Origin of the sequence: Cupriavidus sp. H18C2, from assembly GCF_049393795.1 — a bacterium.
In the GTDB taxonomy this organism is placed as follows: domain Bacteria; phylum Pseudomonadota; class Gammaproteobacteria; order Burkholderiales; family Burkholderiaceae; genus Cupriavidus; species Cupriavidus pauculus_C.
This window is the reverse complement of sequence record NZ_CP186011.1, coordinates 851,760-962,278: the sequence shown is the minus strand read 5'-3', so window position 1 is coordinate 962,278 and position 110,519 is coordinate 851,760. Positions and strand designations below refer to the sequence as shown.

Sequence of the window (110,519 nt, the reverse complement as noted above, 5' to 3'; positions counted from 1 at the left end):
GGGGCAGGGTCGTCATGATGGTCGGGAGCGGATGGACGCGGGAGGAAATCGGTTACCAGGGCCAGGCCAGGCGCGTGCCGGCGCCGTCGGCCAGGGCCCGTTCGTGCAGGAAGCGCGCGACGGTCAGGTCTTGCAGCGCCAGGCCCGTCATGTCGAACACGGTGATGTCGTCGGGCTGGCGCGCGAACGTGGCGGCGCCGGTCAGCAGGTCGCCCAGTTCGATGCAGTGCAGGTCCGGCGCCCACTGGCATTCGCCGATGCGGCGCGCCTGGTCCAGGTCGTCGGCAATCACCGTGGCCCGCGCCAGCACGCCGTCCGGCAGCTCGCGCTTGCCGGTGGTGTCGGCGCCCACGCAGGTCAGGTGGGTGCCCGGCTGCACGGCGTCGGCGTCGAACAGCGCGCCGCCGCCCGGCGTGGCCGTGATGACCACATCGGCCTGGGCCACGGCGGCATTGCGGTCCGGCGCGTGGGCGATGCGGCCACGGCCGCCCAGGCTGGCCGCGAACTCGGCCTCGAAGCGGGCGTCTGGCGCGCCGCTGGCGGTCACGTAGCTGACCTCGGCGAGCGACGGCAGCAGCGCCAGCGCGTACGCCAGTTGCACGCGCGCCTGCACGCCGGTGCCGAACACGCAGACGCGGCGGCTGTCTGGCCGGGCCAGCCGTTGCAGGCCGATGCCGCCGGCCGCGCCGGTGCGGGCCGTGGTGATCGCGTTGCCGTCGAGGATGCAGAGCGGCCGGCCCGTGCCGGGGTCGACCAGCATGATGGTCGCCTGGTGCGGTTCGCCGCCGCGCTCGCGGTTGCCGGGCCAGAACCCGGCGGCCTTGAAGCCCAGCAGGTTCTGCCGGCCCACGTCGCCGGCCTTGATGCCGAACACGCCGCCGGTGTGCAGCGTTTCGCGGATCAGCGGAAAGACGCGGCCTTCGCGGTGGCTGTGCAGCACGAACGCCTCGCGCACGGCCGCCACGACGTCGTCGGGAATCAGCGCCGCTTCCACGGCATGTTTGTCGAGCAGCAGCAGCTGCGCGGCGGCGCGGTCAGCGGGCATAGGTGTAGACGGTGGCACGCGACACCCCCAGGTGGGCCGCGATGGTTTCCATGGCCCGGCGCACTTCCAGCAGCCCGCCGGCCTTCAGTTCGGCCAGCAGCGCGCGCCGGTCCTCGATCTTCAGCGCGCGCGGCGTGGTGGCCAGCCGCGCGGCAAAGGCGTCGATGCGGGCGCGCAGCGCCTCGGTGCTGGCCGGGTCCAGCGTTTCCTCGGGGCCCTCGGCGGTGGTCTGCACGAACTGGCCCATCGCCATCTGCAGGCTGCGGAACAGCGTCAGGTCCACGTTCATGCACAGCGCGGCCACGTAGCGGCCAGTGCTGTCCTTGATGCCGATCGACGTGCTCTTGGCCTGCCGGCCATCGGCAAACTGGTTCGGATAGTTGGCCAGGATCTGCGGATAGCCGGGATCGGTGATGCGGGCCTCGCCCAGCTCGGTGGTGGGGTCGCCCACGGCGCGGCCGGACAGGTTGTTGTGGATCGCCAGGATCGACTGGCCCGGCTCCAGCAGGTCGTGCAGCACGACCTCGCAGAACGGCGCCAGCGTCTGGCCCAGCCCGTCGGCTATCTGCTTCACTTGTTCGAGCAGCAGGCGCTGCTCCGGGGTCCGTTCTGGCATGGCGGGACGCATCGGCGATGAAAAACGATGCTGGACAGTTTGTATAACACTGGACGAATTGTCAAGAAATCGACGGAAAAAATGGCGCGAGAGCCGCATGGCTGCCGCGCCGTGTGCGTCCGATGCCGATGTCAGGCGGCTTCGGCGGCCTCGACGATGCGAATCTCGGCCAGCAGCTTGCGCAGCTCCGGCACGCACGATCCGCAGTTGCCGCCGGCCTTCACGCAGGCCGTGATCTCGGCCGTGGATTTCAGGTCGTGCTGGCGCACGGCGTCGCAGATCGTATTGCGGCCCACGCCAAAGCACGAGCAGACGGTAGGGCCGGCATCGGCGGTCTTTTCCAGCGGCTGGCCCAGCAGCAGGCCGATGCGGTCGCCGTCTTCCAGCCGGTCCTGGCCGAAGAGCTGCGACAGCCACGCGCGCGACGGCAGCTCGGCGCGGGTGGACACATACACGCATGCCTCCAGCCGGTCGTCGACCACGTAGCCGGCGTGATAGACACCGGCGGTGCGGTCCTCGTATTCCAGCCAGTCGGCATCCGGGTCCTGCACGCCCAGCAGCGCGCGGGCCCAGGCGGCGCGGTCGGCCACGTGCTCGCGCCCGGCGAATTCATAGCGCTGGAACTGGCGGCCCTGCACGCGCGTCCAGTACGTCAGCGCCTCGGCGGGCAGCGCGCGGCGGCTCAGCACAAAGCCGTGCCACGACACGCGGAATTCCTCCACGCGCACCGGCGTGTGCTTGAACTCGGGCTCGCCCGAGACTGGGTCGACCACCGGATTCACCACGGCGCCCACGCGCGCATCGGAACTGAACTGGTCGTTCCAGTGGATCGGCACGAACACGCTGCCGCGCGGAATGCCGCCGCCAAAGCGCACGCGGGCCACCATGGCGCCCCAGCGGCTGGTCACGCGCGCCAGCTTGCCTTCGCCCACGCCGCACAGCAGCGCGTCCTGCGGGTGCATGTCGACGAACGGCTCGGGCAGGTGGTCGGCCAGCCGCGCGGCCTTGCCGGTGCGCGTCATGGTGTGCCACTGGTCGCGCACGCGGCCGGTGTTCAGGATCAGCGGGAATTCGTCGTCGGCGGCATGCGCCGGGGCGCGCGACGCCGTCGGCACGAACCGCGCCCGGCCATCGGGGAACGCGTAGCGGCCATCCTCGAACAGCCGGCTGGTGCCGGCGACCGTGGCGCCTGGCACCGGCCACTGCACGGGCACGAAATCGTCGTAGTCGCGTCGGGCCAGGCCGGCCAGCCCGCCGATGTCGAACATGCGGGGCGCCTCGCTGGCGTCGGCGTCGCCATTGCGCCAGGCCGACAGCCGCGCGTGCTCGTCGAAGATCTCGTGCTGGCTGGCGTAGTCGAAGCCGGCAAAGCCCATGCGGCGGGCCACGTCGCACAGGATGTCCCAGTCCGCGCGCGCCTCGCCGGGCACGGGCAGGAACGCCCGCTGGCGCGAGATGCGGCGCTCGGAGTTGGTCACCGTGCCGTCTTTCTCGCCCCAGCCCAGCGCGGGCAGCAGCACGTGGGCGGCGTCGTTGGTGTCGGTATGCGTGACCACGTCGGACGTGACCACCAGTTCGCACTTTGCCAGCGCACGGCGCGCCTGGTCGGCATCAGGCAGGCTGACCACGGGATTGGTGGCGATGACCCAGACGGCCTTGACCTGGCCGGCCTCGATGGCGCGGAACAGGTCCACGGCCTTCAGGCCCGGCTGGTCGGCCATGCGCGGCGACTGCCAGAAATCCTGCACGATGTCCCGGTGGACCGGGTTGGCCAGCTCCATGTGCGCGGCCAGCATGTTGGCCAGGCCGCCCACCTCGCGGCCGCCCATCGCGTTGGGCTGGCCGGTCAGCGAGAACGGGCCCATGCCGGGGCGGCCGATGCGGCCGGTCAGCAGGTGGCAGTTGATGATCGCGTTGACCTTGTCCGTGCCCGACGACGACTGGTTCACGCCCATCGAGAACGCCGTGATGACCTTGCCGGTGCCGGCAAACAGTTCGAAGAACGTGCGCACGTCCTGCGGGTCGAGCTTGCACGCGCGGGCCAGCGCGTCGAGGTCGGTGCCGTCGGCATCGGCGGCCGCCAGCGCGGTGTCCAGCCCGCTGGTATGGGCATCGACGAACGCGGCATCGGCATGGCCCTGGCGCGCCAGATAGCCGAGCAGGCCGTTGAACAGCCGCACGTCGGTGCCGGCGCGCAGCGGCAGGTGCAGGTCGGCCAGCTCGCACGTGGCGGTGCGGCGCGGGTCGATGGCCACGATCTTCATGCCGGGCCGCGCTTCCTTGGCGCGCGTCAGGCGCTGGAACAGGATCGGGTGGCACCACGCCGTGTTGGAGCCCACCAGCACCACCAGGTCAGCCTGTTCCAGGTCGTCGTAGCTGCACGGCACCAGGTCCTCGCCAAACGCGCGCTTGTGGCCGGCCACGGCCGACGACATGCACAGGCGCGAATTGGTGTCGATATTGGCCGAGCCGATGAAGCCCTTCATCAGCTTGTTGGCGATGTAGTAGTCCTCGGTCAGGATCTGGCCGGACACGTAGAGCGCCACGGCGTCCGGGCCGTGCCGCGCCACGATGTCGGCAAAGCCGCTGGCCACCTTGCCCAGCGCGGTGTCCCAGCTCACGCGGCGCAGCGATCCGTCGGGCTGGCGCAGTTGCGGGTGCAGCAGCCGGCCGTCCAGGCCGACGGTGTCGCCCAGCGCCGACCCCTTCACGCACAGGCGGCCGAAGTTCGACGGGTGGTCGGCATCGCCCTGGACTTCAACCTGGCCGTCGGCGCGCAGCGTGGCGCGCACCCCGCACCCCACGCCGCAGTACGGGCAGGTGGTGGAGACAGTCTTGGTGGCGGTGGTGGCGACCACCGCAATATCGGACAGGTTCACGGTATCAATCTCTAAGGTCGGCGGCGGCCGGCGTCAGGCCGCCAGGGACTCGCACTGCGCCTGGCCGAACAGCAGGCGCTGCCGCAGCGCGGCCACGGGCTTGCCGCTCTGGATCAGGTCGAAATACCACGGGCCGTCCTTGACGTCGCCGTACAGCACGGCGCCGACGAGCCGGCCATCCTGCAGCACCAGCCGCTTGTACACGCCGCGGCGCGCATCGCGCAGCACCAGGTCCTCGCTGCCTTCGGCGCCGATGAAGTCGCCGGCCGAGTACAGGTCCACGCCGGTCACCTTGAGCTTGGTGGCCGTGGCCTGCTGGATGTAGCGCCGATGGCCCGCGCCGGCCAGGTGCGCCGCGCAGACGCGGGCCTGGTCCCAGATCGGCGCCACCAGGCCAAACGTGGCGTTGCGGTGCTGCACGCATTCGCCCACGGCGTAGATGCGCGGGTCGAACGTCTGCAGCGTGTCGTCGACGACGATGGCGCGCTCGCAGTGCAGCCCGGCGCCGGCCGCCAGTTCGATGTTCGGGCGCACGCCGGCGGTCATCACCACCAGGTCCGCCGGCACCTGCGAGCCGTCCTGGAAGCGCACGCCGGTGACGCGGTCGTCGCCCAGGATGGCCGCGGTCTGCGCCTTCAGCAGGAAGCGCAGGCCCTTGCGCTCCAGCGCGGCCTTCAGCAGTTCGGCGGCGGGCTTGTCGAGCTGGCGCTCCATCAGGCTGTCGGCCAGGTGCACCACGGTGACGTCCATGCCCTGGCGCATCAGCCCGTTGGCGGCTTCCAGCCCCAGCAGGCCGCCGCCGATGACCACGGCGTGGCGGTGGTTGCGCGCGGCGTGGAGCATCGTCTCCACGTCCTGGATGTCGCGGAACGCGATCACGCCGTCCAGCGCGTGGCCGGGCACCGGGATGATGAACGGCTTGGAGCCCGTGGCCAGCAGCAGCCGGTCGTAGCGCACCTCGCGGCCTGAAGCCGAGCGCACGATGCGGCGCGGCCGGTCGATGGCCACCACGGGGTCGCCGGCCAGCAGCTCGATGCCGTGCTGGGTGTACCAGTCGCGCGTGTTGAGCATGATGTCGTCGACGGTCTTCTCGCCGGCAAGCACCGGGCTCAGCAGGATGCGGTTGTAGTTGCCGTGGGGCTCGGCGCCGAACACCGTGATGTCGTACAGGTCCGGCGCGAGCTTGAGCAGTTCTTCCACCGTGCGCATGCCGGCCATGCCGTTGCCGACGACGACCAGGCGCGGCCGGGCCGACGCGGCGGGAGATGAGGCGTTTGACGTCGTGAGCATGATCGTGGGGCGCGTGGAGGGGGCAGGGGGCTCAGGCGGCGAGTTCTTCCTCGACCCCGGCTGGCGTGGCGGCGCCCGTGGTGGCCGATGCGGCCACCCAGACCTTGCCGTCGTAGACGCGGGCCGCGTAGGCCGTGACCGAGTGCTCGGGCGCCTCCAGGCATTCGCCGGTGCGCAGGTCGAAGTGGTGCTTGTAGATCGGCGAGGCCACCACGATGCGGTCGCCCAGGCTGCCAACCAGGCCGCGCGACAGCACGTTGGCCTGCGAATTCGGATCGAAATTGGCGATCGCGTAGACCTCTTCGCCCCGGCCAATGCGGAACACGGCCACCTGCTGCCGGTCCACCAGCGCGCAGACACCAGTATTGGGCACGATGTCGCGCAAGGTGCAGATTGCGGTCCAGGTTTCGGGATGGTGGGCTTGGCTCATCACGTTCTCCTTGTTTCAGGCAGCTTTGGCGGGCACGGCAACCACGGGAATGTGGCTCAGGCGGTTGCGCTGCAAGTTCCGTTCCTCCGGCGTGGCCGGGCGGATCTGGCCGCGCTCTTCCAGGAAGACGAGGTTGTCGTCGCGCAGGTCGCTGTTGACGAAGTGGCGGAAGCGCTTGCGGGTCTCAGGGTCGGTGATGGCCTTCTTCCACTCGTCCTCGTAGGTGTCCACCACGTGCTGCATCTCGGCTTCCAGGTCGGCGCCGATGCCGAGCTTGTCGTCGATGACCACGGCCTTCAGGTAGTCCAGGCCGCCTTCCAGGTTGTCGCGCCAGGTGCTGGTGCGCTGCAGGCGGTCGGCCGTGCGCACGTAGAACATCAGGAAGCGGTCGATGTAGCGCACCAGCGTCTCGCGGTCCAGGTCGCCGGCCAGCAGTTCGGCGTGGCGCGGCTTCATGCCGCCGTTGCCGCAGACGTAGAGGTTCCAGCCGCGCTCGGTGGCGATGATGCCCACGTCCTTGCCCTGCGCCTCGGCGCACTCGCGCGTGCAGCCCGACACGCCGAACTTGATCTTGTGCGGCGCGCGCAGGCCCTTGTAGCGGTTCTCGATGTCGATCGCCAGGCCCACGGAGTCGTCCACGCCGTAGCGGCACCACGTCGACCCGACGCACGACTTCACCGTGCGCAGCGACTTGCCGTAGGCGTGGCCCGATTCGAAGCCGGCGGCCACCAGTTCTTCCCAGATCAGCGGCAGTTCCTCCAGCCGGGCGCCGAACATGTCCACGCGCGCGCCGCCGGTGATCTTGGTGTAGAGGCCGTACTTCTTGGCCACCTGGCCCACGGCGATCAGGCCGTCAGGCGTGACCTCGCCGCCCGGCATGCGCGGCACCACCGAGTACGTGCCGTCCTTCTGGATGTTGGCCAGGAAATAGTCGTTCGAATCCTGCAGGCTGGCGTGCTCTTCCTTGAGCACGAACTCGTTCCAGCACGAGGCCAGGATGCTGCCCACCGTGGGCTTGCAGATGTCGCAGCCCAGGCCCTTGCCGTGCGCGGCCAGCAGGTCGTCGAACGTCTTGAACTTGCCCACGCGCACCAGGTGGTACAGCTCCTGGCGCGAGTACGGAAAGTGCTCGCAGAGGTGGTTGTTGACGGCCATGCCCTGCTTCTTCATCTCGGCCTTCATGATCTGCGTGACCAGCGGCACGCAGCCGCCGCACGCGGTGCCGGCCTTGGTGCAGGTCTTCAGCGCGCCGATGCTGGTGGCGCCGTCGGTCACGGCCGCGCAGATCTGGCCCTTGCTGACGTTGTTGCACGAGCAGATCTGGGCGGTGTCGGGCAGCGCGTCGGCGCCCAGCGCAGGCTTGGCCTGACCGTCCGACGACGGCAGGATCAGGAATTCGGGCGATTCCGGCAGCTCGATGCGGTTCAGCATCATCTGCAGCAGCGTGCCGTACTCGGCCGCATCGCCCACCAGCACGCCGCCGAGCAGGTACTTGCCGCAATCGGACACCACAAGCTTCTTGTAGACCTGCTTGCGCTCGTCGGTGAACTGGTACGACCGGCTGCCCGGCGCGTTGCCGTGCGGGTCGCCGATGCTGGCCACGTCCACGCCCATCAGCTTGAGCTTGGTGCTCATGTCGGCGCCGGCAAACTCGGCGGCCTCGCCGCGCAGGTGGCGGGCGGCCACGCGGGCCATGTCGTAGCCGGGGGCCACCAGGCCGTAGATCTTGCCGTCCCAGAGCGCGCATTCGCCGATGGCGTAGACGTGCGGGTCCGAGGTCAGGCAGTTGTTGTCGATGGTGATGCCGCCGCGCGGGCCCACGGCCAGGCCGGCCTGGCGCGCCAGTTCGTCGCGCGGGCGGATACCGGCCGAGAACACGATCATGTCGGTGTCCAGGTGCGTGCCGTCGGCAAAGTTCATGCGGTGCGTGCCGTCCACGCCATCGACGATCTCCACCGTGTTCTTGCCCGTGTGGGCCGTCACGCCAAGGTCCTGGATCTTCTGGCGCAGCATGCGGCCGCCGCCGTCGTCCACCTGCACGGCCATCAGGCGCGGGGCAAACTCCACCACGTGGGTTTCCAGCCCCATGTCGCGCAGCGCCTTGGCGCATTCCAGGCCCAGCAGCCCGCCGCCGATGACCACGCCCGTGCGGGCGCGCCGGCCGCATTCGAGCATGGCTTCCAGGTCCTCGATGGTGCGGTAGACGAAGGTGTCCTTGCGGTCCTTGCCCGGCAGCGGCGGCACGAACGGGTACGAGCCGGTGGCCAGCACCAGCTTGTCGTAGGGCAGCGTCTCGCCGGTGGACGTGGTGACGGTCTTCGCCGCCGTGTCGATGCCCGTGGCCCTGGCGTTCAGGCGCAGCAGCATGTTGTTGTGCTGGTCGAAGAAGCCCGCCGGTACCAGCGACAGGTCATCGGCCGACTTGCCGGCGAAGAATTCCGAGAGGTGGACGCGGTCGTAGGCGGGGCGCGGCTCCTCGCAGAGCACCGTCACTTCCAGGTCCTGCGCGCCGGCATCGGCCAGGCATTCCAGGAACTTGTGGCCGACCATGCCGTGCCCGACGATGATGATCTTCATGATGCTTTCCTTGTGCGGGGTATCTTGTGTGAGGCGTCGATCAGTTGGCGAGCGCGCTGTCGTACAGCGCCTGCTCGCGGGCCTTGTGCTCGGCGCTGAAGCGCACGGCGATGGCGCACAGCGCGGCCAGCGTGGCGGCCACGCCCAGGTACGTCAGCGTGAGCTGCAGGTCGCCCAGGCCCTTCATCAGGAAGCCGGCCGCCACCGCGCCGACGTTGCCGCCCGCGCCGATGATCCCGGCCACGCCGCCCAGCGCCTTGCGGTCGATGAACGGCACCAGCGCGTAGGTGGCGCCGCAGGCCATGTGCGTGAACAGGCCGAACACCAGCATCGCGGCCACGGCGGTGACCACGCCCGAGGCGTGGGCAAAGGCCAGCAGGCCCAGCCCTTCGCCCAGGATGAAGACGAACAGCACGATCGAGCGCGCATCCAGGCCGCGGCGGCGGGCCACCCTGTCGGACAGGTAGCCGCCCAGCGCCCGGGCAAACAGGGCCAGCAGGCCGAAGCTGGCGGCGGCCATGCCGGCGGCGGACAGCGACAGGCCAAAGCGGTCCACGTAGAACGTGGCGGCCACGTTGTGGATGAAGATCTCCACGCCAAAGCAGGCGCCGTAGGTGATGAACAGCATCCAGACGCGGTAGTTGGTGCTGGCGGCGCGGAAGCTGGCCCAGCCGCCGCCGCCCTTGCCGCCGCTCACGGCGATGCCCTGGGCGCGCAGGTCCGAGAAATTGCCTTCCGGGCAGTCCTGCGTGAAGCGCCAGTAGACAACGGCCATCACCAGCATCAGCACGCCCGGCACGATCAGCGCCACGCGCCAGCCCATGGCGTGGTCCACGCCCAGGAACAGCACGGCGGCCAGCAGCAGCGGCATGGCGCCCTGGGCGGCACCGCCGCCGGCGTTGCCCCAGCCGGCCGACGCGGCGTTGGCGGTGCCCACCACGTTGGGCGCGAACATCACCGACGTGTGGTACTGCGTGATGACAAAGCTCGCGCCCACCGCGCCGATCAGCAGGCGGAAGAACAGGAACGTCTCGTAGTTCTGGGCAAAGGCCACGCCGATGACCGGGATCGCGCCGATGGCCAGCAGGCCCGTATAGGTCTTGCGCGGGCCAAAGCGGTCGCACATCGGCCCGATGATCAGCCGCACGATGATCGTGACGGCCACGGCGGCGATGTTGATGTTGGCGATCTGGCCCGGCGTGAGCCCGAATTCGCCCTTGAGCACCGGCATCAGCGGCGCGCAGGCAAACCAGGCGAAGAAGCAGACGAAGAACGCCATCCAGGTCAGGTGGAAGGCGCGCATCTGCGGGGTCTTCAGACTCAGCAGGTCGATCCGGGTGGCTTTGCCGTTCATCCTTGGGCTCCAAAAACAAATGGCGTCCCGAGAGCCTGGCCAATGGGGGCCAGTTCTGGGGACGCCGTTGTCCTGCCCGGTCGCCTTGAAGAAGGCGGCCGCGCTTGTGTGGGGTGGGCGGATCGCCGTTGACCGGCCCGCACTACCTATCGCAAGCGGTGTGCCAGGGGATGAAGGTGGCGACTGGGATGCCTGGGCGGCCGAAAAACCGCCTTGAAGCGGCGCATCAGGCACATTAACGGATCGTGGTGCGGCGCCAGACTAGGGCGGCCGCACGGCTATGGTGCAGTGCAATGTGCGGCGCCGGTGCGCGCCGGTCCGGTCAGCGGGGTGACGTGGCGGGATCGAGCAGCGAGATGAGCTGCATGTCCGAGGGCGAGACGAGCTGGTTTTCCTCGTCGATCAGGGCCGCGCGCACCTTGAGCCCGTTGACCCGCGAGCGGATCTCGGCCGGCCCCTGGCCGCACGGCTTCATGTGGGCATCGCCCCATTGCATCAGGCCAACGATGACCGGCAGCAGGTCCACGGCGGACTTGGTGGGATGGTAGGCAAAGCGCTCGCGCTCGCCGGGTTCCTTGTAGCCGACCTTGCGCAGCAGGCCGGCCTCGGTCAGCGTCTTGAGCCGCGCGGACAGCACTGCCGGTGAGCACTGCAGGCGGGCCAGGAAGTCGTCGAACCGGCGGACGCCGGAGAACACGTCGCGCAGGATAAGGATCGTCCACTTTTCGCCGATCAGGCCAAGCGTGGCCGCAATCGAGCACTGGGCGAAGTCGTCGGGCGAGAGGGGTGGAACTGTGGTCGGCATGAATTCAGGATAGCACTCTAACTTCATTTGCAAAAGTCAGGGTTTCGACTATAGTCCTGCCTACAGGAAATGAAGTCAGGGGTGGGCGATGCGTGGCGATACCGGAACACAGCAAGACGAGGCGGGCGCGGAACAGTGGATCGCGCGGGGTGGCAGGCAGGTGACGGTGCGGCCGGTGCGGCCGGCCGATCGCGACGCGCTGCGGGCCTTCGTCGACAGCCTGTCGCGCGAAAGCCGCTACTACCGCTTTCTGACCGGCGGCCGGGTGGCCGACGAGACCATCCAGGGCTTTGTCGGCCATCGCCCGGGACGCGACGTGGCGATGGTGGTGACGGCGCCCGCCGCATCGGGCGAGGAAACCATCGTCGCCAATGCCGAATACGTGGTGAATGCCGATGACGTGGCCGAACTGGCCGTGGTGGTGGCCGATGACTGGCAGGGCCAGGGCCTGGGGCGGCGGCTGATCCAGCGGCTGCAGCAGGTGGCGCGGGCCGGCCGGCTACGCGGCATGCGCGGCGACGTGCTGAGCGAAAACCGCCGCATGCTGGCCATCATGCGCGACTGCGGCTTTGCCACGCGCCGCAACCCCGAGGACAGCTACCTGCACGAAGTCAGCCTGTCGCTGGCAGACACCACCCGGCCGCGCCGCGACCACTGGCTGCCGCACGACTGGTTCGCCGGCAACTAGCTCTTGCCGCGCGACGTGGCCGTGCAGCCGATCGACGCGGTGATGATGGCGGCAATCGCCACCCACTGGATCAGCGTCAACTGCTCGTGCAGGAACGCCAGCCCGGCCAGCGCGCCCATGGCGGGCTCCAGGCTCAGCAGGATGCCGAAGGTCCGCCGCGGCAGCCGCTTCAGCGCCACCATCTCCAGCGAATACGGAATCGCGCTCGACATCAGCCCCACCGCCAGCCCGGCCAGCAGCACCGCCGGGCTGAAAAGCGCCGGGCCCGCATGGGCCAGCCCGAACGGCAGCGCCACCAGCGCCGCCATGGTCATGCCCAGCGACGTGGCCTGGCCGCCGTGCGCGTTGCCGGCCATCTGCCCGAAGACGATATAGAGCGCCCAGCCCACGCCGGCCGCCAGCGCAAAGCCGATGCCGACGGGGTCGAGGTGCGTGGCGGCATCGCCCAGCGGCAGCAGCAGCACCAGCCCGGCCACGGCGCAGGCGATCCACAGGAAGTCGATGGCACGCCGCGACGACAGTACCGCCACGGTCAGCGGGCCCGTGAACTCGATGGCGATGGCCAGCCCGAGCGGGATGGTCCGCAGCGACATATAGAACAGCAGGTTGGTCGCGCCCAGCGCAGCGCCGTACAGCGCGATGGCCCGCGCATGGGTGCCCGACAGCCGGAACCGCCACGGCCGCCACACCGCGATCAGGATCAGCGCGGCAAACCCCACCCGCAACGCCACGGTGCCCTGGGCGCCCACGGCGCCGAACAGGCTCTTGGCAAACGACGTGCCGATGCACAGCGACGCCATCGAGCCGACCAGCGCGGCAACGGCCAGCAGGGTTTCGCTCTGCCTGAGGCGGGAAAGGGGCACGTCTGCATCCTGGTACGAAAAGCCCGAGGGGCGGGCGGTGCCGCATCTTGCACCAACATCGACCGCGCGGCCATGCACAGATGCCGGCGCCACGTGCTGTACAGTTGGCGCCGCCCGGCCGCTGGCGGAGTCCGGACCCACGCACTATGGTGGAAGGACCCCTGTTCCGGAGCCAGCCATGGATGCGAAGGCCCCCCGTCGTCATGTCGTGATCACCGGCGCGGCCGGCGCCCTCGGGCGCGCCGTGGCCAGCCGCTTTGCCGCCGAACACGAGCGGCTGGCATTGATCGACCACAACTTGCAGCACCTGCAGAGCGTCTTTGCCCACCCCGAGCCCGACCATGGCGGCACGCTGCTGCACGCGGCCGACGTCACGTCCGATACGGCGATGGCGGGCGTGGCGGCGGCCATCCTCGACGCCTTCGGCACGGTCGACGTGCTGGTGCACGTGGCGGGCGGCTTCGAGATGGGCGACCCGACCCATGCCATGAGCCGCGAGTCGTGGCTGCGCATGATGGACCTGAATGCGTGGTCGTTCGTGGCCGTCACCGGCCCTTTCATCCCGTCGATGATGTTCCAGCGGCACGGCAAGGTGGTGGCCGTGTCCGCCAGGAGCGCGACGGCCGGGGCGGCGACGATGGGCGCCTACGTGGCGTCCAAGAGCGCGCTGCAGCGCCTGGTGGAAAGCCTGTCGCACGAGGTGCGCGGCGCCGGCATCAACGTCAACAGCATCGCCCCGAGCATCCTCGATACCCCGGCCAACCGCCGCGCCATGCCGTCGGCGGAGCCGTCGCACTGGGTCTCCACGGGTGCCGCGGCACGGGCCGTGGTCTTCCTGGCCTCCGACGCGGCCGATGCCATCCACGGCCAGCACATGGTGCTCGACGGGCTGAGCTGAGCCGCCTGCCGTCCGCTAGCGGCGCGCCAGCCGTGCCAGCGGCAGCGTGCGCAGGCGGTCCAGCACGAGGGTCCGCATGGCCGGCGGCGTGGGCAGCGTGTCGAGCAATTCGGGCCAGCGCGCCTGCGCCATCGTCACGGCGTCCTTGACCGCCGCCACGGCAATGCGGTCGGCGATCCGCGCGTCCCGGGCGAACTGGCGGTACGTCTCCAGCGTCTGCTGGCGCTGCAGGGCGTCGATCGCCACGTTCTGGCCGAACGCGGCAAAGCCCGGCAGCGCGGCCACGCTGACGATGTCGTACGCCGGCGACAGCTCGGGCATCGTGCCATTGCGGTACAGGAACGAGAAATTCTTGAGATGGGCGTCGCTGTTGCCCAGCAGCGTATGCACGGCCTGGCGCATGAAGAACTGCCGCACGTCCTCGATGCCGCGCACGCTGAGCCGGTCCAGCAGCCGGACGATGGCCACGTAGGCGTCGCTGCCGGCGTACTTGCGCGCCGGCATGCGGGTCAGGATCTGGCAGCCGTCCTCGGCATGCACGCGCCCGCCCGGTTCGCGGTCGAAACGGTCGACGGCCAGGAAATGCAGGTCCGGCCCCAGCGCCTCGGCCAGCCCCGGCACGTCGATCGCGGCCAGCGGCTGGGGCCGGCAGACGGCCACCGCCACGCCGGCCGCCTGCGCCAGCTGCATCGACACGTATTCGTTGAAGATCTGGCTGTCGTCGTTGCGGGCCGGCAGCTTGGCGATCAGGTCCGACAGGCGGCCGTGCGTGGGCATCGTGTAGCGCCGGCCCGCGTGGGCCGTGGACAGCGCGAGCTTGTTCTGCACACCGGACACCGACGCGGCGCCCTCGGTGGCGCCTTCGACCACGGCGATTTCAAGGTTGTCGGCCCCGCCGGTGACGCCCACGGTGCGTACGTAGTCCGGCAGCGCGTCGAGGTCGGCCGGGCGGATCGTCAGCGCGCCGGGCAGGTCCTCGCCGGCGGCGGCCAGCACGCCAAAGTCGTCGCGGTCGTCGGGATGATGGCGCGTGGCTTCCAGCCGCTTGCGCAGTTCGCCCTCGGGCAGCAGGCCGGCAAAATAGGGCGGCAGCTCGCCGCCGGTGTTGTAGAGCGCGGGATGGAAAGGGTTGGACAGCACCGTGGCGGTGGCCGCCTCGTTGCCGGGCACGGACAGCGACAGGCTCAGCGTGGGCCGCCCCGGATCGCCACGGAACTGCTCGCCGGGCACGAAGCGCGTGGTGCGGCCCGCTTCGCACAGGTAGCCGCAGAGCACGCCGTGCAGGTGGACGGACAGGTAGCGCGGGCGCAGGTCGTCGCTCATGTCTGGTCCCCGAGCAGCAGGTCGACCGAGGTGGGCGCGGCGCGGTCAGGGCCGGCCGTCTTGCCGGCCAGCAGTTGCCGGACGTCGTCCAGGTGCTCGCGCGGCACCAGCACCCATTCGGCATCCATGGCGGCGGCGATGGCAACGAGTGTCGAGCCGCGCACATCCTGCTTGCCGCTGATGGCCTGGGACAGGTTAGACGCCGCCATGCCGATGGTGCGGCCGACGTCGCCCAGCGTCACGCCCCGCAGCTTGCGGAGTGCGCGCAGTTGGGTGTGGAGCGTTGGCATCTCGGAATCCGGTAGAAATGTTATGGAATAACATAACATACGCCGGAAAAATATGAGAAAGAATATTTTTCGCCGTCAGTCGCGCTCGGCGCCCAGCGGCGGGGCGATGTCCTCCAGCGCGCGGCGCTCCGCATCCACGCCGAACCGCAGCGCCAGCAGCCCGGCCACGATGACCAGCGCCGCGCCGATGGCATAGCCTACCGCCACCGCGCCCCGGCTACCGGTTTCGATCAGCATGCCGAACAGCACCGGCGCGATAAAGCCGCCCGTGCCGGTGCCTACCGCGTAGAACACCGAGATGGCCAGCGCGCGCATTTCGAGCGGAAACACCTCGCTGGCGGTCAGGTAGGCCGAACTGGCCGCGGCCGACGCCAGGAAGAACACGGCCGACCAGCACAGCGCCTGCGAGCGCGCGTCGAGCCAGCCTTCCCGGAACGCCCAGCCCGTGGCCGCCAGGCCGATGCCGGACAGCACATAGGTCACGGCAATCATCTTGCGCCGGCCGATACGGTCGAACAGCGGCCCCAGCACCAGCGGCCCCAGCGCGTTGCCGAGCGCGAACGGGAAGATATAGAGCGCCACGCGCTCCTCGGGCACGCCCTGGAACTTGGTCAGCACCAGCGAATAGGTAAAGAAGATGGCGTTGTAGAAGAACGCCTGCGCCACCATCAGCGCAAACGTGACCACGCTGCGCGTCCGGTAGCGATGCACCAGCAGCCGCACGATCTCGCGCAGCGACGGAATCGGCTTGCCGGCATAGGCCACGTGGGTCGCCGCGTCGGGGGCGGGCAGCGGCCCATGCCGCGCCGTCACCTCGGCCTCGATGGCGGCGATCACGCGCGCGGCCTCGTCGTGCCGGCCGTGCGTGGTCAGCCAGCGGGGGCTTTCGGGCACGTGCCGGCGGATCAGCACGATTGCCACGGCCAGCACCGCGCCCAGCGCAAAGCAGGCGCGCCAGCCCCAGACCGGCCCGAACACGCGCGGGTCCAGCAGCAACAGGCTCAGGCCCGCCCCAAGCGCGGCGCCCAGCCAGAAGCTGCCGTTGATCGCAAGGTTGACGCGGCCGCGCACGCGGGCCGGTATCAGTTCGTCGATGGCCGAGTTGATGGCCGCGTATTCACCGCCAATACCCAGCCCGGTCACGAAGCGGCACAGCGCGAAGAACGCAAAATTCGGCGAGAACGCGGTGGCCAGCGTGGCGGCCATGTAGACGGCCAGCGTGGCCAGGAACAGCCGCTTGCGGCCAAGCCGGTCGGCCAGCCGGCCGAACACCAGCGCGCCCAGCACGGCGCCGAGGATATACAGCGATCCGGTCCAGCCCACCTGCGCGGCGCTCAGGCCGAGCGTGTCCGGGCGCTCCAGCACGGCGCCCACCGACCCGACCAGCGTGACTTCGAGCCCGTCCAGCACCCAGGCGATGCCCAGCGCGATGGCCACGCGCCAGTGCCAGCGCGACCACGGCAGGCGGTCCAGGCGGGCGGGGATGTCCGATTGCCAAGCGGCGATGGCGGGCTCCTGTAACGGGGGGGCAGGGCGGGCCGCGCGGCGCCGCCTACGGGTGCTCAGCAGACTATAGCGATTGCATCCGCCGCTGCCTGTCGGCGCATGGCCGACGCCGGGCACGGGCGGGAACAAAAAAAGGGGCGTCGACATGGACGCCCCGTATGGCTGGGGGATGGCTGCGATGGCAGCCGCTGACCGACACCACCGTCACGCGATAGCCACCCGGCATCGGGTCACGGGGTCGATAGCGAGAGAGACTGTGGGCAAGGCCCGGGCAGCTAGCCCAGGCGGCCCACGGCGGCCAGCATCGAGCGGCCGTGCGCGGTGATCTGCGGACAGGGGCGTTGGCCCTGTTCGGACTGCAGGATCACCATTTCCTTGGAGATCAGCGCATCGAGATCGACGGGATCGATTTCGCGCGCGGGGATGGTCGACGTATCGTCGCGGGTATGCGGGCCATTGCCGATCAACATCAGCGTGGCAAGTTCATGTGGGCTCAGCACGGTGTTCTCCTTGGCGAGAGGGGAGCGGTTGCTGGGGACATGGGGAGCGCGTGAACCGTATGCAGCGGTGCGCCCCTCCGGCGGAATTGTGGACCATCGCCCCGGCGCTTGCACGCTGCATCGCATCGTGATGGCGAGTCGACAGTCATGGGCATTGGACGGGCATCCCCTGCACGGGTTCCTGTCCGATACAAAACCGCTACACGTTGCAGGGCTGTCATGCCTGCGTCATGCGCGGCGGTGCCGGTTTTCCAGCATGATGCCCCAGCGCGGCGGCGCTGGGTGCCATGCCCCTTACAGCCCCATGGCGATGCCGTCGCTGCGTGGGTCGTGCGCGCCGGCGATCGTGCCGTCGTCGTACAACGCGATGGCGCCCGGATGGCCGGCCAGCGGGCTCTGCGCGTCGATGGGGCTCACTTCGTGACCGCGGGTCGACAGCGCCGCGATCACATCGGCGCCCGCGTCGGCCTCGATCTTCAGGCTGTCGCGGCTGTCCGAGAACGTGCGGCCCAGCAGGAAGCGCGGCCGCGCCAGCGCCTGCAGCGGGTTCATCCCGTAGTCGATCAGCCGCGTCAGCACGGCCGCCAGCGTCTGCGGCTGGCCGTCGGCGCCCTGCGTGCCATACATCAGCCGGGGTTTGCCGTCGCGCAGGTACATGCCTGGATTGAGCGTATGGAACGGCCGTTTGCGCGGTTGTATCGCGTTGTGATGGGTGGGATCGGCAGAAAACGCCGCGCCGCGGTTGTGCCAGAGGATGCCGGTGTCGCCGGCCACCACGCCGCTGCCCCAGTCGAAGTACACGGTCTGCAGCACGCTCACGCAGCGGCCCTCGGCGTCCACCGCGCTCAGGTACACGGTGTCGCCGTGCTGGTAGACGTGCGGCCAGGGCTGGGCGCGTTGCGGATCGATCCGCGCGGCCAGCGTGGCCAGCCGGTCGGGGGCCAGCATGGCGTCGACCGGGACGGCCGCGAACTCGGGGTCCGCCACATGGCGGTTGCGCTCGATAAACGCCTGTTTCACGGCTTCCACGAGCAGGTGGTAGTAGTCCGCGCTGCCTTCGGGGATGGCGGCGACGTCGAACCGGTCCAGGATGCCGAGGATCTGCAGCGTGGTCACGCCCTGCGTGGGCGGCGCCAGGCTCAGCAGCTCGCCGCCGCGATAGGGCACGCGCTGCGGGGCCTCGTCGCGCGCGGCGGTGCGCGCCAGGTCGTCGCGGGTGAGCGGCGATCCGGCCGCCTGCAGGCCCGCGGCGATGCGCGCGGCCAGTTCGCCTTCGTAGAACTCGCGCGCGCCGAAGCGGGCGATGCGCTCCAGGCTGCGGGCCAGCGCCGGCTGCCGCAGGCGGTCGCCGGCTGCGGGCAGGCGGCCATCGGGCAGGAAGACGTCGGCAAAGCCGGGCCAGTCGGCCAGCTCGGCGGCGCGGAATGCCTGCCAGAAGCGCTGCGACGGCGTGACCGGAAAGCCGTCCTCGGCCAGCGCGATGGCGCGCTCGAACAGCCGGCTCCAGCCCAGCCGCCCGCCCCATTGGTCGCGGCTGATGGCGAAGGCGCGGTCCCAGGTGTCGACCGTGGCCGCCGAGGTCAGCGCCGACGCCGGCCCGCGCGTGGGTATCGCATCGCCATAGTCGGGCAGCGCGGCGGCGGCCTGCCCGATGCCGGACAGCGCACGCGTGTTGCCATGCCGGTCGCCGACAATCCAGAACGCGTCGCCGCCCAGGCCGGTGAAGTGGGGATAGGTGACGGCCAGCGTGGCGCCGACGGCAATGGCCGCCTCGATGGCGTTGCCGCCCGCGCGCAGGATGTCCAGCCCGGCCTCGCTCGCCAGCCGGTGCGGGCTCGTGACCATGCCGGTCCGGGAAGTGGCCAGCGCGCTCATCCGTGTTGCCCGCCCAGGTACGCCTGCACCAGCGCCGGGTCACGCGCCAGCGACTCGGCATCGCCGCTGGCCACCACGCGGCCCTCTTCCAGCACGTACGCGCGGTCGGCCAGCGACAGCGCCAGCGCGGCCATCTGGTCGACCAGCAGAATCGTGATCGACGCGTCGCGCAGCGTATCGAGCGACGCAAACAGTTCGTCGATGACCTTCGGCGCCAGGCCCAGCGACGGCTCGTCCAGCAGCAGCACGCTCGGGTTCGACATCAGCCCGCGCGCCACGGCCAGCATCTGCTGCTCGCCGCCCGACAGCAGGCCGGCGCGCTGGTGCTGGCGCTCGCGTAGCCGGGGCCAGCGCGCGAACATCGATTCGATGCGGCGCGTCATCTCGGCGCGCGGCAGGCGGCCGGACGGAAACGCGCCGAGCCGCAGGTTGTCGAGCACCGACAGTTCCGGAAACACCTGGCGGCCTTCGGGCACCAGCACCACGCCCAGTTCGGCAATGCGGGCCGCGTCGAGCCGGGCCAGGTCGATGCCGTCGAACGTGATGCCGCCGCGCACCGGCCGGTGCAGGCCCGACAGCGCGCGCATCAGCGTGGACTTGCCGGCGCCGTTGGCGCCCAGCAGCGCCACCATTTCGCCTTCGCGCACCTGCAGGTCGACGTCGTGCAGCACGGGTGCCGCGCCGTAGCCGGCGCGCAGCGCGCTGACGCCCAGCACTTCGGGCGGCGTGGCGTCGGTGCCGGTGCGGGCACGGCGGCGCGTGACCGTGCCCGACGCCTCGCCCAGGTAGGCACGCCGCACGGCCGGATCGGCGCGCACCGCATCGGGCGTGCCGCGTGCCAGATGCTGGCCGGCGTCGATGACGACGATGTTGTCGGACACGTCCATCACCAGCGACATGTCGTGCTCGACCAGCCCCACGGCCACGCCGCTATCGGCAATCCGGCGCAGCAGGCGGCCGAGCATCGCTTTGTCCTCGCGCGACAGGCCGGCGGCCGGTTCGTCCAGCAGCAGCACGGCCGGCCGCGTGGCCAGCGCGCGGGCAATCTCCACGAGCCGGCGATCCACGTGCGCAAGGTCGGCCGCGCTGGTATCGGGATGGCCGGTGTAGCCGCACGCGGCCAGCAGCGCGCAGGCTTCGGCGCGCACGGCGGGGGCCGTGAAGCCGGCAATGCCGAGCAGCGTGCCGAGCTTGCCGCGCGTGAGCGCGATGGCGACGTTGTCGGCCGCGCTCATGCCGGTGAAAAGCTGCGTGGTCTGGTACGTGCGCGAGATGCCGTGCCGGGCGCTGTGGCAGGCGCCGCGCGCGGGCAGCGCATCGGCGCCCAGCCGGCGGCCCCCGGCGCGCGGGCGGTAGTAGCCGGACAGCATGTTGAGCACGGTGGACTTGCCCGCGCCATTCGGGCCGATCAGGCTCGTCACCTGGCCGGGCGGCAGGTCGAACGACAGGTCGTCCACGGCGCGCACGCCGCCGAACACCATCGACAGGCCCAGCGCCGACAACCCACGCCGCTGCGCCGGTTCACGCATGGGCAGCGCGGCGCCGGCCACCGGCGCGTGGCTGGCTGGCGCGGCCGGATGCAGCCGGCGGAATGCCGCCGTGACCACGCCGACGATGCCGGTGGGGGCCACCCACAGCACCACCAGCAGCAGCACGCCAAAGCAGAGCAGCCGCAGGTTTTCCAGGCTGGACAGGATCTCGGGCAGCAGGCCGACGATCACGGCCCCGGCCAGCGGGCCCGCCACGGTGCCGGCGCCGCCGATCATCACCACGAGCACGAACAGGATCGACTGCAGGAACGAGAACATGCCCGGCGTGACCATGCCCTGCAGCGGCGCAAACAGCCCGCCGGCCAGGCCGGCCAGCGCCGCCGAGAACGCAAAGCCGACGGTCTTGACGACCAGCGGGTTCACGCCGATCGACGCCGCGGCGGTCTCGCTGTCGCGCACGGCACGCATGGCCGCGCCCCAGCTTCCGCGCGCGATCCGCGCATACGCCGCCACGGCCACGCCCAGCACGGCAATGGCGATCAGCGCCAGCGCGCGCTCGCCGCTATCGACACCGGGCAGCGACGGCTGGGCGATGCCCATCAGGCCGTTCTGCCCGCCGGTCAGCGCGCGCCATTCCACGGCACCGTGCTCGACGATAAAGCCGAACGCGATGGTCACCATCGCCAGGCCCGGCCCCTTGACCCGCAGCGCGGGCAGCGCCAGCAGCGCGCCCAGCAGGGCGGCCACCAGCGCGCCCACGGGCCAGGCGGCCCAGAAGCTCCAGCCGGCCTGGCCGGTCAGGATGGCCACCGCGTAGGCGCCAATCGCATAGAAGCCCACGTGGCCGAACGACACCTGGCCGGTCAGCCCCAGCAGCAGGTTCAGGCCCACGCCGCAGATCGCCAGCATGGCGACGCCGGCAATCACGAACACGAAGTAGCCGTTCAGCGTCAGCGTCAGCGCAGCGGCGGCCAGCAGCGCGGCCACCATGGCCACGATCTGCAGCGGCGTGCCCAGGCCCAGCCAGGGGGCCGGCGCCAGCGGGGCCGCGCCGGTCGCGGCGGCGGGCAGGGCGGTCGTCATTGTCTTGCTCATACCTTTCGTACCTCCGCACGGCCGAACAGCCCATCGGGGCGCAGAGCCAGCAGCGCGATCACCAGCGCGAACGTGATGATCTGCGTGTAGCTGGAGCCCAGCGACGCGGTCACCAGCGCCTCGGCCACGCCGAAGATCAGCCCGGCCACCATCACGCCCCAGGCGCTGGACAGCCCGCCCAGGATCGCCACGGCAAACGCCTTGAGCCCGAACACGGTGCCCATGTCGGCCTGCACGTTGAACAACGGCGCGATCAGCACCCCGGCGATGCCGGCCAGCAGCGTAGACAGTGCGAACGCGCCGGCGATGGTGCGGCGGATGGGGATGCCCATCAGGCGCGCGGCGTCGCGGTTCTGCACCACGGCCAGCATCGCCACGCCCCAGCGGGACTTGCGCAGCACCCAGTGCAGCAGCGCGGCCAGCGCCAGGCCGACCACCGGAATCACCAGTTGCAGCGGATACACGCCCACGCCGGCGCTGCCCAGCTGCACTGACTGCGTGGCCAGCGGCGACGGCAGGCTGCGCGGCTCGGTGCCGAACCAGAGCATCACCACGTTATCGAGCACGATGCCCAGCGCCACGGTAGCCATCAGCCACGCGTTCGACCCCCGGCTGGCAAACGGCCGCACGGCCAGGAATTCCACGGCCAGCCCGTACAGCGCGCACAGCGCCAGCGCCAACAGCACCGCCAGCGGCATGGGCCAGCCCAGCGTCTGCGCGAACGTGTACGTGAGCACGGCGCCCAGCATCATCGAACTGCCCTGCGCGAAGTTGACGGTGGCCGACACCGCGTAGGTGATGTGAAACCCCAGCGCCATGAGCCCGTACATGCTGCCCAGGCCCAGCCCGCTGATGAGGGCGGAAATCCATAACATGGTGAGTCCTTGTCTGTCGTTGTGCTGCCGCCCGCCGCAGGCGGGCGAGGCGGCGTTACTGCTTCACCGGCACGATGCGGTTGTCGATGAACTGGGCCCAGACGTAGTCGTTCTCGGTCAGCGCGTCGTGCTGCTGCGGCGAGAACGGCTTCACGTAGGTCTTGATCAGGCCCTCGTAGCGGTCGATCTTGTAGAAGCCCTCGCGCACGGCGTCGCCCCTGGTGCTGCCGGCCTTGGCGATGGCCAGCGCGGCGAGCTGCGTGGCGTCGTAGGCGTTGGCCACGCCCACGGCCGGCGTGATGTCGTCCGGGCCCTTCACGTCGCTGTACTTGGCCTTCAGGTCATTGACCACGCGCGTGCTGACCGGCGTGGGCGTGCCGAAGAAGCTGTACGTCTGCACGAAATGGACGTTCCGGGCGTTGGGCCCGGCCAGTTCGGTGAAGCGGCCGCCGGCCGGCCCCCAGTGCGAGACTACCGGCACCTTCCAGCCCATGCGGTCCAGCGACTTCACGACCTGCGCGGACGGCCCGACATTGCCCACCATCAGCAGCACGTCGGCGCCGGCGGCCTTGAGGCGGCCCAGTTGCGGCACCAGGTCCACGTCGTTGGCCTCGAACTTCTCCACGCCCACCGGCTTGCCGCCCTTGGCGGCCATCGCGGCGACGATGCCTTTCTCGTTCGATTCGCCCCACGGGTTGTTCACCAGGATCAGGCCCGGCCGCGTAGCCTTGAACGCCTTCTGCGCGTACTGGAGCATGGCCTTGTCGACCACCTCGTCCACGGCCGACACGCGGAACGCGAAGTTGGGATTGGCGCCGTTGTGCGTGATTGGCGTGCCGGCCGCCCACGGGCCCATGAACGGCACCTTTTCCTGGTTGGCGATGGGCACGATGGCCATCGAGACCGGCGTGTCCAGCCCGCCGAACAGCACGGCCACCTTTTCCTTGTAGATCAGCTCGCGCGCGGCCAGCACGCCCTTGGCGGGGTTGCCTTCGTCGTCGCGGCGCACCAGTTCCAGCTTGCGCCCGCCCAGCAGGCCGCCCTTGGCGTTGATCTCGTCGATGGCGATGGTCATGCCGCGCGTCAGCGATTCGCCGGCCCGGGCCGACTGGCCGGAGAGCGCCGTGATCAGGCCGATCTTGATGGTGTCGGCGGCGTGCGCGGGCAGGGCGGTCATCGCGCAGGCGGCCGCGGCGGCAGCGATCAATGCACGGCGTTGGGGACGAAACATGGCAGATCTCCGGATGGGTGGATGTCGGGCCGTGGCTCGCAAGAGCCGTGCCACCGCGTTGACGAATCCACGCCAGCTTCCGCGACACGCCAGTTTCCAACGTGCTGACGATATGGTCCGGATATTGCGAACGATTCGGGTGCATCCATGCATACGATCCGGAACGGGGCATCACGCACGAAGCCAGTGCGGGGCCCGGCGCCGGATGCACCAACCCGAAGAAAGGCAACCGTCCATGACCTTCAACCCGAGCCCGCTGGCCGCCGCGCAAGCCACGGCCGCGCCGACGTTCGGTCCGCTGCGCCACCACGGCCGCTTTCCGTACCGGCCGATCACCGACGCCGCCGACGCGCGCTGGCCCGGCGGCGCGCGCCTGGCCGTCTACCTGGGCTTCAACATCGAGCATTTCGCGTTTGGCGAGGGGCTGGGCGCCAACCTGGGGCCCGTATCGCCGCAGCCGGACGTGCTCAACTACAGCTGGCGCGAATACGGCAACCGGGTGGGCGTGTGGCGCTGCCTGGACCTGTTCGACGACCTGCAGATGCCGGCCGGCGTGCTGCTGAACACGGCGCTCTACGACCATTGCCCCGAGGTGCTGGACGCGTGCCTGGCGCGCGGCGACGAGCTGATCGGCCACGGCCATACCAACGCGCACCGCCAGAGCGAGTTCGACGAAGCCGGCGAGCGCGCGCTGATCGTCCACTGCCGCGACCGCATCCAGGCCCATTGCGGGCAGGCGCCCGGCGGCTGGCTGTCGCCGTGGATATCGGAGACGCTGGTCACGCCGGACCTGTTGGCCGAGGCCGGCTACCGCTACACGCTGAACTGGGCGCACGACGACCGTCCCGTGCGCATGCAGACGCGCGACGGCGGCACGCTGCTGTCGATCCCGTACCCGCAGGAGCTGAACGACATCCCGATGATCATCGCGCGGCAGCTCGACGGTGCCGCGTTTGCCGACATGATCGTCGACCAGTTCGACGAGATGCTGGCGCAGGCCAACCACGCGCGCCACCCGCAGCCGCTGGTGATGGGCATCGCGCTCCATCCGTACCTGGTGGGCCAGCCCTACCGCCTGCGCCACCTGCGCCGCGCGCTGGCGCATATCGCCGCACACCGTGCCACGGGCGACGTCTGGATGACCACGCCGGGCGCGATCTGCGCGGCGTGGGACGCCATGGACCGCCCGGCGGCGACCGCTGGCACACCGCGCTAACATCATGGCCATTGTTTCCCTGACCGACGTCATGTCCACCAAAGCCGCAAGGAAAGCCCCCGCCGAGGCCGCGCCGGAAACCCCCGAGCCCGCCGATGCCGACAGCCGCATCTACCAGGCGATCTTCGACGGGGTGCTCAACCACCGCCTGACACCGGGCACGAAGCTGCCGGAGCCCGAGCTCTGCAACCTGTTCGGCGTGGGCCGGGCCGTGGTGCGGCGCGTGCTGGAAAAGCTCGCGCACGACGGCATCGTCGCGCTGCGGCCGAACAAGGGCGCCGTGATCGCCGAACCCACGCCCGAGGAGACCAGCCAGATCTTCGAGGCCCGCCGCGCGATGGAGCGCGTGCTGGTGGAGCTGGCCGTGGAGCGGGCCACGCGCGACGATATCCGCGACCTGCGCCGCCAGCTGGCCGACGAGCACGACGCGATGCACCGCTTCGACCAGCCGTCGTGGGCGCGGCTGGCCAGCGGCTTCCACCTGCGCATTGCCGCGCTGGCGCGCAACCCGGTGCTGCAGCGCTACCTGACTGAACTGGTGTCGCGCTGCTCGCTGATCGTCGGCCTGTACGAGCCGCCGGGCCACGCGCCATGCGAGCACGACGAGCACGCGGCCATCGTCGCCTGCATCGAGTCCCGCGACGCGGCCGGTGCGGTGGCGCTGATGGAAGCCCATCTGCGCGAACTGGAACAGCGCATCGAGACGTCGCGCATGCAGGGCGAAAAGAGCCTGGCGCAGATGCTGGGGCTGCCGCAGCAGCCCGGCCGCAACCCCTGAGGACACCCCATGGAAATCGATTTCAGCGCGATCACCGAATATCAGCGCTACAAGCTCATGGCCAGCCTGATCGTGCCGCGCCCGATTGCGCTGGTCACCACGCTGGGCCCGGACGGCACCGCCAACGCGGCCCCGTTCTCAATGTTCAACATGCTGGGCGAGGAGCCGCCGATCGTGATGATCAGCATCAACCGGCTGGGCGACGGCGCGCTCAAGGACACGGCGGCCAATATCGTGCGTACCGGCGAGTTCGTGGTGCACCTGAGCGACGAGGCGATGGCGGAGAAGATGCACCGCTGCGGCGAGCGGCTGCCGCCGCACATGAGCGAACTGGCGCACGTGGGGCTGACCGCTGCGCCGTGTACCGAGGTGGCGCCGCCGCGCATTGCCGAGGCGCCCGTTGCGTTCGAGTGCCGGCTGTGGGAGACGCTGGAAACCGACAGCCGCCAGATCTTCATCGGCCGGGTACTGCGGCTGCACGCGCGTGACGGCCTGATCGACACCGAGCGCTGGCGCGTGCGGCTGCAGGACTACTTTCCGGTGGGCCGCTTCGGCGCCAGCTTCTACGTGACCACGCGCGACCGGTTCTCACTGGAGCGGGACGCCGGCGTGGTCACGGCCTCGACCGCGATCGACGAGATGTGATCGTCAGGCCGAGTGGACCACCACCAGCAGCGCGGTGGCGACGCTCTTGCCCGGATTGGCAATCGCATGGGCCACGTCCGCGCCGTAGCGGGCGGTTTCCCCATGCTTCAGCTTTCTTTCGTCCCCGGCCGACCGTACGGTCATCGCGCCGCCGAGCACCGACAGGTGTTCCTGGGTGCCGGCCTCGTGGGGCTCCGACGCCAGCACCCCGCCTGGCTGGATCGTCAATTCATACCATTCAAAGCGTCCCGCCAGGTCGATCGGGCCGAGGATGCGCAGCTCGCAGCGCCCGTCCGGGCTCTTCAGCGCGGGGATGGCGTGCGCCTGCACCACGGCAATGGCCGGCGCCGGCGCGGCGCCCGGGCCCTGGGCCAGGAAGTCCGCCAGGCTGACGCCGAGCGCGTTGGCCAGCCGCCAGAGCACGGCCACCGTCGGATTGGCCAGGTTCCGTTCGATCTGCGACAGCATAGACTTGGAGACACCGGCGCGGCGCGACAGGTCGTCCAGCGACAACTGCTGGCTTTGCCGCAGCGCCTGCAGCGCACTGCCAACGGCCGGCGGCCCGTCGGGGGCGGCCGGCAACTTGGCGGAAGAGGGTTGCGTAGTCGTCATGTGTTCGGTATAGTGCACGACACGTTCGTTATATAGAACACGTTCGATTTATCGAATCGAGCGATCCGAGACACTACACCGGGAGTCTGGCCATGTCGAGTGCCGAGGCGTTTTATGCATCGCTCCGCGCGGAGCTCGATGCCATCCGCGACGCGGGGCTGTACAAGCGCGAGCGCATCATCGCCACGCCGCAGGGCGCCACCGTGCGCACCGCGGACGGGCGCGAGGTGATCAACCTCTGCGCCAACAACTATCTGGGCCTGTCGTCGCATCCCAGGGTGCTGGAAGCGGCCCATGCCACGCTGCGCACGCACGGCTACGGCATGTCGTCGGTGCGCTTCATCTGCGGCACGCAGGACCTGCACAAGACGCTGGAAGGGCGCCTGGCGCGCTTTCTGGGCACCGAGGACACCATCCTCTACGGCTCGGCGTTCGATGCCAACGGCGGGCTGTTCGAGACGCTGCTGGGCGCCGAGGACGCCGTGATCAGCGACGCGCTGAACCATGCGTCGATCATCGACGGCATCCGCCTGAGCAAGGCGCGCCGCTATCGCTACCAGCACAACGACCTGGATGACCTGCGCGCCCAGTTGCGCCAGGCCGACGCCGACGGCGCGCGGTACAAGCTCGTGTTCACCGACGGCGTGTTCTCGATGGACGGCACCGTGGCGCGGCTGGACGAGATCCGCGCCATCTGCGACGAACACGGCGCGCTGCTGGGCATCGACGAATGCCATGCCACGGGCTTCATGGGCCCGCGCGGGCGCGGCACGCACGAGGCGCGCGGCGTCTTCGGCAAGATCGACATCATCACGGGCACGCTGGGCAAGGCGCTGGGCGGGGCGTCGGGCGGCTTCACGTCGGGCCGCAAGGAAGTGATCGAACTGCTGCGCCAGCGCTCGCGTCCCTACCTGTTCTCGAACACGGTTGCGCCGGTGATCGTGGGGGCCAGCATCGAGGTGCTGGACCTGCTCGAAGCCAGCACCGCATTGCGCGACAAGCTCGAACAGAACACGCGGTTCTTCCGCGAAGGCATCGTGCGGCTGGGCTTCGACATCAAGCCCGGCGACCATCCGATCGTGCCGATCATGGTGTACGACGCCGAGAAAGCGCAGCAACTGGCCGACCGGCTGCTGGCGCTGGGCGTCTACGTCGTGGGCTTCTTCTATCCCGTGGTGCCGAAGGGGCAGGCGCGGATCCGCGTGCAGATGAGCGCGATCCACGACGAGGCCACGCTGCAAACCGCGCTGGACGCCTTTGCGCAGGCCGGCCGCGAGCTGGGGCTGATCCGATGATCAACGCCGGCGAATCCCCCGTGCCGAAGATCCTGATCATCGGCGCCAACGGGCAACTGGGTTCCGAACTGGCCCTGGCGCTGGCCGAGCGCTACGGCCGCGGGCAGGTGGTGACGTCCGACGTGGTGCCCACCGGCCGCCATGTCCACATCGCCCATGAAATGCTCAACGTGACCGACCGCGGCGAGCTGGCGACGGTGATCGAGCGGCACGGCATCAACCAGATCTACCTGCTGGCCGCCGCGCTGTCCGCTACCGGCGAGAAGGCGCCGCAGTGGGCCTGGAACCTGAACATGACCGGCCTGCTCAACGTGCTGGAGGCTGCCCGGCATCACGGCATCACGCGCGTGTTCTGGCCCAGCTCGATCGCCGCGTTCGGCCCCACCACGCCGCGCGTGGACACGCCGCAGAAGACCGTCATGGAGCCGACCACGGTCTACGGCATTTCCAAGCAGGCCGGGGAGGGCTGGTGCCGCTGGTACTTCGAGAATCATGGCGTGGATGTGCGCAGCGTGCGCTACCCGGGCCTGATCTCGCACAAGACGCCGCCCGGCGGCGGCACCACGGACTATGCCGTCGACATCTTTCACTACGCGGTGCGCGGCGAGCCCTACACCTGCTTTCTGAACGCCGGCGAACGGCTGCCGATGATGTACATGCCCGACGCCATCCGCGCCACGCTGGAACTGATGGAGGCGCCGCGCGACGCCGTGCGCGAGCGCGGCAGCTACAACCTCGCCGGCATGAGCTTTACGCCGCAGGAGATTGCCGACGCGATCCGCCAGCGCGTGCCCGGCTTCGAGGTCCGCTACGCGCCGGACTACCGCCAGGCCATCGCGCAGGGCTGGCCCGATTCCATCGACGACAGCGCCGCCCGGCGGGACTGGGGCTGGCAGCCGCAATTCGGCCTGGCCGAGATGGTCGACGACATGCTGACAAACCTGCGCACCGCCGCGCCGCCTGTCGTTTCCAGCACATCTGGCTGACCTGCTGTCTCAATGTGGCGGATGGTGTACGTGAAACAATTCGCAAAGAAATCATTTGCATCCTAATTAATTCACGTCTATCATTCGGCCCATGCCTCCGATAGACGCCCTCCGTTTCGCCTTCACCGGCCAGCTCATGCTGTCCGGGCGCCAATGGCGACAGATCAGCCAAGCCGCAGTGACCGCCCACGGCATATCCGCCGCGGCGGCCGCCCCCTTGCTGTTTATCCGTCGCCTCGGCGGCGGCGTGCGCCAGGTGACCCTGGCCGACTACGTGGGCGTGGAAGGTGCCACGCTGGTGCGGCTGGTGGACCAGCTCTGCGCGGCCGGCCTGGTGCGCCGCGAGGTGGACCCTAGCGACCGGCGCGCCAACGTGCTGTCTCTGACCGAGTCCGGCGAGCGCATGGCCGAGTGCATCGAGGTGGAACTCAAGCAGTTGCGGGCCGAAGTGTTCGCCGAGATCAGCGAGGCCGACATGGCCGCCGCGCTGCGCGTGCTCGATGCACTGTCGCGCGCGGCCGCATCGGCGGGCGGCAAGCAGGAGTCCTGACCGCCATGATGAGCTGGCCGTCGGCCCGGGACTGGGTCTTTTCCTTCAAGGCGTTCGCCGCCGCCATGCTGGCGCTCTGGATCGCGATGTATCTGGGGCTGCCGCGTCCGTACTGGGCGATGGGGTCGGTCTACATCGTCGCCCATCCGCTCACCGGCGCCACGCGCTCCAAGGCGCTGTACCGCGTGCTGGGCACGCTGATCGGCGCCGCCGCCGGCGTGGCCATGGTGCCGCCGCTGGTGAACTCGCCGCCGCTGCTGATGGCCGCCGTGGCCGTCTGGGTGGCCTGCCTGCTGTATGTGGCGCTGATGCACCGCACGCCGCGCAGCTACGTCTTCATGCTGGCCGCCTACACGCTGCCGCTGATCGCGCTGCCTTCCGTGGACAACCCCGGCGCCGTGTTCGACCTTGCCGTGGCCCGTGCCGAGGAAATCTGCCTGGGCATCCTGTGCGCGGCCGTGGTGGGTGCGGTGGTGTTTCCGGCCAGCGTCGCCAACGTGCTGCGCGACAAGTCGCGCCAGTGGATGGCCGACGCGGCGCTGTGGGCCGGGGACATGCTGTCGCCGACGCCCGGCGCGGCCGTGTCGCGCCACCACAGCCGCCACCGCTTGGCGGCCGACATCCTTGCCCTAGACCAACTGATCAGCCAGCTTGGCTACGACGCCGAAAGCGCCGCACGGGTGCGTGCCGCCCGCGAACTGCGCGGCCGCATGACGATGCTGCTGCCGGTGCTGTCGTCGCTGGCCACGATCGTCGAATCGCTGCAGGCCGCCGGTGGCGTGCCGGCGCCGCTGGCCGCGCAGATGCGGGCCGTGCGCGACTGGATCCAGGCCGGCGCGGCCGATGGTGCGCGGCCGGTTCTGTCGCCCACGCCGCTCCAGCCGGGCTGGGACGCGGCGCTGGTTGCCGCCGCCGAAGACCGGCTGCAGCAGATGCTGGCGCTCTGGCACGACTGCGTGACGCTGTGCCGCCGCCTGGGCGACAAGCACATCGTGGGCCAGTGGGTGCCCGAATTCCTGCGCTGGGAAGTGGGCCGCGCGCGCCACTACGACCACGGCATGCTGCTGTTCTCGGTGGTCACCGTGGCGCTGGCGATCTACGCGATGGGCATGGTCTGGATCCACACGGGCTGGGCCGATGGCGCCGGTGCCGTGGCGCTGGGCGCCATCTCGTGCTGCTTCTTTGCCGCGCTGGACGAACCGGCGCCGATGATCCAGTCGTTCTTCAACTGGAACCTGGTCTGCCTGCTGATCTCGCTGGTGATGCTGTTCGCGGTGCTGCCGGTGGCGCACGACTTCGAGATGCTGGTGCTGATGTTTGCGGTGCCGTACCTGATCATCGGCCTACTCGTGGCGCAGCCGCGCCTGGCGATGATCGGCATGCCGCTGGCCGTGGTCACCGCCAACGACATCGGCATCCAGGGCGCCTACAGCGCCAACTTCCAGTCGTTCCTGAACAGCAATGTGGCGGGCATCGCCGGCATCGCGTTCGCGCTGGCGTGGACGCTGGTGGTGCGGCCGTTCGGCACCCGCGCCGCCACGCGCCGGCTGGTGCGGGCGGGGTGGAGCGACATCGCCGAGAACGCGCTGGGCAGCGACCCCGGCTCGCATACGCGGCTGCGCGCCCGGATGCTCGACCGCTTGGCGCAACTGGTGCCGCGGCTGGCCGCCAGCGCCAGCGAGGTGTCGTCCGACGGCTTCAGCGAGGTGCGCGTGGAACTGACCGCGCTGGCGCTGCAACGCGAGATGCCGGCCATGCCCGACGATGCCCGCCACGCGGTGCGGCGCGTGCTGCGCAGCATTGCCGGCTACTACAAGGCGCGGCTCGATGGCACGGCCGACGCGCCGCCGCCGGCGCTGCGCACCCGGCTGGACAACGCCCGGCAGAAGGTGCAGTCGCCCGTGGCGCTGGCCGCGCTGGTCGACATGCAGGTGGCCCTGTTTCCGCCGGCGGTGCCGGCAACCGTTTCCGGAAAAGCATGATGCCCGGTGAAATCAGTCTCTATGGCGTGTTCATCCCCAGCCTGCTGGTGTGGATGCTCGTCGCGTTCGTCATCACGAGCGGGGCCCGCGCGGTGCTGTCGCGCGTGGGGTTCTACCGGCTTGTCTGGCATCGGTCCCTCTTCAATCTGGCGCTGTACGCCATCGTCCTCGGTGGCGTGGTGGCGCTGGTTCCTTCGCTGCAATCATGAAACTCAGACTCTCTTCGCTCGGGCCGGTCGTGCTGACGCTGGCCGTCACCGCCGCTGGCGCGGTTGTCGTCAAGCACCTGTGGGACTACTACACGGTGGCCCCGTGGACCCGTGACGGGCATATCCGCGCCGACGTGGTGCAGGTGGCGCCCGACGTCTCGGGGCTGGTCACGCACATCGCCGTCAAGGACAACCAGTATGTGAAGGCCGGCGACGTGCTGTTCGAGATCGACCACGAACGCTACGCGCTGGCGCTGCGCCAGGCCGAGGCCACCGCGGCGGCCGTGCGCGCCAATCTGGCCCAGGCGCGGCGCGAGGCATCGCGCAGCCAGAAGCTGTCCGAGGTGGTGTCCAAGGAAATCATCGAGGAAGGGCTGGCCAAGGTGCAGCAGGGCGAGGCCCAGCTGGCGCAGGCCGATGCCGCCATCGGCGTGGCGAAGCTGAACCTGGCGCGCACCAGGGTGCTGAGCCCGGTGGAAGGCTACGTCAACGACCGGCTGCCGCGCCTGGGCGACTACGTGGTGACCGGCAAGCCGGTGCTGTCGATGGTCGACGCCCGGTCGTTCCACGTGGAAGGCTATTTCGAGGAAACCAAGCTGCACGGCATCCATATCGGCAGCCCGGTGGACATCCGCATCATGGGCGAGAAGCGCGTGCTGCATGGCCATGTGCAGAGCATCGCGGCCGGTATCGAGGATCGCGACCGCACCAATGGCTCGAACCTGCTGCCCAACGTGAACCCGACGTTCAACTGGGTGCGGCTGGCGCAACGCGTGCCGGTGCGCATCCACTTCGACCAGATGCCGGCGGACGTGCGCCTGGTGGCGGGCCGCACCGCGACGGTGTCCGTCAAGGACGGCGGCCAGACGGCCGACAAGCCTGCCGCGCCGGCCGCGGCACGCCATGCCGCTGAAGACAAGGTCGCGCTGGCCGGCAAGGGCGCGCCCGCAACCGGAGTGCTGCAGTGAATCGCCTTGCCCGTGCCACGCTGGCGGCCATGATGCCGCTGGCGCTGGCCGCCTGCATGACCGTCGGCCCCGACCACAAGGTGCCCGACGCGGCGGCCGTCAAGTCGGCCGCGGCCAACGGCCCGTTCGCCCATGCCGACAGCGACGCGGTGTCGATTGCCGACGTGCCCAACGACTGGTGGCGCCTCTACGACGACCCCCGCATCGACGAACTCGTGCAGCAGGCGCTGGTCGCCAACACGGACCTGCGTGTGGCGGCGGCCAACCTGAAGCGGTCGATCGCCGTCTACCACGAGGTGGAAGCCGAGAACCTGCCCGAAGCGAAGTTCCGCGCCAGTGTCGAGCGCGGCCAGATTGCCGGCGAGCCGCTGCTGCACGAGGAGAAGATCCCGGCGATGAACTTCGGCGACATCGGCTTCGAGGTGTCGTACCTGATCGACTTCTGGGGCAAGCTCAAGCGCGCCGACGAGGCCGCGCTGGCGGCCGCGCAGGCCAGCCATGCCGCGCTGGACCAGGCGCGCGTGGGCGTGGTGGCCGAAACCGTGCGCGCCTACGTGCAGGGCTGCACGGCCACGCACGAGTTGCACGTGGCCCAGCATCAGCTCGATCTGCAGGAACGCAGCGTGAAGCTGGCGCAGAAGCTGGTCGACGCCGGGCGCGGCCAGCCGACCGACCTGCTGCGCGCCCAGGCCCAGGCCGACACGCTGCGCGCCGTGCTGCCCCGGTATCGCGCCGAGCAGGAGGGCGCGGCCTACCGGCTGGCCGTGATGCTGGGCAAGCCGCCGATGGCGCTGGACGTCAAGAGCGTGGCCTGCGAGCACGTGCCCGCGCTGAAGCAGCCGCTGCCCGTGGGCGACGGCACGGCACTGCTCAAGCGGCGCCCGGACGTGCGGCAGGCCGAGCGCGAGCTGGCATCGGCCACCGCGAAGATCGGCGTGGCGACGGCCGACCTGTACCCGCAGATCCGCATCGGCGCGTCGGCGGGCTTCACCGGCATCCTGGATCACCTGGGCCAGGCGCCGACGGCCCACTGGGGCTGGGGCCCGGCGATTTCGTGGACGATTCCAACCAGCGGCACGCGCGCGCGCATCCACAACATGGAGTTTGGCGCGGAAGGGGCGCTTGCCCATTTCGACGGCGTGGTGCTCAAGGCGCTGCGCGAGACGCAGGGCGCGCTGTCGGCCTACACCCACGAGCTGGAGCGCAACGCATCGCTGCGCGCCGCCCGCGACAAGGCCGACGAGGCCGCGCGCCAGAACCGCATGCTGTGGCAGGCCGGCCGCTCGCCGTACCTGCAGAGCCTGGACGCCGACCGCACGCTGGCCAACACCGACGCCGCGCTGGCCGCGTCCGACGCCCAGGTGGCGATGGACCAGATCAACCTGTTCCTGGCGCTGGGTGGCGGCTGGCAGAACGCGCCGGCGATTGCGGTGGTGACGCAGTAGGCCGTAGCGGCCGGAATGGGGCGCATCGGTCGGTTTCTGGCCGGTTCTGCCCCCGATCTGCCCGACTGGCGCGAATATCTCCCCGTATCTCCGCAATCAGGCGTAGAGTGGGGCGACTACACACCCATCGGGAGATTTGCCATGGACGCCCGTCCTTCTGGAAACATCAACGGCTTCGACATCTACCCGCTGGTGTACAAGTACGACCCGCCGCGCGAATGGAACGAGCGCCGGCCGGACCGGTCCTACAGCGCTTCCGTGGTGATCTGCTGCGAAGGCGAAGTGCCCGGTGCCGAGAACGGCCGCGTCTTCGCCGTGCCCGACATCCAATGGGACGATCTTGGCCAGGCCAAGCGCGCTGCCGTGCGCCATGGCGAGGACATCGTGGCCGGCCTGGTGCCCGGGAAGTCGATCAGCGGATTGTGATCGCGCCACGCGGCAGGGCGCGGCGCCACGGGCGCCCGCCGGCCGTGCACCGCGATAGGTGGTATCATGCACGGCCTTGCAACGCGCCGATATCGCTCGGCGCCAAGGTGCGGCCGCCAGACATCGTCCTGAAAAAGCGCATGCGCGGCCTCTCGGGCTGGCACACGGCTGTTTCGCCGTGACAGTGCCCACAACCCTATCTGACCTGCGGCAACGCCCGCTCCGCGACTGACGCGCCCATTTCTGGCCGTCGGGCAGCGAAAGCCAGGTCCCTCTCACGCCAGTCTTCCGTCTCCGCCAACGCGCGCGAGCGGCACTGATTTTTTCCAATGGCTCCCGACGGCCGTCCAGCGCACACGCACGAACCGCGTGGTGCCCGATGACGCCACCCGATCGCGTGCCCCAAAGAGACAGGAACAATTTGAATCCAGGTATCACGCCGTTCACCGTTTCGGTGTACCCCATCCAGCAAGCCCCGGGCGTCTGGTTTGCCAACTACATGATCTCGGAGTACCGCAACGGCGCCGAGCATGTCGTCGCCAACGTGTCGATGCGGCACGCCACGCACCGCTCCGAAACCAAAGCCAAGCAGGCGGCCCGCCAGGCCGGCGAGCGTGTGGCCGTGCGCATGCGGCAGCAACACCATCGCGTCACCGAGCCAGGCCGCCTTGCCTGACCACCCGAACACCATAGGAGAACCAGCCATGTCGAACAACGAAGAATGGGAAGAACTGCACCTGACCCCGGGCGGATGGATCGCCGGCAGCTACCGCCGCACCCCGTGGCCCGGGGTCGACGTGGCGCCGCCGGAAACCGGCGTGCTGACGGTGCGCCGCCACGTGACGGCCACCTACTGCGGCCCGTCGCGCGCCGTGGAAGACCGCACGCCGACCACGCAGGACATGGCGCTCATCGAGTCGCTGCTGGCGCGCTTCGGCAGCCCGGAGTTCAGTATCTAGGTGCCTTGGCGCCACGCGCGCCGTCAGGCCAGCAATGACGCCAGCGCGGGAGGAAGTCCGCTGTTGGGCCTCCTCGGCGGCCTGGCAAAGCTGCCTTCCTGGCTGTGACCGGCACGCAATGCCAGCAGCGACTCGCAATGGCGCACCGCGCTGCTGACCCCGTCCACCACCGGCACGGGTATCTTGCCCTGCAGGGCGCGCGCCAGCCCCGCAAGCGGCGCACCGGCGACAATAATGACGTCGGCACCGTCTTCGCGGACGGCCCGCAGGCTCATGTCTTCGAGCGCACGTGTGTGGTCCTGCTGGACACTCCCGATATCGCGCAGCGGCGATTGCAACGATCGGATGCTCGCCAGCCGGGAGGCGAGCCCGTTGGCCGCCACGCACTCCCTGTACCACGCCTCGATGCGATGGGAGATTGCGATGATGGAAAAGCGCTGGCCAAGCAGGCAGGCGCTGGCCAACGCGGCCTCGGTCATGCCCACGACCGGTACGTCGAACAGTTCCTTGATGCCGGCAAGACCCGGATCACCAAATGCCGCGACGATGAGCCCATCGAAGGTGCCCGCACGCTCGGCGGCTGCGCACGCCGTGGCGTAGCCGCCCACCAGGGCTTCGAATCGGGTTTCGATATAGGCCACGCCAAAGCTGGCAGTGGCCATGGTCAGGTGCGTGTCGGGCGACGCCGTGCGCTTTGCCTCCGCGTAGATGAGGTCGCTGACGGATTCGCTGATGTTGGGATTGACGATCAGGATATTCATGGCTGCCACTGTCATGCGTCAAAGCTCGGGTTGTCCTGCTTCCAGGAACCGCCCGCGTCCGGCGGTGGGCTCCAGGTACTCGCCATCCCGCACGATCATCTCGCCGCGCGAGAACGTGGTCATGGGCCAGCCCGTGACTTCCGTGCCTTCATAGGGCGTGTAGTCGACGGCATGGTGCAGATTGCGGTTGGTGATGCGCACCTTGCGCTCGGGATCCCACAACACGATGTCCGCGTCGGCGCCGATGACGATGGTCCCCTTGCGCGGGTAGAGGCCATAGATTCTTGCCGGCCGGTATGACGTGAGCTCCACGAACTGGTGCAGGGACAGCTTGCCGCGCTGGACGCCATCGAACAGCAGCGGCAGCCGCGTCTCGATGCCGGGCACACCGTTGGGGATGTGGTCGAACGGTTGCGGGCCGCCGCCAAGCTTCTTGCCTTGCGGATCGTCATAGTTGAAGGGCGCGTGATCCGACGAGAACACGCTGAACACGCCGTTTGCCAGCGCGCGCCAGACGGCGGCCTGGTTCTCGGGATTGCGCGGCGGCGGGCTGCACACGCACTTGGCACCTTCGTAGCCATCGTCACCGGGCAGGCCCATGTCCTCGGCAGTGAGATAAAGGTATTGCGGGCAGGTCTCCGCCAGAATCTTCAGTCCCCGGCCTTGCGCCCAGCGAATCTGCTCGATGGCTTCCTTTCCCGACACATGGACGATCAGGATCGGCACGTCGACCAGTTCGGCGAACGAGATGGCACGATGGGTGGCTTCGCGTTCCACCACGGCCGGCCGTGCAAGCCCGTGGAAGCGCGGGGCCAGGCGGCCTTCGCCGGTCAGCTTGTCGGTCAGCCACGAGATGCAGTCGGCGTTCTCGGCATGCACCATCACCAGCGCCTGATTCTCGCGGGCCACGGCCAGGACTTCCAGCATTTCACGGTCGGACAGCTTCAGGTCGTCGTAGGTCATGTACACCTTGAACGAGCTGTAGCCCTGGCGGATGAGCGCGGGCAATTCCTCGCGCAGTACCGTGGGCGTGGCGTCGGCGACGATCAGGTGAAACGCGTAGTCGATCACGGCGCGGCCTTCCGCGCGATGGTGGTAATCGGCCACCGCGGCTTTCAGGGACTGTCCCTTTTCCTGCGCCGCGAAACGGATGACGGTGGTCGTCCCCCCGCACACGGCCGCCCGGGTGCCGGTGAAAAAGTCGTCGGCCATGCGAATGCCCTCGGGCATGGGCTGGTCCAGGTGGCAGTGGCCGTCAACGCCGCCGGGCAGGGCCAGCAGGCCGGTGGCGTCGACTTCCTGCCGCGCGGCGGGCAAGCCGTGGCCAAGTGAAACGATCTTGCCGCCGCGTACGCCGATGTCGCAGCGGAAGCGATCGGAAGCGGTGACCACGTCCGCATTGCGGATCACGAGGTCGAGTTTGTTGTCTGCAGTCATGGTCATCACCTCCGGTGCTTCGCGCTTACTGGACTTCCTGGAACAGGCGGCCCCAGCCCTTCACGTCGCGGGTGTCGACACCGGCCAGGCGCAGCGAACTCCAGACGACCGTGGAGATCGTGTCGTAGAGCGGGATGCCGGTCTCGGCCTCCAGCTCCTCGGCCAGGTGGGCCGCGTGCAGGTTCGTGCAGAACGTGGTGATGGCCTGCACGTTTTCCGTGGCAAGTTCGCGCACCATCCGGCGAATGGTGTCTGCTTCGACTTCGGCAAAGCTGTAGTTCACCTGGAGCCCCAGGTGGCGTTCGGCCGAACAATCGAAGCCGCTGCGCTGGTAGTTGGCCACGATGCGTTCCTGCACGTCGGCCAAGTACGGCGTGGCCAGCCCGAAGCGGCGCGCGCCTGTGATCTCCAGGATCTCGTTGAGCGCAAGCACCGAGGTGGTGGCCGGGATGCCCGTGGCTTCCGTGATCTGTCGGCACAGCGCCTGGTCTCGGTCGAAGCCGAGCCAGCCCGACGAGGTGCCGTTCCAGGCGATGACATCGACGCGGGCGTCGGCCAGCAGCCGGGCCGCCGCCAGGATCTTCTCCAGGTCGAACTGGCCCAGTGCCTGGTTGCTCAGCGAAATCTCGGTGACCGTGAAGCGCGAGAAATGCGCGCTGACGCCGGGCAGGCCGCTGACCATCGCACTGGTAATGGGCTCCAGCGCGGTGTTGGACGACGGCGTCAGCATGCCGAGACGGGTTTTCTTGCTCATGGTGGGTTCTCAGGAGTTGTCGGGCACTGTCTGGGCGCAGTGCCTCAAGTTGGTGTGGGTCTTGTTGTTCGGGGTGGTCGCTGAATCAGACCGGAAGCTTCTTCTCGTAGTCGATGGCCGTGGATGCCAGCAGCAGCCCGACGCCAGCGGCAGCAAAGAACATCAGGGCGAGGAAGTACGAGCCCGTGAACTGCACGATCATCCCGACGATGATCGGCACGGTGATGCCGCCGATGTTGCCGCCCAGGTTCATCACGCCGCCCAGGAAGCCGATCTTGTTGCGGGTGCCCAGGATCGACGGGATGCACCAGAACAGGCCGCACCAGCGCAGGAAGAACAGCGTGGAGGAGAGCAGGGCCACCACTACGACCGGGTTCGTCACATACGCCACGGAGAAGATCGAGACCGTGGCGACCACGGCGGCAATGCCGAACAGCGTGCGCATCACCACGTTCGGCCGGCCGCCCGCTTCCTTCCACTTGTCGGCAATCCAGCCGCCAATCAGCTCGCCGATGAAGCCGCAGAAGAAGATGATGAAGCTGGCGCCGCCCATGGCCTTGATATCGAAGCCATGCACCTTGTTCAGGTAGTTCGGCATCCAGGTCAGCAGCCCGTAGAACACGGTGTTGAAGCACATCCAGCCGATGGCCATGCACCAGACCGAGCGGTACTTGAAGAAATCGAGCGAGCGGCCCGACAGGTTTGCCGGCTCGGCACGGTTTTCATTGGCCTGGGCTTCCTCGATATAGCGCGCTTCCAGCTCGTTGACGCCCGCATGCTCGCGCGGCGAGTTGCGGATGTACCACCATGCCATGGCTCCGGCGATGACGGTACCCACGCCGGCCACCACGAAGGCCAGGCGCCACGACCCGAGGGCGGCAATCAGCCACGTAATGATGATGGCGCCCAGTGCCGCGCCCAGCGGGGCGCCGCCGTCCAGCAGCGTCGCGCCGCGGCCGCGTTCGTTCTGGGTCATCCAGATGGCATTGAGCTTGCCGCCCGCCGGGTAGATCGGCGCTTCGGCGGCGCCCAGGCCCAGGCGGGTCAGCAGCAGGGACGTGGCATTGGTGCACACCGCGGCCAGCGCCTGGAACGCGCCCCAGAACACCGTGGCGGACGCAATCACGATGCGCGGCTTGTACTTGTCGGCCAGCATCCCCCCCGGCACCTGCATGAGGGCATAGGTCCAGAAGAACGAACTCAGGATCAGCCCCTGCATCGCGGGGCTGAGGTCGAATTCCTTGGCGATCAGTGGCATGGCCACGGACAGCGACGCGCGGTCGATGTAGTTGATGGCGATGAGGAACAGCATCATCAGGAAGATCTTCCAACGGACGCCGCTGCGTGCAGGGGTCATCGTGGCGGCCTGACTGGTGGGTGGCATGACGGGGGTCTCCTTGCTCCTGGGTACTGTGTTGTCTGGATGTTTCGTGTCAGGGTGTCGCGCAACTGGAGCGAGTATAGGATACGTAATCGGTAATTACAACGGCGCTAAGTGTTTGAAAAATATAGATATAGGGTAAGCACCAATTCGGTGTGATAGTCTTCCGTCTGGTGCAGATTCCCCGTTCTGGTGATGTCCGTGACACAAGCGTTACCCAAAACCGCCCGCCTGCGCACGCTGGGCATGGCCGCCGAGATTGCGGCGCGTCTGCGCACGATGATCCAGGAGGGCGAGTTGCCTCCCGGGGCCCGCATCGACGAGAAATCGCTGTGCGACGCCTTCGACGTTTCGAAGACGCCATTGCGCGAGGCGCTGAAGGTGCTGGTGGCCGAAGGGCTGGTGCTGCACCGGCAGTACATCGGCTATCGCGTGGCGCCGCTGGACCTGGACGAACTGCGGCAGACCTTCGAAACGCTGCACGGCCTGGAGGCGCATGCGGGCGAACTGGTCGCCAATCGGCTGGGCGATGCTGCGCTGGCAAGAATCGAGCGCAAGCACCAGGCCATGATCGACGCCCATGCGGCCGGCAAGCGTACCGACTACTTCCGCATCAACCAGGAAATCCACCAGATGATCGTCGACAGCGTCGGCAACGCCGTGCTGTCGGGGATCTATGCAACGCTGATGAGCAAGGTGCACCGCGCCCGTGGTGCCGCCAACGCCGACCAGTTGCGGTGGCAGGAGTCTCACGAAGAGCACGACGCCATCATGGCGGCGCTACGCGAGCCGGGGCGGCCGCGTCTGGCATCCATCCTCCGCGCGCATTCGGAAAACACCGCAAGGGAAGTGCTGCGCGTGGTCGAACAGAGCCTGGCCGAGCCCGGCGGCCGCGCCACCCACGTGCGCCGCGGCCGGGAATCCTGACGGTCCGAGGTCCGTCGGACAAGGCGGCCGCCATTGTCCCGCCCCTTGCACAATTCATTAGTAATCAAATCATTGCATTCCATAACAATTTGGATGTACGATGACCGACCTTTTCCAGCGTGAGACGGGTCCGGGGCATCGGTAGCGGCGCCAAACAGAGATCCGCGTGGGGACAACGCCTGATAACCACGGACCTCACATGTCTACGCCCCCGTTCTCACGTCGTGCCTTCCTGAAGGCGACCGCGGTTGCCGTGCCGGTCGCCACCATTCCGCTTCACGATCTCCGCGCCAAGGGCCTGGAGGACGTGCATCTGCAGCACTACCAGCCCGTCTTCTTCAGCGCGCCCGAGTGGCAGTTCATCCTGGCCGCCTGCGACCGCCTGATCCCGGCCGAAGGGAAGGGCCCGGGCGCGCTGGAAACCAATGTCCCCGTTTTCATCGACCAGCAGCTCAAGGGCGGCCTGGGCGACGACATCTACCTGCAGGGCCCCCACAACGTGGCCGCGCCCAAAACGCTGGGCTTCCAGCTGCCGTACGCGCCGCAGGACGTCTACCGGCGCGGCATCGCGCTGGTGCAGCAGGCGGCCACGGCTCGCCACGGCCAGCCGTTCCACCGCCTGTCGAGCGCCGACCAGGACGCACTGCTGACCGCGCTGCAGAAAGACACCATCGACTTCACCGCGCTGGGCGAGACCAGCCTCAAGGCGTCGCAGTTCTTCTCGCAACTGCTTGGCGATACCAAGAACGGCTACCTGGCCGATCCGATGTACGGCGGCAACAAGGACATGAAGGCCTGGGTCGCCATCGGCTTCCCCGGCGCGCGCGCCCAGTACATCGAGTGGGTGGACCAGCACAACGTCCCCTATCCGCTGGGCCCCGTCAGCGTGAGCGGCAAGCGGGCCTGAGCGCCTGAGCGCCTGAGCGCCTGAGCCTCTGAGCGCGCCAGCCGTCCAGCCGGCCGCTCCGTCCACTGTCTTCCCAATTTCCGCGTGAGGCGCGCCCGGCCGCGCCGTGGCCCGCTTCACGCCCAGCACAAGCACGTCATATGCCCCAGATCACCAACGACGACGTCGACGTCGTCATCGTCGGCCTTGGATGGGCCGGTTCGCTGATGGCCATCGAACTGGCCCAGGCCGGCCTCAAGGTGCGCGCGCTAGAGCGCGGCCCGGACCGGCCGCCCGAGGACTTTGCCTACCCAAAGCCCGCCGACCAGTATGGCTACGCCACGCGCAACAAGGTCTTTGCCACGCCGCGCGATGCCGCGCTGACCGTGCGCTACAAGCAGGACGAGACCGCGCTGCCCACGCGCAAGTGGGGCGCCTTCGCGCCCGGCACCGGCGTGGGCGGGTCGGGCCTGCACTGGACCGGCGTGCTGATCCGCCCGACGCCCACCGACATCAAGCTCAAGACCTACGCCGACCAGGCGTACCGGCGCGGCACGCTCGACGCCGACATGCGCATCAAGGACTTTCCGTTCGCGTGGGACGAGATCGAGCCGTACTACGACTTTTTCGACAAGGTCTGCGGCCTGTCTGGCAACACCGGCAACCTGCGCGGCCAGATCCAGCCCGGCGGCGACCCGTTCGAAGGCCCGCGCTCGAACCCGTATCCGCTGCCCGCGCTGGAAGACACGCTGAACTGTTCGATGTTCGCGGAGACGGCGCGCAAGCTGGGCTACCACCCGTTCCCGAACCCGTCGGCCAACGTGTCGCGGGCCTGGACCAACCCGTACGGCGCCCAGCTCGCGCCATGCAACTACTGCGGCTACTGCAGCAAGTACCCGTGCCTGAACTACTCGAAGGCGTCGCCGCAGACCACCGTGCTGGATGTGGTCAAGCGCATGCCGAACTTCTCGTACCGCGTGAACGCCAACGTGATCCGCGTGGACCTGCACAAGGACCGCAAGACCGCGCGCGGCGTGACCTACATCGACGAGCACGGCAAGGAGGTGTTCCAGCCGGCAAAGATCGTCGTGCTGTCGAGCTTCCAGTTCGCCAACGTGCGGCTGATGCTGCTGTCGGGCATCGGCAAGCCGTACGACCCGGTGTCCGAAACCGGCACGGTGGGCCGCAACTACGCGTTCCTGAGCAACGGCGGCGCCACGCTGTTCTTCAAGGACAAGCACTTCAACCCGTTCGCCACGGCCGGCGCCACGGGCGAGATGTTCAACGACATCTCGCCCGGCAACTTCGACGGCCCGTCGCTGGGCTTCATCGGCGGCGCCAAGATCCATAGCTCGCAGGCCACCGGCGCGCCCATCGGCACCGCGCTGCCGCCCGGCACGCCAGGCTGGGGCAAGGGCTGGAAGGAGGGCATGGTGGACTGGTACGGTCGCTCGATGAAGATCAGCATCACGACCACGTGCATGTCGTACCGCGGCCACTACCTGGACCTGGACCCGCGCTACAAGGACCCGTGGGGCCAGCCGCTGCTGCGCATGACGTTCGACTGGCGCGAGAACGAGCTGAAGCTCCAGCGCTACCTGCGCGAGATCGTGCTGAAGATTGCAAAGGAGATGAAGCCCGACGTGATGTCGGAGAGCTTCCTGGCGCTCGATTCGCACTGGGACATCACCAAGTACGTGTCGACCCACAACGTGGGCGGCGCGATCATGGGCACGTCGCCGCGCGACTCGGCGCTGAACCGCTACCTGCAGTCGTGGGACGTCCACAACGTCTTCGTGCCCGGCGGCAACGCGTTTCCGCAGAACTTCCAGGCCAATCCCACCGCCACGATCGGCGCCATCACGCTGATGGCCGCGGACGCCATCAAGAAGCAGTACCTCAAGAACCCGGGACCGCTGGTGCAAGCCTGACCGAGACGACCATGACCCTTTTCCGTTCCCTCTTCAATGCCGCCGCGACCGCCGCGGCCATGGCCGCCACGTTAGGCGCGGCGTCGTCGGCGCTGGCCGCCTCGGACCCGGCCCTGATCCAGCGCGGCGCCTACCTGGCCCGCGTGGGCGACTGCATGGCCTGCCACAGCGCGCCGGGCAATCCCGCGTACAGCGGCGGCCTGCCCATCGACAGCGGCCACGGCATCATCTACGCCACCAACATCACGCCCGACCGCCAGCATGGCATCGGCCAGTACACCGAGAAGCAGTTTGCCGATGCGGTGCGCAAGGGCGTGCGCGCCGATGGCCAGCACCTGTACCCGGCCATGCCGTACCCGAACTACCGCAAGGTGACGGACGCCGACATCCACGCGCTCTACGCATTCTTCATGGAAGGCGTGGCGCCCAGCAGCGCGCAGCCGCCCCAGACCAGCATGGACTTTCCGTTCAACCTGCGCTGGGGCATGGCGGTGTGGAACTACGTGTTCACGTCGGACAAGCCGTTCCAGCCGCGCCCGGCCTGGACCGACCAGGTCAAGCTCGGCGCCTACCTGGTGGAAGGGCTGGGCCACTGCAGCAGCTGCCACACGCCGCGCGGCATCGCCATGAACGAGAAGGCCGATTCCAGCGCCGACGCGCAGTACCTGGCCGGCGGCGATCTGAACGGCTGGCCCGTGCCGTCGCTGCGCGGCATGCCGCACTGGACCGACCAGGACATCGTCGACTACCTGCTGACCGGCCGCAACCGCACGGCAGCCGTGGCGGGCGAGATGACGGCCGTGGTCGAGCACAGCACGTCGCATATGCGTCCGGCGGACCTGTCCGCGATTGCGGCCTACCTGAAGAGCCTGCCGCCGGTGCCGGCCGCGTCCGCCGCCGTGAAGCCGCAGGGCGCCGACGCCACGATCCGCAAGCTGACCGCGGCCAGGAACCTGACGCTGGGCGAGCGGCTGTATCTCGACAACTGCGCGGCCTGCCACTTCGTGACGGGCAAGGGCGCCGAGCGCGTGTTCCCGCGCGTGGACGGCGCCACCGTCGTCAACGCCGACAGTCCGACCGCGCTCGTCAACGTGATCCTGGCCGGCGCGCGCACGCCGTCCACGGCCAAGGCGCCGTCGATCCTGGTGATGCCGGGTTTTGCCCATCGGATGAACGATGCCGAAGTGGCCGAGCTGGCCACGTTCCTGCGGCAGGGATGGAGCAACCACGCGGCGCCCGTCACCGAGCGCAATGTGAAGGCCGTGCGCACGTCGCTGACGCCGGCGCACTAAGCGCCCGGCCAGCGCAGGCCGGCGGCGCGTTCAGCCGTTGCCGGCCTTGCCGCCCCGGGTCCGGGCCTTGCGCTCGGGCACCAGCGGGATGGCATGCATGCCTTCCAGCCAGGACAGCGCATCGACGTACGACAGGAACTGTTCGAGATAGCCGGGTGAGACCTCGCGCATCAGCGACAGCGCGCGGTGCACCAGATGGTTGGTGTTCAGCGGCCCGGCGTTGTCGGGCACGTGCGCCTGCGACTGGCGCAGTTGCCGCTCGACGCTGACACGCGCCCAGGTGTCGCGGAAGTAGTCGGCCAGCGCTGGCTCTGCGGCCGCGCGGCGGGGGAGGGTGTTTAACGGGGTCGACGACGTAGGCGCCGTTGGCGATGCAGTGGGCGGGCAGGCGTGGACATCCGCGCCGCGCGCCAGCCGGGCCGTCAGCGCCGCGAGGTCCGCCAGTGCGCCCGTGGGCGAAGGCGATGGCTCGCATACGGGAGCTTTGCCGGCCGCGTCCCGCTCGATCGCCTCTCCGTAAGCCGCTACCAGCGCCGCCAGCCGCGCGTCGAGCCACCGCCGTGCTTCGCCGTCGAAGCCAGCCCCGCGCCGCGCCATGGCGTCGATCAGGCAGAAGCGCACCGGGTCCGCGCGGTCGGCGCCGGCCTGCCGCCAGGCGTCCAGCCGGGCGCGCGGATCGGGCTGGGCGTCCTCATGCATGCGGCTTCTGGCCCCCGGCCGACACGCGCGGCACCGGCGCGATTTCCACGCGCCGATTCTTGGCGCGGCTTTCTTCGGTGGCATTGGGCGCCACCGGCTGCTGCGCCCCAAATGCGGCGGAGAAGATCGACGCCGGCGGCACGCCCGCATCGATCAGCGCGCGCGTCACGGTCAGCGCGCGCTGCGCCGACAGCTCCAGGTTGTCGGCAAAGCGGCGGTTGCCTTCGCGCACCTGCCGGTCGTCGGTAAAGCCGCTGACCATCAGAATTTCATCGCGCGCACCCAGGTAGGCCGACAGCGGCGCCGCCAGGCTCTTGAGCAGCGCCTGGCCCTCTGGCTGCAACTGGTCGGAGTTCACGGCGAACAGCACGTTGCCGCTGATGCCGATCCGGCCGTCCTTGAGCGTGACGCGGCCCGCCGCCAGCGGCCCGGCCAGCGCCTGCTCCAGCGTCTGGCGCCGCTGCAGTTCTTCCTGCCGCTGCTTCACTTCCTTTTCCAGCCGTGCCGACAGCTCCATCTGCACGCCGATCACGCCCAGCAGCACCAGCACGAAGGCGCCGAGCATGACCGACATCAGGTCGCCAAACACCGCCCAGGCCGGGACGGTGGTCTCCACGCCGGCGTCGTGATCGTCCGTCATGCGGCTTCGGCGCCAGCCCGCCGGGCGGCGAACTGCTGCAGGTTTTCCAGGATCTGCTTCTGCGACAGCATGCTCAGGTCCACCACCTCGCGCGCCTGGGCCACGTAGTAGGCCAGTTGCTCGTCGCTGCGCGTCATCGACTTGTCGAGCGCGGCCTCAATGCGCGCCAGGTGCTCGGCCAGCTTGTCGTTCGACGCGCTGAACATCTGCACCGCCATGCCGAAGGCTTCGCCAAGGCTTGCCACTTCCACCGCGCTGCCCGTGATGCTGGCGGCGATGCCGTCGAGCTTGCCGGTTTCCTGCGCCACCTGCTCGGTGAAGCGCGTGCCCACCCGGTCCAGCAGGTCGGCCGTGGTGGTGACCAGCCCGTCCACCGCCGCGCGCTGCTCGGTCGACGCGTGGTTCACGGCGTCCAGCAGCGTGCCGAGCGTTTCCAGCAGCCGGCCGCGTTCTTCCAGCATCGCGTTGTCGCGCGCCATGCCGTCGGTCAGTTTCTGGCGCAGCTCGGCGATGACCTCGGCGGCCGCCTTGGGCGCTTCGGTGGCGATCTGCGCCAGGCGGGCAACCTCGGCAATCGTGTCGCTGGCCTGCTGCTGCGTGTGCGTGGCGATTTCGCGCGCGGTGTCGGCCAGCGCGTCATGGAGTGCGCGCTGCTGCCCGGCCGACGCCGTGCTCGCGGCCTGCCATTCGTCGCGCATCGTGGCGGCCATGGTGGCCAGCGTGTCCTGCCAGGCCGTCAGGCGCTGGGCATCGCGCGCGGCCAGATCGGCCTGCAGCGATGCGGCAGCCTGCAGCAGGCGGTCGATCTCGGCCAGCGTGCCCGTGGCATGGGCCTGCGCGTGCGTGGCGATGTCGCGGGCGCTTTGCGACAGCGCGTCGCGCACGGCCTGCTGGTCGGCGGCCGATTGGGCGCTGGCGGCCTGCCATTGCTCGCGCATCGTGCTCGCCATGGCGGCCAGCGCCTCTTGCCACGCCGCAAGACGGGCCGCGTCGCGGCTGTCCAGCGTCGACTGGCGGGCCGTCTCCTGCGCGGCCAGTTGCGCGTGGAGGTCGGCATGGGACTGGCGAACCGTGCCCGCGAAGTCGGTGGCCTGCGCGGCAAAGGCGGCGGCGTGCTGCGAGAACGCCGCCGATGCGTCGGTCATGGCCGCGCGGTTGGCGCTGGCCAGCGAGGTGCCGGTATCGGCCAGGCGCGACAGCGCCGCATCCCAGGTGCGCGCCGCGTCGGCCGTGGCCGTGTCCAGGCGGGCGCCGATGCCATCGACCAGCGCCGCCGAGCGCTGCGCGAAGGTCTCGCCGAAGCCGTCCAGCGTCGCGCGCAGGTCGGCCGCGAGCGCGCCATTGGCCTGCCGATGGTCGGCCAGGGACGCGCGCCAGGTATCGGCCACGGCGGCCGTGGTGGATTCGAAGCGGGCGGCGGTTCCGTCCAGATGCTGCTGCACGGTCTGCGTGATCGCGTCGCGCAGCGCGGATGCCTCGCGGGCGAGGCCGGCTATGGTCGTATCGACGGCGGGCTGGATCGCGGCGCTGGCTGCCCGGGCGCTGTCGGCAATGCCGTCCTTGAGCGACGCGCCGACGGTCTCGGCCAGCCGCGCGTAGGCGGCGTCGGTGCGGGCGTGGAACGCGTCCTGGCCGTCCGCCAGCCGCTGGCCCAGCGCTGCGTGCTCGCTGGCCAGCGTGGTCGCCATCGTGTCGAGCCGGTCGACCAGGGCCGGCATCAGTTCGGCCTGCCGTTGCAGCAGCGCGAACACCGCGTCGTGCTGGTGATGGCGCGAGAACCCGCGCAGCGTGGTGACAAGCTGTTCGTCGAGCAGTTGCGCCGCCTGCACGCGCTCGCGGCGCGCCATCGTCGACAGCAGCCCGAGCATGGCCGACGTGGCCACGCCCGCCACCGACGTGCCGAACGCAAAGCCCAGCCCCTTGACCGGCGCCGCCAGCGACGCGCGGATGGCCTGCAGGTCGGCGGCGCCTTCGAGCGCCACGCCGGTGCTGCGCAGCGTACCGACCATGCCGAGGAACGTGCCGAGCATGCCCAGCAGCACCAGCAGCCCGACCAGGTAAGGCGTCATGGCCGGGCCGGGCAGCGCCACGCGCTCGCCTTCCACGCGCAGGCGCACCGCGTTGCGCAGGCTCGGGTGCAGGCGGTCCAGCCATGCCCCAAGGCTGGCCGGCGGCGTCGAGAGCGCGGCGATGGCGGCGGTCAGCGTCGGCGTGGCCTGCCGGTAGCGATGCAGTTCCAGCGCGCCGCCGACATAGAAGCCGCCGATCAGCAGCGTGACGGCCAGCGCCAGCGCATTCGTGCCCGCGTAGCCGGCGCCAACCCAGCCGACGACGGCAAGGCCGGCCAGAAAGACGACGGGGGCGGCGAGGGAGGTGAGGTGTCTGTTCATGTCGGTCGGTCAGGTATCGCGCAGGGCCGCGAGCAGCGCTTCCACCGGCTGGAAGCGAATTTCCAGCTCGGCCAGCAGCACGCTCTGCATGTCCGTACGAAATACGTTGAGCCACGCGCCCTCCGCGGCGCGCAGCCTTGTGAAATGCGGTTCCAGCAGCCCCGGCACGGCGGCAAGCACGGCCTGCTCGCGCGCGCCCAGCACCTGTTCCATGACGGTGTCGAGCATCGCCAGCCGGCCCGCCTGCGGCGTGCGCGCGGCCAGCGACGTGCGCAGCCGCGCCCGCAGGCCGCCGATCTCGCGCTCCATCTGCTGCTGCAGCGCCACGTAGCGCTGGCGATGGTCGGCAAAGTCGGATTCGGCCGCGTCAGGCGCTGACAGGCGCGCCGGCATCCTGCGGCGGCTGTCCGACGCGGCGCCTTGCCCCGTGATGGCGGCGGTCAGCGTCGCGCGTACGTGCCGGCCGGCCGCCTCGCCCGCCAGGCCGCGCGCGGCGGGCGCTCCGGACGCCACTTCGGGCGGGCTGCCGTTCAGCGCGGCGGACAGCGCGATGGCATCGGTCCAGCCCAGCCAGCGGCTGATCTCCGCGGACAGCGACGGCGCGGCGCCGGGGGCCCCGGCGTCGGTCAGGCGCGCCAGCAGGCGCACCAGTTTCGGGCCGCTGAGGCCCGTGCGCTGTGGCACTTGCGTCATGTCGCCAGAATCGGAAAAAGCGGGGAGTTTACACGGTTGCGGGCCCGCTGGCGCCCCCTCGGCACCCGGAACATTGCGGTAAGCTTGCGCCTCGGCCGCACCTACCCGGTGCGCCGCTCCTCGATTCACAGGAAAAAACAAGACCTATGAAGATGCTCTCGATCACGAAGACCCTGGCCGCCGCTACCGTGGCGCTGGGTGTGATGGCTGCCGGCAACGCGGCGGCCCAGGAACAGACGGTGCGCCTTGGCACCGTCAGCGGCCCCGACGCCGAAGTCTGGCAGGTGGTGCAGAAGGTGGCCAAGAAAAACGGCCTGAACGTCAAGATCGTCGAATTCAACGATTACGTGCAGCCGAACGCCGCGCTGGACGCCGGCGACCTGGACGCCAACAGCTTCCAGCACCAGCCGTACCTCGACAGCCAGATCAAGCAGCGCGGCTACAAGATGGTCAGCGTCGGCTACACGTACATCTCGCCGCTGGGCATCTACTCGAAGAGCCTGAAGTCGCCCAAGGACCTGCAGCCGGGCGCCAAGGTTGCCGTGCCGAACGATCCGTCGAACGAAAACCGCGCGCTGCTGCTGCTGGCCGCCCAGGGCGTCATCAAGCTCAAGCCCGGCGTCGGCACGAATGGCGTGAACGCCACGCCGCTCGACATCGCCGAGAATCCCAAGAAGATCAAGATCGTCGAACTCGACGCTGCCCAGCTGGCCCGCGCGCTGCCCGACGTGGCCGCCGCCGTGATCAACACGAACTACGCGCTGGCCGCCGGCCTGCAGCCGACGACGAACGCCATCGCGCTGGAAGACATCCGCAGCCCGTACGCCAACGTCATCGTCGTGCGCACGCAGGACAAGGACAAGCCGTGGGTCAAGAAGCTCGTGGCCGCCTACCAGTCCGAGGAAGTACGTCAGTTCATGAAGACGCAATTCAAGGGCGCGATGGTGCCGTCGTTCTGAGCGACGTTTCACGCCCGCCCCGCGACGCGGCAGCCCCGGCTTCGGCCGGCGCTGCCGTTTTTGCATCTATGGATAGTTGAATTGGTTCGTTCCCGCCGGCGTACTGCGGCGCTAAGGTATGCCGATCGCCCCTTGCGCATCGGAGAATCGCCCGTGTCCACGCCCCTGAAAGTCGTCGCCGTCAACGGTAGCGCCCATCGACCCTCGCGCACGCTGGTGCTGGTGCAGGCGCTGCTGGCCGAGCTGTCGCAGCGGCTTGCGCTCGATACCCATGTCGTGGACCTCAGCGAGATTGCCCGCCCGCTCGGTGGCGCGCTGACGCGCCAGGAGCTGCCCGCCGAGATAGAGGCCCAACTGGCGGCCATCGAATCGGCCGACCTGCTGATCGCGGCCGCGCCGGTCTATCGCGGATCGTTCCCTGGCCACTTCAAGCATCTGTTCGACCTGGTCGGCGTGGATGCGCTGGCCAGCAAGCCGGTGCTGCTGGCCGCCACCGGCGGCAGCGACCGCCACGCGCTGGTGCTGGAACATCAGTTGCGCCCGCTGTTCAGCTTCCTGCAGGCGCTGACGCTGCCGATCGGCGTCTACGCATCGACCGGCGACTTCGACGGCCACGAGATCGGCAACGGCGCGCTGGCCGAACGGATCAAGCTGGCAGCGGAACGCGCCGCGCCGTTGTTTCCGGGCGCGGCCAGGCCGTTGCGGCGGGTGGCTTGACCCTGCGCTCTCCTTACCCCGCCACCGCCACCGGCGGCCGGCTGCCCACCCAATCCCGCACCTTTTCATAAGCCGCCGCCAGCCGCAGCACGCTCAGGTCGTCGCGGGGACGGCCGATCAGTTGCATGCCCATCGGCAGGCCGTCGGCGTTGAAGCCGACTGGCACGCTGATCACGGGGCAGCCCGACAGCGTCCATGCCACGACCACTTCCATCCAGCGGTGATAGGTATCCATCGGCCGCCCGGCGATCGATCTGGGCCAGTGCTGCGTGACGTCGAACGGAAAGACCTGCGCGGTTGGCACGGCGATGTAGTCGAACTGCTGGAACGTGCGCTGCAGCGCCTGGTGCCACGCACTGCGCTGCACGCTCGCCGCATACAGCTCACTGGCCGTCTGTCCCAGCGAGCCCTCGATCTCCCAGATCGCTTCCGGCTTGAGCTGCGCGCGCGTGGCCGGGTTCGTGTAGAGCGCCATGCGCGCGTTGCCGGTCAGGAAGTGGCGATGCACCAGCCAGGTCTGCCAGATCTTCTCGGGCGGGTAGGGCGGCGCGATGGCATCCACCTGCACGCCGAAATCGGGGAAGAACCGCAGCGCCTGTTCGCAGAGCTGCAGGATGCCGTCTTCCATCGGCAGGTAGCCGGCCCAGTCGCCCAGCCACGCCACCCGCTTGCCGGTCAGGTCGACATCGAGCGCCGCGCGCACGTTGGCTGGCGACAGCGTCGCCAGTACCGGATCCGCCGGCAGGGCCTGCGGCGTGCGGTCGTCGGGGCCGGACTGGGTGCCTAGCAGCAGCGCCAGGTCCTCCACCGTGCGCGCCATCGGTCCCTCGCAGCCCAGTTGCGGCAGGAACAGTTCGGGCGTCGGGCCGTACGGCACGCGACCCATCGACGGCCGGAAGCCGAACACGTTGCAGAACCCGGCCGGATTGCGCAGCGACCCGCCAAAGTCGCTGCCATCGGCCACCGGCAGCATCCGCAACGCCAGCGCCGCCGCCGCGCCACCACTGCTGCCGCCGGCCGAGCGCGTCGGGTCGTAGGGGTTGCGCGTCGGCCCATAGACCGGGTTGAACGTGTGCGACCCCAGCCCGAACTCGGGCGTGTTGGTCTTGCCGATCAGGATCGCGCCGGCCTGCCGCACGCGCTCCACCACGACGGAATCGGTGGCCGGCACGTTGTCGCGGAAGATCGGCGACCCATAGGTCGTACGGATGCCGCGCGTCATCGCCAGATCCTTCGGCGCCTGCGGCATGCCGTGCATCCATCCCGCCGATTCCCCGCGCGCCAGCGCCGCATCGGCCGCGCGGGCCTCGGCCAGCAACCCCGCCTCGTCCTGCAACGCGACAATGGCATTCGCCCCCGGATTCACGGCCGCAATATGCGCCAGATAGGCCCGCATCACCTCCTCGCACGACACCTGCCGCGCGTGAATGGCCTGGGAAAGCTGCCGGGCGGACAGCATGACGATGGGGGAAGGGGGGCGGGGGCGGGGGCGGTCATGGTGGCAAGGGGGTGGGCGGAGCGGAAATCATACGCTCCGTGCCGACGAGCGGTGCGGCTGCAAGCCTGGTCGACTCCGTAAACGTCAACTATACTTGACACAAATCCAGCAAGCCGCCCCCGCTCATGGACACCAGACAATTGATGCTTCCGCTCCAACGCCAGCGCAAGGCACTCGGCCTGACGCAGCAGCAGCTTGCCGCGATGGCAGGGCTGTCCCGCCAATCGCTCAACGGTATCGAACGCGGCACGGTCAACGTGACACTGGATAACCTCTGCAGGTTGCTCGACATCCTCGGCCTCTCTATCTCGATCTCCGAACCCGCCCTCGTTGCCGAGTCGGCCGCACGCCCCGACCGGGCGCTATGGATGGCGGCCCGCGGCGCCAATGTCAGCTATGCCGGCAACTTCACCCCCGCGCAACTGGACCAGGCCCTGGCGACGGGCGTCGTGCCGGACGGGTATGTCGCCCACATTGCACAGGTGCTGGATGAAGCGCCGCTGCAACTGCTGGTCCGGGCGGTGGCCGAAGTCGCCCGCAAGCATGGTCGGAAACCGGCGGAGATCTGGAAGAACGTACGTAGTCTGGCGCGGGCCACCACTGCTACCCGCGACGGGCTGTGGACATGACTGTGACGCGCGTCCAGGCGCTGACCGGCGAGGTCTGGGAGGGGCTGTTCCCGCATGCCTTTGCGCTCATGAACGAGGTGAAGGTCCACGGCGGCGTCGAGCCGTTCTGGACGTTCGGCGGGGGCACGGTGCTGATGCTCCGCTACGACCATCGGCTTTCGTTCGACATTGACCTGTTCGTCCCCGATCCGCAGTACCTCGGCTTCATGACGCCTCGGCTCAGTGCCGTGGCCGAGGCCATTACCGGCGACTACGTCGAGCAGGCCAACTATGTCCGGCTGGTGCTGGATGCCGGCGAGATCGATGTCGTCGCCGCCGTCAACCTCACCGACGAGCCATTCGAGCTTTGGGAAATCATGGGGCGGCAGGTGCGGGTGGAAACCGCGGCGGAGATCGTCGCCAAGAAGCTCTATCACCGTGGCTACAGCGGGCAGGCCCGCGACCTGTTCGACCTCGCGGCCGTGATTGACGCCGAGCCCGACGCGCTGCGCGCAGCCGCACCGTTCCTGCTGCGCCATGCGGAAACGTTCCTTGCCCGCCTGAAGGCCCGTCCCGACCTGATGCGCGAACAGTTCAGCCAGATCCGCCGCCGGGAGTTCTGGCGGGACTACGATGACTGCCTGCAGATGGCCGAGGCATTCCTGGGCCAGCTTGCAAAGCCTTGAATCCCGGCGGGTGTCTCAAAGCCGCTCAACATGATGCCGCACATGGTCGGCGATGAACGTGCTGATGAAGTAGTAACCGTGGTCGTAGCCCGCGTGGCGGCGCAGGGTCAGGGGTTGGCCCACGCTGGCGCAGGCGGCCTCGAAGGCTTCGGGGTAGAGCTGCTCGGCCAGGAATTTGTCGGCCAGGCCCTGGTCGATGAGGATGCCGGACGGGAACGGGGCCGAGGGCTGGGCGGCCATCAGTGCGGTGGCGTCGTGCTGGGCCCAGCGGGTGCGGTCTTCGCCCAGGTAGCCGGTGAATGCCTTGACGCCCCACGGGCATTGCGACGGCGCCGCGATTGGCGCGAAGGCCGAGACCGAGCGGAAGCGTTGCGGGTAGCGCTGCGCCAGCGTCAGCGCCCCGTGGCCGCCCATTGAATGGCCGAAGATGCCCACGCGGGCAGGGTCGGCCGGCAGGTCGCTGGTGACCAGGTGGAACAGTTCGTCGGCCACGTAGCTTTCCATGCGCCAGTGCATGCGCCACGGTGCTTCCACCGCATCGACGTAGAAGCCGGCCCCGACGCCGAAGTCCCACGCGTCGGCCTCGCCCGGCACGTGGGCGCCGCGCGGGCTGGTATCCGGTGCCACCAGGATCAGGCCGTGCTCGGCGGCGTGGCGCTGGGCGCCGGCCTTGATCGCGAACGTTTCCTCGGTGCAGGTCAGCCCGGCCAGGAAGAACAGCGCCGGCAGGCGGCCGGCATCGGCGGCCAGCGCCTGCGGCGGCAGGTAGACCGAGAACCGCATCGGCAGCCCGATGGCCGCCGACTGGTGCTGGTAGAAGCGCTGCACGCCTCCGTGGCAGCCGTGTTCGCTCAGCAGTTCCATGGGCCCGTCCTCAGTACAGCACCACGGAGCGGATCGACTCGCCGCGCTTCATCAGGTCGAAGCCCTCGTTGATGCGGTCCAGCGGCAGCGTGTGGGTGATCAGGTCGTCGATGTTGAGCTTGCCTTCCATGTACCAGTCGACGATCTTCGGCACGTCGGTGCGGCCGCGTGCGCCGCCGAACGCGGAGCCCTTCCACTCGCGGCCCGTGACAAGCTGGAACGGGCGCGTGGAGATCTCCGCGCCGGCCTCGGCCACGCCGATGATGATCGACTTGCCCCAGCCCTTGTGGCAGCACTCCAGCGCCTGGCGCATGACCTGCGTGTTGCCGATGCATTCGAACGAGTAGTCGGCGCCGCCATCGGTAAGCTGCACGATGTGGTCCACCACGTTGCCCACGTCCTTCGGGTTCACGAAATGCGTCATGCCGAACTTGCGCGCCATGGCCTCGCGGCCCGGGTTGATGTCCACGCCGATGATCTTGTCGGCGCCCACCATCTTCGCGGCCTGGATCACGTTTAGGCCGATGCCGCCCAGCCCGAACACCACCACGTTGGCGCCGGCCTCCACCTTGGCCGTGAACAGCACCGCGCCCACGCCCGTGGTCACGCCGCAGCCGATGTAGCAGACCTTGTCGAACGGGGCGTCCGGGCGGATCTTGGCCAGCGCGATCTCCGGCACCACGATGTGGTTGGCGAACGTGGACGTGCCCATGTAGTGGAAGACCGGCTTGCCGTCGATCGAGAAGCGCGACGTGCCGTCCGGCATCAGGCCCTTGCCCTGCGTGGCGCGGATGGCCTGGCACAGGTTGGTCTTGCGCGACAGGCAGAACTTGCACTGGCGGCATTCGGGCGTGTAGAGCGGAATCACGTGGTCGCCCGGCTTCAGCGACGTCACGCCCGGGCCCACATCGGTGACGATGCCCGCGCCCTCGTGGCCCAGGATGGCCGGGAAGATGCCTTCCGGATCGGCGCCGGACAGCGTGTAGTAATCGGTATGGCAGATGCCCGTGGCCTTGATCTCGACGAGTACCTCGCCGGCGCGCGGGCCGTCGAGATCCACTTCCTCGATGGTCAGCGGGGCGCCGGCTTTCCAGGCGATGGCGGCTTTGGTCTTCATGGGGCAACTCCTGTGCAGATGGATGGGGCGGCCAGCGGCGCGCCGACAGGCCAAGACTATACGGCCATCGGCACGCTGCGGCCAGACAGGTGAGCGATTATCGGCTGCCCGTCGACGGGCGGGCGAGTCGCGCCGGGGCTGGCGCGGCAGCGGAAAGCTGGCCCGCGTACCGGCGCCCGAGCCACCAGCCCAGCGCGGCCCAGCCCAGCGCCAGCAGCGCGCCGGCCAGCGCCACGGTGGCCGGGTGGCCAGAGAGCGCGTCGATGGCCGTCTTGACCCACGCGCTGACCGCATCGCCGGCGCGGTAGACGGCGGTGTCGATCACGTTCTTGGCCTTGTACTTGGTCTCGGGGTCGACCACGGTGAACAGCATCTCGCGGCCCGGCCGCAGCATCGCGTATTCGCCCACGCGGCGCAGGATCATTACGCCGGCCAGCACGCCGAACGTCGGCCAGATCGCCAGCAGCACGAAGCCCCCGGCCACGGCCAGCGGCACCAGCGTCAGCAGCGCCGCCACGCCGTGGCGCCGCGCCACGCGGCCCGAGAAGAACACCTGCACGAGGATGGTCAGCGCCTGCACCGTGGCGTCCAGCGCGCTGAACACCTGCGTCTGCTGCTGGCGCGACGGGAACGCCTCGGCCACCAGCCGAGCCTGCTCGAAATACAGGAACGTGCTGGCCGTGGCCAGCAGGATCACGAACAGGCCGATGCCGAGCAGATAGCGCGACCGTGCCACCAGCACCAGCCCCGCCCAGAGCCCGCCGCCCACGGGCCGGGAAGGGTCGGGTCCCGGCGCGGCGTCGCTGGCGCCATGCGCACCGGGGGCGCCGGCGCCGTGCCGCCTGCGCCAGCGGAACAGGAAACCCGCGCCGGGCAGCGTGGCGGCCAGCAGCGCCGCCGACAGCAGCATCAGCCCGGTCAGCCCGATGCTGGCGACCAGCCATCCGCCCAGTACCGGCCCCGCCAGCCCGCCCGCGCTGGCGCCGGCCGCGATCAGCGCGAACAGCCGCCGCGCCTGCTCGGGCCGGAACACGTCGGCCATCAGGCTCCACGCCACCGAGACCACGAACAGGTTGAACACCGACAGCCAGACGTAGAACACGCGCGCCAGCCACACGCTGTCCGGCATGGCGCGCGTGGCAAGGGCGAACGCCAGCAGGTTGGCGATGAAGAACGCGTAGACCCACGGCACGAAGCGCCGCCGTGGCAGCCATTTGCAGCAGGCGCCGTAGAACGGGATGGCCACCAGCATGACCACGAACGTGGCCGTGAACAGCCACTGCAGGTTCTTCACGCCGCCGGCGATGCCCATCGTCTCGCGCACGGGGCGCAGCATGAAATAGCTGGCGAACAGGCAGAAGAAGAACAGGAAGGCGCCCGCCACGGCCGGCATCTCGCCCGCGCGCACGCCCAGCAGGCGGCCGGTGCGCGGGGCGTCGGGCAGCGGGTCGTGAGCGTCCATCGGCGGCCCGCTACGCCAGCGCGGCGGCAATGCGCGCGCGCTCGCGCGTGTCCGGCATGCGGCCGAACGCGGCGCCCAGGTTGTCGGCCATGTTCTTCGGCTTCGACGTGGCCGGGATGGCGGCCGTGACGGCGGGATGGCTGACGATGAACTTCAGGAAGAGCTGGCCCCACGAGTTGCAGTCGATCTCGCCGGCCCAGTCGGGCACCGGCTTGCCGCGCACGGCCGCGAACAGCCGGCCGTCCTGGAACGGGCGGTTGACCAGCACGGCCACGCCGCGTTCCTCGCACAGCGGCAGCAGTGTCTTCTCGGCGTTGCGCTCGGCCAGCGAGTAGTTGACCTGCAGGAAGTCGACCTTCTCGGTGCGCAGGATCTGCGCGAGCTGGTCGTGGGCGTCGTCGCGGTAGTGGGTGATGCCGATATAGCGCGTCTTGCCCTGTTCCTTGAGCTGCCGCAGGATGCGCAGGTTGTCGCGCCAGTCGATCAGGTTGTGCACCTGCAGCAAATCCACGCTGTCCGAGCGCAGGTCCACGCGCGATTCCGTGAACTGGGCCACGGTGCCGGACGCGCTCGACGACACCTTGGTTGCCAGGAACACCTTGCCGCGCGCGTTGGCGGCCTGGAGCAGGTCGCCGGTCACGGTCTCGGCGTTGCCGTAGCTGGGCGCGGTATCCACCACGGCGCGCGGAATGCGCTGCAGCAGCATGGTCATGACCTCCGTCAACGGCGCACGGTCGTCGCTACCCTTGCCCACGTTGAACGTGTCTGCCGTGCCCATGCCGATCACCGGCAACTGCTCGGTGGTGCCCGGGATCTTGCGGCGCATTGGCGCGTCCACGGTGGCGGCCTGGGCGCTGGCGGCCAGGGCCTGGCCGGCCGGGCACGCGGCAAGCGTGGCGGTGATCCCCAGAAAGGTGCGGCGGTCGATCGGCATGGCAATCCTTCGGCGGTCGGGTCCAGAGGACCTTAGCGCGAGCGCGGGGCGATGTAAACCGGACCGTACGGGGCCGCCGCGCGGGTCCGGCCCGATTGCAAAAAAGCGGCGCCCACTGAACAATCGGCGGCGGCCACCCACCCATGGAGAGGAACCGATCGTGATATCGAGCTTGCCCGGCGTGCTGTTCGATGGCGTGACATACGGCAGCCTGCTGTTCCTGATCAGCATCGGCCTGTCGGTGACGATGGGCCTGATGAACTTCGTCAACCTTGCCCACGGCGCGTTTGCCATGCTGGGCGGCTACGTGTCCGTGGTGGCGATGAACCGCGCGGGCGTGCCGTTCCTGGCCGCGCTGCCGGTGGCGTTCGTGGCCGCCGCGCTGGCCGGCTGGCTGCTGGAGCGCACGCTCTACCGCCGGCTCTACCGTGCCAGCCATCTCGACCAGGTGCTGTTTTCCATCGGCCTGACGTTCATGGCGATGGCCGGCGCCACGTGGCTGTTCGGCCCCGGCCAGCAGCCCGTGACGCTGCCGGCGTTTCTGATCGGCCAGGTGCGGGTGGCCGGGCTCGACCTGGGCGCCTACCGCCTGTTCTTGCTGGCCGTGGTCGTGGTCATCACGCTGGCGCTGGGCTGGCTGGTGGCCCGCACGCGCTTTGGCGCGCAGGTGCGGGCGGCCGTGGACAACCAGCAGGCCGCCAGCGGGCTGGGCATCGACGTGGACCGCGTGTTCAGCCTGACCTTCGCGCTGGGGTCCGGGCTGGCCGGGCTGGGCGGCGGGCTTGGCATCGACGTGCTGGGGCTGGACCCCACCTTCCCGCTCAAGTACATGGTGTACTTCCTGCTGGTGGTGGCCGTGGGCGGTGCGGGCAGCATCCGCGGATCGCTGGTGGCGGCGATGGTGCTGGGCGTGGCCGACGTGGCCGGCAAATACTACGTGCCCGCCGTGGGCGCGTTCGTGATCTACGCGATGATGGTGCTGCTGCTGGTGGCGTTTCCGGCCGGCCTGTACGGGAGGCGCCCGGCATGACGCGCGTGACGTCTTCCCATCGCCTGCCCGACGCCCGCTGGCATGCGGCCGAGATCGTGTTCTGGCTGGTGCCGGTGGCGGCATTCTTCGCGCTGCCCGGCTACCTGATCCTGGGCAGCCAGATCCTGATTGTCGGCCTGTTCGCGCTGTCGCTGGACCTGATCCTCGGCTACGCGGGCATCGTCTCGCTGGGCCATGCGGCGTTCTTCGGGCTGGGCGCCTACACGGCCGGCCTGCTCGGCGCGCATGGCTGGGGCGAGCCGGTGTCCGGGCTGCTGGCCGCCGCTGGCGTGGCGGCGTTCGCGGGCTGGCTGTGCAGCTTCCTGGTGGTGCGCGGCGGCGACCTTACGCGCCTGATGGTGACGCTCGGCATCGGCCTGATGCTGTTCGAGGCCGCCAACAAGGCGGCGTTCGTGACCGGCGGCGTGGACGGGCTGTCGGGCGTGACGATGCAGCCGCTGCTGGGCCTGTTCGAATTCGACCTGTTCGGCAAGACCGCCTACGTGTACAGCCTGGTGGTGCTGTTCCTGCTGTTCGTGGTGGTGCGGCGCATCGTGGCGTCGCCGTTCGGGCTGTCGCTGCGCGGCGTGCGCGAAGGCGCGCGGCGGATGCCGGCGCTGGGCGCCAACGTGCCGCAGCGGCTGCGCGCGGTGTTCACGGTGTCGGCGGCCATCGCGGGCGTGGCGGGCGGGCTGCTGGCGCAGACCACGCAGTTCGTCGGCATGGACGTGCTGGGCTTTCCGCGCTCGGCCGAACTGCTGGTGATGCTGGTGCTGGGCGGCACGGGCCGGCTCTACGGCGCGTTGGTGGGCGCCGCGCTGTTCATGATCGCGCAGGACGTGCTGGCCGGCATCAACCCGGTGTACTGGCAATTCTGGATCGGGCTGCTGCTGGTGCTGATCGTGCTGTTCGCGCGGGGCGGCGTGATGGGGGCGGTGGACGCGTGGACGTCGCGCCGCCGTGCACGGGCCGCGCTGGAACAGGAGGCCGACGCATGACCGCCGCGCTGCGCACCGAGGGGCTGTGCAAGTCCTGGGGCGGCTTTGCCGCCAATACCGATATCTCGCTGCATTTCGCGCCGGGCGCGCGCCATGCGCTGATCGGCCCGAACGGGGCCGGCAAGACCACGTTCATCAACCTGCTGACCGGCGCCTTGCCGCCCACGGCCGGCCGCATCTGGCTGGGCGACCGCGATATCACGGGCCTGCCGCAGCACGCGCGCGTGGGGCTGGGCATGACGCGCACGTTCCAGATCAACACGCTGTTCCCCGGGCTGACGGTGCTCGAATCAGTGGTGCTGGCCGTGGCCGAGCGCACCGGCGCGGCGCGGATCTGGGCCCGCACGGTGGCGTCGCAGGCCGCCCTGGTCGACGAGGCCATGGCGCTGCTGGCGCTGCTGCGCCTGGACCGCGATGCCGATACCGAGACCCGCCAGCTCCCGTACGGCAAGCAGCGGCTGCTGGAGATGGCGCTGGCGCTGGCCACGCGGCCGTCGATCCTGCTGCTTGACGAGCCCGCCGCCGGCATCCCGGCCGGCGAGAGCGCCGAACTGTTCGCGGTGATTGCCGCGCTGCCGCGCGACATCACGATCCTGTTCATCGAGCACGACATGGACCTGGTTTTCCGCTTTGCCGAGCGGATCACGGTGCTGGTGGGCGGCCGCGTGCTGACCGAAGGCACGCCGGCCGAGATTGCCGCCGATTCGCGTGTGCGCGAGGTCTACCTGGGGGAGGCCGCCCATGATTGAACTGCTGCGCGTGGAGGGCATCCGCGCCGGGTACGGCGACGCCGTGGTGCTGGAACAGGTGGACCTGTCGCTGGCAGCCGGCGACAGCCTGGCGCTGCTGGGCCGCAACGGCGTGGGCAAGAGCACGCTGCTGGCCACGCTGATGGGGTTCACGCGCGTGCGCGGCGGCAAGGTGTTCTGGCAGGGCCGCGAACTGGGCCGCACGCCGCCGCACCGGCGTGCGCAGGCCGGCATCGGCTGGGTGCCGCAGGAGCGCTGGGTGTTTCCGTCGCTGACGGTCGAGGAGCATCTGGCCGCCGTGGCCCGGCCGGGGCCGTGGGACATCCCGCGCGTCTACCGGGCCTTTCCCAGGCTGGAAGAGCGCCGGCGCAACCTTGGCAACCAGTTGTCCGGCGGCGAGCAGCAGATGCTGGCAATCGCCCGGGCGCTGATGACCAACCCCGCGCTGCTGCTGCTGGACGAGCCGCTGGAGGGGCTGGCGCCGATCATCGTCCAGGAGCTGCAGCGGACGATTGCCACGCTGATCGGCGACGGCGGCATGGCCGTGATCGTCGTGGAGCAGCATGCCCGGATGGCGCTGGCGATGACCCGGCAGGCGCTGGTGCTGGATCGCGGCCGCGTGGTGCACCGGTCCGACAGCGCCAGCCTGCTGGCCGACCGGGCGCTGCTGGACCGGCTGGTGACGGTGCGGCAGGGGTAGGGCAGTGGCGCGCTAGGGCGGCAGGCTGCTGTAGAAGGCCGCAAGGTTGGCGATGTCGGCGTCCGACAGCGGCTTGGCCATCATCGTCATCATCTCGTCCTTGCGCGCGCCGGTCTTGTAGTCCTTGAGCGCCTTGGCCAGGTAGGCCTCGACCTGGCCGGCCAGATGGGGTGCCTCGGGCAGCTTTGACTTGCCGTCCAGGCCATGGCACGCCTGGCACTGCATGGCCTTGGCCCGGCCGGCCTTGGCGTCGGCGGCCAGCGCGGGCGGGCACAACGCCGCCGCCAGCAGCAGGAGCGCGGCGGCGCGCAAGGTGGGGTGCCTGACGAGCGGACCGGTCATTTCGCGCCCGAGTACGAGATGCGGTAGATGGCGCCGGCGTAGTCGTCCGACACCAGCAGCGAGCCGTCCTGCAGCTGCTGCACGTCCACGGGGCGGCCGATGTATTCGCCGTTCGGCGTCAGCCAGCCTTCGGCAAAGACCTCGGTCTCGCCGGCGCTGCCATCGGGCTTGACGGCCGTGTAGACGATGCGCGCGCCGATGGGCTTGGTGCGGTTCCACGACCCGTGCTCGGCCGCGAACACGCCGCCCTGGTACTTGGCCGGGAACATCTTGCCGGTATAGAACGACATGCCCAGGTCGGCCGCGTGGGCGGCGTATTCCACCACCGGGAAGACCGCGTCCTTGGGCGGTTCCTGGTCCTTGTACTCGACGGTGCGGACCTTGCCGCCGCCGTACCACGGGAAGCCGAAGTTCTGGCCGGCCTTGGTGGCGCGGTTCAGCTCGCCGGGCGGCTGGTCGTCGCCCATGCCGTCCACCTGGTTGTCGGTGAACCACAGGGTCTTGTCGGCCGGATTGAAGTCGAGCCCCACGGAATTGCGCACGCCCAGCGCGTAGTTCTCGCGGTTCTTGCCGTCCTGCCCCACCCGGATGATGCCGGCGATGCCGTTCTTGTTCAGCGCGGCCAGCTTGTCCTTCGGCGGGACGTTCCAGGGCTGGCCCAGCGCGATGTAGATCTTGCCGTCGGGGCCCACGCGGCACGCCCGCGCGCCGTGGTTGAAGCTCTCGAATTCGGCCGGGATCAGCTTGCCCTGCGGCACCACCACGGCGGCGGCCACGTCCGGGCCGCCTTCGCCAAAGAACTGCGCGGCCGGAAAGCCGAGCACACGGTTCTGCTCGACGACGTAGAGGATGCCGTCGGGCGAGAAGCACACGCCGTTGGGCACCTTGAACGTGATGGCGCTGGCGAACTGGACCACGTCGTCGGCCACGCGGCGCTTGGTGCGGTCCGTCACCTGCCAGACGCGGTTCTTGCGGGTGCCGACGAACACCACGCCGGTGGATGGCTCGACGGCCATGTGGCGCGCCTCGGGCACCACGGCGAACAGTTCGATCTTGAAGCCTTGCGGCAGCTTGATGGTCTTCAGGTTCTCGCGCAGGGCGTCGGCCTTCTTGCCGTCCTGGGCGATCTTCTCGGCGGGCGCGGCCCCGGTCTGCTTGAAGTTCTGGAGCTTCTGCAGGTTGTCGGCAGGGGCTGCGAGGAGGGGTGAAGCGGCCACGACCAACGACGCGGCCATGGCGATGGCTGAGCTCTTCATCGTGATGTCTCCGGAGTTCTTGTGTGGCGGCCCGGGCAGGCGCCGCCAGACAAGGGTAGGACAGCTTTTGCGCCAAGGGAAATGCACAATCCCGAGATCGCGATGAAAGATTTCGATGGCCGGGCGGCTACTTGCCGGAATCCTTCACGTCCGCGAACTTGTCGAACTCCACGTTGAACAGCTCGCCGTTGACCTTTTCGACCTTGCGGATATAGACGGTCTGGATCACATCGCGCGTGGCCGGGTCGATCGTGATGGCCCCGCGCGGGCTCTGCAGCTTCATGCCCTTGAGCGCGCCCAGGAACTTGTCGCCGTCGGTGGCGCCGCCGGTCTTCTTCAGCGCCTCGGCAATGGCGGCCATGCCGTCGTAGGCGGCCACGGCCATGAAGTTGGGCCGCCCCGCGCCCGGGTTGGCCTCGGCAAACGCCTTCAGGAACGCCTTGTTCTCCTTCGAATCGTGCGCGGCCGAATAGTGGAACGATGTGATCACGCCCAGCGTGGCGTCGCCCATGGCCGGCAGCACGTGGTCGTCGGTCAGGTCGCCGGTGGCAATCACGCGGATGCCCGCGTCGGCCAGCCCGCGTTCGCGGAAGCCCTTCATGAATGCCACGCCCTGCTCGCCGGCGGGCAGAAACAGAAACACCGCTTCTGGACGGGCGTCCTTGATGCGCTGGATGAATGGCGCGAACTCGGGGTTGCGCAGCGGCACCCGGATCGATTCCACGATCTGGCCGCCGCCGCCCAGGAAATTGGTCTTGAACGCGGTCTCGGCGTCGATGCCGGGCGCGTAGTCGGCCACCAGCGTCATCACCTTGCGGATGTTGTTGCGCACCGCCCAGGTGGCCATCGGCGCCGAGATCTGCGGCAGCGTCATCGACACGCGGGCGATGTAGCTGGACTTGGTCGTGATGACCGACGAGGCCGCGTTGAAGATCACCATCGGCTTCCTGGCCTGCTCGGCAATCGGCGCCACGGCCAGCGCCTCGGGCGTCAGGCCGAAGCCGGCCAGGATGTCCACCTTGTCGCGCACCACCAGTTCCTGCGCCAGCCGCTTGGCCACCTCGGGCACCGGGCCTGTGGTGTCCTTGACGATGATCTGGAGCTTGTGGCCCGCCACCGTGTCGCCGTGGAGCTTCTGCCACGCCTTGATGCCCCCTTCCATCTGCTTGCCGTAGTCGGCAAAGCTGCCCGAGAACGGCGCGATCAGGCCGATCTTGACCGGGTCGGCGGCGTGGGACAGCGGGACATGCGCAAGGACGGCAAGGGCGCCGCACGCCAGCATGGCGCGCCGCAGCAGACTGAACGTCATGGAAGGTCTCCCGTGAAAGTGCAGCATCGGGCGGCTGCATCGATCAGGGAGTGTAGAGGCGCGGGCGGTTTTGTGCCAGTCGGGGAATGTTGTACGGCGGGGGGTGCTACGCCGACCGGGGTGGTTGGCTCCTCTCTCCCGCATTGCGGGAGAGGGGTCGGGGGTGAGGGCGTTGAGGTTCGAATTGCCGACAGTCGCATCCTGGGACGCCGGCCCTCACCCCCAGCCCCTCTCCCGCGGGCGGGAGAGGGGAGCGAGGACTTCAGACCACCGTCGCCAGGGCCAGCGTGAACAGCAGGGCCACCACGGAGATGATCGTCTCCGCCACGGACCACGTCTTGAACGTCTGGGCGACGGTCATGTTGAAGTATTCCTTGACCAGCCAGAAGCCGCCGTCGTTGACGTGGGACAGGATCAGCGAGCCGGCGCCCGTGGTCAGCACCAGCAGTTCGGGGCGGGTGCCCGGCACGCTGGCCGCGATCGGGGCGACGATGCCGGCAGCCGTGGTCATGGCAACCGTGGCCGAGCCGGTGGCGATGCGGATCATCACTGCCACGAGCCAGCCCAGCACCAGCACCGACACGTTGGCGTGCGTGGCCACGTCGACGATGGCCGTGGAGATGCCCGAGTCGCGCAGGATGCGGCCAAAGCCGCCGCCGGCGCCCACCACCAGCGTGATGATCGCGGTCGGCGCCACGCACTCGTTCGTGAACTTCAGGATCATGTCGCGGTTGAAGCCGCGCGCCTTGCCGAACGTGTAGAAGCTGAACAGCGTGGCGATCAGCAGCGCCATCACCGAGTTGCCAATCAGCTTCAGGAAGTCGTTGGCGAACGTCTTGGGCGTGGTGATCAGGTCCGCCCAGCTACCGATCAGCATCAGGAACACCGGCAACAGGATGGTGAGCACCGTGATGCCGAAGCCCGGCAGGTTGCCCGACTTGGCCGAATCGGCTTCCTCGGTCAGTTGCTCGGCCAGCGGGTTCACGGCCGGCAGCTTCACGTGCCGGTCGATCAGCTTGGCGAACAGCGGGCCGGCGATGACAGCCGTGGGAATGCCCACGATCAGCGCGTACAGGATGGTGCGGCCCATGTCCGCCCCGTACGCCTGCACGGCCAGCAGCGCGGCCGGGTGCGGCGGGATCAGGCCGTGCACGACGGACAGGCCGCACACCATGGGAATGCCCACCAGGATCATCGACGTGTTCGTGCGCTTGGCGACGTTGAACGCGATGGGGATCAGCAGCACGAAGCCGACCTCGAAGAACACCGGCAGGCCGACGATGAACGCGATGACCACCATGGCCCAGTGCACGTTCTTTTCGCCGAAGAAGTTGATCAGCGTGAGCGCGATGCGCTCGGCGCCGCCCGATTCGGCCATCATCTTGCCGAGCATCGTGCCCAGCCCGATGACCAGCGCGATATGGCCCAGCGTGCCGCCCACGCCGGCCTCGAACGACTTCACGATGTCGCCCATCGGCATGCCCACGGCAAAGCCCAGGGCCACCGAGACCACCACCAGCGTGATGAACGGATTCAGTTTGTACTTGGCGATCAGGATCACCAGCGCGATCACGGCGATCAGCGCGTAAATCAAGAGCGTGGTTCCGGTTACGGCACCCATGTCTCGTCTCCTTGTGGCGGGCGCCGGCCTGACGGACGGTCCGCTTCCGCTATGAAAAAAGCCGCAATCTGCGTACGCGGCGGGTGAATGAAATCGTGATGTGGCCGGCTGGCTCGCCGGCGGCGCGCTCGGTGGCGCTGGGGGGGCTACGTGGCGCTACGTGGCGCTCAGGGGCGCTTGTAGGCGATGCAGTCCACCTCGACCTTGCAGTCCACCACCATGCTTGACTGCACGCAGGCACGGGCGGGCGGATTGGCGCCGAAGTATTCCTTGAAGATCTTGTTGAACGACGGGAAGTCGCGGGCGTCGTCCAGCCAGACGCCGCAGCGCACCACGTGTTCGGGGCCGTAGCCGGCTTCGGCCAGGATGGCCAGCACGTTGCGGATGGCCTGGTGGGTCTGGGTGACGATGTTGCCCTCGACCACCTCGCCGTCGACCATCGGCACCTGGCCCGACACGTAGAGCCAGCCGTCGGCCTGCACGGCGCGCGCGAAGGGCATGTGCGAGCCACCCTGGCCCGTGCCGCCTTCGACGCCAAATCGCTTGATGTCCATGAAAACTCCTGTTTCTCGGATGCTTGGGAATTAGGGATGGGACGCGGCCGCGCCGCCGCGCGGCAGGAAGCGTCCGGCGCGCACGCCGGTGGCGGCGCGCTGCTGCCAGGTCAGCTCGCCGTTGACCCAGACCGCGGCAATGCCTTCGGCCGGCTGCATCGGGTCCGTGAAGCTGGCCGCGTCGCGGATGGTGGCCGCGTCGAACAGCACCAGGTCGGCCCAGTAGCCTTCGCGCACAAAGCCGCGCTCGCGCAGGCCGAAGCGCTCGGCCGACAGGCCCGTCATCTTGTTGACGGCCACCGCCAGCGGAAACAGCTCGCGGTCGCGGGCGTAGTGGCCCAGCACGCGCGGAAACGCGCCCCACAGGCGCGGATGGGGCAGGGGGTCGTTGGGCAGGCCGTCGGACCCCACCACGGTGGCCGGATGGCTCAGGATGCGGTCCACGTCGGCGTCTTCCATGCAGTGGTAGACCGCCCCGGCCGGCTGCAGGCGCCGCGCCGCTTCCATCATGTCCACCTGCCATTCGGCGGCGATGTCGGCCAGCAGCCGGCCGCCCATGGCGGGATGCGGTTCAGACCACGTCACCTGGATGTCGAAATCGCTGGTCACCTGCTTCAGGTCCAGCGTCGACGAACTGGCCGTGTACGGATAGCAGTCGCAGCCCACGGGCTGCCAGCGCTGCGCGGCTTCGAGCGATTGCAGCACCTCGCCGCTGCGGCCCCAGTTGGGCACGCCGGCGCATTTCAGGTGCGAGATGACCACGGGCACGCGGGCATGGCGGCCGATGCGGTACGCCTCGTCCATCGCATCGAGGATCTCGGCAAATTCGCTGCGCAAGTGGGTGGCGTAGAGCGCGCCGGCATCGGCCAGCGGCTCGGCCAGCGCCAGCACTTCCTCGGTGGGGGCGCTGAAGGCGTTGGCGTAGGCCAGCCCGGTGGACAGCCCCAGCGCGCCGTGCGCGAGCGCTTCTTCCAGCTGGGTGCGCATGGCGGCAATCTCGTCGGCCGTGGCGGCGCGGTCGAAGCGGTCCATGTGGTTGCTGCGCAGCGCCGTGTGGCCCACCAGCGCGGCCACGTTGACCGATGGCTGTGCCGCGTTCACGGCATCGGCGTAGCTGCGGAAATCGGGGTAGCGGAAGGCGTCGGCGCGGCCCAGCAGGTTCATCGGGTCGGGCGGGTCGCCGGCCAGCGTCACCGGCGCGGCGCTGATGCCGCAGTTGCCGACGATCACCGTGGTCACGCCCTGCGAGATCTTCGGCGTCATGGCCGGGTCGCGCACGACGTTGGTGTCGTCGTGGGTGTGCACGTCGATAAAGCCGGGCGAAAGCACCAGGCCGTGGCCTCCCACCACGTGCGACGCGGTGTCGGGGTCGATGGTGCCGGCGTCGTCGATGCGGGCGATGCGGCCGTCGCGGATGCCGACGTCGGCCATGCGGGCCGCGGCGCCCGAGCCGTCGAGCAGCATCACGGCGCGGATCAGGGTATCGAACAGGTGTGGCATGGTCAGTCTCCCAGCGGCTGGCGGCTGTCCGGGCCGTCGCTGTCCTGGCTGACGCCGCGATGGGCGTCGAGCACGTATTTCAGGCGGCGCAGCTTTTCCTTGCTCTGGTCCTGCTGGAGCATGGCGCACTGCGTGGCGAGCACGTCCACCACCAGCAGCATCGCGTAGCGCGACGCCGACGGCTTGAAGATGAAATCGGTTTCCAGCGTGCGCACGGGCAGCAGCACGTCGGCGCGGGCGGCCAGCGGCGACCCCAGCGCGGTCACGGCGATCAGCCGGGCGCCGTACTCGCGTGCGATGTCGCAGCTCGCCAGCATCTCGGGCACGTTGCCGCTGGTGGAAAACGCCAGCACCACGTCGTCGCGCGACAGCGTGGCCGCCACCATCTTCTGCAGCACCGCGTCGTGATAGGTCGCCACGGGCGCGCCAAGCCGCGCCAGCCGGTAGCGCGCCTCGTCCGCCATGAACGTCGAGCCGCCGCCCATGCCAAAAGCGTAGACCATGCGTGCGTCGACCAACAGCCGGGCCGCCTGGGCGATGCGCTCGGGGTCGATCAGCTTGCGGTTGACTTCCAGCGTGGTCAGTACGTCGGTATGGATGCGTTCGGCCAGCGCCGCGGGCGAGTCGGCATCGGCCGGGGCTGGCACGGGCTGGAGAAAGCGGGTGCCGACCGCCGTGGCCTGGGCCAGGCGCAGCTTCAGGTCGCGCACGTCGCGGCAGCCGATGGCCTTGGCAAAGCGGGTGACGCTGGCTTCGCTCACGGCCGCCTTGCGCGCCAGTTCGTTGATGCTGGCGGCCGCCGCGCCGGCCAGATCCTCAAGAATCACCTGCGCCACCTTCTGCTCGGCCAGGCGCAGCGACGGGCCGCGCTCGGCGATGCGGGTCAGGATGTCGAAGGGCGCGGTCATGGCGGGCGTGGGCAGGCTGGCGGGCCGGAACGGCACTCCGTCCGGCACGGCATGTTACTTTCTAACAAGGATGAAATATCGTAGTTTCAAGGCTATGATTACGTCAATCGAATTTTTACAGGGTGATGTCAGCCATGCGTGAAACAAAGTACCAGACCGGAATGATCGATCCGCTGAACAAGGCTCTGGGCCGTCTGGACGCGCCGCTGACCCCCGCCGAGGCCGGCCAGACCGGCTGGCAACTGCTGCAGGAAGAATTGAGCCTGCCGGCCGCCGTGCTCTACGAAGACAAGCTCGTTCACAACCTTCAGTGGATGCGGAAGTTCATGGGCGCCTATGACGTGCAGCTTGCGCCGCATGGCAAGACGACGATGGCGCCCAAGTTGTTCGCCCGCCAGCTGGCGGAGGGCGCGTGGGGCATCACGCTGGCAACGGCCCAGCAGACGGCCGCCGCCGCCGCGCACGGCGTCAAGCGGGTGCTGATGGCCAACCAGTTGGTGGGCCGCCGCAACATGGAAATCGTGGCCGATCTGCTGCGTGACCCCGGCTTCGAGTTCTTCACGCTGGTCGATTCGGCCGCGCTGGTCGACCAGCTGGGCGCCTTCTTCCAGGCGCGCGGTCAGTCTCTGCAAGTGCTGCTGGAACTGGGCGTGGAAGGCGGCCGCACCGGCGTGCGCGACGCGGCGCAGCAGGCCGAGGTGCTGGCGGCGCTGTCGCGCTGGCCCGACGCGCTGTCGCTGGCCGGTGTGGAGGTCTACGAGGGCGTGCTGCAGCAGGAGGCCGATATCCGTCGCTTCCTGCAGCGCACCGTGGCCGTCACGCGTGAACTGGCAGCGGCCGGCCGCTTCGGGCGCAGCCCCGTGGTGATGTCCGGCGCGGGGTCGGCTTGGTACGACGTGGTGGCCGAGGAGTTCGCGCGGACCGACATCGGCGCGCCCATCGACATCGTGCTGCGCCCCGGCTGCTACCTGACCCACGACGTGGGCATCTACCGCGCCGCCCAGGAGCGCATCCTGGCCAGCAACCCGGTGGCACAGAAGATGCGCGAGGGGCTGTTGCCGGCGCTGCAGCTCTGGGCCTACGTGCAGTCGATCCCGGAGCCGCGGCGCGCCATCATCGGCATGGGCAAGCGCGACGCCGCGTTCGACGCGGGCATGCCGCTGCCGGCGCAGATCTATCGCCCCGGTACGGCCGCCCCGGTGCCGGTGCCGACGGCCTGGCAGGTGACCGGCATGATGGACCAGCACGCGTACCTGGAAATCGGCGCTGGCGATGATATTCGTGTCGGCGATATGATTGCCTTCGATATCTCGCATCCCTGCCTGACGTTCGACAAGTGGCGCCACATCCCCGTGCTGGACAGCCAGTTGCGCGTCATCGACATCGTGCAGACCTTCTTCTGACCCACAGAGAGGCACGCCTTCATGAGTATCGACATCCTTGCCTACGGCGAGCCGCTGGTGGAGTTCAACCAGCAACCCGACGACCCCAGCCGCTACCTGCAGGGTTTTGGCGGCGACACGTCCAACTTTGCGATCGCGGCGGCCCGCCAGGGCGCGAGCGCCGGCTACATCGGCGCGGTTGGGGCCGACAGCTTTGGCGAGCGCCTGCTGGCGCTCTGGACGCAGGAGCGCGTGGATACGCGCCACGTCAGCGTGAACGCGGCGGCGCCCACCGGCGTCTACTTCGTGTCCCACGACAGCCACGGCCACCGCTTCGACTACCTGCGCGCGGGCTCGGCGGCCAGCCGCTACCACCACGAGCAACTGCCGCTGGCGGCCATCGCGCAGGCGCGCTACCTGCACCTGTCGGGCATCAGCCTGGCCATCAGCACATCGGCCTGCGACGCCGGGCTGGCGGCGATGGAACACGCGCGCAAGGCGGGCGTGCAGGTGTCGCTGGACACCAACCTGCGGCTGCGGCTGTGGTCGCTGGCGCGGGCGCGCGGCATCATGCGCGAGGCGTTCTCGCTGACCGACGTCTGCCTGCCGAGCTGGGACGACATCACCGTGCTGACCGGCCTGGACGACCGCGACGCCATCGTCGACCACCTGCTGGCCTGCGGCGTGAAGATCGTCGCGCTGAAGCTGGGCGAGGAGGGCAGCTACGTGGCCACGCCCGAGGCGCGCTCGCTGGTGGCGCCGTACCCGGTGCGGCCGCTCGATGCCACGGGCGCGGGCGACTGCTTTGGCGGCAGCTTCATCGCCCGGCTGGCGGCCGGCGACGACCCGTTCGAGGCGGCCCGCTATGCCAACGTGGCGGCGGCGCTGTCCACCACGGGCTACGGCGCCGTGGCGCCGATTCCCTCGGCCGAGGCCGTGCTGGCCCGGCTGGAGCGCGGCGTGTCGGTCATCGCCTGATACCGGCCGTCACACAGCACCATGAACCTACCGAATACTGTCATGCAAATCCAACCTTCCCCGCTGATCGAACGCCTGACCCACGTGCCGGTGATTCCGGTGCTCGAATACCACTCGGTCGACGATGCGCTGCATATCAGCGAGGCGCTGGTCGAAGGCGGCCTGCCGATGCTGGAAATCACGCTGCGCACGCCGGTGGCGCTGCAGGCCATGGAAGCCGTGGCCAAGGCGCTGCCGCAGGCGGTGGTCGGCGCCGGCACGGTGCTGAGCGTGGACCAGCTTCACGCCGTGCGCGACGCCGGCGCGCAGTTCGCCGTGTCGCCGGGCCTGACGCAGACGCTGGCCGATGGCGCCCAGGGCGCCGGCATCGCGCTGCTGCCGGGCGTGGCCACGGCCAGCGAGGCGATGTTCGCGCTGGAATGCGGGTTCTCGTTCCTGAAGTTCTTCCCGGCCGAGGCGGCCGGCGGCGTGCCGATGCTGAAGTCGCTGCACGGTCCTTTGTCGCAACTGAAGTTCTGCCCCACCGGCGGCATCGACCTGGCCAAGGCGGCCACCTACCTGGCGCTGCCCAATGTGGTCTGTGTCGGCGGCTCGTGGGTGGTGCGCAAGGACGCCGTGGCCGCCAAGGACTGGGCGCGCATCCGTACGCTGGCCCAGCAGGCCGCGCAACTTGGCAAGTCCTGACAAGCGGAACGGGGTAGGGCGGTAAGACTTACAACGGCGGTCCGAATGACACGCCGGATGGAAAGCCCGCCAGATGAAAAAAGGGCGCCGCGAGGCGCCCTTTCCTGTTGCCGCCGGGGCTGGAATGCCCCCGGGCGACGCAAATCGTTCTTCCTGCTTCCGCCTTACTTCGACTTCTCGGCGGAGTTCTCCAGCTTCTGTCCGCCCTTCTGGACGTCCTGTCCGAGACCGGACATCGTGTTGCAGCCAGCCAGCAGCGAGGCAACCAGTACACACCAGATCCATCCTTTTTTCATCAGCGGCTCCTTTCAGGGATAGTAGGAAGTGGGCACATTTTATCGTCGCCCTGACGGCCGTTGATGCAGGATGTGTGCCAATTTGTAATTAGGAAAGTGTCTGACAGACGGCGTCCGATGGCCGGTGTTGAACCCCGGCCGCGTCACCGTTTGAGCAACTGGCGCGCCCGTGCCGCGATGGCCGGGTGGGTCTGCTGGAGCCAGGCTGCAGGGAAGGGCTGGGCCAGCAGGAAACCCTGCACGGTGTCGCAGCCCCAGGCGCGCACCACGTCGAGTTGCGCGGCGGTCTCCACGCCCTTGGCGCAGACGGCTACGCCGCGGGCCTTGGCGTATTCGCACGCGCGCTGCAGATTGGCGGCCATGCCGGCCGGCTGGGCGGCGTGGCCGAGGTGACGGGCGTCCAGCGTGACCATGTCCGGCTGGACGCGGGCCAGCGCGGCGTGGCTGGCGGGCGAATCGGTAAAGTCGGCCAGCGCGATGCCCACGCCGCCGTCGCGCAGGCGCGCGGCCTTGTCGGTGGCCTCCGCGCTGTCGGGCACGATGTCGACCGGCACTTCCACGCAAAGCTGGCCGGGCGCCACGTCCAGCGACGCGATGGCGCGGCGCAGCATGGCAATCGTGTCGTCGGCCTGCATCTGCGAACTGGTGGCCAGCAGCGTGAATTGCAGCGGCCCCAGCGCGCTGGCGTCGCGCAGCAGCGGCAGCACGTGCTGGAGCGTCCAGCCACCGATGGCGTTCATCATCCCGAGCGCTTCGGCGGCGGGCAGGAAGTCTTGCGGCGCCACGCGGCCCAGCACCGGATGCTGCCAGCGCAGCCGGACCGTATAGGCCGTGATCGTGCCGGTGCCCAGGCAGGCGCGCGGCTGAAGTTGCAGGCTTAGTTCGCCACGGTCGATGGCGCTGGGCAGGGCGGCCAGCAGCGTTGCCATGCGCGGCGCCGGGGGCCGGCTGGCCGAGCCGATGCCGGCGCCGCCGCGCCGGTTGACCTGCAGCATCGCGTCGAACGCCTGTTGCAGCAGCCGCTCCGTCCCGGTGTCGGGCTGGTCGACGGCGCTGCCGATGCTGCTGGACAGGAACAGTTCGAACTTGTCGACGAGGAACGGCCGGGCAAGCGCCTGGGAAATGGCCTCGCTGAGCGTGCGGGCGTCGTCGGACCCTTCTGACAGCACGCAGGCCACGCCCAGATCGGCCGGCCCCAGCCATTGCACGGCCACCGGCATCGACGCCACCGAGGTGGCGCGCCGCTTGACCTCGGCGCGCAACAGTTGCGCGCGGGCCGGGCCGATGGTGTCGCAGGCGTGCGAGAAGCGGTCGAGCCGGATGACGAGCACGGCCAGCAGGTGGGCCGGGCTGAAGTGCGCGCGGTGTTCTTCCAGGGCGGCCAGAAACGCCACCGGCTGGAGCGCGGCGGAAGGCGCGTCGGCAGGCGACCCACTGCCACCGACGCCCGGAGGTGGCGTGCCGTTGGTGTCAGGATCCATCAATTACCCGTGCTGGCAGCAAATTCATGTGCAATGGCCGCCCGCGATACCCGGACTGCATTCCCGTTCATACGTATGCCGACGCGCTCTGCTGGCGCGATTCGGCTGTTGCGACGCTGCTACGTAGTACTACGTAGCCTTGGTGCGTATAGGTCAGATCATACGGCAGCCTGCGCAGAATTCGTCAAACGACTATGCCTGCGTGGCGTCCTCGTCGCTCGCTTTTTGATGGCAAACAACGGTGGTGCAGGTCGGCCCGCCAACGTCTTGACCTTGGCACCGAATCAGCGATAAACGCGCCAGGTTTTGCCGTCCGCCCGGCCAATAGAAAACGGGCGCCTGGGGCGCCCGTTCCTGGGGTCCTGCCGGGTCCAGCCGGTTGCCCGGCCAGCGTGCCGGGGGGTCAGCCCGTGGTCTCGGCCTCCGGGCCGTCATCCGGCGGCACGCGCGACGCCAGCACCTTGTCGATCCGCTTGCCGTCCATGTCGATGATCTCGAACTTCCAGTCGGCCCACTGCACGGTGTCGGCCGTCTGCGGCAGCCGGCCCAGCAACAGCAGCAGCATGCCGGACAGCGTGTGGTAGCGCTCCTTGTCTTCCTCGGGCACGGCGCGCAGGCCGGTGCGGTCCTTCAGTTCGGGGATCGGGATCAGGCCGTCGAGCAGCCACGAGCCGTCGTCGCGCTGGACGGCCCACTCCTCGCCAGCCGTCTCGGTCTTGAACTCGCCCGTGATGGCCTCGATCAGGTCCTGCAGCGTCACCAGGCCCAGCACTTCGCCGTATTCGTCGATGACAAAGGCGATCTGGCCGCCCGAGGCCCGGAAGTTCTCCAGCAGTTCCATGCCGGTCACGCTTTCCGGCACGAACACGGCCGCCTGCAGCACGGCCGTCAGGTCGGCCTTCTCGCCACGCAGCCGGCGCGCCAGCAACTGGCGGGCGCTGACCACGCCCAGGATGTCGTGCATGCCGCCGCGCACGACCGGGAACCGCGAGTGATCGGATTCCTCGATGCGGCGCAGGTTCTCTTCCTCGGTCAGTTCGACGTCCAGGTAGGCCACGTCGCCGCGCGGCACCATCAGCGAGGCAAGCTGGCGGTCGTCCAGCCGGAACACGTTGCGGACCATGGTGTGCTCGTGGCGCTCGATCACGCCGGCCTCGGAGCCTTCCACCAGCAGCGCGTGGATTTCTTCCTCGGTCACGGCGGGGCCGCGGTCGGACTTCACGCCCAGCAGGCGCAGCACCAGTTGCGTGGAACCGGACAGCAGCTTGACGAAGGGCTTGGACGCGGTGGCCAGGATGGAGATCGGGCGCGCCACCAGGCGGGCGATGGTTTCCGGCGCCAGTTGCCCCAGCCGCTTGGGCACCAGCTCGCCGAGCACGATCGAGAAATAGGTCAGGCCGGCCACGACGATGGCGGTGGCCATGTAGCCGGCCGTCGTCGCCGAAATGCCAAAGCCCTGGAGCCAGACGGCCAGCGGTGACGCCAGCGTCGATTCGCCGACCACACCGTTCAGCACGCCGATCGACGTGATGCCGATCTGTACCGTGGACAGGAAGCGCGTCGGGTCTTCCCCGAGTTTTACCGCTTCCATGGCGCCGCGGTCGCCCGCCTCGATCTGGCGCTGGAGCCGGGCCTTGCGGGCCGTGACCAGCGCGATTTCGGACATGGCGAACAGGCCGTTCAACAGGATCAGCGCCAGCAGTATGGCTATTTCCATCAGGGTGCGCGCCCTGTGCGCGCGGGAATTGAAAAATCAGAGCATACCATCCGCATGTGACGCCGCCTGCCATGTGGTGACGTTGGCATCACCTGTTGCGGGGTGCACGATCCGTGCCGGCGTCTGCGTTTTGCCCGGGCCGGGGCTGCACGTCCCGCGCGATGGCCGGCCCGGCCGCGTCCCGGGCGGCGTGCAGCGCATAGGCGGCTTCCAGCTCCATCCAGTACTCGGCCGACGTGCCAAAATAGCGCGCCAGCCGGATTGCGGTCTCGGGCGACATCGCGCGCTTTTGCCACAGGATGCCTTCGATGCGTGTCACCGGTACACGCAGGGCCAGCGCCAGCGCGCTGGTGGACAGGGCGGCGGGCACCATGAACTCGTACAGCAGGACGTCGCCGGGGGGCGGGGGCGGGTCGGCCATGGCGCGCGGCGCCGTCTCTTGTGGAACGTGGCTGGATGGATCGGGCAGGTTTTCGGTCATGGCTGGCACTGGCTCGCTGATGGGTTGGGAATGACCCCAGCTTAGGCGTGGCGGACTGAGTCGGAAATGCGACGATTCTGAAACTGGCGCCATGGCGCAGCGATGGTCGGGAATGGCGGTCATTACCTGTGAGGTAGTCGTGGCGGCGCGGCCGCTGTGCTGTAATGCACCGCATGGACACCCTGACGCCCGGCTCCGAAGCCGCCATCGACTTTCCCGGACTCCTGCGCTACTGGCGCGCCAGGCGTGGCTATAGCCAGCTGGCGCTGTCGCTGGCGGCGGGGGTCTCCCAGCGCCATATCAGCTTCCTGGAATCGGGGCGGGCGCGGCCGAGCCGCGAGATGGTGCTGGCGCTGGCCGAGCGGCTGGGCGTGCCGCTGCGGCAGCGCAACCGGCTGCTGCTGGCCAGCGGCTATGCGCCCGCTTACAGCGAAAACACGCTGGCGGCGCCCGCGATGCAGATGGTGCGGCAGGCCATCTCGCTGATCCTGGCCAAGCAGGAACCGTATCCGGCCGTGGTGCTGGACCGCTTCTGGCACCTCGTCGACGCGAACGAAGCCTACCGGCGCATGCTGGCCCAACTGCTCGGCAGCCCCGAGCCGGCGGCGGGGGGCGAGGAGGGCGCGCGGCTCAATCTGATGCTGGCCGTGTTCGACCCGGACGGGCTCTGGCCGATGATCGAGAACGCCCGGCAGGTGGGCCATTACCTGCTGCGGCGCGTCTGGCAGGAACTGCAGGTGCAGGCGCACGACCAGACCGCGCGGGATATCCTGGGCCGCATCGCCGCCTGGCATCCGGACATGGTCGACGCCGGCGGCCTGGTGATCGGCGACGACGATCCGGCCGAAGGTCCGCTGCCGCCGGTGCTGCCCGTGGTGGTGCGCTCGGGCGATTTCCGGGCCTCGCTGTTCTCCACGTTGACCACGCTCGGCAACCCGCAGGACATCACGCTCCAGGAGCTGCGGATCGAGTGTTTCTATCCGGCCGACGATGCGACCCGGCAGTTGTTCGAGGCGCTGGCAGCCGGTCCGGCCGACGCGGAAACCCCTTCGGCGTCGTAGTTCCGCCAGAAAAGCACAGTCGTGCTACCATCGCCCGGCCGTCGCGGCCCCCAATGCCGCGGCGGCATCGTTACGTCTTCAGGGCGGGGTGAAAGTCCCCACCGGCGGTATGCGGCCACTGTGCAGAACAGGGTGCCGCGAGCCCGCGAGCGCCCGCACATCGTGCGGGGTCAGCAGACCTGGTGAGAAGCCAGGGCCGACGGTCATAGTCCGGATGAAAGAAGATGGGCGGCAACCGCGTGGCAGGCCCACGCGCGAGGCGGCGCTGGCCGTTCGCGCGGGCGCCAGCATGGCGCGGGGCCGCCAATCGTTCCCCTGAAACGCCCATGGAAACTTGATTCGGAGCGTTTCACTCATGCTGACCCTCAACCCTAGCCATACCCCCGAACCGGCCGCAGGCGAGCTTGCCGTGGCCGATGCCGACCCGCGTCCGCTTGCCGTGCGCATCGCCCAGGCGCTGGACGCCATGCGCGACGGGCGCCCCGTCGTGCTGCTGGACGACGACGACCGCGAGAACGAGGCCGACCTGATCCTGGCCGCCGAGCGGCTCACGCAGGCCAACATGGCGATGATGATCCGCGAATGCAGCGGCATCGTCTGCCTGTGCCTGACCGCCGACAAGGTGCGCCAACTGGGCCTGCGCCCGATGGTCGAGCACAACCGCAGCCAGTACGGCACCGCGTTTACGGTGTCGATCGAGGCGCGCGAGGGCGTGACCACCGGCGTCAGCGCCGCCGACCGCATCACGACGATCCGCGCCGCCATCGCCGACGATGCCGGCACCGACGCCGTGGTCAGCCCGGGGCACGTGTTCCCGCTGGTGGCCGTCGATGGGGGTGTGCTGGCTCGCCGCGGGCATACCGAGGGCTCGGTGGAGCTGGCGCGCATGGCCGGATTGTCGCCGGCGGCGGTGCTGTGCGAGCTGATGAATCCCGATGGCACGATGGCGCGCCGGCCCGAGGCGCTGGCCTTCGCTGAGATGTACCAGTTGCCGGTGCTGACGATTGCCGACCTCGTCGCGTGGCGCGAGTCGCAGGGCTGATCCTGCGCAACGTCTGCGTGATTAAGCGCGCCTTGAGGCCATGCGGTACGGCCCGGGCGCGCTTTTTCACGTGTGCCGGGCTGTCGCGATGGCTGCGGGCTGTGCGAGAATGCGCGGGCTCTTCCCGTCCTTACGAGGGTTCTCCCGATGTTTTTCCGCATGCTCGCACGCACGGCCCTGTTCGCCGGCGCGTGTCTCAGTCTCGCGGCGCACGCCGAATCCAACGGTGCGCCGCCCTTCAATAACGCCAGCGTCCGTCCGGCCGCAGCCAGCGCGCTGTACCAGTGCCAGGGGCCAAATGGCGGCACCGTGTTCCGCGCGACGCCGCGCGAAGGTTGCACGCTCGTGGCATCGCCCGATCCCGGCGCGCCGGACCCGCAGCGCTGGTTGCCGCTAATGGGGCCGAACGGGGTGATTTCCTATCTGGACCAGTCGTCGATTCGCCGGCGCGGCAGCGAGGTGGGCGTGGCACTGGTCCACAACGCGCCGCCGGGCGTGATCAAGACGACCAGCGGGGAGATGATCCGCTCGTCGCTGAAGCGGATGGTGCTGAACTGCGCAACGTCGATGTACGCGGTGGTCGAGCAGACGCTCTATGCCAAGCGCTACGCGCGCGGCGAGTCGCTCTATACGATCCGCGGCCCGCAGGCCGGGATGCCGCAACCGGCGGCGTCGGGCACGCTGGCGGGCGATCTCGTGTCCCGCCTGTGCCACTGAGCGCGGCAGGCCGCTGACCGGCGGCCAGCGGCGCATCGCCCGGCCTTACTCGGCCACGTGGGCGGCCTTCCAGGTGCCGTTCGGCTGCTTGCAGAACCAGCCCGACCACGCCTCGGTGGCGCTGCCGCGCTTCAGTTCCGACTTGAGACGGCGGCAGGTGCGGCCTGCGTCGGTCTTCGTGGCGACCGGCTCGATCGTGCCGTCGACGGCCTGGCGCCGGTTCTCGGCCGGGTAGTGCCAGGTCACGGTCTTGTTGTCTTCCGTATCGTTCAGCGCCGTGCGCACCGATTTCTGCAGCGACGCCGCTTCCTTCTTGGTCAGCGTGCCGACGATGCTGCCGGACAGGTACGTCTCGAAATAGGCGAACGCGGGCTGCATCGTGCCCATCAGCAGTGCGCAGCCAAGGCCGGCCGCTACCGCCATGCGGGTTTGTCGCGAAGTGCGCATGTCAGATCCTCTCGGGTGGGAAATGTCGAACACGGGAGCGATTGTAAGCGCGCGGTGTGCGTTCCGGTGCATCGGAGTGCATCTGCGGACGGGGCGGCCCGGCGCGCGTTCCAACCGGGCTGGCCCTCGACGTTCACCATCGTCTCGCTGGTCCGCCGGCATGATCTATTCTTGTCTTCAGCCGTACAGGGCACACGGGGAGCGGCTTTCAGCCCACTGGCGAGACATTTTGTTGCAAACGTTGCGGCGCCGAAACGTGACTTTTAAGTCTCGAATTGTTAAGGTTTCGCATCGCATTGCAACAATCCTGACTAACGTCCGGCGCCGACGCGCCGAAGCGCCGGGGTCGCTACCCGGTCGCCGCGTCTGATGCACCGCGCGCTGGTCCGTCTTTTGCTGTATTCACCCGTTGAAGTTTCCTGACGAATCCCGCGGCGGCTGCCTCGTCCGGCCGCCTGCATCCCCAATAACCCTTCTCACGGCCTTCATGACCGCACATCCGACGTCGTTCCGCCCGCTCCCATGCCCGACCGCCGCGCCCCCGCGTCGCTTATCCGGCAGGATGTCCGGGCTGGGACGATGGATCGGCGGCGGCATGCTGGCCGTGCTGGCGCTGACGGCCCACGCGTTCGATTTCGAGACCGTGGCCGCCCGCGCGCGGCAACTGTCGGCGTCGCCGTACAAGCCGCCCAAGGCGCAGGAACTGCCGCGCGAGCTGAAGGAACTGACGTACGAACGCTACCGCGAGATCGAATACAAGCCCGAGCGCTTTGCCTGGCGCGGCGCGCGGCTGCCGTTCGAGATCTCGTTCTTCCACGAGGGCATGGTGTTCGACCAGCCGGTGAAGATCAACGAGGTGGTCAACAACAGCGTGCGCGAGTTCCGCTTCGATCCCGCCGCGTTCAACTACGGCTCGCACCGCGTGGATCCGGCCAAGCTCAAGGGGCTGGGATTTGCCGGCTTCCGGCTGATGTACCCGCTGAATCAGGGCAAGCGCAAGGACGAACTGGCGTCGTTCCTGGGCGCCAGCTACTTCCGCGCGGTGGGCAAGGACCAGTGGTACGGCCTGTCCGCGCGCGGCCTGGCCGTGGACACGGCGTTGAACTCGGGCGAGGAATTCCCGCGCTTCACCGAATTCTGGATCGAGCGCCCGGCCGCCAACGACAAGCAGCTGACGATCTACGCGCTGATGGATTCGCGCCGCATGAGCGGCGCCTACCGCTTCGTCATCAAGCCCGGCAACGAGACGGTGATGGAAGTGAAGTCGCGTCTGTTCCTGCGCGAGCACGTGACCAAGCTGGGCCTGGCGCCGCTGACCAGCATGTACCTGTTCGGCGAGAACCAGCCGTCGGGCAGCCCGGACTTCCGCCCCGAGATTCACGATTCCGACGGCCTGTCGGTCCAGCTTGGCACCGGCGAATGGATCTGGCGCCCGCTGGTCAATCCCAAGCGGCTGCTGGTCACGTCGTTCGCGGCAACCAACCCGCAGGGCTTTGGCCTGATGCAGCGCGACCGCAGCTTCGACAACTACCAGGAAATCGGTAGCTGGTACGAGCGCCGGCCGAGCGGCTGGGTGGAGCCCAAGGGCAACTGGGGCTCGGGCCGCGTGGAACTGGTGCAGATTCCCACGCCGGACGAGACCAACGACAACGTGGTGGCGTACTGGGTGCCGGACAGCCCGCCCAAGCCCAGGCAGGCGTTCGACTACGAGTACCGGCTGAAATGGCAGAAGGACGGCGAGAACCTGCCGCCGCTGTCGTGGATCACGCAGACGCGCCGCGGCCAGGGCCTGACGCGCAAGCCCGACGACACCAGCTTCTCGCTGGTAGTGGATTTCGAAGGGCCGGTGTTCAAGAAGCTGCCCGAGGAGGCGCGCCTGGACCCGGTGGTATCGGCAGACGCCAACGGCGAGCTGCTCAAGACGACGGTCCAGCGCAACGAGGCCACCGGTGGCTGGCGCATGACGATGTTCATGCGGCGCAAGGACGAGAACAAGCCGGTTGAGTTGCGCGGCTATCTTCGCAACGGCAATACAACCCTATCCGAGACATGGAGCTACATCTTACCCCCAGGCTGAAGCAGCGCCCGGCCCAGGCGGCGGCAGCATGCCAGCGCTATGTCGATCGCCTGCCGGCTTCGCCCGAACTGCGTAGCGAACTGCTGGCCGATACGCCGAAGCCGCTGATGTCCAGCGTGCCCGCCGACGGTATCGAGGTGCCATCGGCCATGATCGAATTGCAGGCGCGCCTGGCTGGCCGCGACCCGAAGGACAAGGAAGCCACCGATTTGAATGCCGTCAACGCCCCGGGCGGGGCAACCTACGCATCGGTGGGTCGTCGCTTCGCGATGGCCTATGGCAATCCGCAGGTGGACGGCGAGCCGTTGCTGAAGCGGCACGAGGACGGCACGGTGCGCGTGCATACGGGGCCGGAACCCGAGCGTGCGTCGATGGTGCCGCGCCAGTGGCCGCCGCACATCATCTGGGGCGGCATCCGCAACGCCTGGCGCCGCATGCTGGGCCGCCCGCCCGTGCCCGAGACGTGGGACACCGTGCACGACGGCCCCGACGCCGAGGGCAAGTGGCACCCGGCCGGCTCGCACCGCCGCTGGTTCCTGCTGTTCCTGGTGGTCGTGCAGACCATCATGGCCACCTATTTCATGGCCAAGGTGCTGCCGTACCATGGCGCCGATCCGCTGGAAGTGGCCATCCTGTCGCTGTTCGCGATCCTGTTCTCGTGGGTGTCGGCCGGCTTCTGGACGGCCATGATGGGCTTCCTGGTCCTGTTCAAGGGCGGCGACAAGCACCTGATCTCGAGCAGCGCGGCCAGCGACGCGCCGATCGATCCGTCGGCGCGCACCGCGATCATCATGCCGATCTGCAATGAGGACGTGACGCGCGTCTTCGCCGGGCTGCGCGCCACGTACGAATCGCTGGAGCGCGCGGGCGAACTGCAGCATTTCGACTTCTTCGTGCTGTCGGACAGCGGCAACCCCGACCTGCGCACGGCCGAGCACGACGCCTGGATCGAACTGTGCCGGGCCGTGGGGGGCTTCGGCCGCATCTTCTACCGCTGGCGCCGCCACCGCGTGAAGCGCAAGACCGGCAACGTGGCCGACTTCTGCCGCCGCTGGGGCAGCAAGTACCGCTACATGATCGTGCTGGACGCCGACAGCGTGATGAGCGGCGACTGCCTGGCCACGCTGACGCGGCTGATGGAAGCCAACCCGGGCGCCGGCATCATCCAGACCGCGCCGCTGGCCGTGGGGCGCGACACGCTCTACGCCCGCGTGCAGCAGTTTTCCACGCGCGTGTACGGGCCGCTGTTCACGGCAGGGCTGCACTACTGGCAGCTTGGCGAGTCGCACTACTGGGGCCACAACGCCATCATCCGCATCAAGCCGTTCATGGAGCATTGCGGGCTGGCGCCGCTGCCGGGCAAGGGGCCGCTGTCGGGCGAAATCCTGTCGCACGATTTTGTCGAGGCCGCGATGATGCGCCGGGCGGGATGGGGCGTGTGGATTGCCTATGACCTGCCGGGCTCGTTCGAGGAACTGCCGCCGAACCTGCTGGACGAGGTGAAGCGCGACCGCCGCTGGTGCCAGGGCAACCTGATGAACTTCCGGCTGTGGATGAAGCAGGGCTTCCACGCGGTGCATCGCGCGGTGTTCCTGACCGGCATCATGGCCTACGTGTCGGCGCCGCTCTGGTTCCTGTTCCTGCTGCTGTCCACGGCCGCGCTGGCCAAGCACGCGCTGGTGCCGCCCGAGTACTTCACCAAGCCGTACCAGTTGTTCCCGACCTGGCCCGAATGGCATCCGGAGAAGGCGCTGGCGCTGTTCTCGGCCACGGCCACGCTGCTGTTCCTGCCCAAGCTGGCCAGCGTGATCCTGCTGCTCAAGGACGCCAGGCAGTATGGCGGCGTGGTGCGGCTGTTCCTCAGCATGCTGATCGAGATGACGCTGTCGGCGCTGCTGGCGCCCACGCGCATGCTGTTCCATACCAAGTTCGTGCTGGCGGCCTACAGCGGCTGGGGCATCTCGTGGAAATCGCCGCCGCGCGAGGACGCCGAGACCACCTGGGGCGAGGCGTTTGCCCGCCACGGCTGGCACACGGTGCTGGGGCTGGTGTGGGGCGCGGGCGTGTATTGGCTGAGCCCGGGCTTCATCTGGTGGCTGCTGCCGATCGTCGGCTCGCTGGCGTTGTCGATCCCGCTGTCGGTGATGCTGTCGCGCGTGTCGCTGGGCCGCGCCGCGCGGCGCGCCGGCCTGTTCATGATCCCCGAGGAAACCATGGTGCCGCGCGAGATCGTCGAGACCCAGCAGCACGTGGAAAGCGCACCGGAGACGCCACGCTTTGTCGACGCGGTGGTGGACCCGGTGACCAACGCGCTGATGTGCGCCACCGGCACGGCCCGCACGGTCATGCCCGAGCCGGCGCGGCTGCAGCACGCCTCGCTGGTGCAGCACGCGCTGACCCACGGCCCGGGCTCGCTGTCGCCGGCGCAGAAGCACATCCTGCTGGGCGACCCGCTGGCGCTGTCCAAGCTGCACGAGCTGGTCTGGGGCTCGCCGCTGGCGGACGCGGCCTGGAAGGAAACCCGTGTGCTGATGCGCCGCGCGCCCAACGTGTTGCCGCTGCGGCCACGGACGGCTTGAAGCGGTTGGCGGGATGAGAAACGGCAGGCCTTGGGCCTGCCGTTTTTTTGTCTTCGTTCTAGGGCGCACGTGGCGGTCATCGCCCCGTTTTAAACGCTACCGCAGGGCCGAGACGCAGATCGGGGCGTTGATGTACACGTCGCCCACGCGGCGTTCGCCGCGGTCGTTGCGGGTCATGTAGCGGAACATCATGCTGACGCCGATCTTGGTCAGGATTTCCACGTCGCGGTTGGCGCAGATGTTGCGCTGGAGCGGCGCGGCGTAGTTCACCTCGAAGCTGGCGAGGTCGAGCATCGGGCCGCGGTAGTTCGTCAGTTCGAGCTGGAAGAGGACATGCTTGCCGGGGATGGACTGGCAGCGGCGCAGGCGCGTCTCGCCGTCGATCTCGATGGGCAGGGCGTCGTTCAACTGGCGGCAGGCGCGCGCCAGTACGCTGTCCGGACGGTTGGTGCTGCGCAGCAGTTCGGGCACGCCGGCCCCGCCGGTGTTCTGGCCGGTGGCGGCGCCCTTGAGCATGCGTGACAGGGCATCGGCTTCGTCGACCGCCACGGGCGCGGAGGACGGTGCCGAAGCCATGGCGGACGGCCTGCCGGGCGCGGCTCCTGCGGGCAGCGGCGGCAAGGCTGCCAGTGCAGCCAGGCTCAGCGAAACAATAAACGGCGTTTGTCGTATGGTCATGCAGGATAACGTTGCCGGGGACGGGTCCCGTGATCCGTCTCCCGCGATGCGTCTGACTGCGTGGTCGGCAATACATCTGTCCCGACAGGCAGGCATTGTACCCTCCACCTTGGTGCACGTGAAAGCCGCGCCACCCGCAATGCCGCACCCGGCGCCGGTCTGCGGCGGATTTTCCACGCTACTTCCGGCGACTTGACGCGCGCGCCGCCACGCGCTTGCGCGCTATGCAACAATTGCGCCTTGGCCAACCGGAACCCCTTCATGACGTCCTCCGCCAGCGCGCAAGCCAATGCGCGCTTTCCGCTGTGGCTGCTGATCTGCGCATCGCTGACCGCCATCGCCCCGCTGTCCATCGACATGTACCTGCCCAGCTTTCCGGCGCTGGCGGCCGATCTCCATACCGATATCGGGCGCGTGCAGCTCACGCTGGGCACGTTCCTGGTGGGCCTGGCGATCGGGCAGGCGTTCTACGGCCCGGTGAGCGACCGGTACGGCCGCAAGGCGCCGCTCTATGCGGGCCTGACGATCTATGGCGTGGCGGCCGCGGGCTGCGCGCTGGCGTCGACGGTGGAGTCGCTGATGTTCTGGCGCTTCCTGCAGGCGCTGGGCGGGTGCACCGGGCTGGTGGTGTCGCGCGCGGTGATCCGCGACCGGCTGGAGGCGCGCGAGTCCGCGCGGGCGTTCTCTTCGCTGATGCTGGTGATGGGGCTGGCGCCGATCCTGGCGCCGCTGATCGGCGGCGCGGTGCTGGCCGCCACGGGCTGGCGCGCGATCTTCTGGATCCACTGCGGCGCGGCCGTGTTGCTGCTGTGGCTGATCCACGCGCGCATGGAGGAATCGCTGGACCCGCAGCGCCGCCGCACGCTCCATCCGGGTACCGTGCTGCGCGGCTACTGGGAACTGCTGCGCGACCGCGAGTTCCTGGGCTATTCGCTGGCAGCGGGTTGCGTGCAGGGCGGCATGTTCGCCTACATCGCGGGCTCGCCGTTCGTGCTGATCGAACTGCATGGCATCGATCCCTCCCACTACGGCTTTGTGTTCGGTGCCAACGCCTTTGGCCTGATCGCGATGTCGCAGGTCAACGCGCGGCTGGTGCGCGCCCGGGCGCTGGACGACGTGCTGCGCGTGGCGCTGCTGGCGCCCTGCGTGGCCGGGCTGACGCTGGCGGCGGCCACGCTGCTGGGCGTGGCCACGCTACCGGTGCTGCTGTGCTGCTTTTTCGTGTTCCTGGCCGGGCTGGGCTGCATCACGCCCAACGCGTCGGCGCTGGCGCTGGCGCATCAGAGCCATCGCGCCGGCACGGCGTCTGCGCTGATGGGCACGCTCCAGTTCGGCTTTGGCACGCTGGCCGGCGCCGCCGTCAGCGTCTGGCACGACGGCACGGCGCTGCCGCTGGCCGTGGTGATGGCGATCTGCGGCAGCGGCGCCGTGCTGCTGCGGCTGTACGGCCACGCGGGCATGCGCCAGCCGGGCTGACGGCCCGCGTCACGCGGCCTGGTTGGCCGGCTGGGCCAGCGGCATGGCCGGCGCGTTCTGCATGACCACCATCTGCGCCGGCATGGGCGCGGCAAAACCGGCGGCGCCGAAGCTGTCGCGGATCGTGCGGTTGGTGTCGAAGTAGACCTGCCAGTAGTGGTCGTTGTGGCAGTACGGGCGGACGGCCAGCACCGGGCCCACCAGCGTGAATTCCAGGATCTCGACGTCGACGGGCGGGTCGGCCAGCACGTTCGGGATCGCGGCCACCTTTTCCTTGAGCAGCGCCACGGCGGCGGCCGCATCGGTGGTGCCGGCCAGCTGGGCCTTCAGCTCCACGCGCCGGAACGGGTTCGCGGTGAAGTTCTGGATGGTGTCGCCAAAGATCTTGTTGTTGCCGATGACGGTCAGCACGTTGTCCGGCGTGTCGAGCGTGGTGGCAAACAGGCCGATCTCGCGCACGGTGCCGGTCACGCCGCCCACGGTCACGAAATCGCCCACCTTGAACGGCCGCAGCACCACCAGGAAGGCTCCGGCCGCAAAGTTGGCCATCAGCCCGGACCACGCCATGCCGATGGCGACGCCGGCCGCGGCAATCAGCGCGGCGAACGTGGTGGTCTGGATGCCGAAATAGCCGAGGATGCCGATGACCAGCACCACGTTCAGCGTGACGGTGACAATCGAGCCGACGTAGCGCAGCAGCGTCGGGTCCACGCTCTGCTTGGCCAGTGACCCCTGCACCATGCGCACCACGAAGTGGATCAGCCATCGGCCGACCACCCAGAAGGCCAACGCGGCCAGGACCTTCACGCCGAAAATGGTGGCGTAGCCGTAAATGACGTCGCGGATGCTTTCGAGCGAGGTGGTATCCATGGACACACTCCTTGGTGATCGGGGCAGGAAAAACCAGGGACAGCAATATGGCGCGCGCTGTCGGTCAAGTCAGCACCACCTGCCGGTGTCGGCGAACGGCAAAAAGCCAAGGGCATTATTGGGCGCGCCACTTCGAAAGTTCAAGACAATCTTTTTTGGGCGCCAAGTAAAAAAGGCCGGAGATTTTCCGGCCTTTCTTGCGGGTAAATGACGGGAATGTGTCGATTACCAGTTCGTCTCGCGTTCCGGCGTGGCGGAAATACGATGCAGCGTCAGATCGGCGCCGTTGAACTCTTCTTCAGCATCCAGCCGGATGCCCACCAGCTTCTTGAGCGCGCCGTAGACCACGGTGCCGCCGATCAGCGCCACCACGATGCCCAGCAGCGTGCCGGCCACCTGCGCCCCCAGCGATACGCCGCCCATGCCGCCCAGCATCCGCGTGCCGAAGATGCCCGCGGCAATGCCACCCCAGGCGCCGCACAGGCCGTGCAGCGGCCAGACGCCCAGCACGTCGTCGATGTGCCACTTGTTCTGTGCCAGCGTAAACAGATGGACGAACAGCAGGCCCGCCACCGCGCCGGTCACCAGCGCGCCGAGCGGATGCATGATGTCCGAGCCGGCGCAGACCGCCACCAGGCCGGCCAGCGGGCCGTTGTACGAGAAGCCCGGATCGTTGCGCCCGGCCGCCCACGCGGCCAGCGTGCCGCCGACCATCGCCATCAGGGAGTTGATCGCCACGAGGCCGCTGATCTTGTCGATGGTCTGGGCGCTCATCACGTTGAAGCCGAACCAGCCCACCGCCAGCACCCAGGCGCCCAGCGCCAGGAACGGAATGTTCGACGGCGGATGGGCGCTGATGCGGCCGTCCTTCTGATAGCGGCCACGCCGGGCGCCCAGCAGCAGCACGGCGGGCAGCGCAATCCAGCCGCCCACGGCGTGCACGACCACCGAGCCGGCAAAGTCGTGGAACGGCGCGCCGGCCACGGCGGTGAGCCAGTCCTGCACGCCCAGCCGGTTGTTCCAGACGATGCCCTCGAAGAACGGGTAGACGAAACCCACCAGCACGAACGTGGCAATCAGTTGCGGATTGAAACGCGACCGCTCGGCAATACCGCCCGAGATAATCGCCGGGATGGCCGCGGCAAAGGTGGCGAGAAAGAAGAATTTCACGAGTTCGTGGCCATTCTTTTCGGCCAGCGTCTCGGCGCCGGAGAAAAACTGGACCCCGTAGGCGATCGTATAACCGATGAAAAAATAGGCCAGCGTGGAAACGGCGAAATCCACGAGGATTTTCACCAGCGCATTGACCTGGTTTTTCTTGCGGACGGTGCCCAGTTCCAGGAAAGCGAAGCCTGCATGCATCGCCAGCACCATGATCGCGCCCAGCAGGATGAACAAGGCATCCGTGCCTGTCTTCAGGTTGTCCATCGTTACCCCATGCTCAAAATGGGAGCACGAGTAAGCAATTAACGTTCCAGTTCAGGGCGCAGAACGGGGAATCCCGCGCCAAATCAGGGCGCGACGCACCGGCGCGGCGTTTAGCTGCCAGCCAGCCAAAATGGGCTGGCGCACGCTAACGGGGCGGCATGCGCCATATCGACGCACTGGATAGGGAGCGCAGGTTCCGAATTGGTGCATCGACGGGTTTTGCACCCGGATCGGGCATGAATAAGTGGGCGTGATTCGTGTCGGGATAATGCAGGAAAATTGCCGCAGCCGTCGCTTTGGGCGCAATATTCTGTCCGGTCCGCAAAGTGCGCCGTCCGATACGTCCTGTTCCGGAAAAGTGACGTGCCGATTCGTGAAACAGAGGGGTAAAACGCCCGCTAAGTCTTGTCGCAGAACGATTTGCGGCAGTTTCCGTTGCATCGGTGCCACTGGGGATTGCTCAAGCCGTAAAGGGCAGATTAGACTGCGCCGATCGGACTTTTGCCGACTGGCATAAGTCCGGTGACGACGACCAAACAAGGGAAATCAGCCATGAATAAAGGTGAACTGGTATCGGCCATCGCCGCGGAAGCAGAACTCAGCAATGCCGCCGCCGAGCGCGCGCTGAACGCCGCGCTGGACAGTATCAAGAAGGCAGTGGCCAAGGGTGACTCCGTCACGCTGGTGGGTTTTGGCAGCTTCAGCTCGGGCAAGCGCGCAGCCCGTACCGGTCGCAACCCGCGCACCGGCGAAACGATCAAGATCCCGGCCGCCAAGACGGTAAAGTTCTCCGCCGGCCAAGGCTTCAAGGACGCCGTGAACAAGAAGAAGTAAGCGCATCTCGTTCCTGAGAAGCACAGAAAGCGGCCTGCGCGGCCGCTTTTCTATTTGTTGGCCACCATTTTCCCCGCCTTTCTCGTCGCACCGCCGAAATCGCCGCGCCCGGGTATGCCATTGCCCGGCCCACCGGGTTACACTGCCCGCGCCTCAGGCTCGATTCTGGATTTTTTGCGATGAATGATCTGTCCCACCAGCTGTCCATGACCGTGCTGATGACGCCGGACATGGCCAATTTCTCCGGCAATGTCCACGGCGGCACCATCCTCAAGTACCTCGACATGGTGGCGTACGCCTGCGCCAGCCGCTATGCCGGCCGGTATGTCGTCACGCTGTCGGTGGACCAGGTGGTCTTCCGCCAGCCCATCCACGTGGGCGAACTCGTGACGTTCCTGGCGGCCGTGAACTTCACCGGCCGCAGTTCGATGGAAATCGGCATCAAGGTGGTGACCGAGAACATCCGCAGCAAGGTGGTGCGCCATACCAATAGCTGCTATTTCACGATGGTGGCGGTGGACGACAACGGCACGCCGGCCGAGGTGCCGCCGCTGCAGCCGCGCGACGAGGTGGAGCGCCAGCGCTTCGAGGCCGCCCGCCAGCGCCGCGCGCTGCGCCAGGAAATGGAGCGCCGCCACGACGAGATCAAGGGGGCGACGGCCGAATGACGTCCACTGCATCGCGATTCGCGCTGGCCCTGGGCCTGGCCGCGCTGGCCACGGCCGCCGCAGCCGAGGAAATCGGCAGCGTATCGACCCATTTCCGCGTCACGGGGTCCGACAAGGTCGTCATCGAAGCCTACGACGACCCGGCCGTGGACGGCGTGACGTGCTACGTGTCGCGGGCGCGCACCGGCGGCATCAAGGGCTCGCTCGGCATGGCCGAGGACCCGGCCGAGGCGTCGATTGCCTGCCGCCAGGTGGGTCCGATCGCGTTCAAGGGGCCGGTGAAGCAGCAGGAGGACGTGTTCTCCGAGCGCATGTCGGTGCTCTTCAAGACGCTGCACGTGGTGCGTGCCGTGGATCGCAAGCGCAACACGCTGGTCTACCTGACCTACTCGGACCGGATCGTCAGCGGCAGCCCCCAGAACGCCGTGACCGCCGTGCCGGTGCCAGCCGCCACGCCCATCCCGGTCAAGTAGGCGCCGGCGTCTGCCGGCCCCTCAGGCCGCCTCGAACAGCTTGCGCAGGTTCGACTTCAGGATCTTGCCGTTCGGATTGCGCGGCAGCATGTCCTGCATGACGATGATCCGCACGGGCACCTTGAACGCGGCAAGCTGCTGGCGCACGAAGTCCTGCAGCTCGGCCTCGGTGGCCGTGGCGCCGGGCTTCAGGCTGACCACCGCGCCGGGCTCCTCGCCCAGCGTGCGGTGCGCGATGCCGACCACGGCCGCGTCCATGACGGCCGGGTGCGCGTACAGCGCGCTTTCCACCTCGATGCAATAGATGTTCTCGCCGCCGCGGATCAGCATGTCCTTCATGCGGTCGACGATGTAGAGAAAGCCTTCCGCGTCCAGCCGCGCCACGTCGCCCGTGTGCAGCCAGCCGTCGACGAACGTCCTGGCCGTGGCCTCCGGCTTGTTCCAGTAGCTGTGCACGACGTTGGCGCCGCGCACCATCAGCTCGCCAATCTCGCCCGGCGGCAGCGCGTTGCCAAAGCCATCGTCGATCTTCATCTCGCCGATGGGCAGGGCCGGGCCGCTGCTGTCGGGCCGGTGGATGTATTCCTCCGCGCTGTGGCTTGTGAACGTGGCCGACGTCTCGGTCATGCCCCAGCCAATGCCGGGCGCCGCGTGCGGGAACGTCTCGTGGATGCGGCGGACCAGTTCCGGCGATGCGGGCGCGCCGCCGTAATGCATGTTTTCCAGCGACGACAGGTCGAATTCGGCCCGCTGTGGATGCTCGATGATCTGCCACGCGATGGTCGGCACGCCGCCGGCCGACGTGCAGCGTTCGCGTTCGATCAGCGCCATGGCGCGCAGCGTGTCCCAGCGGTACTGCAGCACGATCTTGCCGCCGTTGGCCAGCGCGCCGTTCAGCACGGACATGCAGCCGGTGACGTGGAAGAACGGCACGGCCAGCAGCGCGGCCTTCTGCGGCGCGTCGGGGTTGGGCTCCGGCACCGGCTCGCCGCGCCGCAGCAGGTTGCGCAGCGGGCTGAACTGGGCGCAGACCGCCACCGTGCAGGCGTTGCGATGGGTGCCGACGGCGCCCTTGGGCTTGCCCGTGGTGCCGGACGTGTAGAAGATCGTCGCGTCGTCCTCGGGGTCCAGCGGCACCTGCGGCAGCGATTGCGACGGCAGCGCGGGCCAGTCCGGCGACGCGCCGATCACGCTGGACAGCGCCACGATGCGCGGGTCGTCGAACGTGGCGCCGTCCGGTGCGCGCGACACGTACACGCGCGCCAGCGCCGGGCAGTCGCGCAGGTGCGGCAGGATGCGGTCCAGCCGCTCATGGTCGACGATGGCGACGCGGCTGCCCGAATCGGTCAGCCCGTATTCCAGCTCCGGGCCGGTCCACCACGCATTGAGCGGGGTGACGATGGCGCCGGCCAGCAGCCCCGCGTAGAACGCCACGGGCCATTCGGGCAGGTTGCGCATTGCCACGGCCACGCGGTCGCCCTTGCGCACGCCGTCGCGCACCAACTGGTGCGCCAGTTCGGTGGCGGCCAGCGCGAACGCGCGGTAGCTCACGCGCTCGTCCTCGTAGACGACGAAGGTGCGCTCGCCCCACGCCGCGGCCACCAGGAACAGGTCGCGCAGCGTGGGCGGCGCGTTCTTCCAGACCGTGGTGGGAATGCCGCGGATCACGCGCGTCTCGGTCTCGAACGGCGCGCCGGGGGCGGTCAGCCGGGCGTGCGCGTCGGCCAGGGACATGGCCGGCCACTGCGGGCCGGCCGGCGAGGGTTGCTGCGGTTGCTGCGGTTGCTGGGACATGCAGGGCCTCCCGCGCAGGTTGGACTAGATCGTGACGCCGCCGTCCACCACCATGGCCTGGCCGGTCATGAACGTGCTGGCCGCCGACGCCAGGAAGCACGCCGCGCCGGCAATCTCCACCGGCTCGCCGATGCGGCGCAGCGGCGCGTTCTCGGTGGACTGCTTGTAGCGCACCGGGTCGTCCCACAGCGCCTTGGCAAAGTCGGTCTTGATCAGCCCAGGGGCGATGCAGTTCACGCGCACGTTGTGCGGCCCGAACTCCACGGCCAGGTTGCGCGCCAGCTGGAAATCGGCGGCCTTGGAGACGTTGTAGACGCCAATCGTGGGCGACCCGCGCAGGCCGCCGATCGACGACACGATGATGATCGAACCCTCCTTGCGCTCGATCATCTGCGGCGCCACCATCTGGATCAGCCAGTGGTTCGAGATCACGTTGTTGTCCAGCACCTTGCGGAACTGCTCGTCCGACACGCCGCTCATCGGCCCGTAGTAGGGGTTGGACGCGGCGTTGCAGACCAGCACGTCCACCTTGCCGAAGGCGCGGTTGGCCTCGTCCACCAGGTGCTGGAGCGCCTCTTTCGACGAGATATTGGCCGCCACGGCCAGCGCGGTGCCGGCGCCGTGCTGCGCGTTGATGGCATCGGCCACTTCCTGGCACGCCTCGATCTTGCGCGACGAGATGACGACCTTGGCGCCCTGGACGGCCATTTGCTCGGCGATGGCGCGGCCGATACCGCGCGAGGATCCGGTGATGACGGCAACCTTGCCCGACAGATCGAACAACGACATGGGATGTCTCCTGAAAGGATGGCCGGCGGTACGTGCCGCCGGCCGGAATCGTGGATGGGCCGGGACATTATGGGCAGCCGCACCCCCTCAGTCCACAGCCGGGCCGGCCCGCCGGGGCCGGTATCAGCAAACTTTCTGCCGGCAATTCACGCGATGCATGGCGCGTGCCGCAGCGCGGAATCGGGCGGGCGTCAGGGTGCCGCCAGCACCGCCGGCAGCCGGGCGGCCAGCGCGGCACGCAACGCGTCGTCCAGGTGGATGCCGAAGCGGCCGGCCAGCACGTCGATGGTCTCGTCGGCACTGGCCAGCACCGTGCGGCGCACCGCGCCGCCGGGCGGGCGCTCGGTCAGCGTGGCGTTGCCAAGGGCCAGCCGCGTACCGTCCGCCTCCGTGCGGGCGGCGATCAGCGTGCGCGTGAAGTGGCTGTCCGGATGCGTCGACACGAACCAGTTGCGCGCCACGTAGTCGATCCGGGGCTGCGGGGTCAGGTCGAAGCGGTACAGCACGCGCCACGTGTCTGCATCGTCAGCGTCTCCGGCGTCCGGATCGCGCACCGCAAGGTCGTAGCAATGAAAGCCGGTGCCAGCGGCATCGGCCGGGGGCGGGCGCAGCCGGTACGGCGACGCAACGCCTGCCGCGGGCGGGATTGGCAGCGACAGCGGCAGCGCGCGATCTGGCGTGGGCCCGCCAAAGCCGACGTCCGCCACGTAGCTCTCGTGCGCCACCTCCACGCGCAGCAGCATGTGCGAGAGCCCGGTCGGCCGTTCGTCGGGCACGTTCCAGCGCACGCGCGCCGCCAGCGGCACGGCCGTGTAGCCCAGCGACTTCAGCCCGGCGCAGAACAGCGTGTTCAGTTCGAAACAGTAGCCGCCGCGGCCCTGGCGCACGAGCTTGTCGAACACGGCGGGCGGCTCGATGTCGACGCGCCAGCCCACCAGCGGCGTCAGGTTCTCGAATGGCAGGTGCGCCAGGTGGGCGGCGATCAGTGCGTCCAGCGTGGCCAGCGTCGGCGGCGGCACGGCGTGGATGCCGATGCGCCGCAGCCAGGCATCGCGCTGGTCGGCGGAGAGGGCGGGTATTTCGTCGATGGCACGCATGGCGGCTTTGGGTAGATTTAGTGGGGCGGCTCGAATGGCGGGGAAGTCCTCTTCCCGAGCGCGCGGTGTCTCACTAATATAAATCCACATCAAAACCGGGTCGGCGGCGTGGTTTCGCGGCATCGCGGCATCGCGCGGCGGCCCTGGGAAAACAGGCCGGAACACCGGCCATCCACCGGAGACGTCCCCGTGAAAACCCTGATCGATCATCTTGCCCAGTACGCCGCGTACCACCGCGATGCGCGCAACGTATTCACCCATTTCATCGGTATCCCGATGATCGTGCTGGCGGTTACCGCGCTGCTCGGGCGGCCGGTCATGCCGCTGGGCGACGGCGCGCTGTTCGTGACGCCGGCCATCGTCGTGTACGTGCTGGCGTGCCTGTTCTACCTGCGGCTGTCGTTCGGCTTTGGCGTGGCGATGGCCGCGATCCTGGCCGTGTTCGTCTGGGCCGGGGCCTGCATTGCCGCGTTTTCCACGCCGGCCTGGCTGGCCACGGGCATCGGCCTGTTCGTGGCCGGATGGGTCATCCAGTTCGTCGGCCACTACTTCGAAGGACGCAAGCCGGCCTTTGTCGACGACATCATGGGCCTGCTCGTGGGCCCGCTTTTCCTGGTGGCGGAGACCGCTTTCGCGCTGGGCCTGGCGCGTGGCACGCGCGATGCGGTGGCCGCGCACGCGCACTGAACACGCCCGTTCCGGACGCGTGCGGTGCGGGGGCGAAGCGCGAAAGTGGGGGGGGCGTGGCGCTTCGCAGCGTTGGTGCTGACGCAAACCAGCGACAAAACCCGGGGTTTTCACTTGGTTTGACCTGCCGCATGTGAGAAAACCCCTTTACTTCTGGCGGTTTCCGCTATGATTCAGTGCGTGCCGGCCAGCACGAATCGCCATGCAGCGATGCTTGCAGCGTGCGGGCGAATCGGCCGGGACTTCAATCTTCAACTCTCGTACATCCAGATATGGCGACCAAAGCGAAACCGACCGCGAAGACTGCAACCAAGCCTGCTGCCAAGAAGGCCGCAGCAACCAAGGCACCCGTGAAGGCTGCCGCTAAGAAGGCCGCCGCTCCGGCCAAGAAGGCTGCGCCGGCTGCCACGCCGACCATGAAGCCGCTGAAGGACACCTTCAACAAGTCGAGCCTGGTCGCTCACCTGGTAGCGCAAACCCAGCTCGAAGCCAAGGCCGTGAAGTCGGTGCTGGCCCATCTCGAAAACACCATCGTCAGCGCGCTGAACAAGAAGGGCGCCGGCGAATTCACGCTGCCGGGCCTGCTGAAGGTGACCGCCCAGCAAGTGCCGGCCAAGAAGAAGCGCTTCGGCAAGGACCCGTTCACCGGTGAAGAGCGTTGGTTCCCGGCCAAGCCGGCCAGCGTCAAGGTCAAGGTCCGTCCGCTGAAGAAGCTGAAGGACGCCGCGGCCTGATAGCCCGATCCCTTTGGAAGTCGCCTGCCCGATACCGGCCCGCCGGTACCGGGTGGCTTGAAACCCCACGTTCGCGAGAGCGTGGGGTTTTTTGTTGGGCCGGGTGGCTCAGTACGCCTTGAAGTTGGCCGCCACGCGCTGGCGCAGGAAATCGCCGGCCGTGATGGGCGGACACCGCTTCGCCGGCCCCTCGATCCGCGCGTCGCGGTTGGCTTGGCAGAAGAACGCGAGGCTGTAGCGCGGCCCCATGTACTCGCCCGGGGCTGGGTTGCGCACGCGGTGGAAGTTCGACGGTAGCTGGTCGTCGCTCCAGCGCATCAGCATGTCGCCGATGTTGCAGGTGATCACGTCCTCGTCGGGCGGGATCGGCGTCCACGCCTGCGCGTCCATCTCCTTGCCCGGACACACCTGCAGGCCGCCCTGGCCCTGGCGCTGGAACAGCAGCGTCAGGCAGTCGAAATCGGTATGGGCGCCCGCGCGCCACAGGTCGAGCTTGTCCTGGGCTTCGGCCGGGATCGCGTAGTAATGCAGCAGCCGCAGCGTGCTCTGGTAGTCGGGCGCGGCCGGGTCGTGGGCGCGCGTGAAGAATTCGCTGTCGAAGCCGAGCCGGTCGGCAAAGCAGGACAGCACCTTCATGCCGACGTGCCAACACTGCCGCTCGAAGGCCAGCATCGTCGCCCGAAAGCCGGCCAGTTCATCCTCAGACGGCCACAGCGCCGCCATGTGCGGGCGCGTGATCTGGTACGACTCCTTCTGGTCCGGCGTGCCCGTGGACGGCCGCACCTGCGCGCGCGATTCCCAGCCAGTGTTGTTGGCCTTCTGCAGCGGATACCTGGCCTTGACGGGCTCCGGCAGCGCGAAGAAGCGCTCGGTCATCGCAAACGCCTCGCGCACGGCGGCCAGGTCGATGCCGTGGTTGTCGAGCTGGAAGAAGCCGATGTCGGTGGCCGCCTGCCAGAGCTGGTCGGCGATCACCGCCTTGCGGCGCGCGAAGTCGGACAGGTCGATGCGCCGGATCTCGCGCGCGTCGGTCTCGTGGCCGTGCGCGCCCATGCGCGCTTCGCGGTCCAGTTCGTGGAGGGGGAGGGTGGTGTCGATCATGTCGTTCCGGGGTTCAGGAAAGGTGAACGGGCCGGCCGACGGCGGAGGCAGGGCCCGGCAGGGCTCTCGATCTCCGGCGCTCGGCGCGGACAATCAAGAGCAATTTCCTGCCGCCCGGCCAGGGAGGGGGCGGTTGAACGCTTCTACTCTTCGGTGCGGGGTACAGCAGGTTTCGGGCCAGCCCGGACACGCTCGCACGTATCGTCAAAGCGCCAGAATGGCGCACGCGCGCCCGCTGGCGGGGCAGGGCGCGCAGCGGCGGGGCAAGAAAAAGCCGACCCGAAGGTCGGCTTTTGGCGGTAGCGCAGTCCGGCTTATTGCGAACCGAGCTTCTTGATCAGGACGTCCAGCTTGCCCATTTCTTCCTCGGTCAGGTCGGTCAGCGGCGCGCGCACGGGGCCGGCATCGTGGCCCACCAGCTTGGCGCCGGCCTTGACGATCGACACGGCGTAGCCATGCTTGCGGTTGCGGATGTCCAGGTACGGCAGGAAGAAGTCGTCGATCAGGCGGCCGATCGTGGCTTCGTCGTTGGCGGCCACGGCACGGTAGAACTCCATCGCGGTCTTCGGGATGAAGTTGAACACGGCCGACGAGTACACCGGCACGCCCAGCGCCTTGTAGGCGGCGGCGTAGACTTCGGCGGTGGGCAGGCCGCCCAGGTAGGCCAGGCGGTCGCCGAGCTTGCGGCGCACGCGCACCATGGCCTCGATGTCACCCACGCCGTCCTTGAAGCCGATCAGGTTCGGGCACTTGTCGACAACCTTGGCCAGCAGCTCGGCGCCGATGCGCGAGTTGGCACGGTTGTAGACGATCACGCCGCACTTGGTGGCCTTGCAGACCTCTTCGATGTGGTTGGCGATGCCGTCTTCGCTGGCTTCGGTCAGGTAATGCGGCATCAGCAGGATGCCGTGGGCGCCCAGGCGCTCGGCTTCCTTGGCATATTCGATGGCCACGCGGGTCGGGCCGCCGGCGCCGGCCAGGATGGGCACCTTGCCACGGCAGGTTTCCACCGCGGTGCGGATCACGTTCGAATAGTCCTGCTGCGTCAGCGAGAAGAATTCACCGGTGCCGCCAGCGGCGAACAGGGCCGAGGCGCCGTACGGGGCCAGCCATTCCAGGCGGGCGGCGTAGGTGTCGGCGCGGAAGTTGCCTTGCGCGTCAAAGTCGGTGATGGGAAACGAGAGCAGGCCTTCCGAGATAATCTGCTTCAGTTCTTGCGGTGTAGTCATGTCGCTCTTCCTGGTCGCCACATGGCGAATGGTGGGTTGGGTGTGGAACAAGGCCGGTGCCTGTACTCGTTCCATCGTTGTGATGTTTCGAGATAAGTCATCGTACAACTAACCCTGGGGTCGTGCAAGCGGTACGGCGCCAACCAAGGGAAAACCCCGGTACCTGGCAGACATTCGGGTGGCGTTTCGGGTGTCTGGGTAGGGACGAACAGGGCGATGACGGCGTGCATCAAATCCCCGCAAACCCGCAAGCTGATTGAAAGGTCGGCACTTCAGCCGATGCACCGGAAGACGGCGCCGTGCACCACGTCAGGGTAAACGCGCACTGTGGTGGAAGGAACCGCGTCTCTATAATTCTGGTCGTACGACGACATATCACACGCCGGTCCCGACGCATTCCCGCATCCTGGTCCGCCGGCTGTGCGGAGACCCAGATGAACGTAACACCCACCACCAGCGCCGCCGCCTCGGGCGCCCGCCGCACCAACGTCCGCTACTGGATTCTCGCCCTGATCTTCATCGTGACGACGATCAACTACGCGGATCGTGCCACGCTGTCCATCACCGGCCCCGCCATGCGCGAGGAGTTCGGCTTTTCGGCCGTGCAGATGGGCTATATCTTCTCGGCCTTCAGCTGGGCCTATGTGATGGCGCAGATCCCGGGCGGCTGGCTGCTCGACCGCTTCGGCGCGCGCCGCATCTACGCGTTCAGCATCTTCCTGTGGTCGTTCTTCACGCTGCTGCAGGGCTGGATTGGCGTGTTTGCCAGCATCGGGCAGGCCATCAGCGTGCTGTTCGCGCTGCGCTTTGCCGTGGGACTGGCCGAATCGCCGGCGTTCCCGGCCAACGCCAAGGTGGTGGCAAGCTGGTTCCCGACCGCCGAGCGCGGCACGGCATCGGCCATCTTCAACGCCGCGCAGTACTTTGCCGCCGTGGTCTTCACGCCGCTGATGGCCTGGATCGTCCATAGCTGGGGCTGGCACCACGTCTACCTGTGGATGGGCATCATGGGCATGCTGCTGGCGCTGGTCTGGCTCAAGGTCATGCGCAGCCCGGCCACGCACCCCGGTGTGAACCAGGCCGAACTCGACTACATCACGCAGGGCGGCGGCCTGATCCGCATGGGCGAGGGCGACGAGGCCAGCAAGGCCGGCAAGGCCGCCAACCCGGCCGGCTGGTTCTACGCGCGGCAGCTGCTGACCAACCGCATGCTGGCCGGCGTGTACCTGGGCCAGTACTGCATCAACGTGCTGACGTACTTCTTCCTCACGTGGTTCCCGGTGTACCTGGTGCAGGCGCGCGGCATGTCGATCCTGAAGGCCGGCTTCGTGGCTTCGCTGCCGGCCATCTGCGGGTTTCTGGGCGGCGTGCTGGGCGGCGTGATCTCGGACACGCTGCTGCGCCGCGGCCATTCGCTGACCGTGGCCCGCAAGGTGCCGATCGTGGCCGGCATGCTGCTGTCGGTGTCGATGGTGGCCTGCAACTACGTGGACGCCGAGTGGCTGGTGGTCGGCATCATGGCGCTGGCGTTCTTCGGCAAGGGCATCGGCGCGCTGGGCTGGGCCGTGGTGGCCGATACGGCGCCCAAGGAAGTGATCGGCCTGGCCGGCAGCATCTTCAACACCTTCGGCAACATCGCCGGCATCGTGACGCCGATCGTGATCGGCTATATCCTGAGCGCCACGGGCTCGTTCAACGGCGCGCTGGTCTTTGTGGGCATCAACGCCCTGGTTACCGTGCTGAGCTACCTGGTGATCGTCAAGGACATCCGCCGCGTCGAACTGAAGCACCCCCAATAAAAGGAATCCCCATCATGTCGGACCTGTCGGTACAGAACGCCCAGGCCGCGGAGCAGCGTCCGCCGCTGTACATCCGCATCCATCCCAACGACAACGTCGCCATCGTGGCCAACGACGGCGGCCTGCCGGCCGGCACCGTGTTCCCGTGCGGGCTGACGCTCGTGGAGCGCGTGCCGCAGGGCCACAAGGTGGCGCTGGTCGACCTGAAGAAGGGCGACGCGGTGACGCGCTACGACGTGACCATCGGCTACGCGCTGCAGGACCTGCCGCGCGGCAGCTGGGTCAACGAGCGCACCATCGAGATGCCGGTGGCGCCCGGCCTGACCGACCTGCCGGTTGGCACCCGCCTGCCCGCGCCGCTGCCGCCGCTGGAGGGCTATACGTTCGAGGGCTTCCGCAACCCGGACGGCTCGGTGGGCACCCGCAACATCCTGGCGATCACGCAGACCGTGCAGTGCGTGGCCGGCGTGGTGGACCACGCGGTCCGGCGCATCAAGGCCGAACTGCTGCCGAAGTACCCGAACGTGGACGACGTGATCGGGCTGGAGCACACCTACGGCTGCGGCGTGGCCATCGACGCGCCCGATGCCGTGGTGCCGATCCGCACGCTGCGCAACATCGCGCTGAACCCGAACTTCGGCGGCACCGCCATGATGGTGAGCCTGGGCTGCGAGAAGCTGCAGCCGGACCGCCTGATGCCGCCGGGCACGATCCCGATCCAGACCGGCGCCGGGGAGGTGCAGGTGGGCGTGGTCTGCCTGCAGGACGACAAGCACGTGGGCTTCGGGTCGATGATCGACTCGATCGTGGAGATGGCGATCCCGCACCTGGAGGCGCTGAACGCGCGCCAGCGCGAGACCGTGCCGGTGTCCGAGCTGGTCGTGGGCGTGCAGTGCGGCGGCAGCGATGCGTTCTCGGGCGTGACGGCCAACCCGGCCGTCGGCTTTGCCACCGACCTGCTGGTGCGCGCCGGCGCCACGGTGATGTTCTCCGAGGTGACCGAGGTGCGCGACGGCATCGACCAGTTGACCTCGCGCGCCGCCACCCCCGAGGTGGCCGAGGCGATGATCCGCGAGATGGACTGGTACGACCGCTACCTGGACCGCGGCCGCGTGGACCGCAGCGCCAACACCACGCCGGGCAACAAGAAGGGCGGGCTGTCGAACATCGTCGAGAAGGCCATGGGCTCGATCGTCAAGTCGGGCAGCGCACCGATCACGGGCGTGGTGTCGCCGGGCGAGCGCGTCAAGACCAAGGGCCTGATCTACGCCGCCACGCCGGCCAGCGACTTCATCTGCGGCACGCTGCAACTGGCCGCCGGCATGAACCTGCACGTGTTCACCACCGGCCGCGGCACGCCGTACGGCCTGGCCGAGGTGCCTGTGATCAAGGTGGCCACCCGCAGCGACCTGGCCCGCCGCTGGCATGACCTGATGGACGTCAACGCCGGCCGCATCGCCACCGGCGAGGCAACCATCGAGGACGTGGGCTGGGAGCTGTTCCGCCTGATGATCGACGTGGCCAGCGGCCGCAAGAAGACCTGGGCCGAACACCATGGCCTGCACAACTCGCTGGCCCTGTTCAACCCGGCGCCGGTGACCTGAGGGGGCGGGAAAGAGGGCCGACAGCTGCAAATTGCGGCCAGTCGGCAAGCAGACGCTCAACGCCCTCTCCCCCAACCCCTCTCCCACAGGTGGGAGAGGGGAGCATGATTCTTTGCATGCACCCCTTACTGCATGCATTTCTCCTGATACACCTTCTGCAGTTGCCGGCGCGTGCGGTCGCGTTCGACCGTGGAGATTTCCGTGCCCTGGCTGTTCTCGACCGGCGGGCCGCCGGACGGGCGGTAGCTGCGGCGCGGCGTTTCGCCGATCTGCAGGGCCAGCTGGTCGCACTGTTCCTCCAGCGTGCGCGGCTGGGCCGGCGTGGGCTGGAAGCGGATCGATCCCTGGCGCACGGCGTCGGAGATCGCATCGTTGATCGCGGCGTCGGCCGGCGATGGCTGGGGTGTCTGGGCGTGCCCGTGAAACAGCGGCGTGACGCCGGGCAGCAGTGCGGCAAGGATGGCAAGTTGGACGACGGGACGGCGCAGCAGCATGGCTATCTCCAAAGCGTACCGGCATGCCCGGCGCGGCGCGGCGTGTGGCGGCCGCTATCTCCGGCGGGCGAGTGAAGCGATGGTAGCCCCGGTACCGACGGGGCGTCCATCGCGGGCGTCGACTATCAGGCCGGCGCGCGCAGCGCCAGGTTGAGCTGGTCGACCACCTCGGCCCAGTCGGCGTCCTCGATGAATTCGTCGCGCAGCAGCGCGGCCTGCGCCGGCGTCCAGAACGGCGCTTCCCACAGTTGCTTGTCCTGCGACAGCGGGGAGTGCTTGGCGATGAACGCGCGGATGCTGGCCTCGTCGTTGGGCAGGCCAAGCTGGGCGAACAGGTCCGAGAACGGGTGGAATGGGGTGTCCATGGCGTGGGTCTTGTGGTTGTCGGGGGATGGGGCGGCGGGGCCCAGGCTTCCAGCTTAGGTCATCCGGCGCCCAGGGGCGGCCGATTTCAGCCGCCGACGATCTGCTTGGCGAACGTCGCGCGTTCCATCTCGACCACGTTGACCGTCACCTGCACGGTCTGGCCAGCCGCGCCGGGCCGCACGATTTCCGCAATCGCGCCCGCCACCAGTTCGCCTAGCTGCTTGCGCACGGCCGGGTCGCGGCCGTCCAGGATCTGCAGCGTGGCGTGCACGAACGCGCGGTCGGCCTGCTCGGTGCCCTGGCGGAACGTGCCGAGCGTCACGCAGCGCGACTTGATGTCGGGCTCCTGGAACTGGCCGCTCGACAGCAGCGCCGCGTTGGCTTCGTCCAGCAGTTCTTCCTGCGAGCAGGTCAGGCGCGTGTTCTCGGTGATTTCGATGACGAGGTGGGGCATGAAACGGCTTCCGGTGGAGAGCGGGGGGAACCCGAATCGTACGGCAATCCCGGCTGTCATGTCGACGTGAGTCGCGCTAAGCTTGCCGGCATGGACCAATTCTCGCTGGAACTGTTCTGGCGCCTGCTGGGCGGGCTGGCCGCCGGCGCCATCATCGGGCTCGACCGCAACCTGCATGGCAAGGCGGCCGGCATGCGCACGCTGGGGCTGGTGTCGCTGGGCGCGGCTGCGGCGGTGTGCGTGGTGACGCTGAACGGGCATCCGCCCGACGCCATGTCGCGCGTGCTGCAGGGGCTGCTGACCGGGGTGGGCTTCCTGGGGGTGGGGGTGATCGCCCGGCACGGCGTGCACGACCGTCCGCAAGGGCTGACCACGGCGGCCGGCATCTGGATGGCGGCCATCCTCGGGGCGGCAGCCGGCGCCGGCTACTACGCCATCGTGGTGATCTCGCTGGGGCTGGGCCTTGTGCTGCTGCGCCTGGGCGGCCATCTGGAAAACCGGCTCCACGCCCGCTTCGACGGCACGCTGAGCAAGCCGTTGCCGAAGGATCATGACGACCCGGCGCCCGGCCACAAGGAAAAGACCCCGCCTGACGACAAGGCCGGGGACCAGGACCCGCCGCAGCGCTGAAGGCGGCGGCCGACGCCGTCAGGCGCCGACGCCGAGCGCCGCCTCGATCCGGCGGATATGGTGCTGCAACTGCGGCCGCACCTTTTCCAGCAGATGGGCCGGCGGCACCAGCGCGTTGGGCCCGCTGCAACTGAGCGTCATCGGCGGCAGCGCCGAGCCGGGGCGGAACGCCAGCGCAATCGAGTTGATGTCCGGCAGCCATTCGCCGAACGACGTGGTGCAGCCCAGCCGGCGCTGTTCGTCGCGGCAGCTCGACAGGATGCCCTCGGCCTGCGCGGCGCTGAGCTTGTCGTCGGCGCGGAAGGCCGTCAGCGCCTGGCGCTGTTCGGCCGGCGGCAGCGCCAGCAGATAGGCGCGGCCGGCCGCCGTGGACAGGCCCGAGACCCGGCTGCCCACCGGCACGCGCAGCGTCAGGTAGCTCTCCGACTGGCAGTTCTCGTAGATCAGCATGCGGCCGCGGTCGCGCACGATCAGCGACGCCACGCCCTGCGACAGCTCGGCCAGCTCCTGCATGAACGGCCTGGCCACGGCCAGCACGTCGGCGCCTTGCTGCCCGGCCGGCGCCAGCGCCAGCGCCGAACTGCCCAGCCGGTAGCGCACCGGATCGGTCAGCGCCTGCAGGTAGCCCAGCTCGGTCAGCGTGTGGGTCAGGCGGGAAATCGTCGACTTGGGCAGGCCGCAGCGCTGCGCCAGTTCGGCATTGCCAAGCTCGGCGTCGAAGGCGCGGAAGCAGGCCAGCACGTCGAGCCCGCGCGCCAGCGCGGTGACGAAATGACGGTCTTCCTTGCGGTTGTCCTTGCGGACGGGCGGCGCGTCGGCGGCCGACGGGATATCCGCGTCGGTCGCGTCGGGGTGTTCGGTGAAGGTCGTTTCCATGAGGCGGCTGCTCAAACGTTGCCGGCGGCCAGCTGCTCGCGCAGCCGGGCCTTGAGGATCTTGCCCGACGGCGCGGCGGGCAACTGCGCCACCGTGCGGATTTCGGCCGGGATCTTGTAGGGCGACAGGCGCTCGCGCAGGAACGCGCGCAGCGCTGCCTCGTCCAGCGTCATGCCGCCGCGCACCTCCACGAAGGCGATGACTTCCTCGTTGCCTTCCACGGCGCGGCCCACCACGGCCGACTGCAGCACGGCCGGGAACGCATTGAGCGACTGCTCGACTTCCTCGGGATACACGTTGAAGCCCGAATGGATGATGATTTCCTTCGAGCGGCCGACGATGGACACGGCGCCGTCGTCGTCGATGCGCGCAAGGTCGCCGGTGTGCAGCCAGCCATCGGCGTCGATGGTCTGCGCGGTCAGGTCCGGGCGCCTGTAGTAGCCCTTCATCACGTTCGGGCCGCGCACCAGCAGCTCTCCGCTGCCATCGGGCAGCGGATTGCCAAGCCGGATCTCGACGTCGGGCACGGCCAGCCCCACCGAGCAGTCGCTGCGCGGGCTTTCCACGCGGGTCTGGGACACGGTGGGCGACGTCTCGGTCATGCCGTAGCCGTTGTGCAGCACGATGCCGAACGCTTCCTCGAAGGCGGCCTTCAGCGACGCCGTCAGCGGCGCGCCGCCCGACTGCGCGATGCGCAGCGACGGCGTGCGCAGCGACTGGCCGTTGGCGCGGCCCCATTCGATCACCTTGGCGTACATGGCCGGCACGCCGTGCAGCACGGTCAACTGGTCGTCGATCAGCGTGCGGACCAGCTTGTCCGGGCGGAAGCGCGGCTCGTAGAACACCGTCGCGCCGTTGGAAACCGGCCCCACCAGCAGCACCGACAGCCCATAGACGTGCGAGATCGGCAGCACGCCGTAGACGCGGTCGCCGGGCTGCACGCGCGACTGCAGCCGGTTGGAATGGCCGATGAACATCAGGTTGGCGTGCGTCAGCATCACGGCCTTGGACGCGCCCGTGGTGCCGGTGGTGTAGATCATCGCCGCCACCTGCTGGCGCGGGTCCGCCTCGACCGGCTCCGGGGCCACGCTGTCATCGACGGCGCTGACCAGCAGCTTGCCGACGTGCGGCCATTCGGCCCACTGCGCGCCACGGGCCTCGCCGTGCTCGCGGGCCTCGGGGAAATCGTTGTCGAGGTAGAGCGTCACGCGGGCGCCGGCGTGCTCGACGATGTTGGCAATCTCGCGCGGCGACAGCCGGGCATTGACCGGCACCGACCACGCATCGATGGCGCTCAGCGCCAGCAGCACCACCGCGCAGCCGACGCTGTTCTCGGTCACCAGCACCACGCGGTCGCCGCCGCGCACGCCCAGATCGGCCAGCGTGCGGGCCGTGTCGCGCACGGCGGTGTCGAGTTCGGCGTAGCTGAGCGCGCGGTGGGCATCGCGGATGGCGATGCGGTCGGGCGTGGCAGCCACCCACGGCCCCATGGTCTGGTGCAGGCGGCTGAAGGCGGGCTGGAAAGACGGGCTGGAAGAAGCGGAAGCGGCGGTCCCGGGCTGGGCCGACGTCTGGCGGGTACTGCTCATGTTGTCTCCGGGTCAGGCTGTCCGGCGTTGGGAGTCGCCGGTATTCGATGTGAGGCATCGTCCCATCGTTGCCGGAAATGTGTCAACCGCACGGCGGAATGAGGATTCTGCCTTGCGGAACTCTATGCGAATCTCTGTGCGAATATCGCACGCCGACCAGGCTCGATTTGCCTCCCCGTCCCCCGTTGTACCCACCGCGACACACCTTCGCCGGGTTGTACATCTTTGCAGACAATGCGGATGAGAACGATTATCATGGCGATTGGATTTTTTTTGATGCCACACAAGAACATGAAGCAGGGCGTTTCGCTCGGATACCGCATGGCAATTGCCTCGCGCGCGATGGCCGCCATCCTGGGCGGCTACGCCGTGGCCGCGCTGGCGACGGGATGCCTGTCGCTGGTGCTGTCGCAGTGGGTTGGCATGAGCCGGCCCGAGGCCGTGGTGACGTCGACGCTGCTGTCGTTCCTTTGGTTCGCGCTGGCCGTGGTCTGGGTGTTCGCGGCCGATTCCGCCTGGCGGGCGTGGATCGGGCTGATCGTGCCGGCCGCCGTGCTGGGGCTGGGCTGGCTTGCCCTGCGGGGGGCGTGATGACTGAACTCAAGAAAGGGCAGGGGCTGCGCCAGTCGATGGCCTGGCTGCATACGTGGTCCGGCCTGGCGGTCTGCTGGGTGCTGTTCCTGGTCTTCGTGGGCGGCACCGCCAGCTACTACCGGGACGAGATTTCGGTCTGGATGAAGCCCGAACTGCACGGGCTGCTGGGCCAGAAGGTATCGCCCGAGGACGCCGCCCAGCGCGCCTACGCCTACCTGCAGCGCGAGGCGCCCGATGCCGAGCGCTGGTTCATCTCGCTGCCGGACGAACGCAATCCGGCCATCTCGATGTTCTGGACGCGCAAGGCCACGCCGGCCGACGCCGGCAAGCCCGCGCGTGCCCGCCTGGAGATCCGCACGCTCGACGCCATGACCGGCGAGCCCGTGCCCGGCGCCCGCGACACGCGCGGCGGCGACTTCCTCTACCGCCTGCACTTCGACCTGCACTACATGCCCGCCATCTGGGCGCGCTGGATCATCGGCTTCTGCACGATGTTCATGCTCGTGGCCATCGTCAGCGGCGTGATCACGCACCGGCGCATCTTTGCCGATTTCTTCACGTTCCGCGCGAAGAAGGGCCAGCGCTCCTGGCTGGACGCGCACAACGCCATGGCCGTGCTGGCGCTGCCGTTCCATCTGATGATCACGTACACGGGCCTGGTGACGCTGCTGTTCATGTACATGCCGTGGGGCATCCAGGCCGTCTACAACGGCAACGAGCAGGCGTTCAACGCCGAGGTGGCGGCCCGCGCGCCGCGCATCAAGGGGTCGAAGGACGCCGCGCCGCTGGCACCGATCGCGCCAATGATCGTCCAGGCCACCGCGCAGTGGAACGGCGCCGCGCCGCGCCGGATCGTCGTGGACGCGCCGAACAGGGCCAACGCCACGGTGTCGGTCACGCGCGAGGACGGCCGCAACATCCGCACGGTGGCGCCTTCCGTGGTGTTCGCCGGCGCCACCGGCGCGCTGCAGACCAAGCTCGGCGACGACATGGCGCCCGCCAGCAACACCCGCTTCACGATGGTCGGCCTGCACGTGGCCCACTTCGCGCCCGGGCTGCTGCGCGCGCTGTTCTTTGCATCCGGGCTGGCCGGCTGCCTGATGGTGGCCACGGGCGCGCTGCTGTGGGCGGTGAAGACGCGCCAGCACCATGCCAAGCGGATTGCTGCCACGGGCCGCACGCCGTTCGGCCTGCGGCTGGTGGAAGCGCTGAACCTTGGTGCGATAGCCGGGCTGCCGATCGCCATCGCCGTGTACTTCTGGGCCAACCGGCTGCTGCCGGTCGATCTGGCGCAACGTCAGGCCACGGAGATTCAGGCATTCTTCGCGGCCTGGGCATTGTCGGCATTGCTGGCGCAATGGCGCCCGACCCGCGCGATGTGGCGGGCGCAGCTTTGGGCCGGCGCGGCGCTGTTTGCCGGACTGCCGCTGCTCAACGCGCTGACCACGCCGACGCACCTGGGCGTGACGCTGTTCCACGGCCCGGCCGTGGTCGCCGGCTTCGACCTGACCGTGCTGGCGCTGGGCATCGGCCTGAGCGCGGCGGCCTGGATGCTTGGCAAGCGAGGCAAGGCGCCGCGCCGGCAGGCGGCCGAGGCATCGCCGGGCAAGGCCCACCACGTGGCCCATCACGCGCCGCAGGCCGTGTCGCGCAATGTGTCCCACGAGGTGACGCAATGAGCGACGGCGTGGCGCTGGTGTCGGTCTGGGCGGCCTGCGTGGCCGGCCTGGGCTTTGCGATTGGCGGCTTTACCTGGCTTGGCCAGGCGATGCACCGCCATCATGCCGACCTGTTCGGCCGGGGCAGCGTGCCCCCGCCCGCGCGCGTGCAACGCCTGCGCTGGCAGGGCACGATCGCGCTGACGCTGGCGCTGGCCGCCTGCGTTTTGGCGGAAGGCTGGGCCTATGGCGTCGTCTACTGGGCCGGGCTGCTCACCGTCGGCGCATGGGCCGTGGTGGCGGCGTTCTCGTGGGCGCCGCTGGCCACGCCGCGCCTGGCCAAGGCTTCGGTGACGGTAGGCGCCGCCGCCGCACTGCTTTCGCCCTGGCTCGCGCACTAGCCGGGCCATCGGGCAACACGAGCATCGCCAGCAGAGCGATGCCGACATTCACGGACACGGGTCTTGCCTGTCCGCCGCGTTCGGGACGCGGTGCTGGGGAAATCGTTCTACTTTTGGGAGTGTCATCTTGCCTTTTGCCGTACCTCGCGCGCGCTCGCGCGCTGTCCGTTTCTCGCGTATTCCACTGCGTCACCTCGTTACGGCCCTGACCGCGGCCGGCGTGCTGCCGTCGCTGGCCATGGCCCAGGAGGCCGCGCCGGCATCGCCGCAGCAGACGCTGCCCACCGTGACGGTCAAGGCCGATGCCTCGGCCGACCAGTTGCCGGCCCCGTATGCCGGCGGCCAGGTGGCGCGCGGCGCCCGCGTGGGCGTGCTGGGCAACCAGGATTTCATGGACGTGCCGTTCAGTGTCACGTCGTACACGGCCGAGCAGATCCAGAACCAGCAGGCCCGCACGGTGGGCCAGGTGCTGGCCGACGATCCGGCCATCCGCGTCAGCTCCGGCTTTGGCAACTTTGCCGAGACGTTCGTGGTGCGCGGCTTCCAGCTTGCGTCCGATGACCTGAGCTACAACGGCCTCTACGGCATCGCGCCGCGCCAGTTGTCGTCGACCGAGGGCCTGGAGCGCGTGGAAGTGTTCCGCGGCGCCAACGCGTTCCTGACCGGCGTTTCCGCCGCCGGGACCGCCGTGGGCGGCTCGATCAACCTGGTGCCCAAGTACGCCACGGCCGCGCCGATCACGCAGGGCACGCTCGACTACACCAGCGACGGCCAGGCCGGCGGCCACGTGGACGTGGGCCGCCGCTTCGGCAGCAAGAAGGAATTCGGCGTCCGCGTGAACGCGATGGCGCGCGGTGGCGACACGGCCATCGACAACGAAAGCCGCCAGCAGCGCCTGTTCACGCTGGGCCTGGACTACCAGGGCGACGCCTTCCGCGTCAACGCCGACTTCGGCTACCAGAAGCAGCGCATCTACCAGGGCCGCAGCACGGTGACGCTGACCGGCACGGCGCTGCCGCCGGTGCCGTCGGCCACCACCAACTTCGCGCAGCCGTGGACCAATTCGTCGCTGGAAGACATCTACGGGACGATCCGCGCCGAGTACGACATCACCAAGGACTGGACGGCCTACGCGGCGTTCGGCGGCCATCATACCGATGAATACGGCAGCTACAGCGGCGCCAGCGTCGGCAACAACGGCGTGGGTGACGCCAGGCGGCTGACGGTGCCGTTCCAGCAGGACACCTTCAGCGGTGAAGTGGGCGTGCGCGGCCGGTTCGTGACCGGCCCCGTCAACCACACGGTCAACGTGAGCTGGTCGGGCCTGGAGCAGAAGAAGGCCACGGCGTTCGAGTTCTCCGGCACCTTCCCCACCAACCTGTACAACGCGCCGGTGGTGCCGTATCCGGCCGCGCCGGCCACGGGCAACATGGCCGATCCGTACGTCACGCAGCGCGTGAACCTGAACGGCGTGTCGGTGGCCGATACGCTGGGCTTCCTGAACGACCGCGTGCTGCTGACGGCCGGCGTGCGCCAGCAGGTGATCAACGTGCGCGGCTATGCCACGGGTACCGGCGCGCAAACGTCCACCTACAGCGACTCGGCCACGTCGCCGATGTTCGGCCTGGTGGTCAAGCCGCTGCAGAACCTGTCGGTGTACTACAACTACATCCAGGGCCTGGCGCAGGGGCCGACGGCCGGCAACACGGCCGTGAACCGCGGCGAGGTGTTCCCGCCGACCAAGACCAAGCAGCACGAGGCGGGCGTGAAGTACGACGCCGGCTCGGTCGGCACGACGCTGGCGTTCTTCCAGATCGAGCAGCCCATTGGCACCACGCAGAGCAACAACGTGTTCGGCCTGCAGGAACTGCGTAACCGGGGCGTGGAACTGAGCGTGTTCGGCGAACCGGTGCGCGGCGTGCGCCTGCTGGGCGGCGTGTCGTACATCGA

General features: G+C 68.9%; 106 protein-coding genes and 1 riboswitch (2 of these 107 cut by a window edge). Of the genes, 49 read left to right on the top strand and 57 right to left on the bottom strand.

The features are described 5' to 3' along the window. The 9 genes from EPAKOI_RS20900 to EPAKOI_RS20860 all read right to left on the bottom strand — a co-directional run. Positions 1 to 16 carry the 5' portion of a threo-3-hydroxy-L-aspartate ammonia-lyase gene (locus EPAKOI_RS20900; protein WP_423194525.1) on the bottom strand. Its footprint begins 953 nt before the window's first position, so 16 of the gene's 969 nt are visible here — the first part of the coding sequence; the start codon lies at positions 14 to 16; its stop codon lies off the left edge, out of view. A 36-nt stretch (positions 17 to 52) separates the two neighbouring features. Continuing rightward, entirely contained in the window at positions 53 to 1,045 is a 993-nt protein-coding gene (locus EPAKOI_RS20895; RefSeq protein WP_423194524.1) for an ornithine cyclodeaminase family protein, read from the bottom strand. Further along, positions 1,035 to 1,661 (bottom strand): helix-turn-helix transcriptional regulator, encoded by a 627-nt coding sequence (locus EPAKOI_RS20890; RefSeq protein ID WP_124686393.1) that lies wholly within the window; start codon positions 1,659 to 1,661, stop codon positions 1,035 to 1,037. The genes EPAKOI_RS20895 and EPAKOI_RS20890 overlap by 11 nt, the downstream gene beginning before the upstream one ends. Before the next feature lie 131 nt (positions 1,662 to 1,792). Beyond that, positions 1,793 to 4,540, bottom strand: coding sequence for a molybdopterin-dependent oxidoreductase (locus EPAKOI_RS20885; RefSeq protein WP_423194523.1), 2,748 nt, complete (start codon positions 4,538 to 4,540; stop codon positions 1,793 to 1,795). Between the two features lie 33 nt (positions 4,541 to 4,573). After that, positions 4,574 to 5,830 carry an NAD(P)/FAD-dependent oxidoreductase gene (locus EPAKOI_RS20880; protein ID WP_124686395.1) on the bottom strand — a complete coding sequence of 419 codons (1,257 nt, stop codon included), beginning with the start codon at positions 5,828 to 5,830 and terminating at the stop codon, positions 4,574 to 4,576. Between the two features lie 31 nt (positions 5,831 to 5,861). Further along, a complete protein-coding gene (nirD, locus tag EPAKOI_RS20875; protein ID WP_124686396.1) occupies positions 5,862 to 6,260 on the bottom strand; it encodes a nitrite reductase small subunit NirD in 399 nt (132 codons plus the stop codon). A gap of 15 nt (positions 6,261 to 6,275) precedes the next feature. After that, positions 6,276 to 8,837 (bottom strand): nitrite reductase large subunit NirB, encoded by a 2,562-nt coding sequence (nirB, locus tag EPAKOI_RS20870; RefSeq protein ID WP_423194522.1) that lies wholly within the window; start codon positions 8,835 to 8,837, stop codon positions 6,276 to 6,278. Positions 8,838 to 8,877: 40 nt separating this feature from the next. After that, entirely contained in the window at positions 8,878 to 10,191 is a 1,314-nt protein-coding gene (locus tag EPAKOI_RS20865) for an MFS transporter (RefSeq protein WP_124686398.1), read from the bottom strand. A gap of 322 nt (positions 10,192 to 10,513) precedes the next feature. Beyond that, on the bottom strand, positions 10,514 to 10,996 hold the full coding sequence (locus tag EPAKOI_RS20860; protein ID WP_313835983.1) for a helix-turn-helix domain-containing protein: 483 nt from the start codon (positions 10,994 to 10,996) through the stop codon (positions 10,514 to 10,516). Positions 10,997 to 11,084: 88 nt separating this feature from the next. Between EPAKOI_RS20860 and EPAKOI_RS20855 the strand changes: the two genes are divergently transcribed. Continuing rightward, positions 11,085 to 11,684 carry a GNAT family N-acetyltransferase gene (locus tag EPAKOI_RS20855; RefSeq protein ID WP_423194521.1) on the top strand — a complete coding sequence of 200 codons (600 nt, stop codon included), beginning with the start codon at positions 11,085 to 11,087 and terminating at the stop codon, positions 11,682 to 11,684. Here the strand turns inward: EPAKOI_RS20855 and EPAKOI_RS20850 are convergent. Next, positions 11,681 to 12,547, bottom strand: coding sequence for an EamA family transporter (locus EPAKOI_RS20850; protein ID WP_124686401.1), 867 nt, complete (start codon positions 12,545 to 12,547; stop codon positions 11,681 to 11,683). The two genes, EPAKOI_RS20855 and EPAKOI_RS20850, sit on opposite strands and share 4 nt — an antisense overlap. A 178-nt stretch (positions 12,548 to 12,725) precedes the next feature. On the opposite strand from EPAKOI_RS20850, the gene EPAKOI_RS20845 reads away from it, so the two are divergent. After that, positions 12,726 to 13,445 carry an SDR family NAD(P)-dependent oxidoreductase gene (locus EPAKOI_RS20845; protein ID WP_423194520.1) on the top strand — a complete coding sequence of 240 codons (720 nt, stop codon included), beginning with the start codon at positions 12,726 to 12,728 and terminating at the stop codon, positions 13,443 to 13,445. Positions 13,446 to 13,460: 15 nt separating this feature from the next. On the opposite strand, the gene EPAKOI_RS20840 is transcribed toward EPAKOI_RS20845, so the two are convergent. From EPAKOI_RS20840 to EPAKOI_RS20805, 8 genes are all read right to left on the bottom strand, one after another. Further along, positions 13,461 to 14,768, bottom strand: coding sequence for a type II toxin-antitoxin system HipA family toxin (locus EPAKOI_RS20840; protein WP_423194519.1), 1,308 nt, complete (start codon positions 14,766 to 14,768; stop codon positions 13,461 to 13,463). Next, the gene (locus EPAKOI_RS20835) at positions 14,765 to 15,058 is read right to left on the bottom strand and encodes a helix-turn-helix transcriptional regulator (RefSeq protein ID WP_313835992.1); all 294 of its coding nucleotides are present in this window, start codon (positions 15,056 to 15,058) and stop codon (positions 14,765 to 14,767) included. The genes EPAKOI_RS20840 and EPAKOI_RS20835 overlap by 4 nt, the downstream gene beginning before the upstream one ends. Positions 15,059 to 15,133: 75 nt before the next feature. Then, positions 15,134 to 16,564 carry an MFS transporter gene (locus tag EPAKOI_RS20830; protein WP_423194551.1) on the bottom strand — a complete coding sequence of 477 codons (1,431 nt, stop codon included), beginning with the start codon at positions 16,562 to 16,564 and terminating at the stop codon, positions 15,134 to 15,136. Positions 16,565 to 16,839: 275 nt separating this feature from the next. Continuing rightward, a complete protein-coding gene (locus EPAKOI_RS20825; RefSeq protein WP_313835993.1) occupies positions 16,840 to 17,064 on the bottom strand; it encodes a hypothetical protein in 225 nt (74 codons plus the stop codon). Between the two features lie 294 nt (positions 17,065 to 17,358). Then, positions 17,359 to 18,939, bottom strand: a complete 1,581-nt coding sequence (gene ggt / locus EPAKOI_RS20820; RefSeq protein ID WP_423194518.1) for a gamma-glutamyltransferase — start codon at positions 18,937 to 18,939, stop codon at positions 17,359 to 17,361. Next, on the bottom strand, positions 18,936 to 21,512 hold the full coding sequence (locus EPAKOI_RS20815; RefSeq protein ID WP_423194517.1) for an ATP-binding cassette domain-containing protein: 2,577 nt from the start codon (positions 21,510 to 21,512) through the stop codon (positions 18,936 to 18,938). The genes ggt and EPAKOI_RS20815 overlap by 4 nt, the downstream gene beginning before the upstream one ends. An 8-nt stretch (positions 21,513 to 21,520) precedes the next feature. Next, a complete protein-coding gene (locus EPAKOI_RS20810; RefSeq protein WP_124686409.1) occupies positions 21,521 to 22,399 on the bottom strand; it encodes a branched-chain amino acid ABC transporter permease in 879 nt (292 codons plus the stop codon). 55 nt (positions 22,400 to 22,454) lie between these two features. Continuing rightward, the gene (locus EPAKOI_RS20805) at positions 22,455 to 23,630 is read right to left on the bottom strand and encodes an ABC transporter substrate-binding protein (RefSeq protein WP_313835997.1); all 1,176 of its coding nucleotides are present in this window, start codon (positions 23,628 to 23,630) and stop codon (positions 22,455 to 22,457) included. 235 nt (positions 23,631 to 23,865) lie between these two features. Here EPAKOI_RS20805 and EPAKOI_RS20800 point away from each other — a divergent pair, with 235 nt between their 5' ends. Genes EPAKOI_RS20800 through EPAKOI_RS20790 form a run of 3 tightly spaced genes read left to right on the top strand, consistent with a single transcriptional unit; the run spans position 23,866 to position 26,269 of the window. Next, complete coding sequence (locus EPAKOI_RS20800) at positions 23,866 to 24,846, top strand: polysaccharide deacetylase family protein (protein ID WP_124686411.1); 981 nt, start codon at positions 23,866 to 23,868, stop codon at positions 24,844 to 24,846. A gap of 31 nt (positions 24,847 to 24,877) precedes the next feature. Further along, entirely contained in the window at positions 24,878 to 25,624 is a 747-nt protein-coding gene (locus tag EPAKOI_RS20795) for a GntR family transcriptional regulator (protein WP_423194550.1), read from the top strand. Between the two features lie 9 nt (positions 25,625 to 25,633). After that, positions 25,634 to 26,269, top strand: a complete 636-nt coding sequence (locus tag EPAKOI_RS20790; protein WP_423194516.1) for a flavin reductase family protein — start codon at positions 25,634 to 25,636, stop codon at positions 26,267 to 26,269. A 3-nt stretch (positions 26,270 to 26,272) separates the two neighbouring features. Here the strand turns inward: EPAKOI_RS20790 and EPAKOI_RS20785 are convergent, their stop codons facing one another. Further along, on the bottom strand, positions 26,273 to 26,881 hold the full coding sequence (locus EPAKOI_RS20785) for a helix-turn-helix domain-containing protein (protein WP_423194515.1): 609 nt from the start codon (positions 26,879 to 26,881) through the stop codon (positions 26,273 to 26,275). A 92-nt stretch (positions 26,882 to 26,973) separates the two neighbouring features. Between EPAKOI_RS20785 and kbl the strand changes: the two genes are divergently transcribed. The 10 genes from kbl (at position 26,974) to EPAKOI_RS20735 (ending at position 35,701) form a co-directional block, all read left to right on the top strand. Then, positions 26,974 to 28,176: a glycine C-acetyltransferase gene (kbl, locus tag EPAKOI_RS20780; RefSeq protein ID WP_423194514.1), complete on the top strand. Its 1,203-nt coding sequence runs from the start codon at positions 26,974 to 26,976 to the stop codon at positions 28,174 to 28,176. Next, positions 28,173 to 29,162, top strand: coding sequence for an L-threonine 3-dehydrogenase (locus EPAKOI_RS20775; protein ID WP_423194513.1), 990 nt, complete (start codon positions 28,173 to 28,175; stop codon positions 29,160 to 29,162). The genes kbl and EPAKOI_RS20775 overlap by 4 nt, the downstream gene beginning before the upstream one ends. 91 nt (positions 29,163 to 29,253) lie before the next feature. Continuing rightward, a complete protein-coding gene (locus EPAKOI_RS20770; protein WP_124686416.1) occupies positions 29,254 to 29,712 on the top strand; it encodes a MarR family winged helix-turn-helix transcriptional regulator in 459 nt (152 codons plus the stop codon). Positions 29,713 to 29,717: 5 nt separating this feature from the next. Next, a complete protein-coding gene (locus EPAKOI_RS20765) occupies positions 29,718 to 31,694 on the top strand; it encodes an FUSC family protein (protein ID WP_423194512.1) in 1,977 nt (658 codons plus the stop codon). Next, positions 31,694 to 31,903: a DUF1656 domain-containing protein gene (locus EPAKOI_RS20760; RefSeq protein ID WP_124686769.1), complete on the top strand. Its 210-nt coding sequence runs from the start codon at positions 31,694 to 31,696 to the stop codon at positions 31,901 to 31,903. The genes EPAKOI_RS20765 and EPAKOI_RS20760 overlap by 1 nt, the downstream gene beginning before the upstream one ends. Next, positions 31,900 to 32,871 (top strand): efflux RND transporter periplasmic adaptor subunit, encoded by a 972-nt coding sequence (locus EPAKOI_RS20755; RefSeq protein ID WP_423194511.1) that lies wholly within the window; start codon positions 31,900 to 31,902, stop codon positions 32,869 to 32,871. The genes EPAKOI_RS20760 and EPAKOI_RS20755 overlap by 4 nt, the downstream gene beginning before the upstream one ends. Continuing rightward, positions 32,868 to 34,316, top strand: a complete 1,449-nt coding sequence (locus EPAKOI_RS20750; protein WP_423194510.1) for an efflux transporter outer membrane subunit — start codon at positions 32,868 to 32,870, stop codon at positions 34,314 to 34,316. The genes EPAKOI_RS20755 and EPAKOI_RS20750 overlap by 4 nt, the downstream gene beginning before the upstream one ends. Before the next feature lie 141 nt (positions 34,317 to 34,457). Next, entirely contained in the window at positions 34,458 to 34,742 is a 285-nt protein-coding gene (locus tag EPAKOI_RS20745; protein ID WP_423194509.1) for a hypothetical protein, read from the top strand. Between the two features lie 421 nt (positions 34,743 to 35,163). Then, positions 35,164 to 35,418, top strand: a complete 255-nt coding sequence (locus EPAKOI_RS20740) for an isochorismatase (protein WP_253700211.1) — start codon at positions 35,164 to 35,166, stop codon at positions 35,416 to 35,418. Between the two features lie 28 nt (positions 35,419 to 35,446). After that, entirely contained in the window at positions 35,447 to 35,701 is a 255-nt protein-coding gene (locus tag EPAKOI_RS20735; RefSeq protein ID WP_124686421.1) for a translation initiation factor 1, read from the top strand. A 23-nt stretch (positions 35,702 to 35,724) separates the two neighbouring features. On the opposite strand, the gene EPAKOI_RS20730 is transcribed toward EPAKOI_RS20735, so the two are convergent. From EPAKOI_RS20730 to EPAKOI_RS20715, 4 genes are all read right to left on the bottom strand, one after another. After that, on the bottom strand, positions 35,725 to 36,462 hold the full coding sequence (locus tag EPAKOI_RS20730) for an aspartate/glutamate racemase family protein (protein WP_423194508.1): 738 nt from the start codon (positions 36,460 to 36,462) through the stop codon (positions 35,725 to 35,727). Positions 36,463 to 36,480: 18 nt separating this feature from the next. Continuing rightward, complete coding sequence (hydA, locus tag EPAKOI_RS20725) at positions 36,481 to 37,899, bottom strand: dihydropyrimidinase (protein ID WP_423194507.1); 1,419 nt, start codon at positions 37,897 to 37,899, stop codon at positions 36,481 to 36,483. A 25-nt stretch (positions 37,900 to 37,924) separates the two neighbouring features. Next, positions 37,925 to 38,653 carry a maleate cis-trans isomerase family protein gene (locus tag EPAKOI_RS20720; RefSeq protein ID WP_423194506.1) on the bottom strand — a complete coding sequence of 243 codons (729 nt, stop codon included), beginning with the start codon at positions 38,651 to 38,653 and terminating at the stop codon, positions 37,925 to 37,927. Positions 38,654 to 38,738: 85 nt separating this feature from the next. Then, the gene (locus EPAKOI_RS20715; protein ID WP_313836016.1) at positions 38,739 to 40,037 is read right to left on the bottom strand and encodes an MFS transporter; all 1,299 of its coding nucleotides are present in this window, start codon (positions 40,035 to 40,037) and stop codon (positions 38,739 to 38,741) included. Between the two features lie 192 nt (positions 40,038 to 40,229). On the opposite strand from EPAKOI_RS20715, the gene EPAKOI_RS20710 reads away from it, so the two are divergent. The 4 genes from EPAKOI_RS20710 (at position 40,230) to EPAKOI_RS20695 (ending at position 45,070) form a co-directional block, all read left to right on the top strand. Then, entirely contained in the window at positions 40,230 to 40,961 is a 732-nt protein-coding gene (locus EPAKOI_RS20710; RefSeq protein WP_124686425.1) for a GntR family transcriptional regulator, read from the top strand. Between the two features lie 199 nt (positions 40,962 to 41,160). Beyond that, complete coding sequence (locus EPAKOI_RS20705) at positions 41,161 to 41,868, top strand: gluconate 2-dehydrogenase subunit 3 family protein (protein WP_423194505.1); 708 nt, start codon at positions 41,161 to 41,163, stop codon at positions 41,866 to 41,868. Between the two features lie 140 nt (positions 41,869 to 42,008). Further along, positions 42,009 to 43,778, top strand: coding sequence for a GMC family oxidoreductase (locus tag EPAKOI_RS20700; protein ID WP_423194504.1), 1,770 nt, complete (start codon positions 42,009 to 42,011; stop codon positions 43,776 to 43,778). An 11-nt stretch (positions 43,779 to 43,789) separates the two neighbouring features. Continuing rightward, positions 43,790 to 45,070 (top strand): c-type cytochrome, encoded by a 1,281-nt coding sequence (locus EPAKOI_RS20695; protein WP_423194503.1) that lies wholly within the window; start codon positions 43,790 to 43,792, stop codon positions 45,068 to 45,070. Positions 45,071 to 45,100: 30 nt separating this feature from the next. Here the strand turns inward: EPAKOI_RS20695 and EPAKOI_RS20690 are convergent, their stop codons facing one another. Genes EPAKOI_RS20690 through EPAKOI_RS20675 form a run of 4 tightly spaced genes read right to left on the bottom strand, consistent with a single transcriptional unit; the run spans position 45,101 to position 49,492 of the window. Further along, the gene (locus tag EPAKOI_RS20690) at positions 45,101 to 45,769 is read right to left on the bottom strand and encodes a DUF2894 domain-containing protein (RefSeq protein WP_423194502.1); all 669 of its coding nucleotides are present in this window, start codon (positions 45,767 to 45,769) and stop codon (positions 45,101 to 45,103) included. Further along, positions 45,762 to 46,409, bottom strand: a complete 648-nt coding sequence (locus tag EPAKOI_RS20685; RefSeq protein WP_313836028.1) for an OmpA family protein — start codon at positions 46,407 to 46,409, stop codon at positions 45,762 to 45,764. The genes EPAKOI_RS20690 and EPAKOI_RS20685 overlap by 8 nt, the downstream gene beginning before the upstream one ends. Next, entirely contained in the window at positions 46,406 to 48,799 is a 2,394-nt protein-coding gene (locus EPAKOI_RS20680) for a DUF802 domain-containing protein (protein ID WP_423194501.1), read from the bottom strand. The genes EPAKOI_RS20685 and EPAKOI_RS20680 overlap by 4 nt, the downstream gene beginning before the upstream one ends. Positions 48,800 to 48,808: 9 nt before the next feature. Then, positions 48,809 to 49,492: a DUF3348 domain-containing protein gene (locus EPAKOI_RS20675; protein WP_423194500.1), complete on the bottom strand. Its 684-nt coding sequence runs from the start codon at positions 49,490 to 49,492 to the stop codon at positions 48,809 to 48,811. A gap of 146 nt (positions 49,493 to 49,638) precedes the next feature. On the opposite strand from EPAKOI_RS20675, the gene EPAKOI_RS20670 reads away from it, so the two are divergent. Then, a complete protein-coding gene (locus EPAKOI_RS20670; protein ID WP_423194499.1) occupies positions 49,639 to 50,451 on the top strand; it encodes a MetQ/NlpA family ABC transporter substrate-binding protein in 813 nt (270 codons plus the stop codon). Between the two features lie 153 nt (positions 50,452 to 50,604). Further along, positions 50,605 to 51,168, top strand: coding sequence for an FMN reductase (gene msuE / locus EPAKOI_RS20665; protein ID WP_423194498.1), 564 nt, complete (start codon positions 50,605 to 50,607; stop codon positions 51,166 to 51,168). Positions 51,169 to 51,181: 13 nt separating this feature from the next. Here the strand turns inward: msuE and EPAKOI_RS20660 are convergent, their stop codons facing one another. After that, positions 51,182 to 52,627 carry an amidase gene (locus EPAKOI_RS20660; RefSeq protein ID WP_423194497.1) on the bottom strand — a complete coding sequence of 482 codons (1,446 nt, stop codon included), beginning with the start codon at positions 52,625 to 52,627 and terminating at the stop codon, positions 51,182 to 51,184. A 164-nt stretch (positions 52,628 to 52,791) separates the two neighbouring features. On the opposite strand from EPAKOI_RS20660, the gene EPAKOI_RS20655 reads away from it, so the two are divergent. Both EPAKOI_RS20655 and EPAKOI_RS20650 read left to right on the top strand, forming a co-directional pair. Then, on the top strand, positions 52,792 to 53,295 hold the full coding sequence (locus EPAKOI_RS20655; protein WP_423194496.1) for a helix-turn-helix domain-containing protein: 504 nt from the start codon (positions 52,792 to 52,794) through the stop codon (positions 53,293 to 53,295). Next, positions 53,292 to 53,960: a nucleotidyl transferase AbiEii/AbiGii toxin family protein gene (locus EPAKOI_RS20650; protein ID WP_313836042.1), complete on the top strand. Its 669-nt coding sequence runs from the start codon at positions 53,292 to 53,294 to the stop codon at positions 53,958 to 53,960. Before EPAKOI_RS20655 ends, EPAKOI_RS20650 begins: the two co-directional genes overlap by 4 nt. A 15-nt stretch (positions 53,961 to 53,975) precedes the next feature. Here the strand turns inward: EPAKOI_RS20650 and fghA are convergent, their stop codons facing one another. The 4 genes from fghA to EPAKOI_RS20630 form a co-directional block, all read right to left on the bottom strand. Then, the gene (fghA, locus tag EPAKOI_RS20645; RefSeq protein ID WP_423194495.1) at positions 53,976 to 54,824 is read right to left on the bottom strand and encodes an S-formylglutathione hydrolase; all 849 of its coding nucleotides are present in this window, start codon (positions 54,822 to 54,824) and stop codon (positions 53,976 to 53,978) included. Between the two features lie 10 nt (positions 54,825 to 54,834). Beyond that, positions 54,835 to 55,941 (bottom strand): S-(hydroxymethyl)glutathione dehydrogenase/class III alcohol dehydrogenase, encoded by a 1,107-nt coding sequence (locus EPAKOI_RS20640; RefSeq protein WP_124686436.1) that lies wholly within the window; start codon positions 55,939 to 55,941, stop codon positions 54,835 to 54,837. Between the two features lie 97 nt (positions 55,942 to 56,038). Further along, positions 56,039 to 57,403, bottom strand: a complete 1,365-nt coding sequence (locus tag EPAKOI_RS20635) for an NTP/NDP exchange transporter (RefSeq protein ID WP_423194494.1) — start codon at positions 57,401 to 57,403, stop codon at positions 56,039 to 56,041. Between the two features lie 10 nt (positions 57,404 to 57,413). Then, on the bottom strand, positions 57,414 to 58,337 hold the full coding sequence (locus EPAKOI_RS20630) for an aldo/keto reductase (protein ID WP_423194493.1): 924 nt from the start codon (positions 58,335 to 58,337) through the stop codon (positions 57,414 to 57,416). A 163-nt stretch (positions 58,338 to 58,500) separates the two neighbouring features. Here EPAKOI_RS20630 and EPAKOI_RS20625 point away from each other — a divergent pair, with 163 nt between their 5' ends. Genes EPAKOI_RS20625 through EPAKOI_RS20610 form a run of 4 tightly spaced genes read left to right on the top strand, consistent with a single transcriptional unit; the run spans position 58,501 to position 61,814 of the window. Further along, the gene (locus EPAKOI_RS20625) at positions 58,501 to 59,367 is read left to right on the top strand and encodes a branched-chain amino acid ABC transporter permease (RefSeq protein WP_409558990.1); all 867 of its coding nucleotides are present in this window, start codon (positions 58,501 to 58,503) and stop codon (positions 59,365 to 59,367) included. Then, entirely contained in the window at positions 59,364 to 60,365 is a 1,002-nt protein-coding gene (locus EPAKOI_RS20620; protein WP_423194492.1) for a branched-chain amino acid ABC transporter permease, read from the top strand. The genes EPAKOI_RS20625 and EPAKOI_RS20620 overlap by 4 nt, the downstream gene beginning before the upstream one ends. Continuing rightward, the gene (locus EPAKOI_RS20615; RefSeq protein WP_423194491.1) at positions 60,362 to 61,114 is read left to right on the top strand and encodes an ABC transporter ATP-binding protein; all 753 of its coding nucleotides are present in this window, start codon (positions 60,362 to 60,364) and stop codon (positions 61,112 to 61,114) included. The genes EPAKOI_RS20620 and EPAKOI_RS20615 overlap by 4 nt, the downstream gene beginning before the upstream one ends. Then, positions 61,107 to 61,814, top strand: a complete 708-nt coding sequence (locus EPAKOI_RS20610) for an ABC transporter ATP-binding protein (protein WP_423194490.1) — start codon at positions 61,107 to 61,109, stop codon at positions 61,812 to 61,814. The genes EPAKOI_RS20615 and EPAKOI_RS20610 overlap by 8 nt, the downstream gene beginning before the upstream one ends. 12 nt (positions 61,815 to 61,826) lie before the next feature. Here the strand turns inward: EPAKOI_RS20610 and EPAKOI_RS20605 are convergent, their stop codons facing one another. The 7 genes from EPAKOI_RS20605 to EPAKOI_RS20575 all read right to left on the bottom strand — a co-directional run bounded on the left by EPAKOI_RS20605 (position 61,827) and on the right by EPAKOI_RS20575 (position 69,304). Beyond that, positions 61,827 to 62,156: a c-type cytochrome gene (locus EPAKOI_RS20605; RefSeq protein WP_124686443.1), complete on the bottom strand. Its 330-nt coding sequence runs from the start codon at positions 62,154 to 62,156 to the stop codon at positions 61,827 to 61,829. After that, positions 62,153 to 63,391, bottom strand: a complete 1,239-nt coding sequence (locus tag EPAKOI_RS20600) for a PQQ-dependent sugar dehydrogenase (RefSeq protein ID WP_253700375.1) — start codon at positions 63,389 to 63,391, stop codon at positions 62,153 to 62,155. Before EPAKOI_RS20600 ends, EPAKOI_RS20605 begins: the two co-directional genes overlap by 4 nt. A gap of 148 nt (positions 63,392 to 63,539) precedes the next feature. Then, a complete protein-coding gene (locus EPAKOI_RS20595) occupies positions 63,540 to 64,721 on the bottom strand; it encodes an ABC transporter substrate-binding protein (protein ID WP_423194489.1) in 1,182 nt (393 codons plus the stop codon). 262 nt (positions 64,722 to 64,983) lie between these two features. Then, positions 64,984 to 66,342, bottom strand: coding sequence for a GntP family permease (locus tag EPAKOI_RS20590; RefSeq protein WP_124686446.1), 1,359 nt, complete (start codon positions 66,340 to 66,342; stop codon positions 64,984 to 64,986). 167 nt (positions 66,343 to 66,509) lie between these two features. Further along, on the bottom strand, positions 66,510 to 66,896 hold the full coding sequence (locus EPAKOI_RS20585; RefSeq protein WP_124686447.1) for a RidA family protein: 387 nt from the start codon (positions 66,894 to 66,896) through the stop codon (positions 66,510 to 66,512). A gap of 30 nt (positions 66,897 to 66,926) precedes the next feature. Further along, positions 66,927 to 68,396, bottom strand: coding sequence for an N-acyl-D-amino-acid deacylase family protein (locus tag EPAKOI_RS20580; RefSeq protein ID WP_423194488.1), 1,470 nt, complete (start codon positions 68,394 to 68,396; stop codon positions 66,927 to 66,929). Between the two features lie 2 nt (positions 68,397 to 68,398). Beyond that, entirely contained in the window at positions 68,399 to 69,304 is a 906-nt protein-coding gene (locus tag EPAKOI_RS20575; protein ID WP_313836383.1) for a MurR/RpiR family transcriptional regulator, read from the bottom strand. Between the two features lie 134 nt (positions 69,305 to 69,438). On the opposite strand from EPAKOI_RS20575, the gene EPAKOI_RS20570 reads away from it, so the two are divergent. The 3 genes from EPAKOI_RS20570 to EPAKOI_RS20560 are packed head-to-tail and all read left to right on the top strand — an operon-like array spanning position 69,439 to position 72,348. After that, positions 69,439 to 70,707 (top strand): amino acid deaminase, encoded by a 1,269-nt coding sequence (locus EPAKOI_RS20570; protein ID WP_423194487.1) that lies wholly within the window; start codon positions 69,439 to 69,441, stop codon positions 70,705 to 70,707. Positions 70,708 to 70,728: 21 nt separating this feature from the next. Then, positions 70,729 to 71,664: a sugar kinase gene (locus tag EPAKOI_RS20565; RefSeq protein WP_313836063.1), complete on the top strand. Its 936-nt coding sequence runs from the start codon at positions 70,729 to 70,731 to the stop codon at positions 71,662 to 71,664. Between the two features lie 42 nt (positions 71,665 to 71,706). Further along, entirely contained in the window at positions 71,707 to 72,348 is a 642-nt protein-coding gene (locus EPAKOI_RS20560) for a bifunctional 4-hydroxy-2-oxoglutarate aldolase/2-dehydro-3-deoxy-phosphogluconate aldolase (RefSeq protein ID WP_423194486.1), read from the top strand. A 164-nt stretch (positions 72,349 to 72,512) separates the two neighbouring features. Here the strand turns inward: EPAKOI_RS20560 and EPAKOI_RS20555 are convergent, their stop codons facing one another. The 4 genes from EPAKOI_RS20555 to EPAKOI_RS20540 all read right to left on the bottom strand — a co-directional run bounded on the left by EPAKOI_RS20555 (position 72,513) and on the right by EPAKOI_RS20540 (position 76,323). After that, the gene (locus EPAKOI_RS20555) at positions 72,513 to 72,644 is read right to left on the bottom strand and encodes an entericidin A/B family lipoprotein (RefSeq protein WP_215531086.1); all 132 of its coding nucleotides are present in this window, start codon (positions 72,642 to 72,644) and stop codon (positions 72,513 to 72,515) included. A gap of 143 nt (positions 72,645 to 72,787) precedes the next feature. Then, positions 72,788 to 74,125: an EAL domain-containing protein gene (locus tag EPAKOI_RS20550; protein ID WP_423194485.1), complete on the bottom strand. Its 1,338-nt coding sequence runs from the start codon at positions 74,123 to 74,125 to the stop codon at positions 72,788 to 72,790. Between the two features lie 403 nt (positions 74,126 to 74,528). Next, positions 74,529 to 75,842, bottom strand: a complete 1,314-nt coding sequence (locus EPAKOI_RS20545) for a hemolysin family protein (protein WP_124686455.1) — start codon at positions 75,840 to 75,842, stop codon at positions 74,529 to 74,531. A gap of 88 nt (positions 75,843 to 75,930) precedes the next feature. Continuing rightward, complete coding sequence (locus EPAKOI_RS20540) at positions 75,931 to 76,323, bottom strand: HigA family addiction module antitoxin (protein ID WP_423194484.1); 393 nt, start codon at positions 76,321 to 76,323, stop codon at positions 75,931 to 75,933. A 173-nt stretch (positions 76,324 to 76,496) separates the two neighbouring features. On the opposite strand from EPAKOI_RS20540, the gene EPAKOI_RS20535 reads away from it, so the two are divergent. From EPAKOI_RS20535 to EPAKOI_RS20525, 3 genes are all read left to right on the top strand, one after another. Beyond that, entirely contained in the window at positions 76,497 to 77,384 is an 888-nt protein-coding gene (locus EPAKOI_RS20535; protein ID WP_423194483.1) for a helix-turn-helix domain-containing protein, read from the top strand. A 70-nt stretch (positions 77,385 to 77,454) separates the two neighbouring features. Further along, a riboswitch (FMN riboswitch) is annotated at positions 77,455 to 77,614 on the top strand. Between the two features lie 125 nt (positions 77,615 to 77,739). Continuing rightward, on the top strand, positions 77,740 to 78,426 hold the full coding sequence (gene ribB, locus EPAKOI_RS20530) for a 3,4-dihydroxy-2-butanone-4-phosphate synthase (RefSeq protein ID WP_124686457.1): 687 nt from the start codon (positions 77,740 to 77,742) through the stop codon (positions 78,424 to 78,426). A gap of 147 nt (positions 78,427 to 78,573) precedes the next feature. Next, positions 78,574 to 79,143: a surface-adhesin E family protein gene (locus EPAKOI_RS20525; RefSeq protein WP_313836070.1), complete on the top strand. Its 570-nt coding sequence runs from the start codon at positions 78,574 to 78,576 to the stop codon at positions 79,141 to 79,143. Between the two features lie 45 nt (positions 79,144 to 79,188). Here EPAKOI_RS20525 and EPAKOI_RS20520 read toward each other — a convergent pair whose 3' ends face one another. Then, entirely contained in the window at positions 79,189 to 79,590 is a 402-nt protein-coding gene (locus tag EPAKOI_RS20520; protein ID WP_124686459.1) for an RT0821/Lpp0805 family surface protein, read from the bottom strand. A gap of 562 nt (positions 79,591 to 80,152) precedes the next feature. Here EPAKOI_RS20520 and EPAKOI_RS20515 point away from each other — a divergent pair. Both EPAKOI_RS20515 and mdoH read left to right on the top strand, forming a co-directional pair. Further along, the gene (locus tag EPAKOI_RS20515) at positions 80,153 to 81,667 is read left to right on the top strand and encodes a glucan biosynthesis protein G (RefSeq protein WP_124686460.1); all 1,515 of its coding nucleotides are present in this window, start codon (positions 80,153 to 80,155) and stop codon (positions 81,665 to 81,667) included. Next, entirely contained in the window at positions 81,640 to 84,246 is a 2,607-nt protein-coding gene (mdoH, locus tag EPAKOI_RS20510; protein WP_423194482.1) for a glucans biosynthesis glucosyltransferase MdoH, read from the top strand. Before EPAKOI_RS20515 ends, mdoH begins: the two co-directional genes overlap by 28 nt. 96 nt (positions 84,247 to 84,342) lie before the next feature. Here the strand turns inward: mdoH and EPAKOI_RS20505 are convergent, their stop codons facing one another. Further along, positions 84,343 to 84,924, bottom strand: coding sequence for a hypothetical protein (locus tag EPAKOI_RS20505; protein WP_124686462.1), 582 nt, complete (start codon positions 84,922 to 84,924; stop codon positions 84,343 to 84,345). 261 nt (positions 84,925 to 85,185) lie between these two features. Here EPAKOI_RS20505 and EPAKOI_RS20500 point away from each other — a divergent pair, with 261 nt between their 5' ends. Further along, positions 85,186 to 86,400 (top strand): Bcr/CflA family multidrug efflux MFS transporter, encoded by a 1,215-nt coding sequence (locus EPAKOI_RS20500; protein WP_313836079.1) that lies wholly within the window; start codon positions 85,186 to 85,188, stop codon positions 86,398 to 86,400. 9 nt (positions 86,401 to 86,409) lie between these two features. Here the strand turns inward: EPAKOI_RS20500 and EPAKOI_RS20495 are convergent, their stop codons facing one another. Next, positions 86,410 to 87,270: a mechanosensitive ion channel family protein gene (locus EPAKOI_RS20495; protein ID WP_423194481.1), complete on the bottom strand. Its 861-nt coding sequence runs from the start codon at positions 87,268 to 87,270 to the stop codon at positions 86,410 to 86,412. Between EPAKOI_RS20495 and EPAKOI_RS20490 the strand changes: the two genes are divergently transcribed. Then, positions 87,269 to 87,481, top strand: a complete 213-nt coding sequence (locus tag EPAKOI_RS20490) for a hypothetical protein (RefSeq protein WP_124686465.1) — start codon at positions 87,269 to 87,271, stop codon at positions 87,479 to 87,481. The genes EPAKOI_RS20495 and EPAKOI_RS20490 overlap by 2 nt on opposite strands. 14 nt (positions 87,482 to 87,495) lie before the next feature. On the opposite strand, the gene EPAKOI_RS20485 is transcribed toward EPAKOI_RS20490, so the two are convergent. Further along, positions 87,496 to 88,698, bottom strand: coding sequence for an ammonium transporter (locus EPAKOI_RS20485; protein ID WP_423194480.1), 1,203 nt, complete (start codon positions 88,696 to 88,698; stop codon positions 87,496 to 87,498). Between the two features lie 552 nt (positions 88,699 to 89,250). On the opposite strand from EPAKOI_RS20485, the gene EPAKOI_RS20480 reads away from it, so the two are divergent. The 3 genes from EPAKOI_RS20480 to EPAKOI_RS20470 all read left to right on the top strand — a co-directional run bounded on the left by EPAKOI_RS20480 (position 89,251) and on the right by EPAKOI_RS20470 (position 90,673). Then, positions 89,251 to 89,532: an HU family DNA-binding protein gene (locus tag EPAKOI_RS20480; RefSeq protein ID WP_008651272.1), complete on the top strand. Its 282-nt coding sequence runs from the start codon at positions 89,251 to 89,253 to the stop codon at positions 89,530 to 89,532. A gap of 179 nt (positions 89,533 to 89,711) precedes the next feature. Next, complete coding sequence (locus EPAKOI_RS20475) at positions 89,712 to 90,200, top strand: acyl-CoA thioesterase (RefSeq protein ID WP_124686467.1); 489 nt, start codon at positions 89,712 to 89,714, stop codon at positions 90,198 to 90,200. Further along, positions 90,197 to 90,673: a CreA family protein gene (locus EPAKOI_RS20470; RefSeq protein ID WP_313836087.1), complete on the top strand. Its 477-nt coding sequence runs from the start codon at positions 90,197 to 90,199 to the stop codon at positions 90,671 to 90,673. Before EPAKOI_RS20475 ends, EPAKOI_RS20470 begins: the two co-directional genes overlap by 4 nt. A gap of 21 nt (positions 90,674 to 90,694) precedes the next feature. Here the strand turns inward: EPAKOI_RS20470 and EPAKOI_RS20465 are convergent, their stop codons facing one another. The 3 genes from EPAKOI_RS20465 to EPAKOI_RS20455 all read right to left on the bottom strand — a co-directional run bounded on the left by EPAKOI_RS20465 (position 90,695) and on the right by EPAKOI_RS20455 (position 94,353). After that, a complete protein-coding gene (locus EPAKOI_RS20465; protein WP_423194479.1) occupies positions 90,695 to 92,467 on the bottom strand; it encodes a class I adenylate-forming enzyme family protein in 1,773 nt (590 codons plus the stop codon). 24 nt (positions 92,468 to 92,491) lie between these two features. Next, positions 92,492 to 93,256: an SDR family oxidoreductase gene (locus EPAKOI_RS20460; RefSeq protein ID WP_423194478.1), complete on the bottom strand. Its 765-nt coding sequence runs from the start codon at positions 93,254 to 93,256 to the stop codon at positions 92,492 to 92,494. A gap of 191 nt (positions 93,257 to 93,447) precedes the next feature. Next, positions 93,448 to 94,353 (bottom strand): arylamine N-acetyltransferase family protein, encoded by a 906-nt coding sequence (locus EPAKOI_RS20455; RefSeq protein WP_423194477.1) that lies wholly within the window; start codon positions 94,351 to 94,353, stop codon positions 93,448 to 93,450. Between the two features lie 189 nt (positions 94,354 to 94,542). Here EPAKOI_RS20455 and EPAKOI_RS20450 point away from each other — a divergent pair, with 189 nt between their 5' ends. Next, positions 94,543 to 95,040, top strand: coding sequence for a DUF962 domain-containing protein (locus EPAKOI_RS20450; protein WP_124686472.1), 498 nt, complete (start codon positions 94,543 to 94,545; stop codon positions 95,038 to 95,040). A 272-nt stretch (positions 95,041 to 95,312) separates the two neighbouring features. Beyond that, a complete protein-coding gene (locus EPAKOI_RS20445; RefSeq protein ID WP_124686473.1) occupies positions 95,313 to 95,774 on the top strand; it encodes an HU family DNA-binding protein in 462 nt (153 codons plus the stop codon). Positions 95,775 to 95,882: 108 nt separating this feature from the next. Here the strand turns inward: EPAKOI_RS20445 and EPAKOI_RS20440 are convergent, their stop codons facing one another. Both EPAKOI_RS20440 and kdgD read right to left on the bottom strand, forming a co-directional pair. Further along, a complete protein-coding gene (locus EPAKOI_RS20440; RefSeq protein ID WP_423194476.1) occupies positions 95,883 to 96,875 on the bottom strand; it encodes an isopenicillin N synthase family dioxygenase in 993 nt (330 codons plus the stop codon). Positions 96,876 to 97,189: 314 nt separating this feature from the next. Continuing rightward, entirely contained in the window at positions 97,190 to 98,104 is a 915-nt protein-coding gene (kdgD, locus tag EPAKOI_RS20435; protein ID WP_124686475.1) for a 5-dehydro-4-deoxyglucarate dehydratase, read from the bottom strand. Positions 98,105 to 98,538: 434 nt separating this feature from the next. Between kdgD and EPAKOI_RS20430 the strand changes: the two genes are divergently transcribed. Together EPAKOI_RS20430 and garD are read left to right on the top strand one after the other, a co-directional pair. Further along, positions 98,539 to 99,903 (top strand): MFS transporter, encoded by a 1,365-nt coding sequence (locus tag EPAKOI_RS20430; RefSeq protein WP_423194475.1) that lies wholly within the window; start codon positions 98,539 to 98,541, stop codon positions 99,901 to 99,903. A 14-nt stretch (positions 99,904 to 99,917) separates the two neighbouring features. After that, on the top strand, positions 99,918 to 101,507 hold the full coding sequence (gene garD, locus EPAKOI_RS20425) for a galactarate dehydratase (RefSeq protein ID WP_124686477.1): 1,590 nt from the start codon (positions 99,918 to 99,920) through the stop codon (positions 101,505 to 101,507). Positions 101,508 to 101,632: 125 nt separating this feature from the next. Here garD and EPAKOI_RS20420 read toward each other — a convergent pair whose 3' ends face one another. The 3 genes from EPAKOI_RS20420 to EPAKOI_RS20410 all read right to left on the bottom strand — a co-directional run bounded on the left by EPAKOI_RS20420 (position 101,633) and on the right by EPAKOI_RS20410 (position 102,821). After that, positions 101,633 to 102,001: a hypothetical protein gene (locus EPAKOI_RS20420; protein WP_124686478.1), complete on the bottom strand. Its 369-nt coding sequence runs from the start codon at positions 101,999 to 102,001 to the stop codon at positions 101,633 to 101,635. A gap of 125 nt (positions 102,002 to 102,126) precedes the next feature. Beyond that, positions 102,127 to 102,366, bottom strand: a complete 240-nt coding sequence (locus EPAKOI_RS20415; RefSeq protein WP_423194474.1) for a DUF2789 domain-containing protein — start codon at positions 102,364 to 102,366, stop codon at positions 102,127 to 102,129. A gap of 86 nt (positions 102,367 to 102,452) precedes the next feature. Continuing rightward, positions 102,453 to 102,821 carry a 5-carboxymethyl-2-hydroxymuconate Delta-isomerase gene (locus EPAKOI_RS20410; protein ID WP_423194473.1) on the bottom strand — a complete coding sequence of 123 codons (369 nt, stop codon included), beginning with the start codon at positions 102,819 to 102,821 and terminating at the stop codon, positions 102,453 to 102,455. 90 nt (positions 102,822 to 102,911) lie between these two features. On the opposite strand from EPAKOI_RS20410, the gene EPAKOI_RS20405 reads away from it, so the two are divergent. Beyond that, positions 102,912 to 103,451, top strand: coding sequence for an MgtC/SapB family protein (locus tag EPAKOI_RS20405; protein ID WP_423194472.1), 540 nt, complete (start codon positions 102,912 to 102,914; stop codon positions 103,449 to 103,451). 18 nt (positions 103,452 to 103,469) lie between these two features. Here the strand turns inward: EPAKOI_RS20405 and EPAKOI_RS20400 are convergent, their stop codons facing one another. Together EPAKOI_RS20400 and EPAKOI_RS20395 are read right to left on the bottom strand one after the other, a co-directional pair. Beyond that, a complete protein-coding gene (locus EPAKOI_RS20400) occupies positions 103,470 to 104,327 on the bottom strand; it encodes an IclR family transcriptional regulator (protein ID WP_423194471.1) in 858 nt (285 codons plus the stop codon). An 11-nt stretch (positions 104,328 to 104,338) separates the two neighbouring features. Further along, positions 104,339 to 105,916 (bottom strand): class I adenylate-forming enzyme family protein, encoded by a 1,578-nt coding sequence (locus EPAKOI_RS20395; RefSeq protein ID WP_423194470.1) that lies wholly within the window; start codon positions 105,914 to 105,916, stop codon positions 104,339 to 104,341. Between the two features lie 321 nt (positions 105,917 to 106,237). Here EPAKOI_RS20395 and EPAKOI_RS20390 point away from each other — a divergent pair, with 321 nt between their 5' ends. The 4 genes from EPAKOI_RS20390 to EPAKOI_RS20375 form a co-directional block, all read left to right on the top strand. After that, positions 106,238 to 106,507, top strand: coding sequence for a DUF3649 domain-containing protein (locus EPAKOI_RS20390; RefSeq protein WP_313836112.1), 270 nt, complete (start codon positions 106,238 to 106,240; stop codon positions 106,505 to 106,507). After that, positions 106,507 to 108,189 (top strand): PepSY-associated TM helix domain-containing protein, encoded by a 1,683-nt coding sequence (locus EPAKOI_RS20385; RefSeq protein ID WP_423194469.1) that lies wholly within the window; start codon positions 106,507 to 106,509, stop codon positions 108,187 to 108,189. The genes EPAKOI_RS20390 and EPAKOI_RS20385 overlap by 1 nt, the downstream gene beginning before the upstream one ends. Further along, positions 108,186 to 108,569 carry a DUF3325 domain-containing protein gene (locus EPAKOI_RS20380; protein ID WP_423194468.1) on the top strand — a complete coding sequence of 128 codons (384 nt, stop codon included), beginning with the start codon at positions 108,186 to 108,188 and terminating at the stop codon, positions 108,567 to 108,569. The genes EPAKOI_RS20385 and EPAKOI_RS20380 overlap by 4 nt, the downstream gene beginning before the upstream one ends. A 127-nt stretch (positions 108,570 to 108,696) precedes the next feature. Beyond that, positions 108,697 to 110,519, top strand: partial view of a TonB-dependent receptor gene (locus EPAKOI_RS20375; protein ID WP_423194467.1) — the 5' portion only. The gene runs 370 nt beyond the window's last position; 1,823 of the gene's 2,193 nt are visible here — the first part of the coding sequence; it begins with the start codon at positions 108,697 to 108,699; the stop codon falls past the right edge of the window.

Bases quoted from the DNA above. Each gene is read 5' to 3' on its own strand.
- EPAKOI_RS20895 (WP_423194524.1), bottom strand. From the start codon at position 1,045: ATGCCCGCTGACCGCGCCGCCGCGCAGCTGCTGCTGCTCGACAAACAT.
- EPAKOI_RS20890 (WP_124686393.1), bottom strand. From the start codon at position 1,661: ATGCCAGAACGGACCCCGGAGCAGCGCCTGCTGCTCGAACAAGTGAAG.
- EPAKOI_RS20880 (WP_124686395.1), bottom strand. From the start codon at position 5,830: ATGCTCACGACGTCAAACGCCTCATCTCCCGCCGCGTCGGCCCGGCCG.
- nirD (WP_124686396.1), bottom strand. From the start codon at position 6,260: ATGAGCCAAGCCCACCATCCCGAAACCTGGACCGCAATCTGCACCTTG.
- nirB (WP_423194522.1), bottom strand. From the start codon at position 8,837: ATGAAGATCATCATCGTCGGGCACGGCATGGTCGGCCACAAGTTCCTG.
- EPAKOI_RS20865 (WP_124686398.1), bottom strand. From the start codon at position 10,191: ATGAACGGCAAAGCCACCCGGATCGACCTGCTGAGTCTGAAGACCCCG.
- EPAKOI_RS20860 (WP_313835983.1), bottom strand. From the start codon at position 10,996: ATGCCGACCACAGTTCCACCCCTCTCGCCCGACGACTTCGCCCAGTGC.
- EPAKOI_RS20855 (WP_423194521.1), top strand. From the start codon at position 11,085: ATGCGTGGCGATACCGGAACACAGCAAGACGAGGCGGGCGCGGAACAG.
- EPAKOI_RS20845 (WP_423194520.1), top strand. From the start codon at position 12,726: ATGGATGCGAAGGCCCCCCGTCGTCATGTCGTGATCACCGGCGCGGCC.
- EPAKOI_RS20840 (WP_423194519.1), bottom strand. From the start codon at position 14,768: ATGAGCGACGACCTGCGCCCGCGCTACCTGTCCGTCCACCTGCACGGC.
- EPAKOI_RS20835 (WP_313835992.1), bottom strand. From the start codon at position 15,058: ATGCCAACGCTCCACACCCAACTGCGCGCACTCCGCAAGCTGCGGGGC.
- ggt (WP_423194518.1), bottom strand. From the start codon at position 18,939: ATGAGCGCGCTGGCCACTTCCCGGACCGGCATGGTCACGAGCCCGCAC.
- EPAKOI_RS20815 (WP_423194517.1), bottom strand. From the start codon at position 21,512: ATGACGACCGCCCTGCCCGCCGCCGCGACCGGCGCGGCCCCGCTGGCG.
- EPAKOI_RS20810 (WP_124686409.1), bottom strand. From the start codon at position 22,399: ATGTTATGGATTTCCGCCCTCATCAGCGGGCTGGGCCTGGGCAGCATG.
- EPAKOI_RS20805 (WP_313835997.1), bottom strand. From the start codon at position 23,630: ATGTTTCGTCCCCAACGCCGTGCATTGATCGCTGCCGCCGCGGCCGCC.
- EPAKOI_RS20800 (WP_124686411.1), top strand. From the start codon at position 23,866: ATGACCTTCAACCCGAGCCCGCTGGCCGCCGCGCAAGCCACGGCCGCG.
- EPAKOI_RS20795 (WP_423194550.1), top strand. From the start codon at position 24,878: ATGTCCACCAAAGCCGCAAGGAAAGCCCCCGCCGAGGCCGCGCCGGAA.
- EPAKOI_RS20790 (WP_423194516.1), top strand. From the start codon at position 25,634: ATGGAAATCGATTTCAGCGCGATCACCGAATATCAGCGCTACAAGCTC.
- EPAKOI_RS20785 (WP_423194515.1), bottom strand. From the start codon at position 26,881: ATGACGACTACGCAACCCTCTTCCGCCAAGTTGCCGGCCGCCCCCGAC.
- kbl (WP_423194514.1), top strand. From the start codon at position 26,974: ATGTCGAGTGCCGAGGCGTTTTATGCATCGCTCCGCGCGGAGCTCGAT.
- EPAKOI_RS20775 (WP_423194513.1), top strand. From the start codon at position 28,173: ATGATCAACGCCGGCGAATCCCCCGTGCCGAAGATCCTGATCATCGGC.
- EPAKOI_RS20770 (WP_124686416.1), top strand. From the start codon at position 29,254: ATGCCTCCGATAGACGCCCTCCGTTTCGCCTTCACCGGCCAGCTCATG.
- EPAKOI_RS20765 (WP_423194512.1), top strand. From the start codon at position 29,718: ATGATGAGCTGGCCGTCGGCCCGGGACTGGGTCTTTTCCTTCAAGGCG.
- EPAKOI_RS20760 (WP_124686769.1), top strand. From the start codon at position 31,694: ATGCCCGGTGAAATCAGTCTCTATGGCGTGTTCATCCCCAGCCTGCTG.
- EPAKOI_RS20755 (WP_423194511.1), top strand. From the start codon at position 31,900: ATGAAACTCAGACTCTCTTCGCTCGGGCCGGTCGTGCTGACGCTGGCC.
- EPAKOI_RS20745 (WP_423194509.1), top strand. From the start codon at position 34,458: ATGGACGCCCGTCCTTCTGGAAACATCAACGGCTTCGACATCTACCCG.
- EPAKOI_RS20735 (WP_124686421.1), top strand. From the start codon at position 35,447: ATGTCGAACAACGAAGAATGGGAAGAACTGCACCTGACCCCGGGCGGA.
- EPAKOI_RS20730 (WP_423194508.1), bottom strand. From the start codon at position 36,462: ATGAATATCCTGATCGTCAATCCCAACATCAGCGAATCCGTCAGCGAC.
- hydA (WP_423194507.1), bottom strand. From the start codon at position 37,899: ATGACTGCAGACAACAAACTCGACCTCGTGATCCGCAATGCGGACGTG.
- EPAKOI_RS20720 (WP_423194506.1), bottom strand. From the start codon at position 38,653: ATGAGCAAGAAAACCCGTCTCGGCATGCTGACGCCGTCGTCCAACACC.
- EPAKOI_RS20715 (WP_313836016.1), bottom strand. From the start codon at position 40,037: ATGCCACCCACCAGTCAGGCCGCCACGATGACCCCTGCACGCAGCGGC.
- EPAKOI_RS20710 (WP_124686425.1), top strand. From the start codon at position 40,230: ATGTCCGTGACACAAGCGTTACCCAAAACCGCCCGCCTGCGCACGCTG.
- EPAKOI_RS20705 (WP_423194505.1), top strand. From the start codon at position 41,161: ATGTCTACGCCCCCGTTCTCACGTCGTGCCTTCCTGAAGGCGACCGCG.
- EPAKOI_RS20700 (WP_423194504.1), top strand. From the start codon at position 42,009: ATGCCCCAGATCACCAACGACGACGTCGACGTCGTCATCGTCGGCCTT.
- EPAKOI_RS20695 (WP_423194503.1), top strand. From the start codon at position 43,790: ATGACCCTTTTCCGTTCCCTCTTCAATGCCGCCGCGACCGCCGCGGCC.
- EPAKOI_RS20690 (WP_423194502.1), bottom strand. From the start codon at position 45,769: ATGCATGAGGACGCCCAGCCCGATCCGCGCGCCCGGCTGGACGCCTGG.
- EPAKOI_RS20685 (WP_313836028.1), bottom strand. From the start codon at position 46,409: ATGACGGACGATCACGACGCCGGCGTGGAGACCACCGTCCCGGCCTGG.
- EPAKOI_RS20680 (WP_423194501.1), bottom strand. From the start codon at position 48,799: ATGAACAGACACCTCACCTCCCTCGCCGCCCCCGTCGTCTTTCTGGCC.
- EPAKOI_RS20675 (WP_423194500.1), bottom strand. From the start codon at position 49,492: ATGACGCAAGTGCCACAGCGCACGGGCCTCAGCGGCCCGAAACTGGTG.
- EPAKOI_RS20670 (WP_423194499.1), top strand. From the start codon at position 49,639: ATGAAGATGCTCTCGATCACGAAGACCCTGGCCGCCGCTACCGTGGCG.
- EPAKOI_RS20660 (WP_423194497.1), bottom strand. From the start codon at position 52,627: ATGCTGTCCGCCCGGCAGCTTTCCCAGGCCATTCACGCGCGGCAGGTG.
- EPAKOI_RS20655 (WP_423194496.1), top strand. From the start codon at position 52,792: ATGGACACCAGACAATTGATGCTTCCGCTCCAACGCCAGCGCAAGGCA.
- EPAKOI_RS20650 (WP_313836042.1), top strand. From the start codon at position 53,292: ATGACTGTGACGCGCGTCCAGGCGCTGACCGGCGAGGTCTGGGAGGGG.
- fghA (WP_423194495.1), bottom strand. From the start codon at position 54,824: ATGGAACTGCTGAGCGAACACGGCTGCCACGGAGGCGTGCAGCGCTTC.
- EPAKOI_RS20640 (WP_124686436.1), bottom strand. From the start codon at position 55,941: ATGAAGACCAAAGCCGCCATCGCCTGGAAAGCCGGCGCCCCGCTGACC.
- EPAKOI_RS20635 (WP_423194494.1), bottom strand. From the start codon at position 57,403: ATGGACGCTCACGACCCGCTGCCCGACGCCCCGCGCACCGGCCGCCTG.
- EPAKOI_RS20630 (WP_423194493.1), bottom strand. From the start codon at position 58,337: ATGCCGATCGACCGCCGCACCTTTCTGGGGATCACCGCCACGCTTGCC.
- EPAKOI_RS20620 (WP_423194492.1), top strand. From the start codon at position 59,364: ATGACGCGCGTGACGTCTTCCCATCGCCTGCCCGACGCCCGCTGGCAT.
- EPAKOI_RS20615 (WP_423194491.1), top strand. From the start codon at position 60,362: ATGACCGCCGCGCTGCGCACCGAGGGGCTGTGCAAGTCCTGGGGCGGC.
- EPAKOI_RS20610 (WP_423194490.1), top strand. From the start codon at position 61,107: ATGATTGAACTGCTGCGCGTGGAGGGCATCCGCGCCGGGTACGGCGAC.
- EPAKOI_RS20605 (WP_124686443.1), bottom strand. From the start codon at position 62,156: ATGACCGGTCCGCTCGTCAGGCACCCCACCTTGCGCGCCGCCGCGCTC.
- EPAKOI_RS20600 (WP_253700375.1), bottom strand. From the start codon at position 63,391: ATGGCCGCGTCGTTGGTCGTGGCCGCTTCACCCCTCCTCGCAGCCCCT.
- EPAKOI_RS20595 (WP_423194489.1), bottom strand. From the start codon at position 64,721: ATGACGTTCAGTCTGCTGCGGCGCGCCATGCTGGCGTGCGGCGCCCTT.
- EPAKOI_RS20590 (WP_124686446.1), bottom strand. From the start codon at position 66,342: ATGGGTGCCGTAACCGGAACCACGCTCTTGATTTACGCGCTGATCGCC.
- EPAKOI_RS20585 (WP_124686447.1), bottom strand. From the start codon at position 66,896: ATGGACATCAAGCGATTTGGCGTCGAAGGCGGCACGGGCCAGGGTGGC.
- EPAKOI_RS20580 (WP_423194488.1), bottom strand. From the start codon at position 68,396: ATGCCACACCTGTTCGATACCCTGATCCGCGCCGTGATGCTGCTCGAC.
- EPAKOI_RS20575 (WP_313836383.1), bottom strand. From the start codon at position 69,304: ATGACCGCGCCCTTCGACATCCTGACCCGCATCGCCGAGCGCGGCCCG.
- EPAKOI_RS20570 (WP_423194487.1), top strand. From the start codon at position 69,439: ATGCGTGAAACAAAGTACCAGACCGGAATGATCGATCCGCTGAACAAG.
- EPAKOI_RS20565 (WP_313836063.1), top strand. From the start codon at position 70,729: ATGAGTATCGACATCCTTGCCTACGGCGAGCCGCTGGTGGAGTTCAAC.
- EPAKOI_RS20560 (WP_423194486.1), top strand. From the start codon at position 71,707: ATGCAAATCCAACCTTCCCCGCTGATCGAACGCCTGACCCACGTGCCG.
- EPAKOI_RS20555 (WP_215531086.1), bottom strand. From the start codon at position 72,644: ATGAAAAAAGGATGGATCTGGTGTGTACTGGTTGCCTCGCTGCTGGCT.
- EPAKOI_RS20550 (WP_423194485.1), bottom strand. From the start codon at position 74,125: ATGGATCCTGACACCAACGGCACGCCACCTCCGGGCGTCGGTGGCAGT.
- EPAKOI_RS20545 (WP_124686455.1), bottom strand. From the start codon at position 75,842: ATGGAAATAGCCATACTGCTGGCGCTGATCCTGTTGAACGGCCTGTTC.
- EPAKOI_RS20540 (WP_423194484.1), bottom strand. From the start codon at position 76,323: ATGACCGAAAACCTGCCCGATCCATCCAGCCACGTTCCACAAGAGACG.
- EPAKOI_RS20535 (WP_423194483.1), top strand. From the start codon at position 76,497: ATGGACACCCTGACGCCCGGCTCCGAAGCCGCCATCGACTTTCCCGGA.
- ribB (WP_124686457.1), top strand. From the start codon at position 77,740: ATGCTGACCCTCAACCCTAGCCATACCCCCGAACCGGCCGCAGGCGAG.
- EPAKOI_RS20525 (WP_313836070.1), top strand. From the start codon at position 78,574: ATGTTTTTCCGCATGCTCGCACGCACGGCCCTGTTCGCCGGCGCGTGT.
- EPAKOI_RS20520 (WP_124686459.1), bottom strand. From the start codon at position 79,590: ATGCGCACTTCGCGACAAACCCGCATGGCGGTAGCGGCCGGCCTTGGC.
- EPAKOI_RS20515 (WP_124686460.1), top strand. From the start codon at position 80,153: ATGTCCGGGCTGGGACGATGGATCGGCGGCGGCATGCTGGCCGTGCTG.
- mdoH (WP_423194482.1), top strand. From the start codon at position 81,640: ATGGAGCTACATCTTACCCCCAGGCTGAAGCAGCGCCCGGCCCAGGCG.
- EPAKOI_RS20505 (WP_124686462.1), bottom strand. From the start codon at position 84,924: ATGACCATACGACAAACGCCGTTTATTGTTTCGCTGAGCCTGGCTGCA.
- EPAKOI_RS20500 (WP_313836079.1), top strand. From the start codon at position 85,186: ATGACGTCCTCCGCCAGCGCGCAAGCCAATGCGCGCTTTCCGCTGTGG.
- EPAKOI_RS20490 (WP_124686465.1), top strand. From the start codon at position 87,269: ATGGACACACTCCTTGGTGATCGGGGCAGGAAAAACCAGGGACAGCAA.
- EPAKOI_RS20495 (WP_423194481.1), bottom strand. From the start codon at position 87,270: ATGGATACCACCTCGCTCGAAAGCATCCGCGACGTCATTTACGGCTAC.
- EPAKOI_RS20485 (WP_423194480.1), bottom strand. From the start codon at position 88,698: ATGGACAACCTGAAGACAGGCACGGATGCCTTGTTCATCCTGCTGGGC.
- EPAKOI_RS20480 (WP_008651272.1), top strand. From the start codon at position 89,251: ATGAATAAAGGTGAACTGGTATCGGCCATCGCCGCGGAAGCAGAACTC.
- EPAKOI_RS20475 (WP_124686467.1), top strand. From the start codon at position 89,712: ATGAATGATCTGTCCCACCAGCTGTCCATGACCGTGCTGATGACGCCG.
- EPAKOI_RS20470 (WP_313836087.1), top strand. From the start codon at position 90,197: ATGACGTCCACTGCATCGCGATTCGCGCTGGCCCTGGGCCTGGCCGCG.
- EPAKOI_RS20465 (WP_423194479.1), bottom strand. From the start codon at position 92,467: ATGTCCCAGCAACCGCAGCAACCGCAGCAACCCTCGCCGGCCGGCCCG.
- EPAKOI_RS20460 (WP_423194478.1), bottom strand. From the start codon at position 93,256: ATGTCGTTGTTCGATCTGTCGGGCAAGGTTGCCGTCATCACCGGATCC.
- EPAKOI_RS20455 (WP_423194477.1), bottom strand. From the start codon at position 94,353: ATGCGTGCCATCGACGAAATACCCGCCCTCTCCGCCGACCAGCGCGAT.
- EPAKOI_RS20445 (WP_124686473.1), top strand. From the start codon at position 95,313: ATGGCGACCAAAGCGAAACCGACCGCGAAGACTGCAACCAAGCCTGCT.
- EPAKOI_RS20440 (WP_423194476.1), bottom strand. From the start codon at position 96,875: ATGATCGACACCACCCTCCCCCTCCACGAACTGGACCGCGAAGCGCGC.
- kdgD (WP_124686475.1), bottom strand. From the start codon at position 98,104: ATGACTACACCGCAAGAACTGAAGCAGATTATCTCGGAAGGCCTGCTC.
- EPAKOI_RS20430 (WP_423194475.1), top strand. From the start codon at position 98,539: ATGAACGTAACACCCACCACCAGCGCCGCCGCCTCGGGCGCCCGCCGC.
- garD (WP_124686477.1), top strand. From the start codon at position 99,918: ATGTCGGACCTGTCGGTACAGAACGCCCAGGCCGCGGAGCAGCGTCCG.
- EPAKOI_RS20420 (WP_124686478.1), bottom strand. From the start codon at position 102,001: ATGCTGCTGCGCCGTCCCGTCGTCCAACTTGCCATCCTTGCCGCACTG.
- EPAKOI_RS20415 (WP_423194474.1), bottom strand. From the start codon at position 102,366: ATGGACACCCCATTCCACCCGTTCTCGGACCTGTTCGCCCAGCTTGGC.
- EPAKOI_RS20410 (WP_423194473.1), bottom strand. From the start codon at position 102,821: ATGCCCCACCTCGTCATCGAAATCACCGAGAACACGCGCCTGACCTGC.
- EPAKOI_RS20405 (WP_423194472.1), top strand. From the start codon at position 102,912: ATGGACCAATTCTCGCTGGAACTGTTCTGGCGCCTGCTGGGCGGGCTG.
- EPAKOI_RS20400 (WP_423194471.1), bottom strand. From the start codon at position 104,327: ATGGAAACGACCTTCACCGAACACCCCGACGCGACCGACGCGGATATC.
- EPAKOI_RS20395 (WP_423194470.1), bottom strand. From the start codon at position 105,916: ATGAGCAGTACCCGCCAGACGTCGGCCCAGCCCGGGACCGCCGCTTCC.
- EPAKOI_RS20390 (WP_313836112.1), top strand. From the start codon at position 106,238: ATGGCAATTGCCTCGCGCGCGATGGCCGCCATCCTGGGCGGCTACGCC.
- EPAKOI_RS20385 (WP_423194469.1), top strand. From the start codon at position 106,507: ATGACTGAACTCAAGAAAGGGCAGGGGCTGCGCCAGTCGATGGCCTGG.
- EPAKOI_RS20380 (WP_423194468.1), top strand. From the start codon at position 108,186: ATGAGCGACGGCGTGGCGCTGGTGTCGGTCTGGGCGGCCTGCGTGGCC.